The sequence below is a fragment of the Porphyrobacter sp. TH134 genome, from assembly GCF_002855495.1.
Taxonomy (GTDB): Bacteria; Pseudomonadota; Alphaproteobacteria; order Sphingomonadales; family Sphingomonadaceae; genus Erythrobacter.
The window spans coordinates 1-112,416 of the sequence record NZ_PKRO01000006.1; the positions used below are offsets into that span (position 1 = coordinate 1).

At 64.6% G+C, this 112,416-nt stretch carries 114 protein-coding genes and 1 other RNA gene (1 of these 115 only partly in view); 57 read left to right on the forward strand and 58 right to left on the reverse strand.

The features are described 5' to 3' along the window. The first annotated feature begins 181 nt into the window (after positions 1-181). Positions 182-505 carry a BrnA antitoxin family protein gene (locus C0V72_RS04230; RefSeq protein WP_101791984.1) on the forward strand — a complete coding sequence of 108 codons (324 nt, stop codon included), beginning with the start codon at positions 182-184 and terminating at the stop codon, positions 503-505. A 3-nt stretch (positions 506-508) separates the two neighbouring features. Here C0V72_RS04230 and C0V72_RS04235 read toward each other — a convergent pair whose 3' ends face one another. From C0V72_RS04235 to rpmF, 5 genes are all read right to left on the reverse strand, one after another. After that, the gene (locus C0V72_RS04235) at positions 509-940 is read right to left on the reverse strand and encodes a MerR family transcriptional regulator (RefSeq protein ID WP_101791985.1); all 432 of its coding nucleotides are present in this window, start codon (positions 938-940) and stop codon (positions 509-511) included. Between the two features lie 21 nt (positions 941-961). Continuing rightward, the gene (locus tag C0V72_RS04240) at positions 962-1,261 is read right to left on the reverse strand and encodes an integration host factor subunit alpha (protein ID WP_172438903.1); all 300 of its coding nucleotides are present in this window, start codon (positions 1,259-1,261) and stop codon (positions 962-964) included. A gap of 136 nt (positions 1,262-1,397) precedes the next feature. Continuing rightward, entirely contained in the window at positions 1,398-2,372 is a 975-nt protein-coding gene (locus C0V72_RS04245) for a beta-ketoacyl-ACP synthase III (protein WP_101791986.1), read from the reverse strand. Beyond that, a complete protein-coding gene (plsX, locus tag C0V72_RS04250; protein ID WP_101791987.1) occupies positions 2,369-3,460 on the reverse strand; it encodes a phosphate acyltransferase PlsX in 1,092 nt (363 codons plus the stop codon). The genes C0V72_RS04245 and plsX overlap by 4 nt, the downstream gene beginning before the upstream one ends. 38 nt (positions 3,461-3,498) lie before the next feature. Next, positions 3,499-3,675, reverse strand: coding sequence for a 50S ribosomal protein L32 (gene rpmF / locus C0V72_RS04255; protein WP_101791988.1), 177 nt, complete (start codon positions 3,673-3,675; stop codon positions 3,499-3,501). A gap of 239 nt (positions 3,676-3,914) precedes the next feature. Between rpmF and C0V72_RS04260 the strand changes: the two genes are divergently transcribed. Continuing rightward, positions 3,915-4,310 carry an MAPEG family protein gene (locus tag C0V72_RS04260; RefSeq protein ID WP_101791989.1) on the forward strand — a complete coding sequence of 132 codons (396 nt, stop codon included), beginning with the start codon at positions 3,915-3,917 and terminating at the stop codon, positions 4,308-4,310. Between the two features lie 112 nt (positions 4,311-4,422). On the opposite strand, the gene C0V72_RS04265 is transcribed toward C0V72_RS04260, so the two are convergent. Next, positions 4,423-5,064: an MBL fold metallo-hydrolase gene (locus C0V72_RS04265; protein WP_101792088.1), complete on the reverse strand. Its 642-nt coding sequence runs from the start codon at positions 5,062-5,064 to the stop codon at positions 4,423-4,425. 124 nt (positions 5,065-5,188) lie between these two features. On the opposite strand from C0V72_RS04265, the gene C0V72_RS04270 reads away from it, so the two are divergent. Continuing rightward, a complete protein-coding gene (locus tag C0V72_RS04270) occupies positions 5,189-5,764 on the forward strand; it encodes a hypothetical protein (RefSeq protein WP_101791990.1) in 576 nt (191 codons plus the stop codon). 12 nt (positions 5,765-5,776) lie between these two features. On the opposite strand, the gene C0V72_RS04275 is transcribed toward C0V72_RS04270, so the two are convergent. Then, complete coding sequence (locus C0V72_RS04275; RefSeq protein WP_101791991.1) at positions 5,777-6,457, reverse strand: LexA family transcriptional regulator; 681 nt, start codon at positions 6,455-6,457, stop codon at positions 5,777-5,779. 124 nt (positions 6,458-6,581) lie between these two features. On the opposite strand from C0V72_RS04275, the gene C0V72_RS04280 reads away from it, so the two are divergent. After that, a complete protein-coding gene (locus tag C0V72_RS04280) occupies positions 6,582-6,785 on the forward strand; it encodes a hypothetical protein (protein WP_101792089.1) in 204 nt (67 codons plus the stop codon). After that, positions 6,782-7,204, forward strand: a complete 423-nt coding sequence (locus C0V72_RS04285; RefSeq protein ID WP_101791992.1) for a hypothetical protein — start codon at positions 6,782-6,784, stop codon at positions 7,202-7,204. Before C0V72_RS04280 ends, C0V72_RS04285 begins: the two co-directional genes overlap by 4 nt. A 62-nt stretch (positions 7,205-7,266) precedes the next feature. Here C0V72_RS04285 and C0V72_RS04290 read toward each other — a convergent pair whose 3' ends face one another. The 5 genes from C0V72_RS04290 to fsa all read right to left on the reverse strand — a co-directional run bounded on the left by C0V72_RS04290 (position 7,267) and on the right by fsa (position 13,162). Then, on the reverse strand, positions 7,267-8,205 hold the full coding sequence (locus C0V72_RS04290; RefSeq protein ID WP_101791993.1) for a D-2-hydroxyacid dehydrogenase: 939 nt from the start codon (positions 8,203-8,205) through the stop codon (positions 7,267-7,269). Positions 8,206-8,314: 109 nt separating this feature from the next. After that, positions 8,315-9,856, reverse strand: a complete 1,542-nt coding sequence (cysS, locus tag C0V72_RS04295) for a cysteine--tRNA ligase (protein ID WP_101791994.1) — start codon at positions 9,854-9,856, stop codon at positions 8,315-8,317. A gap of 143 nt (positions 9,857-9,999) precedes the next feature. After that, a complete protein-coding gene (locus C0V72_RS04300; protein WP_101791995.1) occupies positions 10,000-10,659 on the reverse strand; it encodes a nitroreductase in 660 nt (219 codons plus the stop codon). After that, positions 10,656-12,494, reverse strand: a complete 1,839-nt coding sequence (gene cobT, locus C0V72_RS04305; protein ID WP_101791996.1) for a cobaltochelatase subunit CobT — start codon at positions 12,492-12,494, stop codon at positions 10,656-10,658. Before cobT ends, C0V72_RS04300 begins: the two co-directional genes overlap by 4 nt. 14 nt (positions 12,495-12,508) lie before the next feature. Further along, positions 12,509-13,162, reverse strand: coding sequence for a fructose-6-phosphate aldolase (fsa, locus tag C0V72_RS04310; RefSeq protein WP_101791997.1), 654 nt, complete (start codon positions 13,160-13,162; stop codon positions 12,509-12,511). A 58-nt stretch (positions 13,163-13,220) separates the two neighbouring features. On the opposite strand from fsa, the gene C0V72_RS04315 reads away from it, so the two are divergent. Then, complete coding sequence (locus C0V72_RS04315) at positions 13,221-13,877, forward strand: DUF2490 domain-containing protein (RefSeq protein ID WP_101791998.1); 657 nt, start codon at positions 13,221-13,223, stop codon at positions 13,875-13,877. Here the strand turns inward: C0V72_RS04315 and C0V72_RS04320 are convergent. Beyond that, positions 13,874-14,569, reverse strand: a complete 696-nt coding sequence (locus tag C0V72_RS04320; RefSeq protein WP_101791999.1) for a DUF4197 domain-containing protein — start codon at positions 14,567-14,569, stop codon at positions 13,874-13,876. The genes C0V72_RS04315 and C0V72_RS04320 overlap by 4 nt on opposite strands. A gap of 57 nt (positions 14,570-14,626) precedes the next feature. Here C0V72_RS04320 and C0V72_RS04325 point away from each other — a divergent pair, with 57 nt between their 5' ends. Genes C0V72_RS04325 through C0V72_RS04335 form a run of 3 tightly spaced genes read left to right on the forward strand, consistent with a single transcriptional unit; the run spans position 14,627 to position 19,038 of the window. Next, positions 14,627-16,795, forward strand: coding sequence for a primosomal protein N' (locus C0V72_RS04325; protein WP_101792000.1), 2,169 nt, complete (start codon positions 14,627-14,629; stop codon positions 16,793-16,795). 33 nt (positions 16,796-16,828) lie between these two features. Further along, positions 16,829-18,391, forward strand: coding sequence for a cryptochrome/photolyase family protein (locus C0V72_RS04330; protein ID WP_101792001.1), 1,563 nt, complete (start codon positions 16,829-16,831; stop codon positions 18,389-18,391). An 11-nt stretch (positions 18,392-18,402) separates the two neighbouring features. After that, the gene (locus C0V72_RS04335) at positions 18,403-19,038 is read left to right on the forward strand and encodes a glutathione S-transferase family protein (RefSeq protein ID WP_101792002.1); all 636 of its coding nucleotides are present in this window, start codon (positions 18,403-18,405) and stop codon (positions 19,036-19,038) included. Between the two features lie 123 nt (positions 19,039-19,161). Here the strand turns inward: C0V72_RS04335 and C0V72_RS04340 are convergent, their stop codons facing one another. Together C0V72_RS04340 and ada are read right to left on the reverse strand one after the other, a co-directional pair. Further along, positions 19,162-19,953, reverse strand: a complete 792-nt coding sequence (locus tag C0V72_RS04340) for a hypothetical protein (protein ID WP_143704524.1) — start codon at positions 19,951-19,953, stop codon at positions 19,162-19,164. Between the two features lie 214 nt (positions 19,954-20,167). Further along, a complete protein-coding gene (gene ada, locus C0V72_RS04345; protein ID WP_101792004.1) occupies positions 20,168-21,202 on the reverse strand; it encodes a bifunctional DNA-binding transcriptional regulator/O6-methylguanine-DNA methyltransferase Ada in 1,035 nt (344 codons plus the stop codon). A gap of 105 nt (positions 21,203-21,307) precedes the next feature. Here ada and C0V72_RS04350 point away from each other — a divergent pair, with 105 nt between their 5' ends. The 10 genes from C0V72_RS04350 to C0V72_RS04390 all read left to right on the forward strand — a co-directional run bounded on the left by C0V72_RS04350 (position 21,308) and on the right by C0V72_RS04390 (position 30,978). Further along, positions 21,308-22,870 carry a S1 family peptidase gene (locus C0V72_RS04350; protein WP_101792005.1) on the forward strand — a complete coding sequence of 521 codons (1,563 nt, stop codon included), beginning with the start codon at positions 21,308-21,310 and terminating at the stop codon, positions 22,868-22,870. Next, positions 22,867-23,322 (forward strand): hypothetical protein, encoded by a 456-nt coding sequence (locus C0V72_RS04355; protein WP_101792006.1) that lies wholly within the window; start codon positions 22,867-22,869, stop codon positions 23,320-23,322. The genes C0V72_RS04350 and C0V72_RS04355 overlap by 4 nt, the downstream gene beginning before the upstream one ends. 171 nt (positions 23,323-23,493) lie before the next feature. Beyond that, a complete protein-coding gene (locus tag C0V72_RS04360) occupies positions 23,494-24,048 on the forward strand; it encodes a F0F1 ATP synthase subunit delta (protein WP_101792007.1) in 555 nt (184 codons plus the stop codon). Positions 24,049-24,060: 12 nt separating this feature from the next. Continuing rightward, entirely contained in the window at positions 24,061-25,590 is a 1,530-nt protein-coding gene (gene atpA / locus C0V72_RS04365; RefSeq protein ID WP_101792008.1) for a F0F1 ATP synthase subunit alpha, read from the forward strand. Positions 25,591-25,602: 12 nt separating this feature from the next. Further along, the gene (locus C0V72_RS04370) at positions 25,603-26,472 is read left to right on the forward strand and encodes a F0F1 ATP synthase subunit gamma (protein WP_101792009.1); all 870 of its coding nucleotides are present in this window, start codon (positions 25,603-25,605) and stop codon (positions 26,470-26,472) included. Positions 26,473-26,493: 21 nt separating this feature from the next. Further along, the gene (gene atpD / locus C0V72_RS04375; RefSeq protein ID WP_101792010.1) at positions 26,494-27,951 is read left to right on the forward strand and encodes a F0F1 ATP synthase subunit beta; all 1,458 of its coding nucleotides are present in this window, start codon (positions 26,494-26,496) and stop codon (positions 27,949-27,951) included. Positions 27,952-27,957: 6 nt separating this feature from the next. After that, entirely contained in the window at positions 27,958-28,215 is a 258-nt protein-coding gene (locus C0V72_RS04380) for an ATP synthase F1 subunit epsilon (RefSeq protein WP_101792011.1), read from the forward strand. Between the two features lie 127 nt (positions 28,216-28,342). Further along, the gene (locus tag C0V72_RS16570) at positions 28,343-29,416 is read left to right on the forward strand and encodes a hypothetical protein (protein ID WP_233999774.1); all 1,074 of its coding nucleotides are present in this window, start codon (positions 28,343-28,345) and stop codon (positions 29,414-29,416) included. Positions 29,417-29,425: 9 nt separating this feature from the next. Next, a complete protein-coding gene (locus C0V72_RS16575; protein ID WP_233999775.1) occupies positions 29,426-30,493 on the forward strand; it encodes a prolyl oligopeptidase family serine peptidase in 1,068 nt (355 codons plus the stop codon). Positions 30,494-30,735: 242 nt separating this feature from the next. Continuing rightward, entirely contained in the window at positions 30,736-30,978 is a 243-nt protein-coding gene (locus C0V72_RS04390) for a DUF1153 domain-containing protein (protein WP_101792012.1), read from the forward strand. A gap of 3 nt (positions 30,979-30,981) precedes the next feature. Here the strand turns inward: C0V72_RS04390 and C0V72_RS04395 are convergent, their stop codons facing one another. The 3 genes from C0V72_RS04395 to glmU all read right to left on the reverse strand — a co-directional run bounded on the left by C0V72_RS04395 (position 30,982) and on the right by glmU (position 33,378). Next, positions 30,982-31,578, reverse strand: a complete 597-nt coding sequence (locus tag C0V72_RS04395; protein ID WP_101792013.1) for an SOUL family heme-binding protein — start codon at positions 31,576-31,578, stop codon at positions 30,982-30,984. Between the two features lie 166 nt (positions 31,579-31,744). Continuing rightward, positions 31,745-32,011, reverse strand: a complete 267-nt coding sequence (locus C0V72_RS04400) for an HNH endonuclease (protein ID WP_101792014.1) — start codon at positions 32,009-32,011, stop codon at positions 31,745-31,747. Further along, positions 32,008-33,378 (reverse strand): bifunctional UDP-N-acetylglucosamine diphosphorylase/glucosamine-1-phosphate N-acetyltransferase GlmU, encoded by a 1,371-nt coding sequence (glmU, locus tag C0V72_RS04405; RefSeq protein WP_101792015.1) that lies wholly within the window; start codon positions 33,376-33,378, stop codon positions 32,008-32,010. Before glmU ends, C0V72_RS04400 begins: the two co-directional genes overlap by 4 nt. Positions 33,379-33,453: 75 nt before the next feature. Between glmU and C0V72_RS04410 the strand changes: the two genes are divergently transcribed. Further along, positions 33,454-34,149, forward strand: coding sequence for an HAD-IA family hydrolase (locus tag C0V72_RS04410; protein WP_101792016.1), 696 nt, complete (start codon positions 33,454-33,456; stop codon positions 34,147-34,149). A gap of 124 nt (positions 34,150-34,273) precedes the next feature. Then, positions 34,274-35,203, forward strand: a complete 930-nt coding sequence (locus tag C0V72_RS04415; protein WP_101792017.1) for an SDR family NAD(P)-dependent oxidoreductase — start codon at positions 34,274-34,276, stop codon at positions 35,201-35,203. 66 nt (positions 35,204-35,269) lie between these two features. On the opposite strand, the gene C0V72_RS04420 is transcribed toward C0V72_RS04415, so the two are convergent. The 4 genes from C0V72_RS04420 to C0V72_RS04435 are packed head-to-tail and all read right to left on the reverse strand — an operon-like array spanning position 35,270 to position 38,434. Next, positions 35,270-35,638 (reverse strand): DUF2794 domain-containing protein, encoded by a 369-nt coding sequence (locus tag C0V72_RS04420; RefSeq protein ID WP_442792551.1) that lies wholly within the window; start codon positions 35,636-35,638, stop codon positions 35,270-35,272. A 3-nt stretch (positions 35,639-35,641) separates the two neighbouring features. Next, on the reverse strand, positions 35,642-36,409 hold the full coding sequence (epsC, locus tag C0V72_RS04425) for a serine O-acetyltransferase EpsC (RefSeq protein ID WP_233999776.1): 768 nt from the start codon (positions 36,407-36,409) through the stop codon (positions 35,642-35,644). Between the two features lie 43 nt (positions 36,410-36,452). Then, complete coding sequence (locus tag C0V72_RS04430) at positions 36,453-37,115, reverse strand: HdaA/DnaA family protein (protein ID WP_101792018.1); 663 nt, start codon at positions 37,113-37,115, stop codon at positions 36,453-36,455. Positions 37,116-37,138: 23 nt separating this feature from the next. Beyond that, positions 37,139-38,434 (reverse strand): hypothetical protein, encoded by a 1,296-nt coding sequence (locus C0V72_RS04435; protein WP_101792019.1) that lies wholly within the window; start codon positions 38,432-38,434, stop codon positions 37,139-37,141. A 69-nt stretch (positions 38,435-38,503) separates the two neighbouring features. Between C0V72_RS04435 and purM the strand changes: the two genes are divergently transcribed. The 3 genes from purM to C0V72_RS04450 all read left to right on the forward strand — a co-directional run bounded on the left by purM (position 38,504) and on the right by C0V72_RS04450 (position 41,887). After that, complete coding sequence (gene purM, locus C0V72_RS04440) at positions 38,504-39,625, forward strand: phosphoribosylformylglycinamidine cyclo-ligase (protein WP_101792091.1); 1,122 nt, start codon at positions 38,504-38,506, stop codon at positions 39,623-39,625. A gap of 91 nt (positions 39,626-39,716) precedes the next feature. Next, positions 39,717-40,682 (forward strand): phosphoribosylglycinamide formyltransferase, encoded by a 966-nt coding sequence (purN, locus tag C0V72_RS04445; protein WP_101792020.1) that lies wholly within the window; start codon positions 39,717-39,719, stop codon positions 40,680-40,682. Then, positions 40,682-41,887, forward strand: a complete 1,206-nt coding sequence (locus tag C0V72_RS04450; protein WP_101792021.1) for a sulfotransferase family protein — start codon at positions 40,682-40,684, stop codon at positions 41,885-41,887. Before purN ends, C0V72_RS04450 begins: the two co-directional genes overlap by 1 nt. Before the next feature lie 54 nt (positions 41,888-41,941). Here C0V72_RS04450 and ndk read toward each other — a convergent pair whose 3' ends face one another. The 5 genes from ndk to C0V72_RS04475 form a co-directional block, all read right to left on the reverse strand. After that, on the reverse strand, positions 41,942-42,364 hold the full coding sequence (ndk, locus tag C0V72_RS04455; RefSeq protein ID WP_101792022.1) for a nucleoside-diphosphate kinase: 423 nt from the start codon (positions 42,362-42,364) through the stop codon (positions 41,942-41,944). Between the two features lie 108 nt (positions 42,365-42,472). Next, a complete protein-coding gene (locus C0V72_RS04460; RefSeq protein ID WP_101792023.1) occupies positions 42,473-42,979 on the reverse strand; it encodes a hypothetical protein in 507 nt (168 codons plus the stop codon). A gap of 57 nt (positions 42,980-43,036) precedes the next feature. Next, complete coding sequence (locus tag C0V72_RS04465; protein ID WP_101792024.1) at positions 43,037-43,471, reverse strand: DNA polymerase III subunit chi; 435 nt, start codon at positions 43,469-43,471, stop codon at positions 43,037-43,039. After that, positions 43,468-43,620, reverse strand: a complete 153-nt coding sequence (locus C0V72_RS04470) for a DUF2256 domain-containing protein (RefSeq protein ID WP_101792025.1) — start codon at positions 43,618-43,620, stop codon at positions 43,468-43,470. The genes C0V72_RS04465 and C0V72_RS04470 overlap by 4 nt, the downstream gene beginning before the upstream one ends. A gap of 118 nt (positions 43,621-43,738) precedes the next feature. After that, complete coding sequence (locus C0V72_RS04475) at positions 43,739-45,199, reverse strand: leucyl aminopeptidase (RefSeq protein ID WP_101792026.1); 1,461 nt, start codon at positions 45,197-45,199, stop codon at positions 43,739-43,741. A 122-nt stretch (positions 45,200-45,321) separates the two neighbouring features. Here C0V72_RS04475 and C0V72_RS04480 point away from each other — a divergent pair, with 122 nt between their 5' ends. From C0V72_RS04480 to rsmA, 4 genes are all read left to right on the forward strand, one after another. Continuing rightward, positions 45,322-47,628 (forward strand): LPS-assembly protein LptD, encoded by a 2,307-nt coding sequence (locus tag C0V72_RS04480; protein ID WP_101792027.1) that lies wholly within the window; start codon positions 45,322-45,324, stop codon positions 47,626-47,628. Positions 47,629-47,874: 246 nt separating this feature from the next. Further along, on the forward strand, positions 47,875-49,242 hold the full coding sequence (locus C0V72_RS04485) for a peptidylprolyl isomerase (RefSeq protein ID WP_101792028.1): 1,368 nt from the start codon (positions 47,875-47,877) through the stop codon (positions 49,240-49,242). Positions 49,243-49,264: 22 nt separating this feature from the next. Continuing rightward, positions 49,265-50,281 carry a 4-hydroxythreonine-4-phosphate dehydrogenase PdxA gene (gene pdxA / locus C0V72_RS04490; RefSeq protein WP_101792092.1) on the forward strand — a complete coding sequence of 339 codons (1,017 nt, stop codon included), beginning with the start codon at positions 49,265-49,267 and terminating at the stop codon, positions 50,279-50,281. Then, positions 50,274-51,095: a 16S rRNA (adenine(1518)-N(6)/adenine(1519)-N(6))-dimethyltransferase RsmA gene (gene rsmA, locus C0V72_RS04495; protein WP_101792093.1), complete on the forward strand. Its 822-nt coding sequence runs from the start codon at positions 50,274-50,276 to the stop codon at positions 51,093-51,095. Before pdxA ends, rsmA begins: the two co-directional genes overlap by 8 nt. Here the strand turns inward: rsmA and C0V72_RS04500 are convergent. Next, positions 51,092-53,215, reverse strand: coding sequence for a malate synthase G (locus tag C0V72_RS04500; RefSeq protein WP_101792029.1), 2,124 nt, complete (start codon positions 53,213-53,215; stop codon positions 51,092-51,094). The genes rsmA and C0V72_RS04500 overlap by 4 nt on opposite strands. Before the next feature lie 137 nt (positions 53,216-53,352). On the opposite strand from C0V72_RS04500, the gene C0V72_RS04505 reads away from it, so the two are divergent. From C0V72_RS04505 to C0V72_RS04520, 4 genes are all read left to right on the forward strand, one after another. Next, entirely contained in the window at positions 53,353-54,564 is a 1,212-nt protein-coding gene (locus C0V72_RS04505) for a hydrolase (RefSeq protein WP_101792030.1), read from the forward strand. Next, the gene (locus tag C0V72_RS04510) at positions 54,561-55,577 is read left to right on the forward strand and encodes an arginine N-succinyltransferase (RefSeq protein ID WP_101792031.1); all 1,017 of its coding nucleotides are present in this window, start codon (positions 54,561-54,563) and stop codon (positions 55,575-55,577) included. The genes C0V72_RS04505 and C0V72_RS04510 overlap by 4 nt, the downstream gene beginning before the upstream one ends. Next, positions 55,574-56,824, forward strand: coding sequence for an N-succinylarginine dihydrolase (locus C0V72_RS04515; protein WP_101792032.1), 1,251 nt, complete (start codon positions 55,574-55,576; stop codon positions 56,822-56,824). The genes C0V72_RS04510 and C0V72_RS04515 overlap by 4 nt, the downstream gene beginning before the upstream one ends. 93 nt (positions 56,825-56,917) lie before the next feature. Next, positions 56,918-57,166, forward strand: coding sequence for a hypothetical protein (locus tag C0V72_RS04520; protein ID WP_101792033.1), 249 nt, complete (start codon positions 56,918-56,920; stop codon positions 57,164-57,166). Between the two features lie 177 nt (positions 57,167-57,343). Here C0V72_RS04520 and ssrA read toward each other — a convergent pair. Both ssrA and mscL read right to left on the reverse strand, forming a co-directional pair. Next, positions 57,344-57,720, reverse strand: a transfer-messenger RNA (tmRNA) gene (ssrA, locus tag C0V72_RS04525). An 8-nt stretch (positions 57,721-57,728) separates the two neighbouring features. Further along, positions 57,729-58,148 carry a large conductance mechanosensitive channel protein MscL gene (mscL, locus tag C0V72_RS04530; RefSeq protein WP_101792034.1) on the reverse strand — a complete coding sequence of 140 codons (420 nt, stop codon included), beginning with the start codon at positions 58,146-58,148 and terminating at the stop codon, positions 57,729-57,731. A 168-nt stretch (positions 58,149-58,316) separates the two neighbouring features. On the opposite strand from mscL, the gene C0V72_RS04535 reads away from it, so the two are divergent. The 5 genes from C0V72_RS04535 (at position 58,317) to C0V72_RS04555 (ending at position 61,901) form a co-directional block, all read left to right on the forward strand. Next, positions 58,317-58,919 (forward strand): LemA family protein, encoded by a 603-nt coding sequence (locus C0V72_RS04535; RefSeq protein ID WP_101792035.1) that lies wholly within the window; start codon positions 58,317-58,319, stop codon positions 58,917-58,919. A gap of 5 nt (positions 58,920-58,924) precedes the next feature. Further along, a complete protein-coding gene (locus tag C0V72_RS04540) occupies positions 58,925-59,794 on the forward strand; it encodes a TPM domain-containing protein (protein ID WP_101792036.1) in 870 nt (289 codons plus the stop codon). A gap of 3 nt (positions 59,795-59,797) precedes the next feature. Then, entirely contained in the window at positions 59,798-60,472 is a 675-nt protein-coding gene (locus C0V72_RS04545; protein WP_101792037.1) for a TPM domain-containing protein, read from the forward strand. Between the two features lie 104 nt (positions 60,473-60,576). Beyond that, on the forward strand, positions 60,577-61,089 hold the full coding sequence (locus C0V72_RS04550; RefSeq protein ID WP_101792094.1) for an NUDIX hydrolase: 513 nt from the start codon (positions 60,577-60,579) through the stop codon (positions 61,087-61,089). A gap of 29 nt (positions 61,090-61,118) precedes the next feature. Further along, entirely contained in the window at positions 61,119-61,901 is a 783-nt protein-coding gene (locus tag C0V72_RS04555; protein ID WP_101792038.1) for an SDR family oxidoreductase, read from the forward strand. Positions 61,902-61,990: 89 nt separating this feature from the next. Here C0V72_RS04555 and C0V72_RS04560 read toward each other — a convergent pair whose 3' ends face one another. From C0V72_RS04560 to C0V72_RS16515, 3 genes are read right to left on the reverse strand one after another with little or no spacing between them, the layout of a single operon-like run. After that, positions 61,991-62,206, reverse strand: a complete 216-nt coding sequence (locus tag C0V72_RS04560; RefSeq protein ID WP_101792039.1) for a PspC domain-containing protein — start codon at positions 62,204-62,206, stop codon at positions 61,991-61,993. A 33-nt stretch (positions 62,207-62,239) separates the two neighbouring features. Further along, complete coding sequence (locus C0V72_RS16510; protein WP_199797767.1) at positions 62,240-62,353, reverse strand: enoyl-CoA hydratase; 114 nt, start codon at positions 62,351-62,353, stop codon at positions 62,240-62,242. A gap of 33 nt (positions 62,354-62,386) precedes the next feature. Then, a complete protein-coding gene (locus tag C0V72_RS16515) occupies positions 62,387-62,500 on the reverse strand; it encodes an enoyl-CoA hydratase (RefSeq protein WP_199797768.1) in 114 nt (37 codons plus the stop codon). 242 nt (positions 62,501-62,742) lie between these two features. Here C0V72_RS16515 and recF point away from each other — a divergent pair, with 242 nt between their 5' ends. Next, entirely contained in the window at positions 62,743-63,831 is a 1,089-nt protein-coding gene (gene recF / locus C0V72_RS04565; RefSeq protein ID WP_101792040.1) for a DNA replication/repair protein RecF, read from the forward strand. A 6-nt stretch (positions 63,832-63,837) separates the two neighbouring features. Here recF and C0V72_RS04570 read toward each other — a convergent pair whose 3' ends face one another. Continuing rightward, positions 63,838-64,509 (reverse strand): arylesterase, encoded by a 672-nt coding sequence (locus tag C0V72_RS04570; protein WP_233999777.1) that lies wholly within the window; start codon positions 64,507-64,509, stop codon positions 63,838-63,840. Between the two features lie 109 nt (positions 64,510-64,618). Here C0V72_RS04570 and C0V72_RS04575 point away from each other — a divergent pair, with 109 nt between their 5' ends. Both C0V72_RS04575 and C0V72_RS04580 read left to right on the forward strand, forming a co-directional pair. Then, positions 64,619-65,317, forward strand: coding sequence for an ABC transporter ATP-binding protein (locus C0V72_RS04575; RefSeq protein ID WP_101792042.1), 699 nt, complete (start codon positions 64,619-64,621; stop codon positions 65,315-65,317). Continuing rightward, positions 65,314-67,839, forward strand: a complete 2,526-nt coding sequence (locus C0V72_RS04580; RefSeq protein WP_101792043.1) for an ABC transporter permease — start codon at positions 65,314-65,316, stop codon at positions 67,837-67,839. Before C0V72_RS04575 ends, C0V72_RS04580 begins: the two co-directional genes overlap by 4 nt. A 73-nt stretch (positions 67,840-67,912) precedes the next feature. On the opposite strand, the gene C0V72_RS04585 is transcribed toward C0V72_RS04580, so the two are convergent. Further along, positions 67,913-70,627, reverse strand: a complete 2,715-nt coding sequence (locus tag C0V72_RS04585) for a TonB-dependent receptor (RefSeq protein WP_101792044.1) — start codon at positions 70,625-70,627, stop codon at positions 67,913-67,915. A gap of 418 nt (positions 70,628-71,045) precedes the next feature. On the opposite strand from C0V72_RS04585, the gene typA reads away from it, so the two are divergent. The 3 genes from typA to C0V72_RS04600 all read left to right on the forward strand — a co-directional run bounded on the left by typA (position 71,046) and on the right by C0V72_RS04600 (position 75,280). Continuing rightward, entirely contained in the window at positions 71,046-72,881 is a 1,836-nt protein-coding gene (gene typA / locus C0V72_RS04590; protein ID WP_101792045.1) for a translational GTPase TypA, read from the forward strand. A 70-nt stretch (positions 72,882-72,951) separates the two neighbouring features. Then, positions 72,952-74,427 carry a sodium/proline symporter PutP gene (putP, locus tag C0V72_RS04595; protein WP_101792046.1) on the forward strand — a complete coding sequence of 492 codons (1,476 nt, stop codon included), beginning with the start codon at positions 72,952-72,954 and terminating at the stop codon, positions 74,425-74,427. Between the two features lie 130 nt (positions 74,428-74,557). Continuing rightward, on the forward strand, positions 74,558-75,280 hold the full coding sequence (locus tag C0V72_RS04600; protein WP_101792095.1) for an extensin-like domain-containing protein: 723 nt from the start codon (positions 74,558-74,560) through the stop codon (positions 75,278-75,280). Positions 75,281-75,450: 170 nt separating this feature from the next. Here C0V72_RS04600 and C0V72_RS04605 read toward each other — a convergent pair whose 3' ends face one another. The 7 genes from C0V72_RS04605 to C0V72_RS04635 form a co-directional block, all read right to left on the reverse strand. Next, positions 75,451-76,071: a response regulator transcription factor gene (locus C0V72_RS04605; protein WP_101792047.1), complete on the reverse strand. Its 621-nt coding sequence runs from the start codon at positions 76,069-76,071 to the stop codon at positions 75,451-75,453. 140 nt (positions 76,072-76,211) lie between these two features. Then, positions 76,212-76,958, reverse strand: coding sequence for a peptidase (locus C0V72_RS04610; RefSeq protein WP_101792048.1), 747 nt, complete (start codon positions 76,956-76,958; stop codon positions 76,212-76,214). A gap of 87 nt (positions 76,959-77,045) precedes the next feature. Further along, entirely contained in the window at positions 77,046-77,930 is an 885-nt protein-coding gene (locus C0V72_RS04615; protein ID WP_101792049.1) for a transglutaminase family protein, read from the reverse strand. Continuing rightward, the gene (locus C0V72_RS04620; protein WP_101792050.1) at positions 77,927-78,871 is read right to left on the reverse strand and encodes an alpha-E domain-containing protein; all 945 of its coding nucleotides are present in this window, start codon (positions 78,869-78,871) and stop codon (positions 77,927-77,929) included. The genes C0V72_RS04615 and C0V72_RS04620 overlap by 4 nt, the downstream gene beginning before the upstream one ends. A 7-nt stretch (positions 78,872-78,878) precedes the next feature. Further along, positions 78,879-80,309, reverse strand: coding sequence for a circularly permuted type 2 ATP-grasp protein (locus C0V72_RS04625; protein WP_101792051.1), 1,431 nt, complete (start codon positions 80,307-80,309; stop codon positions 78,879-78,881). Between the two features lie 98 nt (positions 80,310-80,407). Continuing rightward, positions 80,408-81,244, reverse strand: coding sequence for an esterase/lipase family protein (locus tag C0V72_RS04630; RefSeq protein ID WP_101792052.1), 837 nt, complete (start codon positions 81,242-81,244; stop codon positions 80,408-80,410). A gap of 72 nt (positions 81,245-81,316) precedes the next feature. After that, the gene (locus tag C0V72_RS04635) at positions 81,317-81,847 is read right to left on the reverse strand and encodes a DUF3617 domain-containing protein (protein ID WP_172438904.1); all 531 of its coding nucleotides are present in this window, start codon (positions 81,845-81,847) and stop codon (positions 81,317-81,319) included. A gap of 106 nt (positions 81,848-81,953) precedes the next feature. On the opposite strand from C0V72_RS04635, the gene uvrB reads away from it, so the two are divergent. From uvrB to C0V72_RS04660, 5 genes are all read left to right on the forward strand, one after another. Next, a complete protein-coding gene (gene uvrB / locus C0V72_RS04640; RefSeq protein ID WP_101792054.1) occupies positions 81,954-84,149 on the forward strand; it encodes an excinuclease ABC subunit UvrB in 2,196 nt (731 codons plus the stop codon). Positions 84,150-84,238: 89 nt separating this feature from the next. After that, the gene (locus C0V72_RS04645) at positions 84,239-84,493 is read left to right on the forward strand and encodes a type II toxin-antitoxin system HicA family toxin (RefSeq protein WP_101792096.1); all 255 of its coding nucleotides are present in this window, start codon (positions 84,239-84,241) and stop codon (positions 84,491-84,493) included. Further along, the gene (locus C0V72_RS04650; RefSeq protein ID WP_101792055.1) at positions 84,490-84,708 is read left to right on the forward strand and encodes a type II toxin-antitoxin system HicB family antitoxin; all 219 of its coding nucleotides are present in this window, start codon (positions 84,490-84,492) and stop codon (positions 84,706-84,708) included. The genes C0V72_RS04645 and C0V72_RS04650 overlap by 4 nt, the downstream gene beginning before the upstream one ends. Positions 84,709-84,756: 48 nt before the next feature. Then, positions 84,757-86,271: a S10 family peptidase gene (locus tag C0V72_RS04655; protein WP_101792056.1), complete on the forward strand. Its 1,515-nt coding sequence runs from the start codon at positions 84,757-84,759 to the stop codon at positions 86,269-86,271. Between the two features lie 14 nt (positions 86,272-86,285). Further along, a complete protein-coding gene (locus C0V72_RS04660; protein WP_143704525.1) occupies positions 86,286-86,846 on the forward strand; it encodes a hypothetical protein in 561 nt (186 codons plus the stop codon). Here C0V72_RS04660 and C0V72_RS04665 read toward each other — a convergent pair. Then, a complete protein-coding gene (locus tag C0V72_RS04665; RefSeq protein WP_101792058.1) occupies positions 86,779-88,881 on the reverse strand; it encodes a protein-disulfide reductase DsbD family protein in 2,103 nt (700 codons plus the stop codon). The genes C0V72_RS04660 and C0V72_RS04665 overlap by 68 nt on opposite strands. Before the next feature lie 50 nt (positions 88,882-88,931). On the opposite strand from C0V72_RS04665, the gene C0V72_RS04670 reads away from it, so the two are divergent. Continuing rightward, positions 88,932-90,158 carry a UbiH/UbiF/VisC/COQ6 family ubiquinone biosynthesis hydroxylase gene (locus C0V72_RS04670; protein ID WP_101792059.1) on the forward strand — a complete coding sequence of 409 codons (1,227 nt, stop codon included), beginning with the start codon at positions 88,932-88,934 and terminating at the stop codon, positions 90,156-90,158. A 4-nt stretch (positions 90,159-90,162) separates the two neighbouring features. Here C0V72_RS04670 and C0V72_RS04675 read toward each other — a convergent pair whose 3' ends face one another. From C0V72_RS04675 to hemC, 3 genes are all read right to left on the reverse strand, one after another. Then, a complete protein-coding gene (locus C0V72_RS04675) occupies positions 90,163-91,011 on the reverse strand; it encodes a hypothetical protein (protein WP_101792060.1) in 849 nt (282 codons plus the stop codon). Positions 91,012-91,118: 107 nt separating this feature from the next. After that, a complete protein-coding gene (locus C0V72_RS04680; RefSeq protein ID WP_101792061.1) occupies positions 91,119-91,835 on the reverse strand; it encodes a uroporphyrinogen-III synthase in 717 nt (238 codons plus the stop codon). Then, a complete protein-coding gene (hemC, locus tag C0V72_RS04685) occupies positions 91,832-92,788 on the reverse strand; it encodes a hydroxymethylbilane synthase (protein WP_101792062.1) in 957 nt (318 codons plus the stop codon). The genes C0V72_RS04680 and hemC overlap by 4 nt, the downstream gene beginning before the upstream one ends. Positions 92,789-92,832: 44 nt before the next feature. Here hemC and tsaD point away from each other — a divergent pair, with 44 nt between their 5' ends. The 7 genes from tsaD to C0V72_RS04720 all read left to right on the forward strand — a co-directional run bounded on the left by tsaD (position 92,833) and on the right by C0V72_RS04720 (position 99,522). Then, complete coding sequence (gene tsaD, locus C0V72_RS04690) at positions 92,833-93,930, forward strand: tRNA (adenosine(37)-N6)-threonylcarbamoyltransferase complex transferase subunit TsaD (protein ID WP_101792063.1); 1,098 nt, start codon at positions 92,833-92,835, stop codon at positions 93,928-93,930. Further along, positions 93,927-94,928: an NAD(P)H-dependent glycerol-3-phosphate dehydrogenase gene (locus tag C0V72_RS04695; protein WP_101792064.1), complete on the forward strand. Its 1,002-nt coding sequence runs from the start codon at positions 93,927-93,929 to the stop codon at positions 94,926-94,928. The genes tsaD and C0V72_RS04695 overlap by 4 nt, the downstream gene beginning before the upstream one ends. After that, a complete protein-coding gene (locus tag C0V72_RS04700) occupies positions 94,865-96,442 on the forward strand; it encodes a lipopolysaccharide biosynthesis protein (protein ID WP_442792553.1) in 1,578 nt (525 codons plus the stop codon). Before C0V72_RS04695 ends, C0V72_RS04700 begins: the two co-directional genes overlap by 64 nt. A 107-nt stretch (positions 96,443-96,549) precedes the next feature. Next, positions 96,550-97,122 (forward strand): hypothetical protein, encoded by a 573-nt coding sequence (locus tag C0V72_RS04705; RefSeq protein ID WP_101792066.1) that lies wholly within the window; start codon positions 96,550-96,552, stop codon positions 97,120-97,122. 76 nt (positions 97,123-97,198) lie between these two features. Continuing rightward, a complete protein-coding gene (locus tag C0V72_RS04710; protein WP_101792067.1) occupies positions 97,199-97,555 on the forward strand; it encodes a response regulator in 357 nt (118 codons plus the stop codon). Between the two features lie 295 nt (positions 97,556-97,850). Continuing rightward, positions 97,851-98,486 carry a maleylacetoacetate isomerase gene (gene maiA, locus C0V72_RS04715; RefSeq protein WP_101792097.1) on the forward strand — a complete coding sequence of 212 codons (636 nt, stop codon included), beginning with the start codon at positions 97,851-97,853 and terminating at the stop codon, positions 98,484-98,486. A gap of 25 nt (positions 98,487-98,511) precedes the next feature. After that, positions 98,512-99,522, forward strand: a complete 1,011-nt coding sequence (locus tag C0V72_RS04720; RefSeq protein ID WP_101792068.1) for a fumarylacetoacetate hydrolase family protein — start codon at positions 98,512-98,514, stop codon at positions 99,520-99,522. A 7-nt stretch (positions 99,523-99,529) separates the two neighbouring features. Here the strand turns inward: C0V72_RS04720 and C0V72_RS04725 are convergent, their stop codons facing one another. Next, positions 99,530-100,222 carry an alternative oxidase gene (locus tag C0V72_RS04725; protein WP_101792069.1) on the reverse strand — a complete coding sequence of 231 codons (693 nt, stop codon included), beginning with the start codon at positions 100,220-100,222 and terminating at the stop codon, positions 99,530-99,532. 304 nt (positions 100,223-100,526) lie between these two features. On the opposite strand from C0V72_RS04725, the gene C0V72_RS04730 reads away from it, so the two are divergent. Then, a complete protein-coding gene (locus tag C0V72_RS04730; protein ID WP_101792070.1) occupies positions 100,527-101,978 on the forward strand; it encodes an NAD-dependent succinate-semialdehyde dehydrogenase in 1,452 nt (483 codons plus the stop codon). A gap of 26 nt (positions 101,979-102,004) precedes the next feature. Here C0V72_RS04730 and C0V72_RS16335 read toward each other — a convergent pair whose 3' ends face one another. The 11 genes from C0V72_RS16335 to atzF form a co-directional block, all read right to left on the reverse strand. Further along, entirely contained in the window at positions 102,005-102,166 is a 162-nt protein-coding gene (locus tag C0V72_RS16335; RefSeq protein ID WP_172438905.1) for a hypothetical protein, read from the reverse strand. A 99-nt stretch (positions 102,167-102,265) separates the two neighbouring features. Beyond that, positions 102,266-103,432 carry an alpha-hydroxy-acid oxidizing protein gene (locus tag C0V72_RS04735; RefSeq protein ID WP_101792071.1) on the reverse strand — a complete coding sequence of 389 codons (1,167 nt, stop codon included), beginning with the start codon at positions 103,430-103,432 and terminating at the stop codon, positions 102,266-102,268. 70 nt (positions 103,433-103,502) lie between these two features. Then, the gene (locus C0V72_RS04740; RefSeq protein ID WP_101792072.1) at positions 103,503-103,844 is read right to left on the reverse strand and encodes a thiol-disulfide oxidoreductase DCC family protein; all 342 of its coding nucleotides are present in this window, start codon (positions 103,842-103,844) and stop codon (positions 103,503-103,505) included. Then, positions 103,844-103,978, reverse strand: a complete 135-nt coding sequence (locus C0V72_RS04745; protein WP_101792073.1) for a DUF2474 domain-containing protein — start codon at positions 103,976-103,978, stop codon at positions 103,844-103,846. Before C0V72_RS04745 ends, C0V72_RS04740 begins: the two co-directional genes overlap by 1 nt. Continuing rightward, on the reverse strand, positions 103,978-104,973 hold the full coding sequence (gene cydB, locus C0V72_RS04750) for a cytochrome d ubiquinol oxidase subunit II (protein ID WP_101792074.1): 996 nt from the start codon (positions 104,971-104,973) through the stop codon (positions 103,978-103,980). The genes C0V72_RS04745 and cydB overlap by 1 nt, the downstream gene beginning before the upstream one ends. Beyond that, positions 104,973-106,427, reverse strand: coding sequence for a cytochrome ubiquinol oxidase subunit I (locus tag C0V72_RS04755; protein ID WP_101792075.1), 1,455 nt, complete (start codon positions 106,425-106,427; stop codon positions 104,973-104,975). Before C0V72_RS04755 ends, cydB begins: the two co-directional genes overlap by 1 nt. A 160-nt stretch (positions 106,428-106,587) precedes the next feature. Beyond that, a complete protein-coding gene (locus tag C0V72_RS04760; protein ID WP_101792076.1) occupies positions 106,588-107,196 on the reverse strand; it encodes a hypothetical protein in 609 nt (202 codons plus the stop codon). Positions 107,197-107,240: 44 nt separating this feature from the next. Then, on the reverse strand, positions 107,241-108,248 hold the full coding sequence (locus C0V72_RS04765; protein WP_101792077.1) for a sterol desaturase family protein: 1,008 nt from the start codon (positions 108,246-108,248) through the stop codon (positions 107,241-107,243). Between the two features lie 135 nt (positions 108,249-108,383). Continuing rightward, on the reverse strand, positions 108,384-109,295 hold the full coding sequence (locus C0V72_RS04770) for a response regulator transcription factor (RefSeq protein WP_101792078.1): 912 nt from the start codon (positions 109,293-109,295) through the stop codon (positions 108,384-108,386). Beyond that, positions 109,285-110,802, reverse strand: coding sequence for an ATP-binding response regulator (locus C0V72_RS04775; protein ID WP_143704526.1), 1,518 nt, complete (start codon positions 110,800-110,802; stop codon positions 109,285-109,287). The genes C0V72_RS04770 and C0V72_RS04775 overlap by 11 nt, the downstream gene beginning before the upstream one ends. Next, on the reverse strand, positions 110,771-112,416 hold the 3' portion of the coding sequence (gene atzF, locus C0V72_RS04780) for an allophanate hydrolase (protein WP_101792080.1). It continues 121 nt past the right edge of the window; 1,646 of the gene's 1,767 nt are visible here — the last part of the coding sequence; the start codon falls outside the window, past its right edge; the stop codon is at positions 110,771-110,773. Before atzF ends, C0V72_RS04775 begins: the two co-directional genes overlap by 32 nt.

Consider the following 112,416-nt stretch of genomic DNA (forward strand, 5'->3'; position numbering starts at 1 on the left):
ACTCGGTCGTTTCTGGCGAAACCCCGGAATCAGCGATCAGCAAGCGCGTCAAGCGCAACCGGCTGATATCTCCCAACTACTTTTGAGGACAGGCTCTTAGGATACCTACGTGGCCGAAGAGTCTGCCTAGTTTGGACACCTCGCGGGGTTGTTCGTCGCATCATCACAATGAGATATGCCCATGCAGAAGAACACGAGCATCACCTCGGGAGTATCGATCAATCTGGATGACGATGATGACGTCATCTGGACCGAAGAAATGTTCCGCGCTGCCGCCATCTATCGCGGCAATGTCCTTGTCCGCCCTGCCACCGGCAAACTCGGCCCCAACGGCATCGTCCCGCTCGAATCCGGCGACCGTGGCGCAGGTCGTCCGCCTTTGGCGAACCCCAAGCAACAGGTAACCCTGCGGCTCGATCCGGATGTGCTTGATGCCTTCCGCGCCACCGGCAAAGGCTGGCAATCGCGGATCAATGCCGAACTGCGCAAGGCGCTCGGGATTTAGCCCCTAGGCCCCCAACGCCGCCGCCAGCCTAGCGCGCACCGCCTTTAGCCCGGCGATGACTTCACCCATGTCAGGCTCGTCTGCGATCATCAGGCGCACACCCGGTTCGCCCTTTTCTTCCGCGTCTGCACGGCGGTCACCCCCGCGGCGATCATCCTTGCGGCGGTCAAGGTCGGATTTACCCGATGCGCGCAGCACCGCCTCGGCCCCTTTCAAGGTATAGCCTTCGCGATTGATCAGCTGATCGATCGTCTTGACCAACGCAACGTCGGTAGGGCGATAATATCGCCGCCCGCCGCTGCGCTTGAGCGGTTTCAGCAGCGGGAATTGCTGTTCCCAATACCGCAGAACGTGAGGCTTGATGCCGAGCGCCTCGCTGACTTCGCCGATGGTGCGCAGCGCGCCTTCGTCTTTGCCGTCATCGAAATCGGTCATCAAACCTCACCTCTTGGCGCCTTATCCTTTGGCGATTTGTTCCTTGAGCAACTGGCTTGCCCGAAAGGTCATGACCCGGCGCGGAGTGATCGGCACTTCGATCCCGGTCTTGGGATTGCGGCCGATCCGTTCATTCTTGTCACGCAGGACAAAGCTGCCGAAGCCGGAAATCTTGACGTTTTCACCCCTGGCCAGCGCATCGCTCATTTGGGCCAGGATCGCCTCGACCAGATCAAGCGACTCAGCACGGCTGAAACCCATCTTGCGATTGATGGTTTCTGCCAGATCCGCGCGGGTCAAAGTGCCAACCGAACGCATCATGGGAATTCTCCTCCGCGGCGCGACCCGAAAGATAACTGCGTAATACGATTTTTTCGCAGTATTGCAAAGCGATACCGCAGCTTTGTGCAAGTTTTCAGCAATTGTGTTAGGGAAAGGGACAGACAGGCCGCTGTCATTACATACGGATCAGGCTCGCACCCCACGTAAAGCCGCCGCCCATCGCTTCGAGCATGACCAGATCGCCGGACTTGATACGCCCGTCCTTGCGCGCCACATCCAGCGCAAGCGGCACTGATGCAGCCGAGGTGTTGGCGTGGCGATCCACGGTCAGGATCACCTTGTCCGGCGCGATGCCAAGCTTCTTGGCGGTGGCATCCAGGATCCGTGCATTGGCCTGATGCGGCACGACCCAATCGATTTCGTCAACCGAAACACCCGCCTCTTCAATCACTTCTCTCAAGACCGCAGAAAGATTGACGACTGCATGGCGAAAGACTTCGGGGCCTTTCATGCGGACATGGCCAACGGTCTGCGTCGTGGAGGGCCCACCATCGACATAGAGCAGATCGTGCTGCGCGCCGTCAGCATGCAGCCGCGAACCCAAGATACCGGGCGCATCCGAGCCTGTATGCTGCGCACTGGGCGCTTCAAGCACCACGGCGCCTGCCCCATCGCCAAACAGCACGCAGGTGGTGCGATCCTCCCAATCAAGGATGCGGCTGAACGTTTCTGCGCCGATCACCAGCGCGCGCTTTGCCGTGCCGGTTGTCAGCAGCGAATCGGCGACGGTCAGCGCGTAAAGAAAGCCCGAGCACACCGCCGCCACATCAAACGCCACCCCGCCATTGCAGCCCAGGGCCGCCTGAACTTTGGTGGCGGTTGCGGGGAATGTATTGTCAGGCGTTGCGGTTGCAAGCACGATCAAGCCAATGCTGGCGGCATCCACCCCCGCATCGGCCAATGCCGCACGCGCTGCTGCAATCGCCAGACTTGCCGTGGTTTCATCGCTTTGCGCGATATGGCGCTGGCGGATACCGGTGCGCGCCACAATCCATTCGTCCGAGGTATCGACCCGCTCAGCCAGATCGGCATTGGTCACGATCTGGCGCGGCAGCGCCGATCCTGTCCCCAGTATCCGCGAACCGCTCACGCTGCGGTCTCGCTGTCTTTGGGGGTCGCAGCGCGGCCATTCTGGCGCAGCGCCCCTTCGCCCAGCCGCGACAGATCCTGCGCGATCCGCTCGGTCAGCTTGTTTTCCAGCAGCCGCGCGCTGACCGCAACCGCTTGGGCGACGCCCTTGGCATTTGCACTGCCATGGCTTTTCACAACCACCCCGTTCAGCCCCAGAAAGACGGCGCCGTTGTGATTGTTCGGATCGAGATGGTGCTTGAGCAGTTCGGTCGCGGGGCGCGATACCAGAAAGCCGATCTTGGAGCGCAGCGACGAGGTGAAGGCCTGACGCAGCAGATCAGTGACAAACCGGGCTGAACCTTCAATCGCCTTCAAAGCGATATTGCCGGAAAAACCGTCGGTTACGACCACATGGGTTTCGCCCCGATTGATCTTGTCACTTTCAACAAAGCCATCAAACACCAGCGCGAGCCCGCCATCTTCGCGCGCCGACGCGGCGGTCAGCATGGCAGCGGCATCGCGCAGTTCTTCGGTGCCTTTGATTTCTTCGGTGCCGATGTTGAGAAGGCGCACAACCGGCTTGTCGAAGCCCGTCACGATGCGCGAATAGGCCGCGCCCATCACGGCATATTGCACCAGATTGCGGGCATCAGCCTCGGTATTGGCGCCCAGATCCAGCATCACCACATCATGCGCCTGCAAGGTCGGCATGATCGCGGCGAGCGCGGGGCGATCGATTCCCGGCATGGTGCGCAAGGCAAGCTTGCTCATCGCCATCAGCGCGCCGGTGTTGCCCGCGCTGACTGCGGCCCCGGCATCGCCTGTCTTCACCGCATTGACCGCAAGCCCCATCGAGGTGGTCTTGGCGCGGCGGATCGCGCGGCTGGGCAGCTCGTCGCCGCCCACCACATCATCGCAATGGAGGATTTCCGAAGCGGCGCGCAGGTTGGGATGATGTTCGAGCGCAGCTTCAATCCGCGCCCCATCGCCCACCAGCAGAAACTCAAAGTTGTCGTGATTCCGGCGCGCCAGCGCGGCGCCTTCGATCATCACGCGCACGCCTTCATCGCCCCCCATCGCATCGACGGCGATACGCGGGAGGTTCATGCGGCGGTACTCCGGTCTAGTGCACAAGCCACCGGCGATCAGCCGACGGCGACGACCTGACGCCCGTTGTAGTGGCCGCAATGGCCGCAAATGTTGTGCGGGCGCTTCAGCTCACCGCAGTTGGAGCATTCGTGGAACGCCTCAACCCGGAGCGCGTCATGCGAGCGACGCATGCCGCGACGCGAGGGGGATACTTTTCTCTTGGGGACAGCCATGGCGGCACCAATTCCTCAACTAAATGCGTTTGCCCGCGCCACCGGCACTGTAACGATCGACGGCGTGATTCTCGAAGGCCGCCCTTACGGCAAGGAAGCGCGACGCACAAGCACAGCAAGTGCGCGCTTTCCTTGGCCAGCAATGGCGGGAAGCCGCGCGCTATAACGCAAAATTCCTGCGTTGCAACCCGGCTGGCCGCAGCCTAGCACGGCGGCCGCATCTTAGAGGGGATTTCGCCGTGACCATACTTCCTGTGACGCTCGCCGTCGCGGCTGCGGCCGCCGTGCTCAATATCTGGCTGTCGATCCGGATCGGCGCGTTGCGTACAAGGCTTGGCATCAGCGTGGGCGACGGCGGGAGTGAGGCCTTGCAGCGCCGGATGCGGGCGCAGCTGAACTATGTCGAGAACACCGCCTTTGTGCTGGTGCTGATCGCGGCGATCGAACTTGCCGGCAAGGGCAGCTGGTGGCTGGCCTATGTGGGCGCGGCCTATTTCATTGGCCGGCTGGCGCATGGCTTCGGTATGGACGGCGGGCGCCTTCAGGCTGGCCGGTTGGTTGGCACGCTGACGACGATGCTGACGCAGCTGGGCCTCGCCGTGGTGGCGGTGCTGGTGGTGATGGGGGTGATGTAAGCCTCCGAGGGAGGCACCGGCCCGCCAGAGTGATTAGGCGCCCGCCCACAGGTGCCCGCAGCGAAGCCAAGGAACAGCTCCGAGGACGCCCCCGCGTAAGGCGGGGTCGCACTCAGGAAAGCGCGTAGTCGCTCACAAACGCATTGGTCTTGCGCTCGCGCCCGAAGGTGCTGGTCGGGCCGTGGCCGGGGATGAACATCACGTCCTCTCCTAAAGGCCACAAGCGCTGGGTGATCGAATCGATCAGGTCCTGATGATTGCCGCGCGGGAAATCGGTGCGGCCGATGCTGCCCTGGAACAGCACATCGCCGACAATGGCAAAGCGGCTGGGTTCGTGGAAGAACACCACATGGCCGGGGGTGTGTCCGGGGCAGTGGATCACATCCAATGTCAATTCGCCCACCGTCACCGTGTCGCTATGCTTGAGCCAGCGGGTCGGCGTGAAGCTTTTCGCCACCATCCCCCAGCGCGGGCCATCGTCGTCCAACTGGTCGATCCAGAAGCGATCATCCTCGTGCGGGCCTTCGATGTCGAGGCCGAGTTCCTCCGCCAGCATCCCCGCCTGCCCGCAATGGTCAAGATGCCCGTGGGTGACGAGGATCTTCTCCAGCGTGACACCCGCCTTGGCAACGCCCTCCTTGAGCTTATCGAGATCCCCACCCGGATCGACCAGCGCCCCGCGCATGGTGGCGGTGCACCAGATCAGTGAGCAGTTCTGCTGGAGCGGCGTCACGGGGATGATCGCGGCGCGCATAGGGGGGAGCGGTTTGGGGGTGTCGGTCATACGCTAAAAGATAAACGCCCGCGCAGGACGCGCAAGTGATGCAATTTTAACTTTGATACCTTTATTCTTTCTCGACTAAACAGGGGGATACGCAATGTTTTGGAAAAAGAAGCCCGCCGCGCCGTCAACTTCATCGCTGCCAGAGTCGCTCGATCCCGACAGCGCCGATGACATTGCCTGGATCAAGCAGAGCGGCGATCCGCTGATCTGGCATAGCGCCGCGCTCGGCATCCTGCTGTTCCGCGACGATAGCCAGAACTTCCTTGCATGGCTTGTCGAGCAGGAGCGCATGGACCGCACGACCGCCCTTGCCATCTTTCTCGCCCAGTCGAACGGCAAGAACCGCCTGACTGGAGGGGTGATCCCTCCAGAGCAGATGCCTGAACCCTACCGCTCAAAACAGGCTCGCATCAATCACGCCATCGACCGGTTGTGCGAGCTTGATACGGCGCGAACATGGCCCGAGCACGGTGTCGGGCTCGAAGCGGGTTGGGAAGATGAGCGCGCGAAGCTTTTGACCGAACTTGGCAGCGATCCCCGCTTCCCGCGCAATATGTTTGCCCGGCCCATACCCCGACAGACAGCGCGGATGCCCTATCTCGATCTCGGTGAGGCGGAGCTTTATTCCGAGGACTATATTCGGCAAACCATGCCGTACCTGCTCGATTGAGGGTGCCAGCGGCTAAACCCGCCCCCCCTTCCACACAACCCGCCCGATAATCGCGACCTCATCCGCCGCGACCTCGACCGGCGGATAGGCGAAGTTCTGCGAGAGCAGCGCCACCCGCCCCGGCCCGGCGCTGGCGACGCGCTTCACCATCAGCGTGTCGCCGAGGCGCACCACATGGATGCCGTCACGGAACGGGCGGGGTGAGCAATCGACGAGGATTTCGTCGCCGTCATTCAGCAGCGGCTCCATCGAATCCCCCTCGACCCGGATCGCGGAGAGCTGCGCGCGGGCGAGGCCCTGTTCTTCCAGCCAGCGGCGCGAAAAGCGGAAGGTGTCGAACGCCGCCTCCCCGCCCGCCACCCGCCCCGGCCCGGCCGATGCGCCGAGATCGAGCCGCGGAACCTCTACCCACTCGCCCACTGCGCGCGGCTTAGGGGCCTTTGCGTAGGAATTATCCTGCGCCTCGCGCAACTCCTCCTCCCCCACGCCAAGAAAGCGCGCCAGCGTCGCACGGTCCTGCTCCTCCAGCTTGCGGGGGCTTCCTTTGCGAATGAATTGCTGGAGATAGGACGGGTTGCGTCCCAACAATTCAGACAGGGCGGCAAGGCTTACCCCCCTCATCTGCGACAATTGCAGCAGCCGCTCACGCGGGCCTTGTAGGGGATCGGAGGGGATCTGTGGAGGTTGCGGCATGGATACATCCTACGCGAAGGATTTTTCCTAGACAAGTAGGAATTGTTTTGAAACAAATCAGGAACATCGAGCGAATCGCCCGATGATCGCCAACCCAATCAGCACTCAACAGGGACGCAAAACCATGCTGCTTCGGACCATCGAAACCTTCCTGCGGACACACGCCATGCCCGCGACCAAATTCGGGCGGCTTGCTGCCCATGACCCGCGCTTCGTGCTCGACCTGCGCATGGGGCGCATCCCCCGCCCCGATACCGAACTGCGCACCCGCGCGTGGATGCAGGGCTATGCCGATGGCACCGCCGAGATGGTGAAGGAGGCTGCATGATGCTGACCACCAGCCTGCGCGATCCCTTCGCGCATGTCTTTGCCGACCTTGGCGAGATCGAGGTCAAATCGGCGCCCCCTGTCCTTCGCGCACCCCTGCGCCCGCGCCGGACGCTGGCGGACCGCGTGCGCGCGGCGCTGTTGGGGCTGACCCATGGCGGCGGCACGGTGCTTGCCCATACCGAGACGGCCTGGGCCTCGATCACCTTTTCGGGCACGCGGCATGAAGTGGTGATGGAATTCTGCGGGCCAGACGCCGTTGCCTTGGGCGAGGATCTGATCGAGCGCCTGCCCGATCACGAATTCGCCTTGCCCGGCCAGCTGGTCGCCGATGCAACGATCAGCGCGGTCGATCATCGGTTCGGCGCGATGGAACGGCTGGAGGTGACCGCCGTGCTACTGCTGCTGGAGGAAGGGTAACCAACCGCGCCGGCCCCGCTTGTTTTCTGCCCCTTCGGGCGGCAGCGGGGCCAGCCCGCCGATCAATAACCGAGGCGCGGATCGAAGATCGGTGCAACCGGCTCGCCGCGCAGATACTTGCCCAGATTGTCGAGGAAACGCTCGCCTGAACGAATGAACATCTGGTTCTGCGCGCGGCCCGACAGGTGCATCGAGATATGCGCGTTATCAAGGCCCCATAGCGGGTGATCGGCGGGCAGCGGTTCAGGCGTGGTCACATCAAGAAACGCGCCCCCGATGGCCTTGCCTTCAAGCGCCGAGACCAGCGCGGGCTGATCGATCACACTGCCGCGCGCGATGTTAACGATGACGCAATCGGATTTCATCGCGGCAAGCTCGCCTGCGCCGATCATGCCTTCGGTCTCGGGCGTGGCAGGCACGGCGAGGATGATCCAGTCGAATTCGCCCAGCTTGGCGCGCCATTGGTCGGGACGCAAGGTGCCCTCCCCGCCCGAGCGGCGCACCACACAAACATCGACGTCTAACGCCTTCAAGCGGGGTTCGACCAGCCGCCCGATCGCGCCATAGCCCAGGAGCAGCGCCTTCGAGCCCGCGAGTTCGCGTTTGCCGGGCGAATCCAGCAGCCACTCGCGCCGTTCCTGCGCCCGCACAACATCGCGATACCCCTTGGCGATGGTGAGCATCCCCATCACCACATATTCGGCGATGGTAATGGCGTTGATCCCGGCCCCGTTGGTAACGGTGATCCCGCGGCTGGTCAGCACATCCATCGGCAGGAAATCGAGCCCGGCGTAGATCGAATTGAGCCATTTCAGTTTCTTGGCGGCGCGCAGGGTGTCGGCCATCGCCTGCTGGTCGTTCATATCGAACCAGCCGATTTCGGCATCGGCCACCGCGGTTTTTGCCTCGTCAGCCGACATGAACCAGCGCACATCGAGACCTTCGGGCAGGCGCGTTTCGAGCATCGGGCGGATCAGGCCGGAGATGGCTAGGATGGTCAAGAATCTCTCCCCATATCGTCTCCCCGGATGTGATCCGGGGTCCCGCTTCGTGTGGCCAAACGGTTGAAGGTAGCGGAACCCCGGGTCAAGCCCGGGAAGACGGAGAGGGTCAACCCAGCTTCCACTCCCAGCCCAGCGGATCGCCGTCCATCACCTCGACGCCTTGGGCTGCGAGTTCATCGCGCTGACGGTCAAGCGCCGGATAGTTCTGCTGCGCGCGCAGTTCCTTGCGGAACGTGATGGCGGCCTCAACTTGATCTTCTGCAATGGTCGCGGCCTTGGGCCGGATGCGCAGGTCGGCGCGGGTGAGGTTGAACAGTTGCAACCCCAGCACCGCATCCATCGCGGCTGCCAGCTCGGCCTTCTTGGCGGGATCGACCTTCTTGGCCGCCAGCACATCATCGAGCGCAGTGAGTGCGACCGCCGAATTGAGATCATCAGCTATCGCAGCATCGAACTTGTTGAGTGCCGGTTGCAACTTGCCCCAGTCGTCAGCCTGAACTTGTTTCAGGGTCCATCCTTCCTCCTGCTCCCACGGCGCGGATTGATCGATGGATGCTGAACCAAGTTCAGCATGACGGGCTTTGAGTTGCGCCACCGCCATCACCATCCGCTTCAACCGTGTCAGCGCAGCCCCCAGCCCTTCCCAGCTGAACTCCAGCTCGGACCGATAATGCGCAGCCAAGCACATCAGCCGATACGCCAGCGGGTGATACCCCCGGTCGATCAGCAATTGCAGCCGCAGGAATTCGCCGGAGGACTTCGACATCTTCCCCGATCGCTCGACGAGGAAGTTGTTGTGCATCCAGATCCGCGCGCCCGAATTGCGCGGATCGTCCAAGCCATTGGTGCAGCAATGCGCCTGGTTCTGCGCGATTTCGTTGGGGTGGTGAATCTCGCGGTGGTCGATCCCGCCGGTGTGGATGTCGAACGGGAAGCCCAGCACCTCGCCTGACATGACCGAGCACTCAAGATGCCACCCCGGCGCACCCCGGCCCCACGGCGAATCCCATTCCATCTGGCGCGTCTCGCCCGCCGGAGTCTTGCGCCAGATCGCGAAATCGGCGGCGTTACGCTTATCTTTGACGGGATCGATACGCATGTGCGCCTCGTCCGCCTCGGCCAATTGTTCTTGCGTGTGACGCCCAGCCAGCAGCGCATAGTCAGCCACGGTCGAAACATCGAAATAAAGCCCGCTCTCCAGCTCGTAGCAGTGCTTGTCAGCGATCCCCTTCGCAAATTCGATCATCTGGGGCACGTAATCGGTCGCGACCGTCCACTGCGCCGGCTGGCGGATATTGAGGCTGCGAATATCGGCCCAATAGGCCTGCTTGTAATGCTCGGCGATGTCCCAGATCGACTGCGCTTGGCTCGCAGCCATCTTCTCCATCTTGTCCTCGCCCGCGTCGGCATCGTCGGTCAGGTGGCCGACATCGGTAATGTTGATGACGTGGGTGAGCTTCAACCCCTTCCATGTCAGCGTGCGCCCCAGCACATCGGCGAACACATAGGCGCGCATATTGCCGATATGCGGGTAATTATAGACCGTCGGCCCGCAGGTATAGACGCGCGCCTCGCCCGGATGGACGGGCTCGAACACCTCGGCCTGCCGGGTGAGCGAGTTGAACAGCTTGAGGGGTGCGTCGGTCATGGGGCCGTGCTTTGGCCAGACGCAGTCATCACGTCAATTCCCTCGTCATTGCGAGGAGCGCAGCGACGCGGCAATCCATGACCCGCGCTTCGACTGCGAGCGGTCGGTCCATGGATTGCTTCGCTCCGCTCGCAATGACGAGACTAGAAACCGATAAACTTCACGTGTTCTTCCAAAGGCACGCGCTCGCGCTCGAAATTGTTCACTGGCGCGTCCGGATCGCGGTAGCCGATCGCCATGCCGCAGAAGAACATATAGCGTTCATGATCGAGGCCGAGGAAGTCGCGGATGGTATTGGCATAAAGCGCCATGAACTCCTGCCAGCAGGAATCCAGTCCCTCTTCGCGCAGCAGCAGCCCGACCGTGGCGAGCCACATGCCGACATCCGACCACTGCGGCTCCTTCATCAGGCGCGGGAAGTAGACGAACATGACTGCGGGCGCGCCGAAGCTGGTGGTGTTCTTGGCCATCGCCGCCATGCGCCCCGCGCCATCGTCGCGGGCAATGCCCATCGCGCCGAACATCCCCGCCGAAACCCCGTCGAGGCGCTTCTTGTAAGCCTCTTCCTGCCCCGGAGCGGCCCAATCATACTCCGCCGCACCCGGCCCATTGGCGATGATCTTCGCCTGAAGGTCTGTCAGCGCCTGACCGGTGACGATGCTCGCCTCCCACGGCTGGTAATTGCACCCCGAAGCCGCCCAGCGCGCCTTGTCCATCACGCGGGTGAGCGTGGCAAGATCGACGGGCTTGTCGAGAAACGCCCGGATCGAGCGGCGCGTAGTGACGGCTTCAGTAACGTTCATTTGCGTTTTGTGCCCTTCTCATCCTCGAACAGCTCCGCAAGCTGCTCCATGATCGTGCCGCCGAGTTGTTCGACGTCCATGATTGTCACCGCGCGGCGATAATAGCGGGTCACATCATGCCCGATGCCGATCGCCACCAGCTGCACGGGCGAGACCTTCTCGATCCATTCGATCACGCTGCGCAGGTGCGCTTCGAGATACCCGGCAGAGTTCACCGACAGGGTCGAATCGTCCACCGGCGCGCCGTCGGAAATCACCATCAGGATGCGGCGCTCTTCGGGGCGGTAAAGCAGGCGCGAGTGCGCCCAGATCAGCGCCTCGCCGTCGATGTTCTCTTTCAGCAGCCCCTCGCGCATCATCAGCCCGAGATTGCGGCGCGCGCGGCGCCAGGGCTCGTCGGCCTGCTTGTAGATGATGTGGCGCAAGTCATTGAGGCGGCCGGGGTTCTGCGGCTTGCCATCGGCGAGCCAGGCTTCGCGGCTCTGCCCGCCCTTCCACGCGCGGGTGGTGAAGCCGAGGATCTCGGTCTTCACCCCGCAGCGCTCCAGCGTGCGCGCCAGAATGTCGGCGCTGATCGCCGCGATGCTGATCGGCCGCCCACGCATCGAGCCCGAATTGTCGATCAGCAGGGTGACGATGGTGTCCTTGAACTCGACATCGCGTTCCATCTTGTAAGACAGCGCGGTGCCGGGCGAGATGATGACGCGGGCGAGGCGCGCGGCATCGAGCACGCCTTCCTCCATGTCGAAGTCCCAGCTGCGATTCTGCTGCGCCATCAGGCGGCGCTGCAAGCGGTTGGCGAGGCGCGTCACCACGCCCTGAAGGCCCGTCAGCTGGCTATCGAGATAGGCGCGCAGCCGGTCGAGTTCCTCCGCGTCGCACAGGTCGGGCGCGGCGATTTCCTCATCGAAGCGGGTGGTGAAGGCCTTGTAATCGACGCTCGCGGGGATTTCGGCCTGCGGGCGGTTGGGGCGCACGGGCGCGTTGGAGGCATCGCCTTCCTCGCCCGGTTCGCCTTCGGACAGATCGCCTTCGGTTTCGGCATCGGAGGATTGCTCCCCATCCCCCTCGCCTTCGGCCATGTCACCGGCCATTTCGGCGGCCTGCGGATCGCCCTCACTCTGGTTGTCGTCCTCCCCCTGATTATCGTCGCTGGGCGCGTCGTCATCATCGGCATCGTCGGTGTCGGACTGGTCGGGGTTTTCGGTGGGCCGGGTGAGATCGAGTTCGCGCAGCATGTCGAGCGCAAGCTTCTGGAACGCCTCCTGATCGCCGATGCTGTCAGCCAGCGCGGCAAAATCGCCGCCGACCTTTTCTTCGAGAAAATCACGGACCAGCTCGATCCCGCCCTGCGCCTTGGCCGGCACAGCCTCCCCCGTCAGCGCCTCGCGCACCAGCAGGGCGAGCGCGGTTTGCAGGGGAACCTCGGAGGAATTTTGCGCCCGCACGATCTTGTCGCTGGCCGTGCGCATTTCGGTTGCGGCATCAAGATTGGCGCGCATCCCGCCGAAACGGTTGGCGCCTAAAGCCTCATATCGCACCTGCTCGATCGCGTCATAGCAGGCGCGCGCAATTGGTTCAGGGGGCGCGGATTTGGCGTGGAGGCCCGCGTCGTGGTGGCGCAGCTTCAGCGCGAAGCTGTCGGCAAAGCCGCGCGCTTCGGTCACCTGATCGGCGGGCAGATCGCGCCCCGGCAAGGGCACGCGGAAGCGGTTGCCCGCTGCGCCCGGCACATCCGCGCTCCAGGCGACCTCCACCTCGGGATCGCGCGCAATCGCGCGGCTCGCGCCGGTGAGCGCCTGTTTGAACAGATCGAGCGGGGACGGGTCGGCCATTTAGAGGATCGAGGTCACAGGATGCTCTGGCCCGTCTTGGCCCAGTCGGCCATGAAGCCTTCGATGCCCTTGTCGGTCAGCACGTGCTTGAACAGGTCGTGGATCACCTTGGGCGGCGCGGTCATGACGTCGGCGCCGATCTTGGCGGCTTGCAGCACATGGGTGGTGTGGCGCACCGATGCGACGAGGATTTCGGTGGCGAAGTTGTAATTGTCATAGATCAGGCGGATGTCTTCGATCAGGTCCATCCCGTCAAAGCCGTTATCATCATGCCGCCCAACGAAGGGCGAAATGAAGCTCGCCCCGGCCTTCGCCGCCAGCAGCGCCTGATTGGCCGAAAAGCACAGCGTCACATTGACCATCGTGCCCTCGCCCGTCAGCGCCTTGCAGGTCTTGAGGCCATCCACCGTCAGCGGCACCTTGATGCAGACATTGTCGGCGATCTTGCGCAGCACTTCGGCTTCTTTCATCATCGTCGCGTGATCGAGCGCGACCACTTCGGCGCTGACCGGACCATCGACCAGCCCGCAAATCTCGCGCGTGACTTCCATGAAATCGCGGCCCGACTTGGCGATCAGCGAGGGGTTGGTCGTGACGCCATCCAGCAGGCCGGTGGCCGCCAGTTCGCGGATCGGTTCGATCTCGGCGGTGTCGACGAAGAACTTCATGGGGCAGCTCCGATAAATAGCGATAGGCGGCAGGCGCGCGCGCGACTAGGGGGCGGGCATGAGTCGAACGCCCTTACGAATTGCGACGCTGCTTGCCGCCATGCTTGCCGCTTGGCAACCATCGAGTGCGCTTGCCAACCCGGAAGATACGCAATTCTGGCTGGTCGGGTTTGTCCGCGGCGAAATCGCTGACGATGTGTTTCTAACGGTCGATAGTTCCTACCGCTGGCGCGATCCCGAATTCGGGGCCGATCAGCAGACCTTGCGGGTCAGCCTTGAAAAGGGGCTGGATGACGCGGTGCGAATCGGCGGGGGCATGTCGGTCTTTCAAACCGGCAGCGTCACCGAATATCGCCCGCACCAGCAGTTTCGCTACGCCGCTGGCGGGCTGGATCTGCGCACCCGGTTTGAACAGCGCTGGTTTGATGGTGCAGACCAGGTCGAACTGCGTATCCGGCAGCGGGTGCAGTATTCCCAGCCGGTGGCCCCGCGGGTAGAAATCGTGGGGTCGGCCGAATGGTTCGGGATCGTCCAGTCCCGCCGCGACACCGGCCAGCGCGGCACGGAGCAGATCCGCAGCATCATCGGGGTAAGCTACGAGGTGAACGACAGCCTCAGCATTGCGCCCAGCTACCTGTTCCAGATCACCCCGCGCACCGGCGCGCCTGATGCGATCAGCCACGTGCCGCAGCTGACCTTGAATTACAGCTTCTAGATTCGTCCCAGCCCGCCAAACACGCCGATCAGCAGCGGATCGCGGGTGCTTTGCGGATCGGCGCGGATCGCGGCTTCCTCGCGCGCAATTTCCCCCCACACGGCATCGTCCACGGCGCGCCCGAAGCGGCTCGCCACCCCGCTGACATCGACCCCGGTCAGCGCCGAGAGGGCTTGGCCGACAATCGGATCGCGGCTGAGGCGCAGCGCCTCGCCCAGTTCGGGCACCACCGCGTCGAGCAGCGCCGGGCCAACCTCACCGCGCAGAAAGGTGCTCGCCGCGGTCGGCCCGCCGCGCACCAGCGCGACGGCATTGTCGAACCCGATCATCTGGATCGCATCGGTCACCACCGGCGCGGCGCGGAAGCTGGCGTCGATCGCGTATTCGGCAAAGCGTTCCTCCAGCCGGTCCTTGACCAAGGCCGATGTCAGAATGCGCGAGAGCACGTCGCCGCGCGTCCCCATCAGATCGGCCAGCCCCAGCTGCGCCACCTGTTCATCCCAGAACCCGCCGGGCGCGGTCAGGCGCGCAAAGGCGTTTTCGCTGGCGAGCAGCAGCATCCGCCGCACCGCTTCCACCATGCTGAACCCGCCGGTGGTGGCGCAGGCGGGCAGCAGCAGCAATGCCCCGGCCCCGGCGACTCCGGTCAGCAGGGTGCGGCGGGTCGGGCGGGATGTGACGAGTGCGCTCATTTTTACCGGGTCTCCATGCTTGCCCTTGTCCTTTGCCAAGCCCCATATGGCGGCAAGATGAACCGCATTCGCCTGTTAGTTTTGAACGCCGCATTGGGCCCGCTCGATTACCGGCTGCCCGATGGCGTCGCTGCGCCTGCCGGGAGCGTGGTGATCGCGCCGCTGGGGCCGCGCAAGGTGACGGGGATCGTGTGGGACGAAGGCCGCCTGCCGGGGGACGAAATCGCCTATGAACGGCTGCGCCCGATCCTTGAGGTGCTGCCGGTGCCGCCGCTGCCCGCGCCGCTGAGGCGGCTGATCGAATGGACGGCGGATTATTACTGCGCTCCGCTGGCCAGCGTGGCGCGGATGGCGCTGGCCAGCGGCGGCGCGCTGGGCGGCCCGGCGACCATGACCGAATACCGGCTGACAGGCGCCGAAGCGAGCGGGCGCCTCACCGCACAGCGCCAGACTGCGCTGGAGAAACTGGCGGGCGAACAGGGCACAATGCGCGAGCTGGCTTCGTTAGCAGGCGTCTCGGAAGGCGTGCTGCGCGGCATGGCGGGCGCGGGGCTGCTGGGGCCGGTCACGGTCAACATTGACCGCCCTTACCCGCCCGCCGATCCCGGCCACCACCAACCCGATCTGTCGCCTGTGCAAAGCGAGGTCGCCGGCACGTTGACCAAGGCCGTCCAGGCGCGCGCGTTCGCCCCCTTCCTGCTCGACGGGGTGACAGGTTCAGGCAAGACCGAGACCTATTTCGAACCCGTCGCCGAGGCGATCCGCGCCGGGCGGCAAGTGCTGGTGCTGCTCCCCGAAATCGCGCTGACCGAGAACTTCCTCAGCCGCTTTGCCGCACGCTTTGGTGCCGCGCCAGTGCTGTGGCATTCTTCGCTCAGGTCCACCGAACGCAGGCGGGCATGGCGGGCGATTGCGGACGGGACCGCGCAGGTCGTAGTGGGCGCGCGCTCTGCCCTGTTCCTGCCCTATGCCAATCTCGGCCTGATCGTGGTCGATGAAGCGCATGAAATCAGTTTCAAGCAGGATGACGGGGTGCGGTACAACGCCCGCGACGTGGCGGTGATGCGGGCGCGGTTTGAGAAAATCCCCGTGGTGCTCGCCAGCGCGACCCCGGCGCTCGAAAGCCTGCACATGGCGGATATCGGCGTCTACACGAAGCTTGATCTTCCCGCCCGGTTCGGCGGGGCGAGCCTGCCGACGGTGCGGCTCATCAACCTCACGGAAGAAAAGCCCGGCAGCCAGCGCTGGCTGGCCGGGCCGCTGATCGATGCCCTGCGCGACCGGCTGGACAAGGGCGAGCAGAGCCTGCTGTTCCTCAACCGCCGCGGCTATGCCCCGCTGACCTTGTGCCGCAATTGCGGGCACCGCTTCAAATGCCCCAGTTGCAGCGCCTGGCTGGTCGAACACCGCCTGTCCGCCCGCCTCGCCTGCCACCATTGCGGGTTTGAAACGCGCGTGCCCGAAGCCTGCCCCGAATGCGGCGAAAGCGATTGCCTCGTCGCCTGCGGGCCGGGGGTGGAGCGGATTGCTGACGAAGTGCGCGACCTGTTTCCCGCAGCGCGCATCGCGGTGGCGACCTCCGATACGCTCAACACCCCCGAACGCGCGGGCGAATTCATCGCGATGGCCGAAGCGCGCGCGATCGACATCATCATCGGCACGCAGCTCGTCACGAAAGGCTTCCACTTTCCCGAACTGACGCTGGTGGGCGTGGTCGATGCCGATCTCGGCCTTGAAGGCGGCGATCTGCGCGCGTCCGAACGCACCTATTCGCAGGTGGCGCAGGTCGCCGGGCGCGCGGGGCGCGGGGCCAAGCCGGGCGAGGTGCTGATCCAGACCCGCCACCCCGATGCGCCCGTCATCGCCGCGCTGGCAGAGGGCGACCGCAATGGCTTCTACGCCGCCGAAACCGCCGCCCGCCGCGATGCCGGCGCGCCGCCGTTTGGGCGCTGGGCGGCGATCATCCTGTCATCGGAAGACGAGAAAGAAGCGCGCGAGGCCGCGGTGCGATTGGGCGATGTGCGCCCGCGCCTGGCCGATGTGCAGATCCTCGGCCCCGCCCCTGCCCCGCTGGCGCTGCTGCGCGGGCGCTATCGCTATCGCTTTCTGGTGAACGCGCGGCGCAGCGCCAATTTGCAGGCGGTGCTGCGCGATTGGATCGCCGGCGTGCAATTTGCGCCCGGTGTGCGGGTGGGTGTGGATATTGATCCTTACAGCTTTGTCTAAGGCACCAATCGGGCAGCCGATCATTACGCCAGCATGACCAACCCCATCCTTGTGCCGATCCTCGGCGACCAGCTGTCGCGCAATCTCTCCAGCCTTGATGGCCTTGCCCCCGGCGAGGCGGTGATCCTGATGATGGAGGTGTGGGACGAGGCGACTTACGTCCGCCACCACAAGCAGAAGATCGTGCTCATTTTTTCAGCAATGCGCCATTTTGCCGAGGAACTGCGGGCCGAAGGCTGGCAGGTCGATTACGTCACGCTGGACGACCCGGCCAACACCGGCAGCTTCACCGGCGAGGTCGCCCGCGCGGTCGAGCGCCACGCGCCCGGCGAAATCCGCGTCACCGAAAGCGGCGAATGGCGCGTGCATCAGGCGATGTGCGAATGGGAAGGCCGCCTGCCCTGCCCCGTCAGCATCCTGCCCGACACCCGCTTCATCGCCACCCACGCCGAATTCCGCGCCTTTGCGGAAGGGCGCAAGCACCTGACGATGGAATATTTCTACCGCGAGATGCGCCGCAAGACCGGGCTGCTGATGCGCGATGACGGAAAACCGGTGGGCGACCAGTGGAACCTCGATGCGGACAACCGCGAACCGCCCAAGGGCGATATGAAGGCCCCGCCCGCGCCCAAATTCGCGCCCGACGCGATCACGCAGGACGTCATCGCGCTGGTCGGCCAGCGCTTCGCGGATCACTTTGGCGATCTGGAACCCTTCGGCTGGCCCGTCACCCGCGCCGAAGCGCTGGAGGCGGCCGCGGCCTTCTTTGCGCAGCGCCTTGATCTTTACGGCCCCTATCAGGACGCGATGGTCCACGGGTCGGACGACCTCTATCATTCGATGCTGTCGACCAGCCTCAATATCGGCCTGCTCGACCCGCTCGAATTGTGCCGCGAGGCCGAGGCTGCCTATAAATCAGGCAGGGCTCCGCTCAACTCCGTAGAGGGCTTCATCCGCCAGATCATCGGGTGGCGCGAATATGTGCGCGGGTTCTATTGGCACGCCATGCCGGGCCTCGCCGAGGCCAACGAATTGGCCGCGCACCGGCCCTTGCCCGAATTCTTCTGGACCGGCGAGACCGACATGCGCTGCCTGTCAGACTGCATCCGCACCACCCGCGAGGATGCCCATGCCCACCACATCCAGCGGCTGATGGTGCTCGGCAATTTCTGCCTGATCGCCGGGATCGATCCGCGCCAAGTCGCCGACTGGTATCTCGCCGTCTATGCCGATGCCTTTGAATGGGTCGAGCTGCCCAATGTGGCAGGCATGGTGCTTTATGCCGATGGCGGCAAGCTGGCGACGAAGCCCTATGCGGCGTCCGGCAATTACATCAACAAGATGTCCGATTACTGCGGAAAGTGCCGGTACAAGGTGGCGCAGAAAACCGGGCCGAACGCCTGCCCGTTCAATCCGCTCTACTGGCACTTCATGGACGCCAACCGCGACCGGCTGGCAAGCAACCACCGCATCGGGCGCATCTATGCCACCTGGGACCGGATGGGCGAGGCCAAGCAGCGCGAATATCTCGAAAGTGCAGAAAAATTTCTCGACAGCCTCGTGCCCGCCAGCAAAGGCTGGGCCAGAAACGCATAAGGGAGAGAGCCATGCTGACCATCCACCACCTGCGCCTGTCGCAATCCGAACGCATCGTCTGGCTGGCCGAGGAGCTGGGGATCGAATACGACCTCAAACTCTACACCCGCCGCACCGACAACCGCTTGGCGCCTGACGAGTACAAGGCGCTGCACCCGATGGGCATCGCCCCGGTGATTACTGACGGCGATCTGGTGCTGGGCGAAAGCGGCGCGATCATGGATTACATCATCGCCAAATACGCGCCCGGCACGCCGCTGTCCCCCCCGCCCGGCCACCGCGATTACACCGACCACCTGTTCTATTACCACTGGGCCAACGCGACCTTCATGACCAATGGCATGATGGCGCTGGTGGCGCAGTTCATGGGCGCGAGCGAGCTGCCCGCTTTCGTCGCCGACCGCGTTGCCAAGGGCTGGAAGATCGTCGAGCAGCGCCTCGGCGAGGCGGACTATTTCGGCGGATCGCAGCTCACCACGGCCGACATCATGATGGGCTTCCAGCTCACCACCAGCCGCGCGATGAGCGGGATGGGCATCGACCACCTGCCCAACCTCAAGGCCTACCTCGCACGCATCGGCGAGCGCCCGGCCTACCAGCGCGCGATGGCGAAATGCGAACCGGGGATGCCGCCGAAGCTGGACTAACTTCGTCGCCCCGGCCTCCGAGCCGGGGCCCCGCTCCTTCAGCCGAGCAGCCGGTCGAAAAGGTCATCCCGATCCGCGATCATGTGTCGGCGGCGCCCAAAGCATGGCGTCCGCCTTTGCGAGCTATTTTCGAGGCCAGATTTTCGAAAGAAGGTTCAAGAATGGTTTGGCGACATCTGATTGACGGTCGCTGATGTCCGAGGCGCGCCCCATTACAAGCTCTCGCAAGAGTTCAGGAGAAGCGTACAAATATCCGTACACGCCAGCATCAGGCACCACCGCCAGCAAAGAGTCGTTCAGGTATGCTGTTGTTATTGCACGTCCATATACGTCACAAAGACGGTACCCCTGCGCCAGAACCAGCTGCATCAAGCCACGGTCATAATCGATGTACTCAGGGTAATGCATTCTCGCATATTCGAATGCGGCTCGTAATTCATCATCGCTGGCTTCATAAAATGGAAACTTTTCCGGCAACCTTTTGTGTGAATTGAGCCAAGGAAAATCTCCAAACTTGAATTGATCGATTTCTTCTTTCAACAATCTCGGCTTATCGAACTTCTCGCGAAAGAAGTTGCGAAGCTGCAACGCCAGACCGTAACAGAAAGCGCGGTCACGGCCCTCCGGGTCATAGCTTTCATCTCTGTCGTAGCTGCCTTCAATCCATACGGCCTCGCGATAAGAACCGTCCGGACGCTGAATGGCAAAGGGCGATAATGGATGCGAAACCCAGTAGGGAAAATCCCAATATAGGAGGTTTGCAACTTTCGGCGAGAAACCGTTCCGCTCGAAGAATTCCAGTTCTAGTCCATATGATGAATCACCAGAACCTTCATTGTCCGATATAAACTCCAGAAACTCCAAAAGATCTCTCTTTGAGGCCGGATCCTGTCTGACGTTTGCAACATCGACCATGCTCGACATTCCGTTCGCTTATGAAAGTTCAAGCTGAGATCAAGGACGTGTTCAACAAGAGGGTATCCCCCGCGTCGTTCAGGCAGCTCTACCTGCTTCAATCACAGCACATTTTCGCTCTGACTGCCATTGCTCTTCGCAATCTTCGTGAGCGGTGGAGTGACAAAAGGATGAGCCCCTCCCAGCGTATATCGGCTGCTTCAGTCCTTTCACTTCACGCCCCCTCCCTTCTCAACAACTCCGCCTTGATCTCCAGCCCATAGGCATAGCCCCCCAGCGTCCCGTCGCTGGCGATGACCCGGTGGCAGGGGATCAGCACCGCGATGTGGTTCGCCCCGTTCGCCCCGCCCACCGCGCGGCTGGCGTTCGGGTTGCCGAGGGCGGCCGCCAACTCGCCATAGCTGCGCGTTTCGCCGTGGGGGATGCGGCGCAGTTCGTCCCACACGCGCTGCTGGAACGCGGTGCCTTGCACGTCGAGCGGGATGGCGGCGCTGCCCGGCCCCGGCTGTTCGACCGCGGCCACCACCTGCGCAAACAGATCGCGGAACCCCTCGCCCGCCGCGACCAGTTCAGCGCGGGGGAACCTTGCCCGCAATTGCGCCTCACCCTCTCCAAACGCCAGACAGCACACGCCCTTGTCCGTCGCGGCGACCAGCATGTCCCCCAGCGTTGTCGGCAGCACCGTCCAATGGATCAGCTTGCCCGCTCCGCCCTGGCTCCAGTCACTTGGGCTCATTCCCAGCCTCCCCTTTGTCTCTGCATAGAACTGTCCAGATCCTGTGTAGCCCGCGCTTGCCAATGCTTCGGTCACGCTGAGACCCGCGCTCAAGGCATCCCTGACCCGCTCCTCGCGGCAGGCTTTGGCAAAGGCGGCAGGCGACAGGCCGGTGCTGCGCTTGAACAGCCGTTGAAAATGCGTCGCGGTATAGCCTGTCAGATCAGCCAGCGCCGCCAGCGACATCGCCCCGCGTTCACGGATCGCGGCAACCGCTGCCAGCACGCAGGCCTCCTCCGCGCTCTGGCTATCGGGCGAGCATCGCTTGCACGGCCTGAGCCCCGCCTTGGCCGCGGCCTGCCCCCCTTCATAAAAGCGCACATTGCGGCGCAGCGGCGCGCGCGCCGGGCAGCTGGGGCGGCAGTAGATGCCGGTCGAATGCACGCCGGTGACAAAGGCGCCATCATAGCGCCGGTCCTTGGCCAGCACCGCCTGCCAGCGCTCGTCATCCGAAATGTTCCCGAAATGTTTCACGTGAAACACTGTGCCACAGCAACGCCCGCGCCGCACCCTGTGTTCTTGCGGTCAATGTCGTCCACCATATCGCGCTTGGCGCAAAAGCGGCTATAAGCCTGCGCCATGACCCGGCTTTTGGGCGCGCTCGCGCTGCTTGTGACCCTGATTTGCGTTCCGGCCGCGGCCGATCCCGGCGATGTCGACGCGGCTTCGCGCGGCGTGGTGCGGGTGGTGCTGATCGGCGAGGAGGACGGGGAGACTGTGCCGATCTCCCACGGCACCGGCTTTGCCGTCTCGCCGAATCGGATCATCACCAATGCCCATGTCGTCAGCCAGGCCGCGCAGGACGATACCCTGCGTATCGGCATCGTCCCACCCGAAGGCGCAGGCGGCGCCTTTGCGCGGGTTGTGGCCATATCCCCGCGCAATGATCTGGCCTTGCTCGAAATCGCCGAGGGCAGCCTGCGCCTGCCGCCGCTGGCAATGGCCGGCGGGGTAAGCGCCAACCTTGGCGAGGTGTCGGCGGTGGGTTACCCCATGAATGTCGATCTGGCGCAAGGCCTTGATATGAATGACGTGTTCCGCGCGCAACCGCCTGTCAAATCGCGCGGGTACCTGTCGGGCGAGCGCCCTTCGCGGCAGTTCGACACGATCCTCCACACCGCGCCGATTGCGCGGGGCAATTCGGGCGGGCCGCTGCTTGATCCGTGCGGGCGGGTGATCGGGGTGAACTCCTTCAGCGCGGATTCGAACAGCGGCGAGGCAGAGTTCTATTTCGCGGTGAGTTTGCGCGAATTGCTGCCGTTTTTGCGCAGCAACGGGGTGGAACCGGCCGTCAATACCCTCCCCTGCCGTTCGATCGATGAACTGAATGCCGAAGAACGCGAACGCCTTGCAACCCAGCAATCCGAAGCCCGCGCCCAGCTGGCCGAGCGGGCGGAAACCTTGCGCGAGGTGCGCGACAAGGCCCGGCTGACGGCGCAGATGGAAGTGCTCGAAGCGCGCGAAAACCGCATGGCGCTGGCGCTGATCGCGCTGCTGCTGGCGCTGGGTGCAGGCTACGGCGCTGCAGTGTGGCGGAGCGACGAGGCGCGGCGCAATCACGCCAAACTTGCCGCCGCCCTGTCGGCAGCCGCGCTGGTCGCTGCCGTGCTGTTATGGATCACCCGCCCCGGCCTTGCTGAAATCGAAGACCGGGTCGCGGCCGCCTTGAAGCAGGCGCAAACCGGCGGTGCGCCCGGCCCCGCCACGGCCAACGGGCCCTCCGCCGAGGGCGCTCTGATCTGCACGCTGGTGCCGGATCGCAGCCGCGTGACCGCCGCCCGCACCGATGATGTCACCTTCAGCTGGTCCGCCGATGGCTGCGTCAACGGGCGCACGCAATACGGCCTCGGCCAAGGGGGCGAATGGAGCCGTGTGTTCGCCGCGCAGGACGATGCGGCCATCGCGGTCAACACCTATGACCCGGCGACCCGCACCTTGCGCACCGACCGCTATCTGTTGGGTCAAGCTGCGCTAGCCGCCGCGCGCGAGGCCCGCGCTGCCTACACCCCGCCTGCCTGCGGGGTCAGCGACGGCGCACGGGATCTGGGCGAACAGCAATCGGCCCTGATCGCCAATCTGCCTGACCGGCCCAACGAACGGCTGGTCTACAGCTGCACCGCGAAATCCGGGGCGGCTAAGTGATCCAGGGGCGCGTGATGGTGGCAGCAGCGCTGCTGGCGGCCCCCCTGACACTGAGCGGCTGCATCGCCCCGCCAGCCCGCGTCAACGCGCCCGCCGCCGTCCTGCTCGACAGCCACATCACCGGCTTTGCCATGTCCTACTGTCTGAGCTCGCTCGGGGAAAAGGGGCTGCCCGAGGCCGATGAGCGGGTGCTGCGCGAACAGGGTAACCGCTGGGGACAAGTGCTGGCCGAACATTCGCGCGGCGACATCAGTTCTGCCTTTGATGTCTTGCTGCCCGCGCTGGATACCGCAATCGCAGTGACCCCGATGGCGCAAGTGCGGGACGATGCGACCGGCGGAACGCTCCCTGCACCGGTGTTCTATTGCGACGATCTGCTGCGCTATCCGACCGTGATGCGCGCGATGGCACAGGCGCGCCGACGCCTTGCTGCCGCCTATGCCGAAAACTAGCGGCGCCCGCCGCATCCTTCGCACCTGCACAATTCCTCCCCCTCGTGGCTTGCACCAACCGGAATCAATTGCTAGGCGCGCGCCAACCTTGACGGGGTGCCCTTGTGCATGTCCCGCATCCAAGGCCCAAGCAATTTACCCTTTGAAGCTTCCCGAGAGGATTTCACGCGCGTGGATATTTCCGCCGGTATCAAGGCCAGCCTGGCTGGACGCTATGCCTCGGCCCTGTTCGATCTGGCCGCGGAAAGTGGCAAGGTGACCGCGGTCGAGAAGGATCTCGAAACGCTGGGTGCTGCCCTGGCCGAATCGGGTGATCTGGCGGCGCTGACCACCAATCCCGAGCTTGCCCGCGATGTGCAAGGCAGCGCGATGGCGGCCGTGGCGAAGAAGCTGAAGCTCAGCGCGCTCACCACCAATTTCATCGGCGTGCTCGCGGCCAATCGCCGGCTGGCCAAGCTGCCCGCGATCATCAGCGCCTTCAAGGCGGTTGCTGCGGCCCAGCGCGGCGAAGTGACCGCAACGGTCACCAGCGCGCACCCGCTGAGCGATGACCAGATCGCCGCTCTGAAGACCAAGCTGACGGCGCGCGAAGGCCGCACTGTCATGCTCACCGCCGCGGTCGATCCCGACCTGCTGGGCGGCCTTGTCGTCACCATCGGTTCGCAGCGCATTGATGCCTCGATCCGCACCCGTCTCAACTCGCTCGCCAAAGCCATGCAGGCTTAAAGGACACGAAAAATGGAAATTCGCGCCGCAGAAATCTCGAAGGTCATCAAGGACCAGATCGCCAATTTCGGCACCGAAGCCGAAGTCAGCGAAACCGGCACGGTGCTGTCGGTGGGTGACGGGATCGCCCGTATCCACGGCCTCGATCAGGTGCAGGCCGGCGAGATGGTCGAATTCGCCAATGGCGTGCAGGGCATGGCGCTGAACCTCGAAGCCGATAATGTCGGCGTCGTGATCTTCGGCTCGGACGCCGAGATCAAGGAAGGCGATGTCGTCAAGCGCACCGGCACCATCGTTGACGTGCCGGTCGGCAAGGGCCTGCTGGGTCGCGTGGTCGATGCGCTCGGCAACCCGATCGACGGCAAGGGCCCTATCGTGGCTGAAAAGCGCAGCCGCGTCGAAGTGAAGGCGCCGGGCATCATCCCGCGCGAATCCGTCTCGGAACCCGTCCAGACCGGCCTCAAGGCGATTGACGCGCTGGTGCCCGTCGGCCGCGGTCAGCGCGAGCTGATCATCGGTGACCGCCAGACCGGCAAGACCGCTGTCGCCATCGACACCTTCATCAACCAGAAGGAAGCCAACGCCGGCGACGACGAGAAGAAGAAGCTCTACTGCGTCTATGTCGCGGTCGGCCAGAAGCGTTCGACTGTCGCCCAGATCGTCAAGCAGCTCGAAGAAAACGGCGCGATGGAATACTCCATCGTCGTCGCCGCGACCGCTTCGGAGCCCGCTCCGCTCCAGTACCTCGCGCCCTACACCGGCTGCGCGATGGGCGAATTCTTCCGCGACAACGGCATGCACGCCGTGATCGTGTACGATGACCTGTCCAAGCAGGCCGTCGCCTATCGCCAGATGTCGCTGCTGCTGCGTCGTCCACCGGGCCGCGAAGCTTACCCCGGTGACGTGTTCTACCTCCACAGCCGCCTGCTTGAGCGCGCCGCGAAGATGAACGAGGAAAACGGCCACGGTTCGCTGACCGCGCTGCCGATCATCGAAACACAGGCCGGCGACGTGTCGGCCTATATTCCGACCAACGTGATCTCGATCACCGACGGCCAGATCTTCCTTGAAACCGGCCTGTTCTATCAGGGCATCCGCCCGGCGATCAACGTCGGCCTGTCGGTGTCGCGTGTGGGCGGTGCCGCCCAGACGAAGGCGATGAAGAAGGTTTCGGGCTCGATGAAGCTCGATCTGGCGCAGTACCGCGAAATGGCGGCGTTTGCGCAGTTCGGTTCGGACCTCGATGCCTCGACCCAGAAGCTGCTGAACCGCGGCGCGCGCCTGACCGAGCTGCTGAAGCAGAAGCAGTTCTCGCCGATGCCCTTCGAAGAACAGACCGTGTCGATCTACGCCGGCACCAACGGCTTCCTCGATAGCATCCCGGTGAACCGCGTGAACGAATACGAAGCGCAGATGCTCGATTTCATGCGCCGTGAGCACGGCTCGGTCCTGACCGAGATCCGCACCAGCAAGAAGTTCGAAGGCGAAGTCGCGGACAAGACCAAGGCCGCGCTCCAAGCCTTCGCCAAGCAGTTCGCGTAAGGACGCCGCGCAGTGCCCTCACTGAAGGAACTCAAAGGTCGGATCAACTCGGTCAAATCGACCCAGAAGATCACCAAGGCCAAGCAGATGGTTGCGGCTGCGAAGCTGCGCCGTGCGCAGGCGGCGGCTGAGGCCGGCCGGCCCTATGCCACGCGCCTTGCCGCGGTGATGGCGTCGCTGGCGGGCAAGGTTGCGGGGGATAGTGCCCCCAAGCTCCTCGGAGGCACCGGGTCGGATCAGCGCCACCTGCTGGTGGTGGTCAACACCGACAAGGGCCTGTGCGGCGGCTTGAACTCCAACCTCGTCAAGGCCGCCAAGCTGAAGGCGAAGGAGCTGATTGCTGCTGGCAAGACGGTCGAATTCTACCTCGTCGGCAAAAAGGGCCGCGCGCCGCTCAAGCGCGAATTTCCGACTCTGATCGGCGCAGGCTTCGATACCAGCACGGTCAAGACGCCCGGTTTCGCCGAGGCCGAAGCCATCGCGAACGAGCTGATCGCGATGTTTGACGCGGGCAAGTTTGATGTCGCGCACCTCGTCTACCCGACCTTCAAATCGGCACTGGCGCAGGACCCGACCATCAACCAGCTGATCCCTGTCCCCGCCCCGACCGATGCCGTGCCGCTGGATTCGGTGGTGGAATACGAGCCTAGCGAGGAAGAAATCCTCGAAGAGCTGCTGCCGCGTTATGTGCGCACCCAGCTGTTCGGGGCGCTGCTGGAACGCGAGGCATCCGAACAAGGCGCCTCGATGACCGCAATGGACAACGCCACGCGCAACGCGGGCGAGCTGATCAGCAAGCTCACGATCATCTACAACCGCCAGCGTCAGGCGGCGATCACCACCGAACTCATCGAAATCATCGCGGGCGCAGAAGCGCTCTAATCGAAAGCCAAGGAAACAATCATGGCCACCGCCCCCGCTCTCAACCAGACCACCAACGGCACCATCAGCCAGGTCATCGGCGCTGTCGTCGACGTGCAGTTTCCGGGTGAACTGCCCGCGATTCTGACCGCGCTCGAAACCCGCAACGGCGACAAGACGCTGGTGCTCGAAGTCGCCCAGCACCTTGGCGAAAACACCGTGCGCACCATTGCGATGGACGCGACCGAGGGCCTGACCCGCGGCAGCGAAGTCATCAACACCGGGGCGCAGATTTCGGTGCCGGTTGGCCCCAAGACCTTGGGCCGCATCATGAACGTGATCGGTGAAGCCATCGACGAGCGCGGCCCGATCGGTGCGGAAAGCACCATGCCGATCCACGCCGAAGCTCCGCTATTCATCGACCAGTCGACCGACGCGGCGATCCTCGTCACCGGGATCAAGGTGATCGACCTGCTCGCGCCTTATGCGCGCGGCGGCAAGATCGGCCTGTTCGGCGGCGCGGGCGTGGGCAAGACCGTGCTGATCCAGGAACTCATCAACAACATCGCCAAGGGCCACGGCGGCGTGTCGGTGTTCGCGGGCGTGGGTGAACGCACCCGCGAAGGTAACGACCTCTACCACGAATTCCTCGACGCCGGCGTTATCGCCAAGGACGCCGATGGCAATGCGACCTCGGAAGGCTCCAAGGTGGCGCTGGTGTTCGGCCAGATGAACGAGCCCCCGGGCGCCCGCGCGCGCGTTGCTCTGTCGGGCCTGACCATGGCGGAATATTTCCGCGACGTTGAAGGCCAGGACGTATTGTTCTTCGTCGACAACATCTTCCGCTTCACGCAGGCCGGTTCGGAAGTGTCGGCGCTGCTCGGCCGTATTCCCTCGGCCGTGGGCTATCAGCCGACCCTCGCGACCGACATGGGCAAGCTGCAGGAGCGCATCACCTCGACCACCAAGGGTTCGATCACCTCGGTGCAGGCGATCTACGTTCCCGCGGACGATTTGACCGACCCTGCGCCTGCTGCCTCGTTCGCTCACTTGGATGCGACCACGACGCTGAACCGCGCGATTTCGGAACTCGGCATCTACCCGGCGGTCGATCCGCTGGACTCGACCTCGCGCGTGCTCGAACCCCGCGTCGTCGGCGCGGAGCACTACGAAACCGCCCGCCGCGTTCAGGAAACCTTGCAGAAGTACAAGAGCCTGCAGGACATCATCGCCATTCTCGGGATGGATGAGCTCTCGGAAGAGGACAAGACGATCGTTGCCCGCGCGCGCAAGATCCAGAAGTTCCTTTCGCAGCCGTTCCACGTCGCCGAAGTCTTCACCGGCATCTCGGGCGTGTTCGTGCAGATCGAAGACACCGTGAAGAGCTTCAAGGCGGTGGTCGACGGCGAATATGACCACCTGCCCGAACAGGCGTTCTACATGGTTGGCGGGATCGACGATGTGATCGCCAAGGCCAAGAAGATGGCTGAAGAGGCGTAAGGCATCATGCCCCTCCACTTCGAACTCGTCACTCCGGCCAAGCTTGTCCGTTCGGAAGACGTCCACATGGTGGTCGTCCCTGGCACGGAAGGTGAATTCGGCGTGCTGGAAGGCCACGCGCCGTTCATGTCGACCATCCGCGACGGGGCGCTGCAGGTGTTTGCCACGGCCAATTCCGCGCCGGTGGTGATCCAGGTGCGCGGCGGCTTTGCCGAGGTCAATGAAACGGGCCTCACCGTGCTGGCCGAACACGTCGAGGGGTAACCCCCCACCATTCGACGAACGCACAACAGGGGCGGGCCGATGGCTCGCCCTTTTTGTTTGAATCCCCTTCCCTTTATGCCTTGCCCCCGGCACAACAGCGCCCTGATTTCCCCCGAGGAGAGGACGCTTGAAACTTGTCTCCACTTTCGCACTGGCGCTTGCCATGACCGCCGCATCCACAACCGCCGCACAGGCCCAGACCGCTCCTGCTGCCGAGGCCCCGATCCCCGGCCCTGAGCAAGACCCCTATATCTGGCTGGAAGAAGCCCGCAGCCCCGAGGCGCTCGCATGGGTCGCCAAGGAGAACGAGCGCACCCTCGCCGCCTTCGAGGCCGATCCGCGCTATGCGCAGGCCAAGGCCGAAGCGCTGGCGATCTTCGACAGCGAAGACCGCATCCCCTTCGTCAGCTTCCGCCCTGATGGCCTGTATAATTTCTGGCAGGACAAGGCGAACCCCAAGGGCCTGCTGCGCCGCACCACGCTGGAAAGCTACCGGACCGACAAGCCGGAGTGGGAAACCATCCTCGATGTTGATGCGCTGGCCAAGGCCGAAGGCAAGGAGTGGGTCTATCAGGGCTCGACCTGCCTGCCGCCCGCGTTGAACAAGTGCATGATCGCCCTGTCCGATGGCGGCGAAGATGCCACGATCATGCGCGAATTCGACACGGCGACCAAGCAATTCGTCGAAGGCGGCTTTGTGCTCGATGCGAAAAGCCAGGGCGGCATCCAGTGGATCGATGAAGACACCCTGCTGGTCGGCCGCGGTTTTGGCGAAGGCACGCTGACGGAAAGCGAATACCCCTTCACCAGCCGCGTCTGGAAGCGCGGCACCCGGATCGAGGACGCTCCCGAAATCTTCCGGGGCGAGGCCTCCGATGTCTGGGCGGGCGCCAGTCTGCTGCGCGACAACACCGGCACGATCCACGCCCGCACCGCCTTTCGCGGGATCAGCTTCCACGAAAGCATCAACTACGTCGAGCAAAACGGCCAGTGGCTGGAACTCGACATTCCGAAAAAAGCCTCGCTCTACGGGATTGTCGATGGGCACGTGCTCATCTCGACCGATGTCGACTGGACAGTGGACGGGCAGACCTTCCCCGCCGACAGCCTGATCGCGGTCAATCTGGAAGAATGGAAGGCCAACCCCAACGGCGCGAAGAAGGCGCTGGTCTGGGCGCCGGGTGAACGCCAGACCAAGTAGGGCGGCGCCGTGACAGGCACTGCGCTGTTTGTGGCGCTGCTCGACAATGTGGTCGGCAAGGTGCTGCAATTCAATTTTGAGGGCGGCCAATGGGTCAGCAAGCCCGTGCCCCTGCCCGATAATGCCACGCTGGGCATTGCGGCATCTTCCGACGAGACCGACCAGATCATGTACACCGTGACCGGCTTTCTTGAGCCGACCACGCTGTATTATTCCGATGGCACTGCCCCGCCGGCCGTGCTCAAGACCAGCCCGGCCTATTTCGATCCGGCCGGAATGGCGGTCGAACAGCACGAGGCGACCAGCAAGGACGGGACCAAGATCCCCTACTTCATCGTCAAGCCCAAGGGGATGAAAGCCGATGGCTCCACCGCCACGCTGCTGACCGGTTACGGCGGGTTTCAGGTGCCGCGCCTGCCCGCCTATCTGGGGCCAACCGGCAAGATGTGGGTGGAAAAGGGCGGCGCCTATGTGCTGGCCAATATGCGCGGCGGGGGCGAATTTGGCCCCGGCTGGCACCAGAGCGCGATCCGCGAAAACAAGCAGCGCACCTGGGATGATTTCATCGCCGTGGCCGATGATCTGGTGAAGCGCGGTTTCACCTCGCCGCAGCATCTTGGCATTCAGGGCGGCAGCCAGGGCGGTCTGCTGGTCGGCACCGCCTTTACCCAGCGGCCCGACCTGTTCGGCGCGGCGATCGTGCAGATCCCGCTGTTCGACATGGTCCGCTATCACCTGATCGGGCGCGGCGCATCGTGGATCGGCGAATATGGCGATCCGCGCATCCCCGAACAGCGCGCGTGGATCGATGGCTATTCGCCCTATCAGAAGATCGTGGCGGGCGTGGACTACCCTTCCCCGTTTCTGTGGGCATCCACCGCGGATGACCGCACCCACCCCGCCCACGCGCGCAAGGGCGCGGCCAAGCTGAAGGCGCTGGGCCAGCCCTATTACTACTTCGAGGATACGACCGGCGGCCATTCGGGCGGGGTCGACAACGAACAGCGCGCGAAGCTTCAGGCGCTGCAATTCATCTATCTGATGCAGCGGTTGATGGCGCCCCAGCCGGGCGGCTGATCGCTGGCCTATGTCACCACATCAAGGGGGCGGCTCCGCGGGGGCCGCCCCTTTTTGCATGCGCCGCCGCAAGGTAGCGCTGTGCCTGTAAAGCCAGCCGACACTTCGGCTCCATTCGTCCTGCGCACAGCACGGTGCGTTTCATCAATACAGAATTAACCCTGTTTGGCAGCATCTCGTTAGGCCGCGCCGTCAAAACTGGGTCCATCGGGGGCGATGAGCATTGATGAGGATCAGAAACGATGGCCTACCCTAGAGACATTTCGATCGCCGATGCGATCAAGAGCTACAACCAGCTTCCCAAGACCCACCGGGTCCATTGGTCGAAGGCCCGCAAGGACGAAGTGGTGCGCGCTGTGCGCGACCGGGCCATCAGCTTCCATGAAGCGCGGACCCGCTATCTGCTGAGCCGCAGCGAGTTCGACCAGTGGGAGGCGGACTATCTCGCCAGCGGCGGCGACGAGACGCGGATGCAGGATGCCTGAAGCCTATGGCGCTGCAACGGGGATCAGTACCTCGTTGCGGCGCAGCGGGCCGGGCACCATCGGCGCATTGTAGAAGGCGAATTCAGCCGCGCCCGCAGGCGCAAGACCCTGCGCCGCCAGCCAGCCGCGCAATTGCGCCTCGCGCGCGTCGAGATCGTCCGCGTTGCCATGGCCCGAAAACCGGATCGCCGCCATCCGCCGCGCGGGCACCCGGGCCAGCGTAATGTCGGACGGCGCAGGCGGCAGGGTTTCGAGCGTATATTTGGCGGGCATCACAAACCGCATCTGCCACTGGCCTGCTGCCGTCTGCTGCTGGAGCACCGGCGCGGTCATGGCGATGCTTTCCCCGCCTTGGGGGCGATCCTGCGCGAAGATATAGGCCGCAAGCCGGCGGAAACTCGCCCCGCTGGCGCGCTGCCGGTCGCCTGACGCGGTGACTTCCGCAACCACCAGCGCCGGGTAATCGCGCAGTTCAAACCCGCCTTGCGTGCGGATAACCGTGAATTCCGGCTCTTCGGCGTTGCGAACTTGGGCATACACGGCGGCGGCTCCTACAGCGGCTAGGCCGAGCCCGGCGGCGATCCAGCGGCGGGTGTTCATGGTTCAGCTTCCTTTATGCAAGGCTCCTCGCCATTGAGCCCTTGGCGCGCGCAAAGGTTCCTGAGTTGCTTTGCCCTCCCGCCCTACCTTCCCGTCCGGTTACCATTGCCCGAGGTAGCTTTGGTGGCCGGGCGGGGAGGTGGGGCGGGAGGTATGCGCGCCGCAATCAACGCGTCGGTGCGTCGAAATCGGCGGGCTTGTTGGCAATCCACGCGACGAATTTGGCGATGGCGGGATTGTCCCGAATGACGCTGGCCTTGTCCCCGATGCGCGCCAATTCGTTGTTGGTGAAGTTGGCGTGGATCGTCTTGTGGCAGATCGGGTGGATCGGCACCTTCACCTTGCCCTTCTTGGCCTTGGGCACGGGGTGATGCCATTGGACGATATCGCCCAGCGGGCGGGCGCACAGCCAGCAATTCGGCGTGTCGCTCACCCCTTTTTCTCCGCTGCCTTTTTCTTCTTCATCGCATCGTGAAAGCGGTCGGCCCAGCCGTCCTTCACCAGCTGCTCGGCGCGCACCATGCGCAGCTCTCCGGGCGCGACATCGCGGCTGACCGCGCTGCCCGCCGCCACAATCGCATCGGCGCCGATGGTGACCGGCGCGATCAGTGACGAGTTCGAGCCGATGAATGCCCCCGGCCCGATGACGGTCTTGTACTTGAAGTACCCATCGTAATTGCAGGTGATCGTGCCCGCCCCGATATTCGCGCCCGCGCCCACCGTGGCATCGCCAAGATAGGTGAGGTGGCTGGCCTTGGCACCGGCACCCAGCACTGCGTTCTTCACCTCGACGAAATTGCCGATGAAGCTGCCCTCGCCCAGCACCGTGCCGGGACGCAGGCGCGCAAACGGGCCGACTTTCACGCCGCTGGCAAGGCTTGCGCCTTCGATGTGGCTGTTGGCGCGGATCAGGACATTGTCGGCGATGGTGACGCCGGGGCCGAAGAAGACGTTGGGTTCGATGGTCACATCGCGGCCCAGCACCGTGTCGTGGCTGAAGAACACCGTCTCGGGCGCGATCAGGGTCGCGCCCTCGTCCATCGCGCGGCTGCGGCGGGCGGCCTGCCAGCGGGCTTCGGCATCGGCGAGTTCGGCGCGCGAGTTGATCCCGGCGACTTCATGCTCGCTGGCCGCAGTGATGACAGCGCATCTGCGCCCGTCAGCGATGGCGATGTTGACGATGTCGGGGAGGTAATATTCGCCCTGCGCATTATCATTGCCGACCCGCGCGAGCAGCGCGAACAGGTCTTCGGCGCGGGCCGCCAGCAGGCCGGAATTGCACAAGCGGCAGGCGCGCTCGCCCTCGTCCGCATCCTTGTATTCGACCATCTTGATAATGCGGCCGTCATCATCGGCAATCACCCGGCCATAGGCGAGCGGATCGTCAGGCTCGAACCCCAGCACCACGGCAGCAGGGTTGTCAGCGCCGTGCAGCCGTTCCAGCATCGCGCGCATCGTGCTCGCCTTGACGAAGGGTACGTCGCCGTAGAGCACCAACACATCGCCCGCAAAGCCGTGCAAGGCGCCTTCGGCCTGTGCGACTGCATGACCGGTGCCCATCTGCGGCTCCTGCAGGCAGGTCACCGCCCGCTCTCCCACCGCCGCCTCGATCTGGTCACGCCCCGCGCCCACCACCACCGCCAGACGCTGCGGCGCAAGTTCGGCAACGCTCGCCATCAGGTGGTCGAGCATCGGCTTGCCCGCGATGGAGTGCAGCACCTTGTGCGTGTCGCTTTTCATGCGGGTGCCCTTGCCCGCGGCAAGGATAATGGCGGCAAAGGGGTAAGTCGTATCGGTCATGCGCTGTCCTTAGGGAAAGCTGCGCTTGCCAGCAATTGCTTGCGGTTTGAAGAACCATCCGGCACCGGACGCACCATGACGACGATCCCCTTTGACGCCATCGGCTTCGACCTTGATGGCACGCTGCTCGATACCTTCCGCGATCTGGGCGCGGCGGTGAACCATGCGCTGGTGCTGGGGGGCTTTGCCGAGGTGTCGGTTGAAACGAGCAAGGATCTGATCGGCGGCGGGGCCAAGATCATGCTGGCGCGCGCGCTGGACGCACAGGGCGGCGTGGTCGATGAAGAATTCCGGCGGCTCTACAAGGCCATGCTGGGGTTTTACGAGGCGAACAATGCGGTCCACACCGCACCCTATCCGCACGTGCGCGAGGTGCTGGCGGATCTGGCCGCGCAGGGCGTGCGGATGGCCGTGGTCACCAACAAGTTTGAAGCCTTTGCCCGCAGCGTGCTGACCCAGCTTGATCTGATCGGCACTTTCGAAACCGTGATCGGCGGGGACAGCATGGGCAAAGGCCCTGACGGCCAATTCCTCGCCAAGCCCCACCCCGCCCCGGTGCTTGCCGCAAGGGAAGCACTGGGCGGCGGGCGCTTCGTGTTCATCGGCGATTCCACCTATGATGTGCGCGCCGCCAAGGCCGCTGGCGTCCCGGTGATCGCGGCGGCCTATGGCTACTGCGACAAGCCGCCGCATGAATTGGGCGCGGATGGTGTGATCGATTCGTTCAGCGCCCTGATTCCCGCCCTTGCCGCGCTTCATCCGGCCGCCTGACCTTACGGCACAGCCCCCTGTCACCTCGGCAGTTGCAAGCATCGCGCGAAAGTGCCACGCAGCGCCCGCAATTTGCTTTACGCAGGCGTAAACCGCGCCGCATCTTTGGACAGGAGAAACCCAGATGACCATCAGCTTCAAGGACAAGGTCGCCATCGTCACCGGTGCGGGCGGCGGGCTTGGCAAGGCCTATGCGTTGGAACTCGCCCGGCGCGGCGCGAAGGTTGTGGTGAACGATCTTGGCGGATCGCGTGACGGCACCGGGACGTCTGATGCCGCCGCGCAGGTGGTCGCTGAAATCGAGGCGATGGGCGGCGAAGCCATCGCCAACGGCGCGTCTGTGACCGAATACGACCAGATGGAAAAGATGGTCGCCGACGCCAAGCAGAAGTGGGGCGGCGTGCATGTCCTCATCAACAATGCCGGCGTGCTGCGCGACAAGACCTTCATCAAGATGGAGCCGGCGGACTTTGAATTCGTGGTCAAGGTCCACCTCACCGGCAGCGCCTTTGCCACCAAGGCGTGCTGGGAAACCTTCCGTGAGCAGGGCTATGGCCGCGTGCTGATGACCGCTTCGTCCACCGGGCTGTTCGGGAATTTCGGCCAGGCGAACTATGGCGCGGCCAAGCTGGGCCTAGCCGGTCTCACCAAGACGCTGGCGTTGGAAGGCGCGAAGTACAACGTGCGCTGCAACACCCTGTCGCCGGTCGCGGGCACCCGCATGACCGAAGACCTGTTCCCCGAAGAAGCCTTCAAGCTGTTCGCGCCGGAAAACGTGGTTCCGGCCGCGCTGTTCCTCGTTTCGGACGATGCGCCCACCAACGCCATCGTCGGCGCGGGCGCGGGCGGGTTCCACTCGTCGTGGACCGTGATGAACGATGCGGTGTGGCTGAAGGATGAAGACCGCACGGTCGAAGGCTTTGCCGCCCGCTGGGAGGAAATCAACGCCTTCACCAACCTCACCGCCCCGCAATCGGGCAGCGAGCAATCGGGCAATATTCTGAAAGCGATGCAGAAGGTCACTGGCACGGGGCCTGCGAGCGCGCGCGGCTAAACCCGCGGCCAGCTAACGCCATCAAGGCCCGTCCCCTGCGCAGGGGCGGGCCTTTGCTTTGCAAGCTCAGTCGTCCACGGCCTTCAGCAACCGCCGCTCCATCGGGGCGAGCACCCCGGCCAGATCGTGGCCGCGTTTCAGCACCTGGCCGTGTTCGCCAAACAGCGTCCACATCCCCTGCTTGCCGCGCAAGGCCGGGCGTTTTTCCACCCGCGCCTGCGGGCGCTCCGCCGCGCGGCGGAAGGCGGCGAAGGTGGCGGCGTGGCGATCGAAATCCATCGCATAATCGCGCCATTCCCCGGCAGCGACCATGCGGCCATACAGATCGAGAATGCGCATCAACTCGGGCCGTTCAAACCCGACCTGATCGGCGGCGCGCGACGGAAAGGCGACCACCTGTCCCGAACCGCCCGGGCTGTGCGGTGGGCTGGTCAAGCGTCAGTCCTTGGCCGCGCGCTTGCGCAGACGCACCGGCGCGGCCACCGGTTCGGGGGTGGGTTCAGGGGCTGGAGGGAGCGGCACGCTACGCTCGGCCAGCATCGCCTTCATCAGCGCCATTTCTTCCCGCATGGCAGCGATTTCAGCCTCCAGCTTTTCGACGCAATCGCGCCGGGGGCGGCCCTGATCGTCGCACGGCGGATCATCGCAGGGCGTGCCATAGGGGATGAATTCGCGCAGCCATTCGTCCGCCGGAACCAGCGTCGAGCGCGCCTTCAGCCCGATCATCGTGGCGCCTGCCGGCACATCATCGGTCACAACCGCATTGGCGCCCACGCGCGCGCGTTCACCCACCACGATCGGCCCGATGATCTGCGCGCCGGAACCGATAATCACATTGTCGCACAAGGTCGGGTGGCGTTTGCCGCCCTTGCCATTGGTGGGGTTTGATCCGCCCAGCGTAACGCATTGGTAGATCGTGACATTGTCGCCAATCTCGGCCGTTTCGCCGATCACGGTAAAGCCGTGGTCGATGAAGAAGTTTTTCCCGATGGTGGCACCGGGATGGATGTCGATGGCCGTGAGCAGCCGACCGATGTGGTTCACCACCCGCGCCAGAAAATACAGCTGCGCTTCAAACAGCCAATGCGCGACGCGGTGAAAGCCCAGCGCCCAGACACCGGGATAGAGCAGGATTTCCCAGCGCGAACGCGGCGCCGGATCGCGCGCCCGCACAGAATCCAGATAGCTGATCAACTGCTCGAACATCGCCCCACACATTCCACCAAAGGTCAGCCAATGCAATCGGCCACTACAAGAGGCGCTGCTGCTCCGGCCCGTGCAGAGCCTCCAGCGCAGCGCGCCAGACAGACATGGTGGCGGGCGTCTGACGTTCAAGAGAGATGCGATCAATCGTCGCCACCAGCGCCTCGATCGCGGCAAAGCTGCGGGTGGTGCGCGGGACGAGGTAATCTGCCGCGCCGTCGGGCAGGCTCAGGCCGCGCGCCTCGGCATGGGCAAGGATCAGCTCACCGGCCATCACATCGTCGGGAGCCTGGATGGCAAGCTGCAACGAACCGCCAATGCGCGAGGCAAGGTCCGGCAGGCTGATGCGCCAGCCCTCTGTGTGCGGGGTCGTGGTGGCGATCAGCAGCAAGGCCGCCCCTTCGCGGGTGCCGCCCTGCTGCACGGCGTTCCAGCAGTGGAACAGCGCGGTTTCATCCCAGCCGGGGGCATCGTCGATCACTTCCAGCTGGCCTGCCCCATGCAGGCCCAGCGCCCAGCGCCCCAACAGGCTTTTGCCCGATCGCGGCGGACCGGCAAGCACCGCCACGCGAAACGGCCAGCGATCAGGCGATTGCAGCGCATCGATCACGGCGGCGTTGGCATTGCCGACCACAATCCGCTGGGCCTTGAGCGGCAGCGAACCTGACAGCGGCAGCGCAATCTGGGACGGAAGCTCCGGATCAGCCATCGCGCGGTCTGCGCCAGACTGCCTTAGCGGCTGATGGCAAGCGCATTGGGCCCGCGCCGCACGCTGAACCCGCGCGCTTCCAATGCGGCGGCCAGATCGTCGATGGAGCCGCCAAACGCCACGCTCATCACCGACGTGCCGCCAATCGCCGTGCTGGTGACGCCCACTCCGCGCACCCCGCCCGCGCCCCGCACCGCGCCCAGCGCCGCATCGAAGGCCGCTGCATCGGGCGTGGCGAACTGGACGGTGAAGTTGCGCACCGCGACCTCGCCCGGTTCGACCCCTGTCACGGGCAGCGCCTCGATCCGGGGCACCCCGGCGTTTGCCGCCGCTGCTGCTGCCGCCGCCGCCTTGCGCGCTTGCGCTGCACGGCCGATATCGATCAGCTGCTGGATCGCCGGATCAATCTGGCCGCCTGCGCCCAGCCTCAGGCTGGGATCGGGACGCAATTGGCCAGCGGTAAGGGCGGCAGTGAAAATCCCGTCCATCCGCTCAACCGCCTGTGCCAGCATCGCAGGCACCGCATCGGGGCTGTCGGCCTTCAGCGTGAAGGTTTCAAGCGGGCGATTGTCCGGGCCAAAGCGGGCAGTGAAGGTGCCGCTGACCGGCCCGCCGGGAAATTGGTGGTCGAGCCGCGCAAAGGCCATCAGAACATCGGTTGCGCCATATTGGTCAAGCGTGCTGCGCCACCACGCCCGGCTGCGCCGCCCGGCCTGCCCGAAATTGACCAGCAGCGAATCGCCGCCCGCGCCGCTCAAGCGCACATAGTCGATCCGGCTTGCCCCCGGATTGAACTCGGCCCAGGCGCGCTGCCAGGGGTTGCGCTGTTCAAAGGTGATATAGGCGCCGCCGCTTTCGACCACCGGGATCAGCAGCAGCGGGGCCGACCGCGACGCCTGCTGCGCGCCGCCAAGATAGCTGCCCGCACGCTGGCGATCGAACACCACGCCCAGCGTTGCGATATAGCGGCGCGGGCCAAGCCGCTCGCGCTCGATCACAATGGCCGAGACCAGACCGTCAAGCTGGCTGTCGGAGAGTTTCGGCCCCTTGATCTGCGCCCACGCCTTGCGCTGGGCTTCGCGCCAGCCATTGGCGCGGGCGTCTTCGGCGCTTTTGCCCTGCACATCGACGCTGATGCCGCGCACTTCAATATCGGCGCTGGCAGCAGTCGGCGCGATCCCGCGTTCGCCTGCGACCTGCGCCACCAAGGCATAGCCGCCGCCCATCAGCGCAAGCGCCAATGCCGCACCGCCAAGCCATCGCCGCAGGGGACGAGACAGGGCAGCACCGGGGCTGGAAAGAGAGAGAGACGCGCTCATGGGGAAAATCGCGTGTTCTTTGCCCAATGGCGAGTGGAATTCCAAGCGCGAAAGGTTATGGGGTTGGGCATGACTTCGGGGACAAACGACACAAGCGCGCCGCAAGGCACTGGCTACACCTATGCCGATGCGGGCGTTTCGATCGCGGCAGGCAATGCGCTGGTGCGCGCCATCGCCCCGCTGGCGAAGGCCACCGCGCGGCCCGGCGCGACGAGCGAGCTGGGGGGCTTCGGCGGGTTTTTCGACCCCAAGGCCGCCGGTTACACCGACCCGCTGCTGGTCGCCGCCAATGATGGTGTGGGCACCAAACTGAAGCTGGCGATCGAACATGACCGGCACGACACGGTCGGCATCGATCTGGTCGCCATGTGCGTCAACGATCTGATCGTGCAAGGCGCAGAGCCTTTGTTCTTCCTCGATTATTTCGCCACGGGCAAGCTGGAGAACGGCGTTGCGGAGCGGGTGATCGCGGGGATTGCCGAGGGCTGCAAGATGGCTGGCTGCGCGCTGATCGGCGGCGAGACGGCGGAAATGCCGGGGATGTATGCCGCCGGCGATTATGACCTTGCCGGCTTCTGCGTCGGCGCGGTGGAGCGCGGCGAGCAGCTGACGGGTGACAAGGTGGCTCCCGGTGACGTGCTGCTGGGGCTGGCATCATCCGGCGTCCATTCCAACGGCTATTCGCTGGTGCGCAGGCTGGCGGCGGACAGGGGCTGGAAAATGAACCGCCCTGCCCTGTTCGATCAGGAACAACTGCTGATCGACGCGCTGATCGCGCCGACACGCATCTATGTGGCGAGCCTGCTGCCATTGATCCGCGAAGGGCAGATCAATGCGCTCGCCCACATCACCGGCGGCGGCTTGCTTGAAAATATCCCGCGCATCCTGCCGGACGGCGCGCACGCCCATGTCGATGCCGACCTGTGGCCGCAGCCGCGCCTGATGGCCTTCCTTCAGGCACAGGGCCACATCGAGCCTGAGGAAATGGCGCGCACCTTCAATTGCGGTATCGGCATGGTGCTGGCCGTGAGCGCGGCGAATGTCGCCGAAGTGACCGCCAAGCTGGAAGCCGCGGGCGAGACCGTGTGCACCGTCGGCCGGATCGAAGCGGGCGAGAAGGGCTGCACCGTGCGTGGCAGCGTGGAGACATGGGCGGCGAAGGCCGATTGGAGCGCGGTGCATCTCGCTTAAACTTATCGTCACCCTGAACTTGTTTCAGGGTCCATCGTGCCGCAACCACAGCGGTGACTTGGGGAGGAATGGATGCTGAAACGAGTTCAGCATGACGGATAAGGCCAAAATTGCCGTCCTGATCTCAGGCGCAGGCACCAATATGGCCGCGCTGGTCTATGCCAGCCGGATTGGCGACTGCCCCTATGAGGTCGTGCTGGTTGCCAGCAATGATCCTGCCGCCGCAGGGCTGGCGCTGGCCGCAGCCGAGGGCATCGCCACCTTCGCCCTGCCCCACAAGGGTCTCACCCGCGAGGCGCATGACGCTGCGATGGAAGCCGCTGTGATCGCGGCGGGCGCCGATACGATTGTGCTGGCAGGCTATATGCGCATCCTGTCCGATGGCTTTGCAGCCCGCTGGGCGGGCCGGATGCTCAATATCCACCCCTCACTGCTGCCCAAGTACAAGGGGCTTGATACCCACGCCCGCGCCATCGCGGCGGGGGACAGCCACGGCGGGGCCAGCGTGCACCTGGTGACACCCGAACTCGACGCGGGCGAAGTGCTGGCGCAGGTGCGGGTGCCGATCGTAACGGGCGACACAGCGGAAAGCCTCGCCGAACGGGTCAAGCTTGCCGAACACCAGCTCTACCCGCGGGCGGTGGCTGACTACGTGTCGCGCTGGCGCGATCCGGTCTGGCTGCTGGCGCGGCTGCGCGCCGCGGCGCTGTCCCTGCCGGAAACCTGCGAACAGGACAGCTTCGGATCGACCGGCTTCCGGGTCGGCACGGGCAAATCGGGCAAATATTTCGCCTATTTTGCCGACCGCCCCCACGGGCATGACCGCATCGCGCTGCTGGCGAAAACCAGCGGGATGGACGAACTGCATGCTCTGGTTGAGGATCAGCCCGGCACCTATTTCAAACCCGCCTTCTACGGGGCGAGCGGCTGGGTGGGGATCATTCTTGACCGGCCCGATCTGGACTGGGGCGATGTCGAAGCGTGGCTCCAGCGCAGTTGGCGTAGTGTTGCACCGGCGCGGCTGACGCGGCTGCTGGATATTGCGGATACATTCTGATGGCGCTGGCCCGCGAACACCTGCTTGCACGCGGGCCGCTGGCCAGCCGCGCCAATGCCTTGCTTGGCAAGGCCTGGGCCAAGGGCTGGCTCCCCCCGCCCGTTCTCGATCCGCAAGCGCTGTGGGCGCAGGCGGCCAAGCCCTACGGCGCGCGGGCCGAGGCGGCAGAGCATGGTGGGCGCTCGGAGGAAGATGTTGCTGATTTTCGGGAGCGGCTGGTGCGGCTCGTTGCAGCCGTCCATACCGAGGCCGATCTCAACCCGCTGGGCCGGGCGATGGCCTGGGGGCAGTTGTCGCGGGTGGTGAAAAACCGGCTCGCCTTCGGCGCGCTGTGGCTGGAACGGCCCGAACTGCTGGACACCCGCCTTGCGCCGCCGATCATCGTTGTCGGCCATATGCGCAGCGGCACCACCCGCGTCCACACCCTGCTGGCCGCCGATCCGGCGCATTCGCACACCCGCTATTGCGATGCCTATCACCCCGTCCCCGCGCCCCTCGGCATGAACCGCGTCAGGGCGGCGCTGGAACTGGCGATGCTGGGCCGGCTCAATCCGTGGATGCAATCGATCCACCCGATGACCGCTGGCGGGGTCGAAGAGGAACTGGCGTGGATCAGCGCCGCCTTGCACCACTCGATTTACGAATCGCAGTGGCACATCCCCAGCTTCAGCGCGTGGAGCGAGGCGCGCGGGCCTGCCCCCGTTTACCGCGAGATGCTGCGCATCCTGAAGACCGATGCCGCCACCCGGGGCATTGCGGGCAAGCCGCGCGTGCTGAAAGTCCCTGCCTTTGCCGAGGATCTGGATACCTTGCTCGGCCTGCTGCCCACCGCGCGGCTGGTCATCGCGCAGCGCGAAGCTGATGCCGTGCTGCGCAGCGCGGTGAGCCTTGCGGCCAACCAGATGGCCATGCAGTCCGACAGCTGCCGCCTTGATGCCATCGAAGCGCGCTGGCGCCACAAGATCGCCCTGCGCGAGACACGCATGGCCGCCGCCCTTGCACGATGGCAGGGGCCGACCGCGCGGCTCGCCTTTGCGGAGATCAACGATGATTGGGAGGGCGCGATCGCACGCTGCTATGCCGATCTCGGTCTGGCACTGACGCCGGACGCGCTGACGGCCATGCGGCGGGTGATGGCGGACAGCGCCAATGGCCACCACCATGCCCATGCCGCGCAACTGGCGCACTTCGCCGCTGCCAGATAGCAAAAGGGCCGCCCCTTGCGGGACGGCCCTCTGCAATCCATCGGCTGCGAAAAATCAGCCGACGATTTCTTCGTCGCTGAAGAAGAACGCGATTTCGATCGCGGCGTTTTCTTCCGAATCCGAACCGTGGACGGTGTTCTCACCGATCGACAGGGCCAGTTCCTTGCGGATCGTGCCCGGTGCCGCATCCGCCGGGTTGGTCGCGCCCATGATATCGCGGTTGCGGGTCACTGCGTCTTCGCCTTCGAGCACCTGCACGACCACCGGCTCGCTCATCATGAAGTCGACCAGCTCGCCGAAGAACGGACGCTCACGGTGCACGCCGTAGAAGCCTTCGGCCTGTTCGCGGGTCATGTGGATGCGCTTCGACGCGACGACGCGCAGGCCGGCGTCTTCCAGCATCTTGGTGACCGCGCCGGTCAGGTTGCGGCGGGTGGCATCGGGCTTGATGATCGAAAAGGTGCGGGTAACCGCCATGAGTATGCTCCTGCAAACGTCTTTTTATGGGTGAGGGGTATTGGCCGCGCCCGTAGATGGTGCGCTGCAAAATGGCAAGCACCGGCGCACAGCGGGAATGGCGCAGGCCTATCCGCCGGTCATGGTGTTGATGATGATCTGCCCGGTGACAGGCGTGCCCGTGGTGGCGGTGACGGACAGGCTCGCCCCGTCGCGGGCCCGTTTGCCGCCCACCAGCACGCTGCCATTGGCGGCAAGTTCAAGCTGGATCGCAAAGCCCGCCGCCTCGGCCTCGGCGCGGTAATGGGCGATGACGGCTTCTGCCGGGGCAGCGGTTTCAAAGGTTATCAGGATGCCCTGCCCGTCCGGCCGGGTGACGAGCGAATTGCTGACCACGCGCGATCCGGGAAACAGGCTGAACCCGGCTGGCAGGCTGACCGGCACGCGCGCGCCCGATCGCAAGGTCGCCTCGCCCGTCTCGCGCCTGATAGTCATGCGGATTTCGCCGGTGGCCGGATCAATGGTGTATTGGGCGCCCTCGTCATCGGCGGCGGTGCCTGCTTCCGGGCTGTCAGCGCCGCAGGCCGCCAGCATCAAAGCCGCGCTGCCAGCCAGAATCATCGCGATTGTGCGCATGAGCCCCCGTTCCCCACGGATCAGATCATCCGCAATTGCGCCCTTCGCTGCAAGGCCTCAGCCCTTCTTGACCCAGCGCCCGTCCTCTTGCGCGAAATAGGCGCGAGTCACATCCTCGCGCCCGTCATGCGCGCGCCATGCGACGCGGGCTGCGGGGGCGGCGTCGGGGGGGAACAGCAGGAAGACGCGGGCAAAGCCGGTGGTTTCGCGGAAGGTGCCATCAGCAAGGATCAGATGGCTTGCGCCGTTGGCGGCGGCAGGCTCTGCACCCAGCAGGATCGGCTGGCGTTCTGCGCCGGGCGCGCCGGCCTCGCCATTGGCAAGGAAGCTCTCCGGCCCGGCCTGCCACAGGCTGCGCGAAATGGCAGCGCGCTGATCGGGATTGGCGGCAACCACCAGCACCCGCTCACCCTCCCCCAGCGCGCGCTTGGCGATGAGTGCCACGACCTTGTCGATGGGATCGTCTGTGACCTGCCAGAAATCGAGCTTCACGGGGCGGCACCTTTCGAGCGCCGGCACCGATCCGAACAATACTTCACATTGTCCCAATCACGCTCCCACTTCTTGCGCCACGTGAAGGGTAGCCCGCAGGCGAGGCAGGTTTTGGTCGGCAGCTCCGATTTCTTGCGCATCTTGGGCATTATGTGCCGGCGGGCGCTTCCGCCCCCTTGCCTTCCTTGCTCACCCGACCTGAAGGTCGCGTCGCTGCGGGCGCGCAGTCGCGCTTGCGGGCCTGCGGCCCGATTTGCGCCGCCCTGATCAACCTTCCGCCACGTCGCGCACGAACTGGTCGAGCAGGCGCACACCATATCCGGTCGCGCCCTTGTCCCAGGTATGGCCGGGCTTGTTCGACCAGACCATGCCCGCAATGTCCAAGTGCGCCCAGGGGGTGCCGTTCTTGATGAAACGCTGGAGGAACTGCGCGGCGGTGATCGACCCGGCCTCACGCGGGCCGACGTTCTTCATGTCGGCAATCGGCGAATCGATCATCTTGTCATAATTCGCGCCCAGCGGCATGCGCCACAGCTTGTCGCCGGTGGCCGCGCCCGCGGCAATAAGCTGATCGGCCAGCGTATCGTCATTGGCGAACATCCCGCCATATTCATGCCCCAGGCTTACGATCATCGCGCCCGTCAGCGTGGCAAGGTCGACGATCCGGGCCGCATCATACTGTTCCTGCGCCCAGTGCAGCGCATCGCACAGCACCAGCCGGCCCTCGGCATCGGTGTTGAGCACTTCGACCGTCTGCCCGCTCATGGTGGTGACAACATCGCCGGGGCGCTGCGCCTTGCCGTCGGGCATGTTTTCAACCAAGCCCATCACCGCAATGACATTGGCCTTGGCCTTGCGGGTGACGATGGCGAGCATCGCGCCGGCCACCGCGCCAGCCCCGCCCATGTCCCACTTCATGTCCTCCATCCCCGGCGGCGGCTTCAGCGAGATGCCGCCGGTATCGAAGGTCACGCCCTTGCCGACGAACACGGTCGGCTTGTCGCCCGCCGTCCCGCCGTTCCAGCGGATCGCCAAAAGCTTTGATTCGCGTTCAGACCCCAGCCCGACGCCGACCAGCGCGCCCATGCCGAGAGCCGTCATCTCGTCTTCGCCCAGCACCGTGATTTCCGCGCCGGTGCCCGCAAAGGCTTCCTCGCAGGCGGTAACGAAGGTGGCGGGGTAGATGATGTTGGCCGGTTCCGTCACCAACGTGCGGGTGAACTCGACGCCCTTGGCCAGGGCCGCCTCACGCGCCCATGCGGCATCGGTGCCTTCAGGCGCGCCGATGACGTGAACGGTAGTGAGCGAGGGGCGCTTGTCGGCCGCCAGGCGCGTGCGATACTTGTCATGCCGCCAGCCGCGCAGCCGCAGGCCGAGCAGCACCGCCGCCGCATCATCCGCCGACAATCCGGCATGGCCCAGATCGACCACCATCGCGGTCTCGCCCGATACCAGATACTTGGCCGTCAGCGCCGCACCTGCGCGTTCGAGGTTGGCGCGGCGATCAGCCGCATCCGCCTCGCCCGCTCCGGCCAGCGCAATCCGCTTGACCGCGCCGCTGAGGCTCGCGAACCCTTCAAACACCTGCGCCGCACGCCCGGAAAAGCGCGAAGCGCCCGCGCCTTCAATCAGCGCCGCATCAAGCCCGGACAGAATCGCACCCTGATTGACCACCCGGGCATGCAGGCGGACATCGGCAGGAGCAGCGGCGGTAAGATGGATTTGCATGGGTACTCCGAAGAAGCGTGAAGCCGGGCGTGCGGCCATAGTGTCCAGCACGTGCGACGAGCCGCGCACGAGGCGCGCAAACGCGATTGCGATTAGGCCGCAGCGGTGCAATAGGCAAGGCCATGTCGGGAGGCCTGCCTAACGGATCGCGCACGAGCGCGTGCCATGCCCTGCGCTTCCCGGCGCGGGGTGCTGCGCCGCGTCTGGCGCTGGCGCTGCTGGTGCTCGGCACCGCCGCACCCCTCGCCGCACAAGACCCTGCCACCCCGCCCTCAGCCGAAACGCCCCCTGTCGCGGGTCCCTCTGCCGAAACGGCCTCCCAGCCCCGCCAGATCGATTTCGAAGCCAGCGAACTGGCCTATGATGATGGCACCCAGATCGTCTCGGCGCGCGGCAATGTCATCCTGCGCTCCGAAGACCGCTCGGTGCGCGCCGACGAAGTCACCTGGGACCGCACCACGGGCAAGATCATCGCCACCGGCAATATCCGGCTGGTCGACGAAGCGGGCAACCAGTTGTTCACCGATCAGGTCGAATTGACCGAGGCCTTCGATACCGGCGCCATGAGCGAATTGCTCATTGCCCTGCGTGCAGGCGGGCGGCTGGCCGCACGTTCGGCCGAGCGCGGCGCCGATGGCACAGCGGTACTGACCAATGCCGCCTACACCGCCTGCCCGGTGGTCGATGCCGATGGCTGCGCCGCCGATCCCAGCTGGCGCATCACGGCCAAGCGGGTCATCTACAACCAGAAGGACAGCACAATCAGTTTTTCCGGCGCCATGCTGGAACTGTTCGGCGCGCGCATTTTGCCGCTGCCGGGGCTTGGCCTGCGCACCGATGGCAAGGGCACGTCGGGCTTTCTGGTCCCTGATGTCCGCATCACGCAGGTCAACGGGCTGGAACTCAGCGGCGAATATTACTGGCGCATTGGCGATAACCGCGATCTGACGCTGGGGGCCTATGTCTTTTCCAACGTCGCCCCGATGGCCAGCGCCAAGTGGCAGCACCTGACCGAAAAAGGCGCCTACCAGATCACCGGCTACGCCACGGCCAGCGACCGCCTGACCGACTTTACCGGCGCGGAAAGCTTCCAGCGCGACCCGCGCGGCTATCTTGATGCCAATGGCCGGTTCCAGTTTTCTTCCGACTGGAGCTTCACCGGATCGGTCCGCCTCGCCAGCGACCGCACCTTCCTGCGCCGCTATGATCTCAGCCGCGATGACCGGCTGCGCTCGACCGTCAATCTCGAACGCATCACCGATCTGTCCTATCTGTCGATTGCCGGCTGGGCGACGCAGACCCTGCGCCTCAATGCCGATCAGGGGCAGGTGCCCTTGGCGCTACCGGCGATCGATTACCGCCAGAAACTGGCGAACCCGATCTTGGGCGGCAACCTGATGTTCCAGGCCAACTCCCTCGCCTTGCTGCGCAAGGACGGGCAGGACACCCAGCGCGCCTTTGCCGGAGCGCAGTGGGATCTGAAGCGGCTGACGGGCATGGGCCAGCTTGTCACGCTGACCGCCCTTGTGCGCGGCGATGTGTACAACACCAATAATGTGCTGGCGACCGCCACCCCCAGCTACCGCGGCACCGAAGGCTGGACCACCCGCGGCATCGCCACTGCCGCCCTGGACATCGAATGGCCGTTCGTGGGCGAGGCCTTCGGCGGCACGCAGGTGTTCAAGCCCCGCCTGCAAGTGGTCGCCAGCCCCAAGATCAAGAATCTCGCCGTCCCCAATGAAGACGCGCGGGCGATTGATCTGGAAGATTCCAACCTGTTCGCGCTCAACCGCTTCGCCGGCTATGACCGCGTCGAAGATGGCAGCCGTGTCACCTGGGGCGTGGACTGGGAATTGCAGCGCCCCGGCTGGCGGGTCAAATCGACCGTGGGCCAGTCATTCCGGCTGGACGCCCCCGACCCCGGCCTGTTCCCGCAAGGCACGGGCCTGTCCGAAAGCGTGACCGATTTTGTCGGCCGCACCGAGGTGCGGTTCCGCAACCTTGTCAGCTTCACGCACCGCTTCCGGCTGGATAAGGACAATTTCGCGGTCCGCCGCAACGAAATCGATGCCACCATCGGGTCGCGCCGCACCTATCTGGAAGTCGGCTACCTCAGGCTCGATCGCAATATCGCCGCCGTGGAAGACCTGCGCGACCGCGAAGAACTGCGCGCCGCCGCGCGGCTTGCCATCGGGCGCAAGTGGTCGATGTTCGGCTCGGGCGTGTTCAACCTGACGGATCCGGATGAAGACCCGGTGTTCCAGCCCGACGGCTTCCAGCCGATCCGAACCCGGCTGGGCGTGGCCTATGCCGATGATTGTATCGAATTTGGCGCAACATGGCGGCGCGATTTCATCGACGCGGGCGATGCGCGGCGCGGCAATGCCTTTCAGCTGTTCTTTGCGGTGCGCAATCTTGGGTTCCGCTGATGCGGGCCGCCGCGCAGATTAGCCCCGGCTGTTAACGCGGTGCGATTGGCAGGGCGGCCAAATGGCGTTAAAGGGCACGCGGATTTGGGGCATGGCGCGCCGCGGGCAAAGAAGCAGGACTCAGCTTGCGTTCAGCCAGCAGGCGGCATCGGAGCACCTGGCGTGAGGGGTCGCGCATGGATTGGGCCTGCGCTGTGATATTGCCCAGCGCTGTGATTTTACAATGACGGGATTGACCGAGTGAGTGTGAAGCTGTTGACCAAGGCATTGTACGCGCGAACGGGAACGGCGCTGGCGGTGGCCGGCCTGATGGGCCTGGCGCTGGCCCCGGTGGCCGCGCCTGCGCAAACCGTGGCCGTGCCGACGGCCGAAAACCCCTTTGGCCTGCCTGAAGACATCACCCTGTTCGGCAAGGCCGACCCGGATCGCCGCACCGCCACCGCGATCGTCAACGGCTTTGTCATTACCGGAACCGACATCGATCAGCGCGTAGCATTGGTGACCGCAGCTTCCGATGCCGAGGTTCCGCCCGATGAAATGCTGCGTCTGCGCGTGCAGGTGCTGCGCAATCTGATCGACGAAACGCTCAAGATCCAGGCCGCCGAAGCCGCCGAGCTTGAAGTCAAGCCTGAAGAAGTCGAACAGACCTACCAGCAGCTTGCCGCGCAAAACTTTGCATCAGACCCCAAGAAGATGGACGAATATCTCACGTCGATCGGTTCATCGGCGCGCTCGCTCAAGCGGCAGATCGAAGGCGAAGTGGCCTGGGAAAACCTGCTGCGCCGCAATATCATGCCCTTCGTCAATGTCTCGGCCGAAGAGGTCAATGACACGCTGACCCGCATGAACCAGGCCAAGGGCACCGACGAATACCGGCTGGGCGAAATCTTCCTTTCGGCCACCACCGAAAACCGCGCTGCCGTGCTCCAGAATGCCCAGCAGATCATGCAGCAATTGCAGCAGGGCGGCAGCTTCGTCGCCTATGCGCGGCAGTATTCCGAAGCCACCACTGCGGTGGTTGGCGGCGATCTGGGCTGGGTGCGGCTGGAACAGCTGCCGACCCAGCTGGCCGCAGCAGCCCGCACGATGAACACCGGGCAGCTGCAAGGGCCGATTGAAATCCCCGGCGGATTTTCGATCCTCTATCTCATCAACAAGCGCCAGGTGCTGATGGCCGATCCCAACGAGGCACTGCTCAGCCTCAAGCAGATCTCGATCAGCTTTCCGGCCGGAATCAGCCAAGCCGCCGCCGAAGCCAAGGTTGCCGAATTCGGCGCCTACGTCCAAGGCCTGCGCGGCTGCGGCGATGTTGATGCCGGCGCGGCCAAGATTGGCGCCGATGTCGTCACCAACGATCAGGTCAAGGCGGGCGGTCTGCCCGAACAGCTCCGCGCGATCCTGCTCAACCTCCAGATCGGTCAGGCAACCCCGCCATTTGGCGGCATTCAGGAAGGCGTGCGCGTACTGATGCTGTGCGGCCGCGACGATCCCAAGGACGCCGGCGCGCCAACCTTTGCCGCCGTCATGGACCAGATCGAACAGGAACGCGTCAACAAGCGCGCCCAGCGCTTCTTGCGCGATCTGCGCAACGACGCCTACATCGAATATAATTGACGGCGCGCCCTTGTCTGAGGCCCTGCCTTTGGCCGCGCCCCTTGCGATAACGCTCGGCGATCCGGCAGGGATCGGGCCAGAGGTCATTTTGGGCGCCTGGGCGCAGCTGCGTGCACAGCGGCGCGCCCCGCCCGCCTTTGTCGTGGGCGGCCCGCAATTGCTGCGCGGCCTTGCCGAACGGCTCGGCATCGACTGCCCCACCGTGCCGATTGCTGATCCGGCCGAGGCGATGTTTGCCAGCGCGGCGGGCTTGCCGGTCCTGGCCGGGCTGGACGGGGCCTTCACCCCATCCAGACCATCGCCAGAAGGTGCCAGCCTTGCTTTGGCCTCGCTCCAATGGGGGACGAAGTTCGCGCTCTCCGGGGTGGCTGCGGGGCTGGTGACCGCGCCCATCGCCAAAGCAGCGCTCGCCGCGATCGGGTGGGACTATCCGGGGCAGACCGAGTTTCTGGCGGACGCCTGCGGGCGGCCCTACCGCGATGCGGTGATGATGCTGGCCGGGCCATCCCTGCGCACCGTGCCGCTGACCGTCCATGTCCCGCTGGCCGAGGTGTCGGCGCTGATTTCGGCCGAGTTGATCGTCCACAAGGCTCGGATCGTCGCGGCAGGATTATCACGGGATTTCGGCGTGTTGCACCCCAGACTTGCGATTGCCGCGCTCAACCCGCACGCCGGCGAAGGCGGCAAGTTCGGGGACGAGGAGGCGCGGCTGATCGCGCCTGCAATCGCCACCTTGCAAGCCGAAGGGATCGCCGCCTTCGGCCCCGTCCCCGGCGACGCGCTGTTCACCCCGCGCGCGCGCACCGGCTATGATGCGGCCTTGTGCATGTATCACGATCAGGCGCTTATCCCCCTGAAAGCGCTGGAGTTTGATGCGGGCGTCAATGTGACTCTGGGCCTGCCGATCATCCGCACCTCCCCCGATCACGGCACGGCTTTCGACATTGCGGGGCAAGGCGTCGCCGATCCCGGAGCGATGGCGGCCGCGATTGTGATGGCGGCTGAAATGGCCACCGCGCGGGCCCATGCTGGTGCCTGACCTTCCCCCCATTCGCGACGTTATTCAAAGACATAACCTCGCCGCCTCCAAGGCGCTGGGGCAGAACTTCCTGCTGGATGAGCAGCTGCTGGCGCGCATTGCGGCGCTGCCGGGATCACTGGCGGGTCAGCAGGTGCTTGAAGTCGGCCCGGGTCCCGGCGGTCTGACCCGTGCCCTGCTGCGGGCCGGGGCGCGCGTCACCGCAATCGAAATGGACCGCCGCTGCCTGCCCGCACTGGCTGAACTGGGTGAGAGCTTTCCGGGGCAACTCACTGTCATCGAAGGCGATGCGCTCAAAATCGATCACAACACGCTGATGACGGGCGCGCCGTTCCACGTCTTGTCGAACCTGCCCTATAATGTCGGGACCGCCCTGTTCGTGCGCTGGCTGAGCGGGGAAAGCTGGCCGCCCCTGTGGCAATCGCTCACGCTGATGTTCCAGCGCGAGGTCGCCGACCGGATCGTCGCCGCCGCCGGAGACGACGCCTATGGCCGCCTCGCCGTGCTGGCCCAATGGCGCGCCGAGGCGCGGCTCGCGATGAAGGTCCACCGCAGCGCCTTCACCCCGCCCCCCAAGGTGATGAGCGCGATCGTCCACGTGACCCCCGCCGCCATGCCCGAGGGCGTGTCGGCCCGGATGCTCGAACGTCTGACCGAAGCCGCCTTCGGCCAGCGCCGCAAGATGCTGCGCCAGAGCCTCAAGGGCGTGCCCGGCGCGTTGGAAGCGCTGGCGGCGCTGGGTATCGACGAAACCCGGCGAGCGGAGACGGTGAGCGTGGCGGAGTTTGTCTCGGTGGCGAAGGCGCTGTCCTAGCCCGCCTTCTTCCGCAGGCGCCAAGCATGCAGCAGCGGTTCGGTGTAGCCGCTGGGCTGCTCGACACCCTTGAAGATCAGCTCCTTCGCCGCGCTGAATGCCGCGCCCTCCTCGTTGCCCGTCAGCGGCACGTACAGCGGATCGCCCGCGTTCTGCGCATCGACCTTCGCCGCCATGCGGGTGAGCGAGTCCATCACCTGCGCCTCGGTAATCACCCCGTGCAGCAGCCAGTTGGCGATGTGCTGGGATGAAATGCGCAAGGTCGCGCGGTCTTCCATCAGGCCCACGTCGTTGATGTCCGGCACCTTGGAACAACCGACGCCTTGGTCGACCCAGCGCACCACGTAGCCGAGCAGCCCCTGGCAATTATTGTCCAATTCCTCGGCGATTTCGGCGTCCGACCAGTTGGTACCTTCGGCCAGCGGGATGGAAAGCAGCGCGTCGAGGCCCATAGGTTCGGGCAGGTGCTTCTGCACCGCGAAGACGTCCTCCTGGTGGTAATGCAGCGCGTGGAGCGTTGCGGCGGTGGGTGACGGCACCCATGCGGTGTTGGCCCCGGCGCGCAGGTGGGCGATCTTTTCGACCATCATCTGCCCCATCAGATCGGGCGCGGCCCACATGCCCTTGCCGATCTGCGCCTTGCCCGACAGGCCGTGCTTCAACCCAATGGCGACGTTCCTCGCCTCATAGGCCTTGAGCCAGTCGGAACCCTTCATGGCGCCCTTGCGCAGCATCGGCCCGGCGCGCATCGAGGTGTGGATTTCGTCCCCGGTGCGATCGAGGAAGCCGGTGTTGATGAACACGATCCGGTCGCGCACGGCGTGGATACAGGCGGCAAGGTTGGCCGAAGTGCGGCGCTCCTCGTCCATTACGCCGACCTTGATCGTGTGGCGGGGGAGCTGAAGCAGGTCCTCCACCGCATCGAACAGGTCATTGGTGAAGGCGCATTCTTCCGGCCCGTGCATCTTGGGCTTGACGATGTAGATCGAGCCGGTGCGTGAGTTGCCGAAGCGGCCGTGGCCCTCGACATCGAGCGTGCTGATCGCGCTGGTGAACACCGCGTCCATGATGCCTTCGGGGATCTCGCTGCCATCGGGCAGGCGGATCGCGGGGTTGGTCATCAGGTGGCCGACATTGCGCACGAACATCAGGCTGCGGCCTTTGAGGGTCTGCGCGGTGCCATCGGTGGCGGTATAGGTCTTGTCGCCCGCCAGCGTGCGGGTGAGGGTCTGGCCGCCCTTGGCGAAGCTTTCGGACAAATCGCCGCGAATGATGCCGAGCCAGTTGGTATAGGCCAGCAGCTTGTCCTCGGCATCCACCGCCGCGACCGAATCCTCGCAATCGGCGATGGTGGTGAGCGCGGCTTCGACGATGATGTCGGCGATCCCGGCAGGGTCATTTCGCCCGATGGAATGATTGCGGTCGACCACGATTTCGACGTGCAAGCCGTGGTGGCCGAGGATCAACGATTTGTCGGTGCGGCCCACCAATTCCTCGCCGCCGAGAGCGCCGAAAGCGATGAACTGGTTTTCAAGGTCGTCAAGCGACTGCGCTGAAACCTCTGCCCAGCTTCCGTTGATGAGTGGGAAGGTCGCGTCCAGAAACTGCCGCCCGCGCGCGATCACCGCTGCGCCGCGTGCTTCATCATAGCCGCCGGGACGCGCCGGCGCGGCATCGAGCGCATCCGTGCCATAGAACGCATCGTAGAGGCTCCCCCAGCGCGCATTCGCCGCGTTGAGCAGGAAGCGGGCGTTGAGGATCGGCACCACCAGCTGCGGGCCGGCCATGGTCGCAATCTCGGGGTCGACGTGCCGCGTGCCGATCTGGAAGTCGCCGGGCTCGGGAACGAGGTAGCCGATTTCGGTCAGGAACGCCTTGTAGGCGGCGGCATCATGCGGCTTGCCGGCGCGTTCAACATGCCATGCGTCGATCTGCGCCTGAAGGCTTTCGCGCTTGGCCAGCAGCGCAGCGTTGCGGGGCGCAAAGTCAGCCAGCAACCCTGCAAACCCCTGCCAGAAGGCTTGCACATCACGCCCCAGCGGCTCCAGCACCTGCGTGTCGAGGAACGTCGCCAGCCGGGAATCGATGCTGAGCCCGGCGCGGGTGATCATGTCAGTCATGGTAGTCCTCGTATGGTAAGCGAAAAGCCGAACCCGGGGAGGAGAGGACGTTGTTGATTGCGGGCCGCGCTATGGCAAAGGGGACAGCGCTTTGCAACGGGTTGGACTAGTTAGCGCGCACCGCTACAGGTGGAAGCATGAGACAGGACGCAACCCTGACCGCCATCGATAGCGCCGCAATGCTGGCGCAGGTTCAGGCGTGGAGCGCAATCAACACCGGCACCGCCAATCTGGCCGGATTGGAGGCCCAGGCCGCCGCGCTGGCAGAAGCCTTCGCGGTGCTCCCCGGCACGGTGGAACTGGTCGATCCTGCCCCTGTCACCGCCATCGCCGCCGATGGCAGCGCATTTGACAAGCCGCATGGCCGGCATCTGGTGGTGCGGGTGCGCCCGCGGGCCAACCGCCGCATCCTGCTGACGGGGCACATGGACACGGTATTTCCCGCCGATCACGCCTTCCAGCGCCAGACATGGCTTGACGGCGAAACGCTGAACGGCCCCGGCGTGGCCGACATGAAGGGCGGGATCGCGGTGATGCTGCACGCGCTGCTGGCTTTCGAACAGACGGCCAGCGCATCCGCGCTGGGCTATGACGTGCTGATCAATTCGGACGAGGAGACCGGTTCGCTCGCCAGCGCTGCGCTGATCGCCGATCTGGCAGCGGGCAAGCTTGCCGCGCTCACCTATGAACCTTCTGCCCTGCCCGATGGCACGCTGGCGCATGAACGGGGCGGGACCGGCAACTACTCAATCACTTTCACCGGCAAAAGCGCCCACGCGGGGCGCAACCCGCACGAAGGGCGCAATGCCATCGTCGCGGCGGCCGATCTGATCTTGCGGCTGAAGGCGTTGGAGAGCGCCGACATCACGATCAACCCCGCCAAGCTGGAAGGCGGCGCGGCGAACAATGTCGTGCCCGATCACGCGGTTCTGCGCTTCAATATCCGCCCCAAGACAGTGGAGGCCGGCGCGGCATTTGACCATGCGCTCAGCCATCTGCTGGCAGGTATCCAGACCGCCCACGGCGTCACCACCCACCGCCATGGCGGTGTCACCCGCCCGCCCAAAAAGGTTGATGCCAAGGCGCAGAGATTGTTCGATCTCGTCCGCGCATGCGGGGCCGAACTGGGACAGGACATCCGCTGGCAATCCACCGGCGGCGTGTGCGACGGCAACAATATCGCCGCCTGCGGGGTGCCGGTGGTCGATACGATGGGCGTGCGCGGCGGGGCGATCCACAGCCCGCAGGAATATCTGATCGTCCCCAGCCTGGCCGAGCGGGCCGCCCTGTCGGCCCGCGTTATCGAGCGTCTTGCCATGGGCGCTCTCAATCAGGGAGCCTTGTCTTGACCTTCCGCCTGCGCGCCGCCCGGCCTGCCGATCTTGAAGCGCTTTACGAAATGGCCAAGCTGACCGGCGGCGGGTTTACCAATCTCCCGCCCGACCGCGCGGCGTTGCGCAATAAGCTGGAACGGGCCGAGACGGCCTTTGCCAGCGATAGCGATGCGCTGTCTGACGAACTGTTCGTGCTGGTGCTCGAAGACGCCCGCTCGGGCGCGGTGCGGGGCACGTGCCAGCTGATGAGCCAGGTTGGCCAGCGTTGGCCGTTCTATTCTTACCGGCTCAACACCCTCACCCAATATTCGCAGGAACTCGACCGCACGGTGCGCGCCGAACTGCTCAGCCTCGTCACCGATCTCGAAGGATCGAGCGAGGTCGGCGGTCTGTTCCTCCATCCAAACGAGCGTGCCGGCGGGCTCGGCTTGCTGCTCGCCCGCTCGCGCTACCTGTTTGTCGCCATGCACCGGCCCCGCTTTGCCGACCGCATCCTTGCCGAATTGCGCGGCATTATCGACGAGCGTGGCGGTTCGCCCTTCTGGGACGGGGTCGCGGGGCGGTTCTTCGGGATGAGCTTCCAGGACGCGGACTATTTCAACGCGATCAACGGCAACCAGTTCATCGCCGACCTGATGCCCAAGCACCCGGTCTATATCGCGATGCTGAGCGAGGACGCCCGCAGCGTGATCGGCGTGCCCCACCCCACGGGGCGCGCCGCGATGCGGATGCTGGAGGACGAAGGCTTCCGCGCCGAAGGCTATGTCGACATCTTCGACGGCGGGCCGACGATGGTGGCACGCACCGATCAGGTCACCACCGTCAGGAACGCTTGCGAGCGGGTCATCACCGGGATGACTGTCAACGAAGGCGAGCGCGCGATCCTTGCGACCGGCCGGCTCGGCACCTTCCGCGCGTGTTTCGGCGCGCGGGTGCTGGACGAGGCGGGCGGTGTGGCGATCGATTCCGCCAGCGCCGACCTGCTCGATGTGTGCGAAGGTGACATGGTGTGGAGCGTGGCGCGATGAGCCTGACCGAAATCAATTTCGACGGGATCGTTGGCCCCAGCCACAATTATGCTGGCCTCAGCCTTGGCAATATCGCCAGCGCCAATAATGCGGGCGATCCGTCCTATCCGCGGGCCGCTGCGCTGCAAGGCGTGGCGAAAATGCGCGGCAATCTGGCGCGGCTCGGGGTGCAGGGGTTTCTGCTGCCACTGCCGCGCCCCAATCATGGGCTGGCGCAGGCGCTGGCGCTCGACGGGTCAGAGCCGCCGCAATTGCGCGCCGCCGCCTGGTCTGCCTCATCCATGTGGACCGCCAATGCCGCCACCGTCAGCCCCGCGCCCGATACCGCCGACGGGCGCTGCCATCTGACGCCCGCCAACCTTGTCACCATGCTTCACCGCGCGCAGGAATGGCCCGACACCAAGCGCCAGCTGGAAATCGCCTTTGGCGACACCCGCCACTTCGCCATTCACGACGCCGTGCCGCCAACCTTTGGCGATGAAGGCGCGGCCAATCATATGCGATTGTGCGAGGGCCACGCAGCGCCCGGCGTCGAAGTGTTCGTCTATGGCCGCACCGGAGGCCGCTTTCCGGCGCGCCAGCACGAACAGGCCAGCCGTATCGTCGCTCGCCGTCATGGACTCGCGCCCGAGCGTACTGTCTTTGTCGAACAGAACCCTGATGCCATCGCAGCAGGCGCTTTCCACAATGATGTGGTTGCCGTGGCGAATGGCCATGTGCTGTTCACCCACGCCGAGGCTTTCGCCGACCAACAGGGCGCCTATGCCGCGATCCGCGCGGCCTTCCCTGCGCTCGAAGTGGTGGAGGTGCCATCGCACGCCGTCAGCCTGGCAGAGGCAATCCGCACCTATCTGTTCAACGCGCAGCTCCTTACCCTGCCAAGCGGCGAGATGGCGCTGATCGTGCCCGAAGAATGCCGCGAAAGCCCGCGCGTCTGGGCATGGGTGGACACCATGCTGGCCGCAAACGGCCCGATCCGTCAGGTGATCCCTGTCGATGTGCGCCAGTCGATGGCCAATGGCGGCGGCCCGGCCTGCTTGCGCCTGCGCGTGGTGTGCGATCCTGCCACAATCGACCCGAGATTTCTGCTGGACGAGGCCAAAGCCGATCTGATCGAAAGCGTCATCGCGCAGCACTGGCCCCAGCAGATCGATCCGTCCGATATCGGGTCAGACAGGTTGGCGGCAAGCGTGATTGCGGCACGGCTCGCCTTACTGGACGCGCTCGATCTGGGACAGCTTGGTTAACGCATTTGTCGAACCGCCCCGCACAGGCGTAGGGTTACCACAGTGTTAAAGCGACTCAGCCCCCGCCGGGTCGCACAAGGTCCGGGAGACGCCATGCTGCGCAAGCTGGGAAGGCTGTTCGTGATCAAAAACCGCTTCGAGGCGTTTTTGATCATCTATGCGCTGGCGCTTGGGGCGACAGCGCGGGGCAGCGCTTATCTGGACCAGTATCCGGGCATTGGCGGACAGTTGCTGTTTCTCGCCACCACCGGCGCGGTGTTTCTGGCGGGCGCGAAAATCCTCGATTGCCTGAAGCTGGAACAGGAAGTGCTGGCGATGCGGGCCAGCGAGCGGGCCGAATAGCGCCGCACGATCTGCGCGGTTTGGGCATAGCGATTTGGGGGAAGGTGGGGGTTTCTGTTGCTACGTACCCGCGTTCTTGTGAAAGGGGCGGAGGACCGTTGCACCGGTCGACAGGCTTATGCTCTCGCTCGGAAGACGGGTGGGGCGGTTCTGTTGCTAGGCCCGCCCCGGGCCCCCGGTCTCCGATTCTGTTGCCCGGTTCGGTCCAACCGCGCTTTTTAGCCTAGTAAAAGAAGGGCGTTAGCCCATCAATTACGCAGCGATTGCGAGTGCTTCGTTATCGTTGGCACTTATGGTTTTTGAGCCTTATGCGGGTTACTCAGCCCGGGCAAAAACTACGTCTTTCAACACACGTCGATCCTGGTTCGGCCCCATCAGCTGAGCCGCTCGGTCGCCACGCTTCACGCGTGCCGCCCTGGTTGCTCGGCCCAAATGGTGGAGCCGCCGGGTACTGCCCCCGGGTCCGTTGCATCTATTTCACGCAGCAGTTTATCGCCATATCCGGTCGAAACCGGCACGCTTGATATAGCGCGGCAATCCTGAATGTGAAGTGAGCGCGGCGTTACTTCTTCAGCGCGTCGCGGATTTCCGCCAGCAGTTCCACCTCGGTCGGACCGGCAGGCGCCGCTTCGGCGGGCTTTATGAACTGCGCGGTGATCTTGTTGACGTAACGCACCATCAGAAAGATGACGAAGGCAAGGATCAGGAAGTTGATCACGACCGATACAAACGCCCCCAGCCCCAGGACATTGGCCCCGGCGGCGCGCGCGGCTGCCAGCGGGGTTCCGGGCGCAACATTGCCCGACAGGACGATGTAGATATCGGAGAAATCGATACTGCCCACAACCGCCCCGACGATCGGCATGATCACCTCGTCCGTCAGCGACTTGACGATCGCCCCGAATGCCGCGCCGATAATGACCCCGACAGCCAGATCGATGACATTGCCCTTGGCGATGAAGGCCTTGAATTCTGACAGCATGTTAGTCCCCTTTATGCTTGCTGTTTGCCGCGTTCTGGCACTCTCTGCGGCCTCTGCCAAGCCATGGTACTGCGCCTGCTCTGCTTGAACGGGCGAAGTGGTGTGCTATATCCGCAATACAGGAACACCCCGCCGGGCCCGCCCCGCGCGATCAGGAGGGAATTGACGATGAATTTCACCACCATGCTGCGCGGTGCCTTTGCGGCTGCTGCCGCCCTCAGCCTTTCCGCCTGCGGGATCAATTCGGTGCCGGCAGCCGAAGAAGAAGCCAAGGCCAAATGGGCCGACGTTGAGGCGCAATTCCAGCGCCGCGCCAACCTCATCCCGAACCTTGCCGAAGTCACCAAGGGTGCAGGCGAGAACGAGCGCACGATCCTGACCCAGGTGACCGAAGCCCGCGCCAAGGCCACCAGCGTCAACATCACCGGTGATGATCTCAATGATCCGGCCAAGATGGAGCAATTCGCCGCCGCGCAGAGCCAGCTGGGCGCCGGCATCGGCCGCCTGCTTGCCAGCGTCGAGGCCTATCCGACCATCCAGTCGAACCAGAACTACCTCGCGCTCCAAAGCCAGCTGGAAGGCACGGAAAACCGCATCGCCGTGGCCATCCGCGATTACAACGAGGCTGTGCGCAAATATAACACCACGATCCGCACCTTCCCGGATTCGATCGGCGCGAACATCATTCACGGCGCTGATCCCATGGTGCCGTTCAAGGCGGTGACCGCTGGCGCAGGAGCCGCTCCGCAGCTTGACATGACATCGAACTGACAGGCGTGCTGCGCCGTCTGATCCTTGCGCTCGCCTTGGCGGCGGCGTGGCTGGTTGGCCCCTTGGCCGGCCCGCTCGCCGCGCAGCCGCAATTTCCGGCGCTGACGGGGCGGGTGGTCGACAATGCCGACATCCTCTCGCCCGAGGCTGAGGCCCAGCTGACGGCGAAACTTGCCGCGCTGGAGACACAGTCGCAGCGCCAGCTGGTGGTGGCGACCATCCCGGACCTGCAAGGGTACGACATTTCCGATTACGGCTACCAGCTCGGCCGCGCCTGGGGCCTGGGCGACAAGGAGCGCAACGACGGCGCATTGCTGCTGATCGCACCCAATGATCGCAAGGTGCGGATCGAAGTGGGCTATGGGCTTGAAGGCTATCTGACCGACGCGCTGTCTTCGCTGATCATTCAAAACCAGATCTTGCCGCGCTTCCGCGACGGCGACTTTCCCGGCGGCATCGTCGCCGGAACCGACGCGATCATCGCTCAGCTGCAACTGCCACCCGAAGAGGCCGCCAAGGTTGCCGCGGAAGCAGGCAAGGCGCGGCAAAGCGATGGGGGTTTTCCCATCGGCGTGCTGATCTGGCTGGCTTTCATGTTTTTCTTTTTCGTCCTGCCGATCATGGCTGGGCGCGGACGGCGGCGCAAATATCGCTCCAAGGGCTCAGGCCCATGGGGTGAGCGTGGCCGTGACGTATCGGACACGGCGCGGGACATCATCTTGTGGGAAGTCGGCAGCGCGATTGCCCGCGGGCTGCTCTCCGGCGGCGATGATGATGGCGGCGGCTGGGGCGGCGGCGGCGGATTTGGCGGCGGCGGCGGGTTCGGCGGCGGTGGTGGCTCATTCGGGGGCGGCGGCGCCTCGGGAGGATGGTAGCGCATGGCCTATCTTGATGATGCCGGTCGCCGGTTGGTCAGCGAAGCGGTGACCGCAGCCGAAAGCGCAACCTCGGGCGAGATTGTGACCGTGCTGGCCGACCGTTCGGACGGTTACACCGATGTGGCGCTGCTGTGGGCAGCAGGGGCAGCCTTTACCGCGATGAGCGTGTTTGCGGCCTTCCCCCTGCCCTTTCTCAACGCCTGGGATGCCGCAATCGGCGGCTGGGGCCATGAATGGACCACGGGCGAGCTTGCCAGCATGGTGATCGGGCTCGGCCTGCTCAAATTCCTCGCCGTGCTGCTGGTGCAGCAATGGGAACCGCTGAAGTTCGCGCTGATCCCCGGCCCCACCAAAACCATCCGCGTCCACGGCCAGGCGGTGCGCCAGTTCAAGGTCGGCGCGGAACGCCGCACCACGGGGCGCACGGGTGTGCTGATCTACCTCTCCATGCGCGAACACCGGGCCGAGATTGTCGCCGATGAAAGCATCGCCGCGATCGTCCCTGCCGAAGTCTGGGGCGAGGCGATGGGCGATATGCTGGCCCACATCCGCAAGGGACAGGTCGCCGAAGGGCTGGCGGTCGGCATCCGCGACGTTGGCTTCGTGCTGGCCCAGCATTTCCCGCGCGGCGCGGACGACGTGAACGAACTGCCCGACCGGCTGATTGAGGTTTAGCGCTTGACCCGCTCGCTCTGAGCCTGTCGAAGGGCGGCAATCTGCCTCACCCGACGGAGCCTCCCGTGCAAAAAGACCGCGACGCCGACCTGCCCGAAGAGGTGATGTGGGAGGGGCGCTTCATCACCGCCAAAAAGCGCGGCCGGTGGGAATATGTCGGCCGTGCACGCGGCATTCGCGCCGCTGCGATCATCGCGCTTGATGATGACCCGGACGGCACCCGCCACGTAATCCTCGTCAGCCAGTACCGCGTCCCGCTCGGCCGTTTCAGCCTTGAAATCCCCGCAGGGCTGGTCGGCGATGACGCTGGCGGTGAAGGCGAGGAGGCGACCACCGCTGCCGCACGCGAACTGGAAGAGGAAACAGGCTACCGCGCCGGCATGCTCGAAGTGCTGGGCGAGTTCTATTCCTCGCCCGGCATGGTGTCGGAATGCTTCACGCTATTGCGGGCGACGGGTCTGGAACGTGTCAGCGAAGGCGGCGGCACGGAAGGGGAGAATATCACCGTCCACCGGGTTGCCTTGCGCGATCTTTCGCGCTTCGTGGCCGAATGGCGGCGGGCTGGCCACGCGGTTGACGTGCGGATCGCCCTATTCATGAATTTTTTGGGCGTTTGACACCGGGATATCTGGGAGAGGATTACATTATGGCAGGCAGAGTAACGGGCAAAATGGCCCTCGTCACCGGCGGCGCGCAGGGCCTTGGCCGCGCGCATTGCATCCGGCTGGCGCAAGAAGGCGCGCGGGTGCTGGCGACCGATATCAACGGTGCAGGCGCCGAGGAAACGGCTGCGATCATCAATGCCGAAATGGGCGCTGGCACCGCCTACGGCATCGCGCATGACGTGACCGATCCGGCCCAATGGGAAATCGCCGTGGACGCCGCGCGCCAACATCTCGGCGGGCTTAACGTGCTGGTCAACAACGCCGGCATCGGCGTTCCGAGCAATATCGAGGCTTGTGATTTTGGCGACTGGCAGCGCTGCTTTGACATCAACGTCAATTCGATCTTTCATGGCTGCCAGAAGGCCCTGCCGCTGATGCGCCAACATGCGCCCGGATCGATCATCAACATTTCCAGCATCGCAGGCCTGATCGCCAGCGACACCATGCCCGCCTATAATGCGTCGAAAGCGGCGGTATGGATGCTGTCGAAGTCGATTGCGCTCCACTGCGCCAAGAAGAGCATGAACATCCGCTGCAATTCGGTGCACCCGACCTTCGTGGACACACCCATTCTGGATGGCACGGCAAAGGCCGCCTCGCTCGACAAGGATGTGCTGCTGGAAAAGCTGGCGCGGCAGATCCCGCTGAAATTCGTGGGCGAGCCCAATGATATTGCCAACGCGGTGCTCTATCTTGCGAGCGACGAAAGCCGCTTCATGACCGGGGCGGAGCTGAAGCTGGACGGCGGCATTTCAGCGATGTGAAAAAAGAAGGGGCCGCTGTGGCCCCTTCCCGGTTGTGTTCAATCAGGTGCAGCGGCCCGAAAACCGGGAACCGCTTTTGGTCGCTGCACTCAATCCGCGATCAGCGCGACCGCCAGGTAGATCAGCACCGGGCTGCCGAAGCCCAGCAGTGTCGCCAGCACAAAGCCGACCCGCACCAGCATGGTGTCGATGCCGAAATAGTTGCCGATCCCGGCGCAGACGCCGAAGACCTTGCCCTGGCGCTTGTCGAGGCGGAACCCGGCGCGTGGCGGCTTGCTGCCAGACGTGCCCATGATGTCGTTCATTTCAATCTGTCTCCAAACAGGCGGGTTGGCGGCTCAGGCGATCAGGCCGGGGCTGGCGGGGACGATAGCGTAAGCGAAGCTGGCGATCGTCAGGACGACGGCAAAGCTGGCAGAAGCAAGGCGGGCGAAGTTGTCAGAGCGGAACATGATATCGGGTCCTTTTGGTCAGGCGTTCAAAGATCAGGCGATGAGGGCCGGGCTGGCGGGGATGATCGCATAGGCGAAGAAAGCGGCCGACATCACGACCGAGAAAGCGGCAGCGAAGAGGCGGTTCGAAGTTTCGGTAGCGAACATATGAGGTCTCCTTTTGGTGTGTCTTGTGTTTGTCCCGGACCGTTCCGGGGGATGCAAAGGAGATTGCAGGAGGCGTGCCAAACTCGAAAAATGGCGGAAAACTGCCATTTCGATCCTGTCACCCAGCAAACAGCCCGTTCAGCCAAGCGAAAGATTGGGAAATTGCACCAAGGGTTAGGATTGCCGGTTTTGGCGGTTGCGCTCTGGCCAAATCGGCCCCCTGTGCTAACCGCCGCAAAGCCATGGGCCTCAGCCGGATCACCCTCGAAAACTTTCGCAACCACGCTGCGACCTCGCTTGACGAGACGGCGCATATCAACCTGCTGGTGGGCGAAAACGGGGCGGGGAAAACCAATCTGCTGGAGGCGCTGTCATTGCTCGGGCCGGGGCGCGGGCTCAGGCGGGCGAACCTTGGCGATCTGGCGCGGCGGGCAATGCCGAGTGACCCTCCCCTGCCCTTTGCCATTGGCGCGAACCTGACGGAGGCCGGCACGGTCTCGGCGCGGATCGGCACCTATACCGAAGACGGCCAGCCGGGGCGGCGGCTGGTGCGGGTCAACAGCGCCCCGGCCAGTGCGGCGAGCCTTGCCGAATGGCTCGCGATCAGCTGGCTAACCCCGTCAATGGACGGCCTTTTTACCGATAGCGCAGGCGCACGGCGGCGGTTCATGGACCGTATGGCGCTAGCCATCGCGCCCGATCACGCGCGGCGGGTGAACGCACTGGAAACCGCCTTGCGGGAACGGGGCAAGCTATTGGAAACAGGTGGCGATCCGCGCTGGCTGGACGCAATCGAGACACAGGCCGCCGATCACGGCGCGGCGGTGGCGCGCGCCCGGATCCAGCTCGTCGCTCGGCTCGCCGATGAATTGTCGGCCCTCCCGCCTGAACCCTTTGCCCGCCCAGCCCTCTCCTACCTGCCCGGCGGGCCGCTGGACGAGACGGCCCTGCGCGCAGACCTCGCCCGCAACCGCCCGCGTGACCGGGCCGCTGGCCGTGCGCTGACCGGGCCGCAACGTGATGAATTGCAGGTCAAAATGGCCTCCACCGGCCAGGCCGCCGCCGCCTGTTCGACCGGCGAGCAAAAGGCGATGCTGATCGCGATCACGCTGGCCCACGGCATCCTTGCCGCGGCGGGCCGCCCCAGCGTTCTCCTGCTGGACGAGGTCGCTGCTCACCTCGATCCCGTCCGCCGGATCGAACTGTTCCGGCGGCTGCGCGAAGGCCGCGCGCAGGTCTGGATGACCGGCACCGAACTCGCCCCCTTCGATGCCATCCGCGAGGAATCGGCTGTCTGGCGGGTGTCTGGCGGGGGTGTAGAGCGGGTCTAAACCGTTCTAGACCCCACCTGGCGGCGGCAAGGCACCCTCGACCTGCGCCAAGGTCGCGCCCACCAACCGCTCGATCCCGGCGGCGGTGGGATGGATTTTATCGGCCTGGAACAGCGCTGGCTCGCGGTAAATGTCCTCAAGCCAGAACGGGATCAGCGCCGCGCCATATTCCTTGGCGAGATCGCGGTAGATCGCATCGAATTCGGCCTGATAGTCCGGCCCGTAATTGGGCGGGGCACGCATCCCCATCAGCAGCACCGGCACCTTCTGGTTCTGTAGAACAGTCAGCATCTTGGCCAGGTTCGCCTTCGTTTCCTCAGGCGAAATCCCGCGCAGCAGGTCATTGCCGCCCAGTTCCAGAATGAACAGCGCGGGCGGCGTGTCCTGCGCGGCGAGCGTGAATTCCAAGCGGTTGAGCCCGGCCGCCGTCGTATCGCCCGACACCCCGGCATTGACCACATCGGCATTGACGCCCTTGGCCCGGAGCGCATTTTCCAGCTTGTCGGGATAGGAATCGCGCGGGTCGAGGCCGTAGCCTGCAAACAGGCTGTCCCCGAAGGCGATGATTTTGCGCTCCGGCCCCATCACCGGCACGGCGGGCAGCGCGGGCTGACCATCAGCGGCCACCTCGCCCGCAGGCGCAGCTTCATCCGCCGCATCGCCGCAGGCGGCCAGCATGAATAAAGCTGCGCCAACGACGCCTATTTTCGACCAAACGCGCTTGTGCATCCGCACACCATCCTTAGCTGTAGCTTATCTCGCCTCTCACCTATGCCATCGGAACCCCGTGACAAGCCCTTCTCTTGCAATCAGCGCCCGTAACCTCACCCTCACCCTCGGCAGCGCGGCTGCGCCGGTGACGATCCTGCGGGGCATCGACCTCGATATCGAGCAGGGGCAAATCGTCGCGCTGCTTGGCCCTTCGGGTTCGGGCAAAAGCTCGCTGATGGCCGTATTATCTGGTCTGGAGCGTGCCAGCGGCGGTAGCCTGACTGTGGCGGGCGCGGATTTCACCAATCTCACCGAAGATGGCCTTGCCGCCGCACGCCGGGGCCGGATCGGGATTGTGTTGCAAGCCTTCCACTTGCTGCCGACCATGACGGCGGCCGAGAACGTCGCCACCCCGATGGAACTGGCCGCCATGCCCGATGCCGCCCCGCGCGCGCTGGCCGAGCTGGAAGCGGTTGGCCTTGGTCACCGCACCGGGCACTATCCCACCCAGCTTTCCGGGGGCGAGCAGCAACGCGTCGCCATCGCCCGCGCCACCGCGCCGCGCCCCGGCCTGATCTTCGCCGATGAACCCACAGGCAACCTTGATGCAGCGACCGGCGAGGAGATCATCAACCTCCTCTTCGCCCGCCGCGCCGAAACCGGGGCGACGCTGCTGATCATCACCCATGACGCCAGCCTCGCCGCACGCTGCGAGCGGGTGCTGACGATGGCGGACGGCGTGATCGTATCGGACACGGCAGGCAGCAAGGCATGAGCATGCCGCTGGGTACAGCATGGGCCATTGCCCGCCGCGATCTCAATGCGCGCTTCAAGGGGCTGCGGCTGCTGCTGGTGTGCATCTTCCTCGGCACGGCGGCGCTGGCAGCCATCGGCACGCTAACCAACGCGATCGAGCGCGAGCTGGAATCCAGCGGGCAGGAGCTGCTGGGCGGCGATCTGGAAGTCGAGGTGTGGCAGCGCGACCTCAGGCCCGAAGAACGCACGGCGCTGGCCGCCTACGGCACGATCTCCAGCGGCTACCGGATGCAGGCGATGGCCAGCACGCCTGATGCCGCCGCGCCGGTTGAACTCAAAGCCGTCGACGCCAAATGGCCGATGTTCGGCACCCTGACCCTGACCGATGGCCGCACTGTCAGCGCACCCACCGGCAATGACGCATGGATCGCCCAGACCGCGCTGGAACGGCTCGGCATCGCTGTGGGCGACAGCTTCAAAGTCGGCACGGTGACGCTGCGCGTGGGCGGCATCATTCAGGACGAGCCTGATCGCCTGTCCGAAGGTTTCCAGCTCGGCCCGACGATTATCGTCGCGCAGGATATTCCCGCCAAGGCCGGATTGCTGCAACCCGGCGCGCTGTATCAGAGCAAGCACCGGATCGCCTTTGCCAATCCGGCGCGTGATCCCGAAGGTGTAGAGGAGGCGCTGACCCGGCAATTCCCCACCGCGGGCTTCGACATCCGCACCCGCGACCGCGCCTCGCCCGGCGCGGATCGGTTTGTGCGGCAGATGAGCGATTTCCTGACGCTGGTGGGTCTTGCCGCGCTGGTGATTGCCGGCATCGGCATTGCGGGCGGCGTGTCGTCCTATCTCGATCAGCGCCGCACCAGCATTGCGACGCTGAAAGTGTTGGGCGCGACGTCTGGCGACATTGTGCGGATTTATGCGATGCAGATCGGCATTGCCGCGCTGGCGGGGAGCCTTGCGGGGCTGGCCGCAGGCGTGCTGGTGACACCGCTGCTGGCGGGCGCGCTGCAAGGGCTGCTGCCGGTTCAAAGCGGCTTCATCATTGCACCGGGCGCGCTGCTGCTGGCGGCAAGTTACGGCCTGCTGGTGGCCTTCGCCTTTGCCGCCGCGCCCTTGCTGCGCGCGCGCACTTACCCGGCGATGGCGCTGATGCGGTCGGGGATTGTGCCTCTATCGCGTGATCGGCGCGCTTTGCTTGCCACCGCGCTCGGCCTTGTCGCCATCTGCGCGCTGGCGCTGCTGACCACCGATCAGCCGATGCTGTCAGGCGGGTTCCTGCTCGGCGCTGGCGGCGCCCTGGTGCTGCTGGCGGGGCTTGGCTGGGGGATTCAGACCCTTGCCCGCCGCCTGCCCCGCCCGGCCAATCCGCTGCTGCGCAGTGCGCTGGCGAATATCCACCGTCCCGGCGCGCCGACAGGTTCGCTGGTCACAGCGCTGGGTTTCGGGCTGGCCGCCTTCGTACTGCTGGCTGCGGTGCAGACCGCGATTGATGGCAATATCGCCCGGCGCGTGCCCAATGCCGCGCCCGATTACTTCGTGCTCGACGTGCCGCAGGCCAAGGAGCCGCGTTTCTTCGCGCTGGTTCAGCAAGACTTCCCCAAGGCTGCGATCCGCACCGTGCCGACCATGCGGGGGGCCGTGATCGCCTACGGGCCGAAAGACACCATGACTCGCGTGGCCGATCTGAAGGAAATCCCCGACGGCGCGTGGGCGCTGCGCGGGGAGCGCGGGTTGACCTATGCCGATACCCTGCCCGAAGGCAACCGCGTGGTGGATGGCCAATGGTGGAGCCCGTTTCACACGGGCGAACCGCTGGTTTCGGTCGATGTCGAGTTTGCCCGCGCGGTCGGGCTGGAGGTGGGCGATTACCTCACCATCGGCATCCTCGGCGTCGAGCGCACCGCACGGGTGGCGAACCTGCGCGAGATCGACTGGGAGAGCATGGGCTTCAACTTCGCGCTGGTGTTCAGCCGCAATGCGATCAGCGATGCGCCGCACAATCTGTCGGCCACCATCGATCTGCCCGAAGGCGCGGACACCGCCGCGCGCGGGCAATTGCTGCGGGCGTTGGTCAAGGAGATGCCCTCATCCTCGGTGATCGAAGTGGGGGGCATTCTGGTCGAGGCGCGTAAGCTGCTGGAACAGGTGAGCCTTGCAACGCTGGCAGCCGCAGCGGTGACAGTGCTGGCGGGCCTTGCGGTCTTGATGGGCGCAATTGCAGCCGCGCGGGCCTCGCGCACCTATGATACGGTCATGCTGCGCGTGCTGGGCGCAAGCCGGCGGCAGATCCTGCTGCTGCAACTGGCCGAATATGGCCTGCTTGCCGGCGTGCTGGCGCTGGTGGCGCTGGGGCTTGGCGGGGGGCTGGCCTGGGTTGTCATCACCCAATTGTTCGAATTCGACTGGCTGCCCGATTGGGGGCAAGTGCTCGGCGTGCTCGGCCTCGGCATCGCATTGGTGCTGGGCTTCGCGCTGGCCGGGTCGCTGCCGCTCTTGCGGGCGAAGCCGGCGCGGGCATTGCGCGAACTTTAACCGGTCCGCCCACAAAAAAGGCCCCGCGCCATCACAGCGCGGGGCCTCCCCTGTTAGATGATCATGCCCGCTATCAGAAGCGGAAGCGCACCAGGCCGCCATAGGTGCGCGGCTGGTTGGGATAGCCCGAGATCGACTGCCCCTGCGCCACCGACGGGAAGATCGTGGTGATGTAGCGGTTGTCGGTCAGGTTGCGCGCCCACAGCGTGAATTCCAGCCCCATTGCCAGCGCATAGGTCACCGACGCGTTCACGTTGTTGACTTCACGCACGAACGGGCGGGCCGCCAGACGCGCCGCATCGAAGTTCTGCGAACCATCAAGGTTCACCCCGACAAAGTTGGTCAGGCCGTCAAGCACCTGGATGGGCGCTTCGTACTGGTAGTCACCGCGCGCGATGAAGCGGTCACCATTGGCCAGTTCCTTGTCCCAGGTCGCCCCGAACGAGGCGCTGAGCGGGTGAATGCCCTGCACCGTCTGGCCGCTGAGATCGCCCACGGGCGAGCCGGGGAAGCTCTTGTATTCGGGCTCGAGGTAGGTCAGCGCCAGGTTCAGCGTGAGGCTGTCGGTCGGCTTGACGTAGCCATCAAACTCGATCCCGAAGGTCTCCAGCTCGCCCGCGTTGGCCAGCACGAAGGAATTGCCCACGAAGGTGTTCGACTGGAAGTTTTCCAGCGTCTGCAGGAACACGGTGAAGTTGGCGCCCGCGATGCCCCAGTTGCCCTTGAGGCCCACTTCGTAAACGGTCGATTCCTCGGGCAGTGCAAAGCGCGTTCCGGGACGCAGGTTTGGCACGCCGATACCCTGCGAAATGATCTGCGAGAAGTCGCCCGGCAGCGGACGGCTGTCGCGCGTCAGGTTGAACGAGCTGGCCTTAAAGCCGGTCGCATAGCTGATATAGGCATTCAGCGTGTCGGTGACTTCATAGCTGGCACGCGCCAGATAGGTGACCTTGTCATCGCGCGTGCGGCCATCTTCCACCGCGTTGGGGATGTTGACGATCGGAGGCAGGAACTGGAATGCAGCCAGCCCGAGGAACGGGTTGCCCGTGGTCAGCGGGTTCGCATCAGCCGCCGCCTGTGCAGGGGTCAGCCCAGCGTTAAGCTGGCCGAAGGCCGTTGCACCCGCCTGAATTGCCGGGAAGAAGCCAGCCGTGGCGGGATTGGTGGCAAAGCCGCCAATTTCCGCCGCCGTGGCCAGCCGGCCCAGACCAAGTGCGTTACCCACCTGCGTCGCGATCGCCTGGTTGGTCAGCACGCGGCCACCAGCGGTGACCAGGTTAACCTGCGAGAACGCGTCGGTGGTGCGGCCGTTGGAGGTCACATCCTTGGCGTCCTTGGTGTAGTTCGCCCCCACCGTCAGGGTCAGACGGTCGGTCACATCGAAATCAAGCTGACCGAAGATTGAGTATGCCTCATTCTCCTGACGGAATTCATTGAAGAAGCCCGTGCCGTCGGCAAAGTAGGTGCCCGGCGCCGCGCCGAACAGGTTTTCCAGCGCTGCGACATTCAACGCCCCGCCGCTTGCGGCTTGCACCAGCCCGTTGGCATAGGCGCGGAAATCGCGGCCCAGCAGGATCTGGTCAGCGGTTTCAAGATCTTCGTTGAAGTAATATCCGCCGAGGAGGAAGTTGAGCGGGCCGTCAAAGTCCGACGCCAGACGCAGTTCCTGCGTGAAGGTCTTGATGTCCGACTGGCCGATATTGGCGCCGGTCGCCAGCGCTGCGCTAGTGAAGTCGACGTCCTGATTGGCGCGGATGCGCGTGTCACGGTAAGCGGTGATCGAGGTCAGCGCCATGTTGCCGAATTCGTAATCGGCCTGGCCCGAAACGCCCCAGTTGCGCACCTTGTTGAACGGCACGACATCGGTGAAGACCACATCGTCAAGCTCGGTGCCCGGCGCGTTGACGCGGCCACCGATCAGCTGGATCAACCCGGTTTCCGCCGCAGGACGCAGGTTTGCAACCGCGCAGCACTTTTCATCGAGTTCGTCCCAGTCGCCGATCACGCGGAAGGTGAAGTTTTCATTGTTGTCGAACAACACGTCAGCCCGGCCGAACCAGCGATTGCGATCGTTCAGATCATCGCCATTGAAGCCGTTGGTGACAAAGCCATCACGCTTGTTGATCCCGCCAGCGATGCTGGCTGCGATGGTATCGCTGAGCGGGCCGCTGATGTAGCCGCGCGCGACCATTGCGTCATAGTTGCCGTAAGACACTTCGGCGCTGCCTTCGAGTTCGAACGAAGGTGCCTTGGTCACCAGCGAGATCACGCCCGCGCTGGCGTTCTTGCCGAACAAGGTTGACTGCGGACCGCGCAGCACTTCGACGCGCTGGAGGTTGGGAAGGTCCGAAATCTGCGAGACCGCGCGGCTGCGGTAAACACCATCGACGAACACGGCGACCGACGGTTCGAGACCCAGGTTGTTGCCGTCCGTGCCGAAGCCGCGCACCGAGAAGGTGGTCGCAAAGGCGCTTTGCAGCTGCGAGACGCGCAGGGAGGGAACGACCGACGAGATATCGGCGATGTCGCGGATCTGGGCCTGTTCGATGGTCTCGGCGGTGGTGACCGAAACGGCGACCGGCGTATCCTGCAAGGTCTGGGCGCGCTTGGTCGCGGTGACGATGATCTGGTTGCCGGTGTCGATATCCGCTTCGGCCTCGGCGGCGTCAGCCTGATCGCCGGCATCCTGCGCGAGCGCGGTGCCCGGCAGCGCGAGCGCTGCTGCTGCGGCGCCTGCAAGCAGGATGAATCGATATGAGCCGGCAGTGCCGGTGATGGTCGAACGCATGGAAGCTCCTCTCCAAAAAAATCCCCGACCCCGGCGCCATGTTGCTGGCACGCACTTTGCTGTGCGCTCTCTCCCGCAGTCGTTCGGACGAGGTGATAGGCCAGCCAAACGCCCCGGACAACCCGCCGCCCCGTGCTTTTGCAAGGCAAATCGGGTTAATGTTGCGCAAGAGTAACAGTGAAATCCGGCTCTGGTGGCACCTGTTGCCCCCGCACGCTTGCCCCGGACGCATCCTTGCGCTAGGCGCCGCGGCGATGTTGCATCGCAGCACATGGACGGTCCACGGCGCATGCCGTAGCGTCCGGGGCTGTCGCTAACCCGCCATATAGTTTGCCTAACGCAGTGCGCCCTTCGCGCCTCGCCTGTTTACCCTGCCCCGGATGCCTTGCATCCGGCTTTCACCGGAAGTTTTTTGCGCATGTCGTCCGCCCTCAGAAATATCGCCATCATTGCTCACGTTGACCACGGCAAGACCACGCTGGTCGACCAGCTGTTCCGCCAATCGGGCACCTTCCGCGAAAACCAGCGGGTCGAAGAACGCGCCATGGATTCGGGCGATCTCGAAAAGGAACGCGGGATCACCATCCTTGCCAAGTGCACCAGCGTCGAATGGCACGGCGCCGATGGCAACACCACGCGCATCAACATCGTCGACACCCCCGGTCACGCCGACTTCGGCGCCGAGGTGGAGCGTATCCTCTCGATGGTCGACGGCGTGATTCTGCTGGTCGACAGCGCGGAAGGCGCAATGCCGCAGACCAAGTTCGTGACCGGCAAGGCGCTGGCGCTGGGCCTGCGCCCGATCGTGGTCGTCAACAAGATCGATCGTCCCGATGGCCGCCCGCAGGAGGTGCTCGACGAAGTGTTCGATCTGTTCGTCAGCCTTGATGCCGACGATCACCAGCTTGAGTTTCCGGTGCTCTACGCCTCAGGCCGCGATGGCTATGCCAGCGAAGATCAGGACCGCCGCGAAGGCAGCCTGGCGCCGCTGTTCGAAAAGATCATCGAGCATGTGCCTGCCCCCGGCCTCGATCCCGATGCCAAGTTCAGCTTCCTTGCGACCCTGCTTGATCGCGACAACTTCATGGGCCGCGTGATTACCGGCCGCGTCCAGTCCGGCACAATCCGCGTCAACGATCCGATCCACGCCATCGACATGGACGGCAAGGTCGTCGAAGTCGGCCGCGCGACCAAGCTGATGAGCTTTGACGGGCTGGAGCGCGTGCCGGTGGAAATCGCGCGCGCTGGCGACATCATCGCGCTGGCCGGCCTCGAAAAGGCGACCGTAGCCAACACGATCTGCGATCCCTCGGTGAGCGAGCCGATTGCCGCCCAGCCGATCGATCCGCCGACGCTGGCAATGCGCTTCTCGGTGAACGATTCGCCGCTCGCCGGGCGTGAAGGCAGCAAGGTGACCACTCGTATCATCCGTGACCGCCTGCTGCGCGAGGCGGAAACCAACGTCGCCATCCGCGTCACCGAAAGCGAAGACAAGGATGCCTACGAAGTCGCCGGGCGCGGCGAATTGCAGCTGGGCGTGCTGATCGAAACCATGCGCCGCGAAGGCTTCGAGCTCGGCATCAGCCGCCCGCGCGTGCTGTTCCGCGAAGAAGGCGGCAAGCGCATGGAGCCTTACGAAACCGTCGTTATCGACGTGGATGACGAGCACTCCGGCACGGTCGTCGAGAAAATGCAGCGCCGCAAGGCCGACCTTACCGAGATGCGCCCCTCGGGCGTGGGCAAGACCCGCATCACCTTCTCGGCCCCGTCACGGGGCCTGATCGGCTACCACGGCGAATTCCTGTCCGACACGCGCGGCACCGGGATCATGAACCGGTTGTTCGAGAAGTATGATGTCTACAAGGGCCCCATCGAAGGCCGCATCAACGGCGTGCTGATCTCCAACGGCGATGGCGAAGCCAATGCCTATGCGCTGAACATGCTGGAAGAGCGCGGCGAATTGTTCGTGGCGCCGCAGATGAAGGTCTATCAGGGCATGATCATCGGCGAGAACGCCAAGCCCGACGATCTCGAAGTCAACCCGATGAAGGCCAAGCAGCTGTCGAACGTCCGTTCGAGCGGCAAGGATGATGCGATCCGCCTCACCCCGCCGCGCCGCATGACGCTGGAACAGTCGATTGCTTACATCGACGATGATGAAATGGTCGAAGTGACCCCGCTCTCGATCCGTCTGCGCAAGGCCGAGCTTGACCCGAACGAGCGCAAGAAGATGCGCCGCAAGAAGGACAGCTGATTTCGTCCGCTAGGGATAACGGCTGGGGCACAGTGGCCAAGCGGGCGCGAGCGCGTTAGGCCACGGCCCCATGAACGCTTACACGCTGGCAAGCCTTGCCGCCTATTTCGTCCTGATGATTGCCATCGGGGTCTATGCCTGGTTCAAGACCCGCGCCGACAGCGCCGGTTACCTGCTGGCCGGGCGCGGGCTTGGCCCGGCGGTGACCGCGCTCAGCGCCGGGGCATCGGATATGTCAGGCTGGCTGCTGCTCGGCCTGCCCGGTGCGTTGTTTGCAGGCGGGTTGGTGGAAGCGTGGATCGCGATCGGCCTGACCATTGGCGCGGCAGCCAACTGGATTATCGTTGCCCCGCGTCTGCGCGAACAGACCGAACGGTTGGGCGATGCGCTCACCATTCCGCAGTTCCTCGCCAACCGCTTTCCTGAAAGCGGGACGCTGCTGCGGGTCGTCTCGGCCATCATCATCGTCGGCTTCTTCACCATCTACACCGCCTCGGGCATGGTAGGCGGCGGCAAGCTGTTCGAGACCGCTTTTGCCGATGTGCTGCCGCAGGCGGATCTTAGCGACTACATGCTCGGGATCTTCATCACCGCCGGGATCGTGCTGGTCTACACCATGATCGGCGGGTTTTTGGCGGTGAGCCTGACCGATTTCGTGCAAGGCATGATCATGATGACCGCGCTGGTGGTGATGCCGCTGGTGATTTTCTTCGGCACCGACAGCGCCGTGCCATTGTCCGCCGTGCCGCAGGAAGGGTTTCTCAGCCTGACCCACGGCGCAACGGCGATCGGCATCATCAGCGCGGTAACATGGGGTCTGGGCTATTTCGGCCAGCCGCATATCATTGTGCGCTTCATGGCCATCGACCGGGTCGAAAACGTGCCGCTGGCCGGGTGGATCTGCATGATCTGGATGGTGATATCGCTGGCAGGCGCGGTGGTGGTGGGCCTGGCCGGGCGCGCCTATGCACAAACCACCGGGCTGGTGGTTGACGACCCTGAGACGATCTTCATCCTGCTTGGGGGGATCCTGTTCCACCCGGCGGTGACCGGCTTTCTCTATGCCGCGCTGCTGGCTGCGATCATGAGCACGATTTCATCGCAGTTGCTGGTCTCCTCCTCATCGCTGACCGAGGATTTCTACCGCCTGTTCCTGCGCCGGAACGCAAGCGAGCGCGAGGCCGTGAATATCGGAAGGTTGTCGGTGGCATTGGTGGCGGCAGCCGCGCTGGTGATCGCAGCGGACCCCGACAGCGAGGTGCTGGGTCTGGTGGCCAACGCCTGGGCCGGTTTTGGCGCCGCGTTCGGTCCGCTGATTCTGCTGGCATTGACCTGGGACCGGATGACCGGCGCGGGCGCAGTGGCAGGGTTGGTGACCGGCGCAGGGGTGGTGACCGGCTGGATTGCGCTGGGCTGGAACAGCACCTTGCCCGAGGCACTCGGCGGCGGCGCTGGCCTCTACGAAATCATGCCGGGCTTCATTGCATCGCTGCTGGCCATCGTGGTGGTCAGCGTGGTGACATCCCCGGCCCGTACACCGGCATAAGCTCCCCCGATATCGCCGCCTTGGTTTGACCACCGTTAACCGCTCCCGGTAATTACGTAAGGCTTTCTTAACCCAGTTTGTTGTCGGGGGATTAAGTATGCCTGCGCAATAGTGCCTACCTATGAAGGACATGGCACATCTTGGCAGAGTGGCGGCAATGGCAGGCGCGCTGATACTCGCCGGTTGCGGCTCGCTGATCCCTGGAGGCAGCAGCGGCGGCGCTGCACCGGGCACGCCGAGCCAGACTGCACGCGCTCCGGCGCGCCCAGCTGTGCCTATCGCTTCGGTGCGCCAAAGCCAGGCACCGCGGCCCGAGGATGCCAGCTGCCTTGCCGACCTTGGCGCGAGCGGCGCGCGCTTCGATCCCCTGCCCGATACCTATGCCGCCCCCGGCTGCAACAAGCTGGGCACGGTGCAACTGATGGCTCTGGCGGGCGACCGTGCACCGCTGACGCTGGCCAATATGGGGCCGGTGCGCTGCGGTGTTGCCAAGGCGTTTGGCGACTGGGCGCGCTTCGGGGTGGACCGCGCAGCGCGGCAGCTGTTGGGCAGTCCGGTCGCGCGGATTGAAACGATGGGCTCCTATTCCTGCCGCAATGTCGCGGGGACGGAACGCAGATCAGCCCATGCACGGGCCGAGGCGATTGACGTGTCAGCCTTTGTGCTGGCCGATGGACGGCGGATCGTGCTGAAGCGCGATTGGCACGGCGGCGATGGTGCGACGCGCGAGTTCCTGCGGGTGGTTCACAAGAGCGCGTGCAAGCGTTTTGGCACAGTGTTGGGGCCGGAATACAACGCCGCGCACGAGGATCATTTCCATCTGGAAGGCACCGGCGCCAAGTTTTGCCGCTGAGCGGCAGGGGTGACGGAGGGACCGGTAGCGGCCAGCCTGCCTTGCCAACGCCCGACGTTGCCCCGCCCTATGGTTAGCGGCCCCGCCGCGCCTGTGGAGCGCAGCAGAGCCGCCGGGGGTAATTCTTAACATTCATCGCCCTCGCGCACGGGCCATCACATGAGCGCGGGTCAGGCTCTCAGCCTCGGTTCCAGCTTGGCCTCCAGCTTCAACCGGACTGCTTCGGCGGCGTGGCGCGCGCCCAGTTTGGTCATCATGTTGGCACGGTGAATTTCGACCGTGCGCGGGCTGATGTCGAGTTCGCGGGCGATTGCTTTGTTGCTGCTGCCTTCCGCGAGCCAATCGAGCACCTCGCGCTCTCGTCCCGAGAGGGTCGAAATCCGGTCGCGTGCCTCGATCATCCGGCGGCGGGCGGCGCCGAACTGTTCGGCTTCCTTTTCGATCCGCATCAGGCAGCGGGTAAAGCGTTCCGGATCAAGCGGCAGGGCGAGGTAATCCAGCGCGCCGGCCTTGATCGCTTCGACGATGCGGCCGGGGCGCGGCTGAACGTCCACTGCAATCAGCGGCAACCAGATGCCGAGGCGGCCGAGCCGGTCGAGGATCATGCCCACCCCGCCTTCTTCGGCGGTGTCGCGGGCGATGATGATCCCTTCGCGCGGGGGGTGAACCCCCAGCTCGGACAGATCGCCATACACCTCGCAGTGATGGCCCAGGTTAAAGCCGACCCGCGCCAATTCGGCGCGCTGGCGGCTGCACGAGTCGATGAAGTGGAGGGAGGCTTTGCGTGTCATGCGATTATCTGTGCGGCAACCGCCGGAAGGTTACACGCAAGAGCGCCGCCAATCCGGAGGATTTACCATATCCACCGGTAATCAACACTTTGAAACTATTGCTTTTTATCATCCGGAACGGATGCAGATCAGGACTAACCCTAAGCGTCATCGCGCATCCGGTAAGGCGGCAGGGAATGGAACGCCGCCCGCAAGGCATCACCCCAACCTGATGAAATCGTGTCGAAATATGCATCGTCGGCAGTCACGCGGTGTTCATGTGTGGCTGCAAAAGCGTCTTTGCCGATCACCAGCAAATCCAGCGGCAATCCGACTGACAGGTTAGCCTTCAGGGTCGAGTCGAAGCTAACCATCAGCAATTTGATCGCATCTTCAAAGCTCATCCCCCGGTCATAGCCGCGGATCAGGATCGGACGGCCGTACTTGGTCTCCCCGATCTGGAAGAACGGCGTATCCCAGCTCGCCTCGATGAAGTTGCCCTCGGGATAGATCATGAACAGGCGCGGCTGCATGCCTGCGATTTGCCCGGCGACGATCATGGTCGCGGTAAAGCGTCCCTTGCCGCTTTCGCCGTTCACGGCCTGCGCTGTTTCGATGGTGGTGCGCAGCAGCCGCCCGATCTCAGTGGCGACCTGGAACATGGTTGGCCCCTTCAGCAGCGTGTTGTCACGCTCGGACGGAGCCTTGGTGCGTTCTTCCAGCTGGCTGATGACAGCCTGCGTGGTGGCGAGATTACCCGCCGTCATCACCGCGATCATGCGTTCGCCCGGCACGCTCCACTGAAACAACTTGCGGAAGGTGGAGATGTTGTCGACGCCCGAATTGGTGCGGGTATCGCTCATCAGCACGAGGCCTTTGTCGAGCACCATGCCAACGCAATAGGTCATGCTGTCATCCTTGTTGTTCCGCCCACAAGCGCCGCGCCCTAGCGCGAAGCGCAAGCCGGCGCAAAGGGCGCGATTGTGCCCAGCGGGTTATTGCGTGGACTGGCTTTGCTGCTGGCCTGTACCGGGGCCTTGTTGCTGCAACTGTCCGGTCGGTGAACGGGCTTCGACGGTCAGACCCACGGTGAGCACCTCGTCTGCCGTGCTGCCAAAGCTAATGCCGGTGACGGGCGCTGCATCACGGTAATCGCTGCCTGTCGCCATCCGCACATAGCGCGGATCGGGGCTGATCCCGTTGGAGACATCAAAGCCGACCCAGCCCAGCCCTTCGACATGGGCTTCGGCCCAGGCGTGGGTGGCTTCCTGCTGAATGCGGTCATCCATCATCAGATAACCGCTGACATAGCGCGCCGGGATGCCGCCAGCGCGCGCGGCGCCGATGAAGATATGGGCGTGATCCTGACAGACGCCGTAGCCGTGGGTGGCCGCTTCTTCGGCGGTGGTCGCGCTGTGCGTGCGCCCGGCTTCATAGGTCACCCGCTCGCGGATCAAGCCGGACAGCGCGTGCAGGAACGCGAGCGGTGCCGCGCCCCCTGATCCCTGCGCCTCGCGCAGCAGCGCGCGCAGCCGGGCGCCCGGACGGGTCAGCGGGGTCTGGCGCAGAAAGCTCCACAGCGGCAGGTGGCCCGAATGGCGCCCGATCACCCCAGCATTATCCTCGGTTTCGACCACGCCTTCGCAGGTCACCGTCACTTCGCGCGCGCCCGGCGCCAGACCGATCAGCGTGACGTGGTTGAAATGCTGATCGTCATACTGAAGTTCGGCATGGGCGTTCTCGAAGGTCATCCGCCAATCGATAATGCGCTGGCCCTGTGTGGCCTTGGGCGTCAGCCGCAACCGCTGGAGCGCGTGAACCACCGGCTGCGCGAAGGCATAATGGGTGGAATGCCGGATCTGGAGAGTGAGCTTGCTCATGCGTGGAACCGGTAATCTTGCGCAATCGCTTGCGAAATCGCAGCGTTGCGGGCGAGGAAATCGACCAGAAACTCATGCAGCCCCTGCTCGAAGATCTGGTCGACCGTAAGGTGGCTGATGTGCGTGTCGGAATCGCGCATCAAGCCGTGGCAGCGCCCATCGGCGGCGTGCATCCGCGCAAGGGCCGCAAGGTTCTCGCGCAGGGCGTTGCGGCAGAATGCAAGGCTGCGGGGGAAACGATCATCTAGCACCACGAATTCCACAATTCCGCGCGCTTCGATCTGCCCGGCGTTAAGCCAGCTATAGACCCGCGCGCCCGCGACTGATCTGAGCACTTGTTCCCACTGCCCGGTATCAAGGCTGGAACCCACATAAGAGAGCGAGGGCAGCAGCAGGAAATACTTCATATCGAGAATGCGCGCAGTGCTGTCGGCCCGCTCGATATAAGTGCCCGCGCGGGCGAAGTGATAGCCCTCGTCGCGCAGGATCGATCCGTCAAAAGCGCCGTGAACCTGCGTGCCGGCGCGGCGAATGGCCGACAGCGCCTCACCCACCATCGTCTGCCCCACCGGACGCGCCAGCAGCTTTTCAAGCCGCATCCAGTTTTCGTTGACCGCTTCCCAGACGTCAGACGAAATATTGGTGCGGGCCATCCGCGCATTGCTGCGCACCCCGCCGAACATGTTGCGGACATTGCCCGGATTGGCCGGCCCGCGCAGGACGAAATTCCAGACCTGCATCCCGTCATATCCGTCATGCAGCGCTTCATAGGCGCTGCGCAGGCCAAGCGTCGCAATGACCGATCGCCATTCCGCCTCGGCGGTCACCAGATCGCGGGTCAGCGCCATGCGCAGGGCCGCTTCCAGCAGGCGCGCTGTGTTCTCGGCCCGCTCAAGATAGCGGAACATCCAGAACAGGCTGTTGGCGGTCCGGCCTAGCATGACAGCATCAATCCTTCAGCACCCAGGTATCTTTGGTGCCGCCCCCTTGCGAGGAATTGACCACCAGCGAACCCTGTTTCAGCGCCACTCGCGTCAGCCCGCCCGGCGTGATGTCGATGCCTTCGGGGCTGACCAGCACGAAGGGCCGCAGGTCAAGGTGCCGGGGGGCGAGGCCCTTGGCGGTGTAAATGGGGCAGGTCGACAGCGCGAGCGTGGGCTGGGCGATGTAATTATCGGGCTTGGCCACCAGCTTTTCGCGGAAGGCGGCAATCTCTCGCTTGGACGAGGTCGGCCCGATCAGCATCCCGTAACCGCCCGATCCATGCACTTCCTTGACCACCAGTTCGGCCAGATTGTCGAGCACGTAAGCCAGGCTATCCTTGTCGGCGCAGCGCCATGTTTGCACATTGGGCAGCAGCGGCTTTTCGCCGGTATAGAACTCGACGATTTCGGGCATGAAGCTGTAGATCGCCTTGTCATCAGCCACCCCGGTGCCCGGCGCGTTGGCGATGGTGATCCCGCCGGCGCGGTACACATCCATGATCCCCGGCACGCCGAGCGCGCTGTCGGGGTTGAAGGTCAGCGGATCAAGGTAATCGTCATCGACCCGGCGATAGAGCACATCGATCGGCTTGTAACCGCGCGTTGTGCGCATCTGCACCCGCCCCTCGGTCACCCGCAGATCGCTGCCTTCGACCAGTTCGGCGCCCATCTGGTCAGCGAGGAAGGCGTGCTCGAAATAGGCCGAATTGTAGATCCCGGGTGTCAGTACCGCGACCGTCGGCTTGCCGCCGGTAAAGGCGGGCGGAACGCAGGCGGCCAGAGAGCGCGCGAGGCGGCGCGGATAGTTCGACACGCTTTCGACCGCCACCCGGCTGAACAGATCGGGGAACATCCCCATCATCGTCTCGCGGTTTTCCAGCATGTAGGACACGCCCGACGGGGTGCGCGCGTTATCTTCCAGCACGAAGAAATCATCCGGCCCGGTGCGCACCAGATCAATCCCTACGATGTGGGTATAGATCCCGCCCGGCGGGGTGAAGCCGACCATATTGGCCAGCCATGCATCATTCCCGCGCAGCAGGCGTTCGGGCAGGCGGCCAGCGCGCACGATTTCCTGCCGGTGGTACAGATCGTAAAGGAAGGAATTGAGCGCCCGCACCCGCTGTTCGATCCCTTTCGACAGCTTGCGCCATTCGGCGGCGGTAATGATACGCGGCACCATGTCGAACGGGATCAGCCGTTCTTCGGCGGCATCCTCGCCATAGACGTTGAAGGTGATACCCGTGCGGCGGAAAGTGTCATCCGCCTCGCGGTTCTTGCGGCGCATCAGCTCGGGCGGCTGTTCATGAAACCAGCGACAATATTCGGCATAGGCAGGGCGTGTGCGGCCCTCGCCATCAAACATCTCGTCGAAACTTGCGCTCCGCCCCTGCATCGACCCCCACTACCGCTTATGTGCAGTGCAGCAATGTAACCGGCGTTTTGCAAAAGGAAAGCGCCTGCATCATTTTGCGCAAGATCGCAGCGAAAGGATCAGGCGCGGGTCGTCTCAAGCTCGCCGAGCACGGCAACGATGGCCTGCGGATCATAGGTAAAGCCCATGTGCGTGCAGCGCAGCCGAACCGACCGGTCACGCTCGCCTGCGCGCCCGGCGGCGCAACGCGGCGCAATCACGCCATCATTGGCGCTCCACAGCGCCACCGTTTCAACCGGCGGTTTGACCGCAAGCTCGGCAGCGACCGGCGGTGCATCGACCGAATGGCCGGTGATAAACTGGTACGCGCGCCAGACATTATTGGCGCGCGGAGAGCCGCTGAACGGCGAGCCCATCGAGATAACCTTGGCGACCGCGTGCGGCTGACGCTTGGCCAATTCGCGCGCGTAGAGACCACCGAGGCTCCAGCCGACCATGACCACCTTGCGGCCGTGCCGGGCATGCAGTTCCAGCAACCGCGCTTCGAGCGCTGCGAAGTTTTCCTCGTTCGGCCCCCAGTTGAAGCCTAGCCCCCAGCGCTTGGCTATATGGCCTGCTGCCTCAAGCTGGCGGGCGAGATAGCGCATTCGCATAGGGTGGGTGGCAAAGCCGGGCAGGATCATCACCACCTGCGGGTTGGCAGTGGCGGAAATATCGAGCTTGCGACGCGGACGACGCAGCGGCTCTAACAATACATCCGCTTCGCCCAGCATCCGCACCAGCCGGGGCTTGCCTGCCTCGAATTCTTCCGGGCAGGCTTCCCGCGCCAGCGCCACCCGGCGCACAAAGGCGCTTGCGGCAAAGGCCTGCTGCGCCTGCGCGCCGGCTGCCGTCGCAGCAGCGACCAGCGGGGCGGGCAGACGGGGCCGTTCAGGGACAAAACGCAGCGAAACCATGTACGCGATCAAGCCACGATCAGGATGAATGTTCCCTGAAGTGTAACAATTGTAATGGACCTGACACGCGCGCTATTTTGCCGGGCAGTCGCCAATGCGTTCATGCTTCGCGCTGAACGACATGGTGCCCTTGCCGGCGCCGTCGAATTCCATCGCCATCTTGGCTGTCAGATCGGCGCCGGTCGTGGTGGTGGTGCCCGCCATTTCCATCCGCGCAATGCGGCCATCGGCCTTGCAATTCATCACCGCATCAAGCTTGCCATCGGCCAGATCGAAGCGTTCGTAGGTGCATTCCCCATCCTGGCCTTGCTTGACCAGTTCCTCAAAGCCCTTGTCGACCTCGGCCTGGGTCATGCAGTCTTCGGTCGTGGTCGTCATTCCCGCGCCATGCCCCTTCATCTCAGGCGGCAGGCCGGGGATGTCGAGCCCGGTCATCGTCACGGTCGTCTTGTAAAGGCCTGCCTGCGGCTTGGGGATTTCGGCCTTGGCCTTGGCGGCGACTTCATTCGCGCTGATTTCGCCGTTGCCATCAGCATCGGTGTTGCCGCCTGAACAGGCAGCCAGCAGCACTATGCCGGTTGCCGCTGTGATAATCCGCTTCATTATGCTCTCCTGCTCGCGGGCCTGCCCCGTTGGCGCGGTCATAGCGCATAAAAGCCTGCCTGCGCAGCCCTTCACATTCGAGCGCTGCGGCTACATATGTTCAGGCATGGCCGAACTCGTAATCCGCAGGGGGTTGGACGAGCCCGAAACGGGCGCGGACTTCACTCCCCACCGTCCGCAACGCCCCGACAAGTCGATGGGCGGCATCCCGTTCAAGCTGGTGTCAGACTACGAGCCTGCGGGCGATCAGCCGACCGCGATCAAAGAGTTAACCGAAAGCGCGCTGGCGGGCGATAAGACGCAGGTGCTGCTGGGCGTGACCGGGAGCGGTAAGACCTTCACCATGGCCAAGGTGATCGAGACGCTGCAACGCCCCGCCCTGATCCTTGCCCCCAACAAAATCCTCGCCGCACAATTATACGGAGAATTCAAGAGTTTCTTCCCCGAAAACGCGGTCGAATATTTCGTCAGCTACTACGATTACTACCAGCCCGAAGCCTATGTTCCGCGCTCGGACACCTACATCGAGAAGGAGTCGAGCGTAAACGAGGCGATCGACCGGATGCGCCACTCGGCCACCCGTGCGCTGCTGGAACGCGACGACGTGATCATCGTCGCCTCGGTGTCGTGCCTTTACGGGATCGGATCGGTCGAGACCTATTCGGCGATGATCTTCGACATCAAGGTGGGTGAGACGGTCGACCAGCGCGAGTTGATCCGCAAGCTCGTCGCCCTGCAATACAAGCGCAACGACGCCGCCTTCACCCGCGGCAACTTCCGGGTGCGCGGGGACAGCCTTGAAATCTTCCCCTCGCACTATGAGGACATGGCCTGGCGGGTCAGCTTCTTCGGGGACGAGATCGAGGCGATCTCCGAATTCGATCCGCTGACCGGCACCAAGGGGGCGGCGCTGGAGAAGGTGCGGGTCTATGCCAATTCGCACTATGTGACGCCCGGCCCGACAATGAAACAGGCGGCCGCCGCCATCAAGTTCGAGCTGGAGGAACGGCTCAAGGAGCTGGAGGCGGAGGGCAAGCTGCTCGAACGCCAGCGGCTGGAACAGCGCACGCATTTCGACCTTGAGATGATCGCGGCCACTGGCTCATGCGCAGGGATCGAGAACTACAGCCGCTTTCTCACCGGCCGCCTGCCGGGCGAACCGCCGCCAACCTTGTTTGAATACCTCCCCGAAAACGCCCTGCTGTTCGTCGATGAAAGCCACCAGACCGTGCCGCAGATCGGCGCAATGGCGAAGGGGGACCACCGCCGCAAGCTGACGCTCGCCGAATATGGCTTCCGCCTGCCCAGTTGCATCGACAACCGCCCCTTGCGCTTCAACGAATGGGACGCGATGCGCCCGCAGACCTTTGCGGTTAGCGCGACACCCGGCCACTGGGAAATGGACCAGACCGGCGGCGTCTTTGCCGAGCAGGTGATCCGTCCCACCGGCCTGATCGACCCGCCGGTGGAAATCCGCCCGGTGGAAGATCAGGTGCAGGACTGCATCGTCGAATGCAAAGCCACCGCCGCCAAGGGTTACCGCACGCTGGTCACCACCCTGACCAAGCGGATGGCCGAGGACCTCACTGAATTTATGCACGAGGCGGGCGTGCGCGTGCGGTATATGCACTCGGACGTCGAAACGCTGGAGCGTATCGAACTGATCCGTGACCTCAGGCTTGGCGTCTATGACGTGCTGATCGGGATCAACCTGCTGCGCGAAGGCCTCGACATTCCCGAATGCGGGCTGGTGGCGATTCTGGACGCGGACAAGGAAGGGTTTCTGCGCAGCGAAACCTCGCTGATCCAGACCATCGGCCGCGCAGCGCGCAATGTCGATGGCCGGGTGATCCTCTACGCCGACCGCATCACCGGAAGCATGGAACGGGCGTTGGCTGAAACCGACCGGCGCCGCTCGAAGCAGGAGGCCTATAACGCCGAACACGGCATCACCCCAACCACGATCAAGCGCAACATCCACGACATCGTCGCGCACTCCGCCGCGCAGGACAGCGTGCTGGTGGAAACCGGCGATCCGGAGCGCAACAACCTGGTTGGTCACAACCTCAGAAGCTACATCGAAGACCTCGAAAAGCGGATGCGCGACGCGGCGGCGAACCTCGAATTCGAGGAAGCAGGCCGCCTGCGCGACGAAATCCGGCGGCTGGAAGCGGATGAGCTGGGCCTGCCCGACGACCAGAAGCGCGCACCGATTGTCGGGCGCAGCAACGAGGGCAAGCCGGGGACGAGGAAGACGCGGTATGGGAAGATGCGGGCGAAGCGGATGGGCGGGAAGCCTTAGAGGGGCTGGTTCACTCTGGTTTTAGGGAAGGCAAATTGACGGGAGTCTTTGGCTAACCGATTATGCCTCACGAAACCTTAGAGGCAGTCATGACCCGACCCGACAAGCTATTCCGATCCCTGCTCGACAATCCGAGCCAGATCATTGCTTACCGTGATTTTGTCCGGTTGATCGAGTCCCATGGATGGCAGCACATCCGCACAAAGGGCAGCCATCGCTCCTACGCGCATGACGAGTGCCCAGAACTGCTGGTAATCCAGCCGCGCGGCTCAGACGCGAAGCCATATCAGGTGAAGCTATTTCTTGCCTATGTCGAGGAGTACGGACTACAATCGGGCCGATGACGCAGCCCCACTATCATATCAACGTGTTCTGGTCGCAGGAAGACGATTGCTGGATTGCCGACGTTCCTGACTTGCGCGGTTGCTCGGCGCATGGCGATACGCCTACCGAAGCGACGACCGAGGCAGAAGTTGCGATTTCGCTTTGGATCGAAACCGCTCTGGAACGCGGCCTGCCGGTTCCCGAACCACGTTATCGTCCGGCGATCTACGCCTGAGCCCCGCAGGGCTTGAACCCTGCCCGCAACCCTGCCAACCCTCACGCCATGACCACACGATTCCTTGGCCTGCTCGCCGCAGCCAGCACGCTCGCCCTTACTGCTCCCACCATCGCGCAGGACGCGCCCAAGGCTGAGGCCACTGCCAAGCCGGCGCCTGCAGCCCCCGCGCCGCAAGTCCGCACCCGCGACCTCAGCGGCACCTTTGGCGGCCGTGCGATCAGCTACCGCGCGACCATTGCCGACACGATCCTTGAAAGCGACGAGGGCAAGGCCGAGGCGGTGATCGTCACCACCTCTTATGTGAAGACCCCGGCGGACCCGACCCGCCCGGTGTTCTTCATCTATAATGGCGGGCCGGGTTCAGGCTCGGTGTGGTTGCAGATGGGTGCCTTCGGGCCGAAGCGCGTGGCGATCCCTTCCGACGCGCGGGACGATGGCGCACCGCCCTATCCGCTGCTCGACAACCCCGACAGCCTGCTCGATGTCGCCGATCTCGTCTTCATCGACCCGCCGGGCACAGGCTTCAGCTATCTGACGCAGGGCACCGATCCCAAGAAATATTACGGCCTCAAGCAGGATGGCCGCGCCATCGCCAAAGTGATCCGGCGCTGGATCAACGATAACGGCCGCTGGAACAGCCCCAAATACCTCGGCGGCGAAAGCTATGGCACCACCCGCACGGCAATGGTGGCGGACGAGCTGGAGGGCAGCACCTATAACGACGTTGGCCTCAACGGTCTGATTCTCGTCTCCACCATCCTCGATTTCGGGGTGGAGGATACGACGCCCGGCAACGAAATGGCCTATGTCATGATGCTGCCCAACATGGCGACAGCGGCCTATTTCCACGGCAAGGTGCAAGGCGCATCGGTCGAAGCCGTGGCTGAAGAGGCGCGCCGCTTTGCGATCGGACCGTTTGCAACCGCATTGCTGAAGGGGCAGGATCTGCCCGCCGAGGAACGTGCCGCCGTACGCAAGGAACTCTCGCGCCTGACCGGCCTGTCGGAAACCTATCTCGATCAAGCCGACCTGCGCGTGACCGACCAGCGGTTCTACAAGGAGCTGCTGCGCGACCGCGGGCTCACGGTCGGCCGGCTCGATTCCCGCTACACCGGGCGCGATTATGACAATGCCGGCGAAACGCCCGACAACGACCCCAGCTTCTACGGCATCGACGCCGGCTACACCGCCGCAATCAACAGCTGGGCGCGCGAGACGCTGGGTTACAAGACGGACCGCGAATACCAGTCGATCGGGCGCGAACCTGGGCGAAACTGGGACTGGAGCCTCGAAGGGCCCGGGCGCGGATCATACCTCAATGTCGCGCCGCTGATCGGCAAGGCGCTGCGGCAGAATTCGCAGCTGCGCGTGTTCAACGCGCAAGGCTGGTATGATTTTGCCACGCCCTTTTTCGGGGCAGAATATTCACTGAAGCGCACCGGCATTCCGCAGGATCGCCTGACCTTTGAATATTACGATGCGGGTCACATGATGTATATCCGCGACGAAGACCGCGCCAAGCTTTCGGCTGACATCCGCGCCTTTATCCGCGCGCGATGATCCCACGACCGGCCTTGTCCGCAGTCCTGATGCTGGCGGCAACGCTGGCCGGGTGCAAACCGCCGCCCAGCGATGCGGCGGTGGCGCGGGTGTCGCTGCTGGCCCCCACCAGCGGGCCGTCCGAGCCTTTGCCTTCGCCCGATACCACCGGCGCTGTCTGGGCCGGCGCGGGCACGCCGCTGCGGCTCGTCTACGGCGTGCCGGGCAAGCCCGTAATGATTGCGCTGGAATGCCTTGCGCCGGGCAAGCCCGAAGCGCGCATCAAGATCACCCGGCACGCCCCCGCAGACGAGGGCGCATCGGCCCTGCTGGCGCTGATCGGCAATGGCTGGATTGGGCGCTTTCCGGTCGATGCGGTGCAGATCGGCCCGCAGCGGCTGTGGCAGGGCGAGGTCCCGGCCACGATGCCGCAATGGGAGGCGTTGAAACCCGCGCGCGAGGCGACCGTGACGGTGCCCGGTGCAGGGCTGGTGCGGCTCAACCCCAGCCCCTTGCCGATGGCGCTGGTCAGCGCGTGCCGGGGCTCGGGGCAGGAGACGGCCGGCGCGCCTGTTGCTCCAGCAGATCAGGCGTAAGCACCTGCGGCAGTTGCTGGGGCGCTGACGCACCCGGCGCATACCACAGGTACAGCGGCACGCCCGCTGCGCCCTGCTCTGTCAGGAAAGCCGTGATGGCAGGATCGCGTACGGTCCAGTCGCCCACCATCGTCACCACGCCCGCGGCGCGGAATGCTTCGGCCACGCTCTCGCGCTCGATCGCTGCGGCTTCGTTGACCTTGCAGGTGACACACCAGTCGGCGGTGAACCACAAGAACACCGGCTTGCCCGACGCGCGCGCCTTGGCGAGGGCATCGGCGCTGAAGCTTTGCGGATTGTGGATGCTGGCCTTGGCCTCGCTGCCCTTGGCCTCATAGACGGATGGCAGCGCAATCGCCGCAAAGGCCACGAACGGCGCAGCAATCAGCCCGAAGGCAGGCCAGGCCATCTTGCCGCCGCGTTGCAGCTTGCCCACCACGAACAGCGCCAGCACCACGCCTGCCACCAGCAACAGCGCGATCAGGCCGGAGGGCCGACCGCCCAGCTGCACCACCAGCCACAACAGCGCCAGCGCGGTCAGTGCCATCGGGAGCGCCATGATCCGGCGGAACCGCTCCATCCACGCGCCGGGCTTGGGCAGCATCCGGCGCAGCGGCGGCACGAAGCCGAGCAGCAGGAATGGCAGCGCCAGCCCCAGCCCCAGCACAGCAAACAGCAGCAGCGCCTGCGCCGTCGGCAGCAGCAGCGCCGCGCCCAGCGCTGCCGCCATGAACGGCCCGGTGCAGGGCGTGGCGACGAAAGCGGCGAGCAATCCGGTGGCAAAAGCACCCGTGCGCTCGCCCCCCATGCTGACCGAGACGGCGGGCAGTTCGAACAATCCGGCGAAATTCGCGGTGATCGCGGCGGCCAGTACCAACAGAGCAACCACTACGCCCGGCTCCTGCAACTGGAACGCCCAGCCCACCTGCTCGCCCGCCGCACGCAAGGCCAGCAGCAGCGCGCCCAAGGCGATGCAGGCGAGCACCACGCCCGCGGTGTACGCGAGCCCTTCAGCCCGCGCGCGCGCTTCGCTTTCGCCTGCGCGGGCGAGCGCCAACGCTTTCAGGCTGAGGATCGGGAAGACGCAAGGCATGATGTTGAGTAGCAAGCCGCCCGCCAGCGCGCCGAGGATCAGTGTCCACAGCGGCGGAATTGGCGCAGACTTCGGCCCGGCGATCACCTCGCCGCCGGTTGGCACGTCGCCGGGGATCGCGCCGAACGCCACCCCTGCCGCCTCGCCGAACGCCAGCAAACCACCCACCGCGCTCGGGCTGTCGGCGCGGTATTCGGCTAGCGGGATGGTGACGGTCAGCACATCGCCCACCCGCCGGAATTCCTGCGGCGCGGCGTAATCGACGAGGTTTTCGTTGCTGATGAAGACATGCGGATCGGGCAGATCGACGCCGGCGGGAAGCGGGATCGCCAGCCGCAGCACCTTGCGCCCCACATCAAACCGCGACGGCGCTGTCAGCTGGGGCGCGACCTCGGCCCGCCAGCGCGCAAAATCGCCGCCGGTGCGCGCGGTGAGCAGCTTGTCCTGCGGCACGCAGATCTGATCGGTGCAGGCGAGATATTCGACATGGCCGGTGACGCGCGGCGTTGTTGTCACATCTGCCCCGGCAGGCACCGTCACCGGCACCAGCACCGTATAAGTGCCCTCATAAACGTGGTTCATCAGCCCGCTGATCGTCAGCCGCTTGGGCACAGGATAGATCGGCGCGCCCATCTGCCAGCGTTCCGGCAGATCAAGGAACAGGCGCATCCCCTGCCCCGCATCGCCCGGGTTTGACCAGTACCCATGCCATTCGCCAGACTTGGGCGTGAACCGCAGCGCAAGCATCCATTCCCCGCCCGCTTGCGGCGCCCCATCGGCGAACAGTTCCACCGCGATATTGCCGTCGCCGTACCGCGCTTCTGTCGGTACGGCGACCTCTTGCGCCTGCACCGCACCTGCCAGCATTAGGCTTGCGACAAGCGCAAGCCACCATGCAAGCAATTGACGGACTGGAAGCGGGAAGTTTCTTGCGCGGGACACGGATAGCCCTCTAGGCTTATGGCCTACACTTCGCAATCGGAGCCGACACGGTGACACAGCCTGCCAACGACACCCGCGACCTTGTAATCCTTGGCGGAGGGCTGGTGGGGATGACGCTGGCGCTGGCCGCGGCAAAACGCGGCATGTCGTCGCACGTGATCGACCGCGCCGACCCGGCCGAACTGACCGCCGAAGGATTCGATGACCGCGCCACCGCGATCTCGACCGCAAGCTGGCACTTGTTTGAAAATATCGGGATTGCCGCAGGGCTCGAACAATTCGCCTGCGATATCGCCAGCATTGCGGTCACCGATCAGAACAAGCCCGGCCGCCTCGATTTCCAGCCCGGCGCAGGCGGCGGCACCCTGGGCCGGATGTTCCCCAACCGCCGCCTGCGTCTGGCGCTATTCGAAGCGGCAGCGCAGGAACCGCTCATCAATTGGATCGCCAAGGCCCATGTGACCGGGCGCCAGCGCAGCGAATATGGCGTGGCTGCAACGCTGGCAGACGGCCAGAAGCTGAAAGGCCGGTTGATGGTCGCCGCTGAAGGCCGCCAATCGCCGACGCGCGATCAGGCCGGCATTCCGATCGCCAAGTGGGATTACAAGCACCGCGCGATCATCGCCGGGCTGACCCACGAAAAGCCGCACGGCAATGTCGCCTGGGAAATCTTCTATCCCGCCGGACCATTCGCCTTGCTGCCGCTGAACGATGATGCCGATGGCACGCACCGTTCCTCGCTGGTGTGGACGGTGTCCGAAGCGGACGGCGCGGGCGTGATGAAGCTGGGCGACCGGGCGTTTCTGGCCGAGATCGAAAAGCGCATGGGCGGTGTCCTGGGCCAGGTGAAGACTGTCGGTCACCGGTCAAGCTGGCCGCTGGGCTTCCATCACACCGCCAAGATCACCGCCGAACGTCTGGTGCTGGTGGGCGATAGCGCGCACGGCATTCACCCGATTGCCGGCCAAGGCCTTAATCTTGGCCTGCGCGACGTGGGCGCGCTGGTCGAAGTGCTGAGCGATGGCGCGCGGCTGGGACTTGATCCGGGCGATGCGGAATTGCTCAAGCGGTACGAGACGTGGCGCGGGCTGGACAGTTTCATGGTGGCGCTGGCAACCGACGGTCTGACCCGGTTGTTTGGCGTTCCCGGCAAAACGGCGAGCGCGGTGCGGCGGCTGGGCATGGCAGCCGTGCAGCGCACCCCGATGCTGAAGGATTTCTTCATGGACGAGGCGCGCGGCGTGTCGGGGGATTTGCCCGCGATTCTCAGAGCCTGAATGCTCAGGGCCTAACCAGCGGGCTGACCTGTCGGACGGGATTGCCCGCGCCGTCGCGCAGTCCGCGTTGATCGAGCACAGCGGCGGTTTCGATCACTTCAAGGGCTTCCATCGCCTTTTTGTAACGCTCGGCGTCGGCGATCCAGCTTTCGGCCTTGGCCGCGCCGGGCATGCCGCGCACTTCATCAATGGCTGCCTGAAAGCGCCCCTGTTCGAGCGCCCAGCGCGCACGCTCCATCCGCCGCTGCGGTTGGGGCGAAGGCGTGGTCTGGCGGCGCACGACGAACAATTGGCTGAGCTCGCGCTGGAACGCGGCGAAGGACGGTCCCTCGCTGGTTTCGCGCAGGTCAGGCCCCAAGCCCTCCAGCCGCGCTGCGAGACTATCAAGCCGGATCGGATTGCGCGAAAACTCGATGATGCTCGCCACCGCATTGGGCCACTGGTCGCCAAAGCGCAGCCGCAACTGGTCCGCCAGATAGCCCAGCTGCGCTCCGCGCTCGACCGCGCGGCGGGTGGCAAAGGCGATCAACAGGCTTTCCGCCCGGGCCGCATTGCCAGCTGCGGCCTGCGCCTGCAAATCCAGCTGGGTGAGGCGCTGTTCGGCAGCCGCCAGCCGCTGATCCAGCCCGCCTTGTTGTTCAGCCACGCGCTCCACCGCTTGCTCGGTCGCGGCCAGCGGTGTCGGCTCAGCGGTCAATGTCTGCACCGAAGCTGATGCGGCTGGCGCGTCCGATTGCTCCACTGCCGCGGGGCGCGGCGCACCGGCCCGGCCAGGTTGGAGATTGTACCACACCACCCATCCGACCAGCGCTCCGCCAGCAGCAAAGGCCAGCAGGGCAGCAAGGATAAGCATGCGCGACGACGTGCGCTTCACGCTGGTGACATATGGGGATGGTCCCGGTTGCGATGCCATCAAAATCCGTTCTTGCGACCCATGTTTCTGTCTCGCCGGCGCTGTATTCACAGCTGCCGGGGCGGGGATGGCGGAATGGAGCGCGGCTGAGCGCACAAGTCAAATGCCAATTGCAGCAAGGCCGCCTCATCAGGCTGGCTGGCGGTGTGGACGGCGGCCCAGCCCTCACCCGCTGCCTCTGCGATGCGCGGGCCGAGCGCGGCCAGCGAAATACTGCCCCGCGCGACACCTAACCGGTCGCATTCTTGCACAAAATGCCGCGCGCTTGCCGCCGAATGGAGCAGCACCAGCGCCTCGCCCGAGGCCAGCAACCCCGCTTGGCCATCCAGCGGCAGCATGACGCTGCGATAGGCGATGACTTCATCAAAGGTAACGCCGGGCGGCGGCGTCAGCGGCACGTGTTCCTCGCCTGCGATGCGCAGCAGATGGCAGGGGGCAACAAGGGCATCAAGCACACCCTGCAACCCGCCGCTCCCCGTCAGCGCCACCGTAAACCCGGCCGCGCGGGCGGCGGCGGCGGTGGCCTCGCCCACGGCATAGACCGGCTTGGCCGTCAGCCGGGCAAGGTTCGGCCCGCCGTGCAGGATCGCATTGGCGCTGCCGATCAGCAGCCCGTCAATGCCTGCCGGATCGGGGCAATCCCAGGCAATGGCGCGGATTTCGGACAGGGCGTGGCCCGTGATCGCCAGACCCAGCGCGCGGGCCTTGTCCAGAGTCGCGGCCAGCCCCGGCTGCGGGCGCAGCGCGAGCAGGTGGAAGCTCATCCGTCCCTGGCGGGGTCCGCGGCGCGGAAATGCGCGGCGATCCCCGGCGTTGCCCGGGCGAGGAGATCGGCGGCGAGGGTAATGACCGGCGCATGATTGCCCGGCGCAAACCGGACGCTGCCCTCGATCCGCTCGGCCCCGTCGGGACTGAACAGCGCCGCGCGCATCTCCAGCCCTCTCCCTTCGGGCGCGCACAGCACCGCAATCGGCGAATGGCAGGTGCCGCCCAATTCGGCGAGCAGCGCGCGTTCGGCTTCCAGTTCCGCCCGCGTCGGCGCGTGATCGATCGCGGTGAGCAGCGCGGTTGTTTCGGCATCATCGGCGCGGCATTCGATCGCGATCACGCCCTGAGCCGCGGCCGGGATCCATTCGTCCTGTTCCAGCGGCGCGCCAACTGCACTTTGCCCCAGCCGTTCGAGGCCAGCGGCGGCAAGGAAGGTCACATCAGCCTCCCCCGCCTGCAATTTGGCAAGGCGCGTTGCCACATTGCCGCGAAAGGTCACGACCTTGCAATCGGGCCGCAGGTTGAGCAATTGCGCCGCCCGGCGCGGCGCGCTGGTGCCGACCACGGCGCCTTCGGGGATGGCCGCGATGCTCGCTGCGCCCACCAGACAATCGCGCCGGTCAGCGCGCGGCAGGAAGGCGGGGAAGTGGAATTCCGCAGGCCGGATCGTCTCGACATCCTTGGCCGAATGCACCGACAGGTCGATCCGCCCCTCGCCCAGCCACTGGTCCAGTTCCTTGGTCCACAGCGCCTTGCCGCCGATTTCGGACAAGGGCCGGTCAAGCACCTTGTCACCGCTGGCGAGCACAGGGACGAGTTCGATCGCGTCCTCAGTCCAGCCGTGGGCCGCGCACAGGCGGGCGCGAGTTTCGACCGCCTGCGCCATGGCCAGCGGGGAATTGCGGGTGCCAAGCCGCAGCCGAGGCACAGTTCGTTGGGGTTCAGTCATAGCTGTGCTTGCTCTAGCCCGCGCAAAGGCTAGATGGAAGCCAGATGGGATCAGTCACGCACACCTCTGACGCCGTAGAGCTTGGGGCGGTCGTGCTCGGTATCGAATCGAGCTGCGATGAAACTGCCGTTGCGCTGGTGCGCGGCGACGGGACGATCATCGCGCAGGCGATTGCCAGTCAGGAGGCAGAGCACGCCCCCTATGGCGGCGTCGTCCCCGAAATCGCCGCCCGCGCCCATGCCGAACGCCTCGCGCCGATGATCGCGCGGGTGATGGGCGAGGCCGGCCTTGGCCTTGATGATGTCGATGCGATCGCCGCCACCGCCGGGCCGGGGCTGATCGGCGGAGTAATGGTCGGTCTGGTCAGCGCCAAGGCGCTGGCGATGGCAAGCGGCAAACCGCTGCTGGCGGTCAATCATCTGGAAGGCCATGCATTGTCCCCTAGGCTGGCTGACCGCACGCTCGGCTTTCCCTATCTGCTGCTGCTGGTGTCGGGGGGGCATTGCCAGATTCTCGCCGTGGAGGGCGTGGGACAATATCGGCGGCTGGCGACCACGATCGACGATGCGCTGGGCGAGGCGTTTGACAAGACCGCGAAAATTCTCGGTCTCGGCTATCCCGGTGGCCCCGCCGTGGAGCGGCTGGCCTTGCAGGGGGATCCCAAAGCGGTGCCCCTGCCCCGGCCATTGAAGGGCTCGCCCGAACCGCATTTCTCCTTTGCCGGGCTGAAAAGCGCGGTGCTGCGCGCCGCCGAGAGCGGCGCCCATTCGCCCGCCGATATCGCCGCTAGTTTCCAGCAGGCGGCGGTCGATTGCCTGATTGATCGGCTCGACCAGGCGCGGGAACGCGCTGGGCCGTTTCCGGCGCTGGTCGTGGCGGGCGGGGTTGCCGCGAACCAGACCGTGCGCGGCGCGCTCGAAGCCTTTGCCGCGAAGCACACCATGCGCTTCACCGCCCCGCCGCTGGCGCTATGCACCGATAATGCCGCGATGATCGCCTGGGCCGGGTGCGAGCGGCTGGCGGCGGATGGGTGGCAGGCAGGCACGGACTTTGCGGGCGACCCGCTCGATTTTCTGGCCCGGCCGCGCTGGCCGCTCGATCCGGCGGCCGAAACCGTGCGCGGCGCGGGGGTCAAGGCATGAGCGGCGGCGAGACCATCGGCGTCATTGGCGCCGGCGCATGGGGCACCGCGCTCGCGCAGATGCTGAGCTCGGACGGGCGCGGCGTCGTGCTGTGGGCGTTCGAGCCCGAGGTGGTGGCCGCAATCAACACCGATCACCGCAATCCGCTTTACCTGCCGTCGGCCGACCTTGCCCCGGCGATCCGCGCCACGGGCGATCTGGCAGACCTCGCCGCGCTGGACACCGTGCTGGTGGTCACCCCGGCGCAGGTTTTGGGCCGGGTGCTGGCAGGCCTCGCCGCCGCGCCCCGTAATCTGGTGTTGTGTTCCAAGGGCATTGAAGCTGGCTCGGGCCGCCTGATGAACGATGTTGCACGCGAAGCCTCGCCTGGCAGCGCCATCGCGGTGCTGTCGGGCCCGACTTTCGCCCATGAAGTCGCCAGCGGCCTGCCCACGGCTGTGACGCTGGCCTGCGGCGGCGGCAATGCGCAGTGGGAGCGGCTCGCCCCCGCCCTCGCCCGCCCGGCCTTCCGGCCCTATTACTCCGACGACGTCACCGGCGCGGAGATTGGCGGCGCGGTCAAGAATGTGCTCGCCATTGCCTGCGGCGTGGTGGACGGCCTTGCACTGGGCCAGAATGCGCGCGCGGCGCTGATTGCGCGCGGCTATGCCGAGATGCTGCGCTTTGGCGAAGCGCTGGGCGCGCGGGCCGAGACACTGGCGGGCCTGTGCGGTCTCGGCGATCTGGTGCTGACCTGTTCCAGCACCGCCAGCCGCAATTTTGCGCTCGGCAAAGCGCTTGGCGAAGGCGCGGCCGCTGCCGATCTGCTGGCTGACCGGCGCACGGTGGCCGAAGGAGCGTTCACCGCCCCTGTCCTCGCCGACCTTGCCGCCGCCCGCGGCGTGGCCATGCCGATCGTCACGGCAGTTGACGCGATCCTGAAGGGTGAGAGCGCATGCGCCGTCGTGGCCGAATTGCTCGCCCGCCCGCTGAAAGCCGAACGGGAAGCCGCCGCGTGACCGCAGCGACCAACGATAGCGACGATCTCGCCGCACTGGCGAAAGGCGGGCGCACCAATACTCTAGGCTTTGCGATCCGGCTGATTGCGCGCATCCCCTTCCTCGTCATCGCCACCCGCCTTTACGGGGCCGAGGCGCTGGGTCGCTTTGCCTCGGCGATGGTGCTGATCGAGATTGTCGCGTTGATCTGCTCGCTCGGGGAAAAGCGCGGGCTGGCGCAGCGCTTGTCTGATGGTGCGGGCGAGAACCGGGCCGCTGAAGCTCGGCTGGTGTTCGACGGACTGTTGCTGGCGCTCGGCTATTCCACTGTCGCGGCGCTGGTGTTGCTGACCTTTCCTGAACCGATGTTCCCCAATGGCGTGAACAGCCAGTGGGACATTTGGCTGATCGCGGCCATTCCGGCTTTTGCGATCACGGAAATCCTGCTGGCCGCGCAGGCCTATCGCTATGACATCGCCACCACTGTGCGCACCCGTGCGATTGTCGAGCCGTGGACGATTTCCATCGCGGCAGGCGTGTACTTTTTCATCCCTGCCACCCGCGATGGCGGGCTGGCACTGGCTTACATCACCTCGATCTATGCCGGTCTATTGTTCACGCTATGGCCGTTTCTGCGCAGTTACGGGTTGCCTCAGGGCTGGCAACCGGCACCGCGCGCGCTGATCGCCATGTCGAGCCGGGCCTTCCCGCTGGTTGGTGCCGATGCCATCGAGCGGGGCACGCGGCTGCTCGATATCTTCATCCTCGGCCTGCTGGCGCCGCCGCAGGTGGTGGGGATCTATTACGCTGCCCAGCAAATCGCCAGCCTGCCGCAAAAGCTGAAAACCAGTTTCGAGCCGATCCTCTCCCCCGTCATCACCAAGAACCTGCGCATCGGCAACATGGGCGCCATCGCCGCGCAGGTGCGGCAGGTGGGGTTCTGGATCATTGCCGTGCAGCTGGGAATCGCGCTGGTGCTGGGCGTGCCCAGTGAAGCCGTGATGGGATTGTGGGGGCCAGACTATGTCGCAGGCTCAGCCGCGCTCGCCTTTCTGCTGGCTGCCGAAGTCGCCGCATCCATGGCGGTCGTGTCCGAAAGCGTGCTGGTTTACATCGCCAGAAAGCGCAACCTGGCGATTTCGGTCGGGGTGATCGCGTTGCAGGCGGTGCTCACCATCGTTCTGATCGAAGCGGCGGAACGCTATGAACTGGGAACCGGATTTCAGGCCGCAGGCGCCGCCGGTGCGCTGCTGATTGCGCTGACCATGTCCAGCCTCATCAAGGCGCTGCTTCTGAAGCACCTGCTCCATGCGCCGGTGAGCAATTGGCGCTGGGCGCTGGTCTATGCCGCCGCGCCGGCTGTTGTGGTGGGCTATGCCTTTACCTGGGTGCCGGAATGGATGGAGCTGGTCTTCGGCATTCCTGCGGTGCTCGCCACCTATGGGCTGGTGATCTGGCGACGCGGGTTTGGCGAGGGCGACAAGGCGCTGTTCCGCAAGCAGGTCGTGCCCGATCCGGCGACCGACTTGCCCTGAACTGACTCTGCGCTTGACGGGCGGACCGTGCCCGGGCTTGGGCGATGGGGCCATCGGCTGCTAAAGCGCAGCATCATTTGCGATTCTTGTCGGAGACGATCCCACTCATGTCCCCCGAATTGACCACCTATTTGCCGCTGATCCTGATCGGGCTGGTTGCGCTGGTACTGGCCGTTTGGCTGATCGCGCGGTTCAGCCGCAAGGCCCGCGTCATCGCGGACGACAGCGGCACGCCGCTCGCACGTGATGTGCTGGCCGAGGGCGCTGCGCCAGCGCCGCGCAATCAGGCGCTGATCGATGCGCCTCCTGCGGCGGTAACGGCGCCAGAGCCTTCCCCCGTGCCTATCCCCGAACCGGTTCCCACTGCACCAGTGGCCCCCGTCTCTGATCCTGTGCCGGCCTCTGTCCCCGCCCCTGCTGCGAGCGTCAGTGCGGGTGCGACTGACGATCTGACCCGAATCAAGGGCCTCGGCCCGAAACTCGCCGCACTTCTCGGCCAGCTGGGTGTCACCTCTTTTGCCCAGATTGCGGCATGGGATACCGCCGATATTGCGCGGATCGATGCGCAGCTCGGCCGCTTTTCCGGTCGCATCACCCGCGATCAGTGGGTTGCGCAGGCCAAGCTGCTGGCTGCCGGCGACGAAACGGGCTTTGCAGCAGCATTCGGCAGGAATGGATGATATTACCGGAAGCCTGACGTCCAAACCGTGTTACAGTCCCGATTGTGGGAGTCGTTAGACGCGGGGGAGAAAACTGATGGCATTGCGCATTCTGGTTGCCGAAGATGAATTCATCACCGCACATGACCTGTGTAACACCTTTGAAGAGGCGGGCTTTCAGGTTGAAGGGCCGCACGCCGGCATATCCTCGGCCATGCTCGCCTGCCAGAAGAAGCGGCCCGATCTGGCGATTCTGAACGTAGAACTGGCCGATGGGCAGTCTTACGAACTGGCGCAAAAGCTGATTGCCGACAATGTCCCGGTCATACTCCATTCCGAAGCGGGCAACGCCCATGCGGTCGCAGCGCGCTGTCCCGGTGCAACCACGCTGGCCAAGCCGTGCCCGCCAGCCAAACTGCTCGACACCATCAACCGGGTCATGAGCCCGGCCTGAGCTGGCGCCTGAGCGGGCGCCGGAGCTGCGACCTGAGCTCCGGTTTGCGCCGCAACGGGCAACGCGGCTCTTGCCCGGCGCCGCCAAGCCTGCAAAGGCTGGGGCAAACATAAGTCAGGCAGGAGGAACGCCGCGTGCAGGGACGGCACACCAGCGGTGCAGTGATCGTGATAACCCATCATCTCGGACATTCCGATCGTGCGTCGCGCAGCCAGTGTAGTGCGCAACTTGCGGCTTGCCGCAGCGCCAGTGGTGGCCAGCCATGACTGATACGGACACAGGCACTGGCACAACCATGAAGCTTTATGGCTATTTCCGCAGCTCAACCTCGTACCGCTTGCGCATTGCCCTTAACCTCAAGGGGCTGGCCTATGACAATGTCCCGGTCAATCTGGTAACAGCTGAAAACAAGGACGCGGCCTTCACGCAGCGCAATCCGTTTGGCTCGCTTCCCATGCTGGAGGCCGATGGCCGCGACCGGGCGCAGTCGATGGCACTGCTCGAATGGCTGGACGAAGCCTATCCGCAAGCCCCGTTCCTGCCGCAAGACATCGAAGCACGCTTCACCGTGCGCGAACTGGCCTATGGCATCGCCACCGAGATTCACGCGGTCAACAATCTGCCGGTGCTGAAGTATCTCAAAGACCCGCTGGGCCATTCGCAGGACGAGGTCGACACGTGGTATCGCCACTGGCTGGCACGCACGCTGAACCCGGTTGAAGCGCGACTGGCCAAGCTTGGCACCGGCGATTTTCTGCATGGCGATGCGCCCAGCCTGTTTGAAGTGGTGCTGATCCCGCAGCTCGCCAATGCGCGGCGGTTCCAATATGATCTTAGCGCCAGTCCGCACATGACCCGGATCGAGGCCGCTTGCCTTGCCCTGCCCGCCTTTGCCGCAGCGCACCCCGACAATCAGATTGATGCCAAATGATCTTGGCCCACCAAAGGAACCTGCCATGAAACTCGCAACTCTCGACAATGGCACCCGCGACGGCATGCTGGTGGTGGTCAGCAAGGATCTGACCCGCTGTTGCGCTGCCGGCTATATTGCGCCCACGATGCAGGCTGCGCTGGACAACTGGGCACGGGTTGCGCCCGAACTGGAAGTGCTCGCCCGCGATGTCGAGCATGAGACCGTTCCTTGCGAACGCTTCCACGAACGCCAGGCCCATTCCCCGCTACCGCGCGCGTTCCAATGGGCCGATGGCAGCGCCTATATCAACCATGTCGAACTAGTCCGGCAGGCGCGCGGAGCCACGGTGCCTGCCAGCTTCTATTCCGACCCGCTGATGTATCAGGGCGGATCGGACAGCTTCCTGCGCCCGCGTCAGGACATCCCCTTGGGCGATCCCGCATGGGGCTGCGACATGGAGGGCGAGATCGCCTGCATCACCGATGATGTGCCGATGGGCGTTTCCATTGAGGACGCGGCCAAGCATATCAAGTTGCTGATGCTGGTGAACGATGTGTCCTTGCGCGGGCTGATCCCGGCCGAGCTTGAGAAAGGCTTCGGCTTCTTCCAGTCCAAGCCCGCCAGCGCTTTCTCGCCGGTCGCGGTCACGCCGGACGAATTGGGCGAGGCGTGGGCGGATTGCCTGATCCATCTGCCGCTGATGGTCGATCTGAACGGCCAGCCCTTCGGCCGCGCGAATGCCGGCGTGGACGCGACCTTCAATCTGGCCCAGCTTGTCGCCCATGCCGCCAAGACGCGCAGCCTGTGTGCCGGCACAGTGATCGGCACCGGCACCGTTTCGAACAAGGGTACAGATGGCGGCGCGGGCAAGCCGGTGGCAGAAGGCGGCGCGGGCTATTCCTGCATCGCCGAAATCCGCATGATCGAGACTATTACGTCCGGCGCGCCTGCCACCCCGTTCATGCAGGCGGGCGACAGCGTGCGGATCGAAATGCGCGACGCTGCCAACCATTCCATCTTCGGCGCGATCGAGCAGCGGGTGGTCCCCGCCTAGACATGCCTTACGGCGCCGTTTGCCCTTCCAGCGGACGGTGCGCCTTGCGGCTGTCGAGCTCGCTGACAAAATAGTGGTTCACATCACGGTGCTCGGCCTCGTCCGCGCGCACCGCGAGGATCACGTCGCGCAGCCGGGCGTTGGGGGCCAACTGCCAGTAATCGATCGCAATCTGCGGCGCCGGGATGTTCTCCAGCCGCCCGGCATCAACCTCGGCCAGATACTGGGTGTAGCTGTAAACCGCCTCTTCCTCGAAGTATCCGACCACCCGGTGCGCGGTGCGCGGAGCGAAAAGGTATAGGAAGAAATAGAAATTGTAGAACACCAGCTGCGCGGCAACGATCAGATAGCGTTCGAACCAGCTGGGCTTGGCGATCTCGATGAAGGTCATCAGATGCATCCGCTCGTTCTCGGCCTCGTCGAGCAGCGTGCGGATCCAGCCATCATCATCGCGCATTTTGCGCAGCGCGGTAAGGTGCTGCCACAGGCCCCCGACCATGCCCGGCACAGCCGCGACTGTCTCCAGCACAACGGCGCGGTGACCGTAACGCTTGGCAAAGAAGCGGTCGGCGAAGAAGCGCAGCAGCTTCACGAAGGCGAAGGCAATCTTGTCGCTGCTGCCCTGCGGCGCGACGTGGGTGTCGATCGCGATATCGGGGTTGTTCTGCCGCACCAGCGGACGGGGATCGAAGGGCTTCATGGTCTGGCTCGTTTCATATCGAGTTGCGTCAGTGACCTAACGCGCGAGCGTGCCATTCCTATCCCTTGTTGCGGACCGCATTGATTTGCTTTTTGAGTGCCGACTATTGCAAGGATCGCAACACTAGCGGTTCGAGTGCCAGTTGTGATGCGGTTTGTGCAGGTTAAGCGATTGCTTGCCTGCGGCTTGACACGGCCTTGCTCTGTCCAGCCTCCTACCAGCCCTGCCAAAAAGTGGTGCCGCCGCGCCGCAAAGCCCGCTAGGGAGGCTGGGATTTGTCAGTCCTCTCAGAAACGAGCTTCCCATGACCGCCTATCCGACCGTGAAAATGTTCATCAACGGCGCGTGGATCACGTCCGGCGAGGCGGGCACGATGGATGTGGTGAACCCTGCGACCGGGGCGGTGCTCGGCCCGTGCCCCAAGGCTTCCACCTCGCAGCTTGATGCCGCACTCGCCGCCGCCGGGAACGCCTTTGCCGGGTGGAGCAGCACGTCAGGGGCAGAGCGTTATGCCATTTTGCGCCGCGCCGCCGATCTGCTGCGCGAGCGGGCCGATACGATTGCCCGCGTCATCACCGCCGAGATGGGCAAGCCTCGCGCACAAGCCGTAGGCGAGATCACCACCGCTTGCGATGTCATTGACTTTCTTGGTGAAGAGGCCAAGCGGCGGGGCGGCCGGCTGATCCCGACGCGCGGCTCGGCGCTGATCGCGCAAATGGTGACCCACGAACCGATCGGCCCAAGCGTGCTGCTGACCCCGTGGAACTTTCCCGTCAATCTGCCCGCCAAGAAGATCGCAGGCGCGCTGGCCGCTGGGTGTACGGCAATTTTCAAGCCGGCGGAAAATACCCCGGCCTCGGCCCAATTGCTGGTGGAATGCTTTGTTGATGCAGGGCTGCCCGGCGGCGTGCTCAACCTCGTCCACGGCGATCCCGGCCCGATCGCCGAATACCTGATCGCCTCGCCAATCACCCGCAAGGTCAGCTTCACCGGGTCGACCGCGGTGGGCAAGCAGTTGGGTGCGCTCGCGGCCAGCCACATGAAACGCTTCACGCCGGAACTTGGCGGCCACGCGCCGGTGATCGTCAGCCAGCATGCCGATCTCGATCGCGCCGTGGCGATGTGCGCGGCAACAAAGTTTCGCAATGCCGGACAGGTTTGTGTGTCGCCCACACGGTTTCTGGTGGCGCGGGAGGTTTACGACCGCTTCGTCGCCGAATTCGCAAGCCGCGCCAGCGCGCTCAAAGTCGGCGATCCCGGCTTGGATGACAATGTGGACATGGGCCCCCTGGCGCATGGCCGCCGGATTGCCGCGATGGAGCAGGTGGTGGCCGACGCCGGTGGCAATCGCGGCGAAGTGGTTACGGGCGGTTCGGTCATTCAGGGCAGCGGTTTCTTCTTCCAGCCGACCGTGATCGCCAACCCCGCGCCCGGCAGCCGTTTCATGACCGAAGAGCCCTTCGGCCCGATTGCCGGCATCGTTCCATTTGATACGATTGATGAAGCGGTCGGGATTGCCAACAGCTTGCGGTACGGTCTGGCTGCCTATGCCTTTTCCGCCGATCTGGACGAAGCCCACTATCTGGGGCGTAGCCTGCGCGCAGGCATGGTGGGGATCAACCAGCTCATCGTCTCGTCCCCCGAAACGCCTTTTGGCGGGATCGGTGACAGCGGCTTTGGGTCGGAAGGGGGCGAGGAAGGCTATCTCGCCTTCACCGATACCAAGTTGGTGATGCTCGCCAAGGCGGGCGGCTGACCGGAAGGATCAGGCCACCGGGATAGTCACGACAGCGGAATAATCCCCGCGATCCGCGCCAGCAGCGTCTTGCGCGTTTCCATCGGCTGAAGCCGGCCATAGCGCGCCCGGCGCGAATTTTCGTCCTGCATGCACACCGTTCGGCGCATGGGGTCTGGCCCGCTGGACCAGATCGTTGGCCTTGTCATTGGTTGCGTCCCCGATTCGCTCGTGATGGCCACAATCCTAACAGCGAATCTGTGGAAAACGTAGACCAAACTTGGTTAACGGGGTTGCCCTCAGCCCGATTACCTATGCGTGCGAATGGCCCCTGCGGCGCGCACATCGGCCAAGGTCGGATAGCCGTTAACGGCCATCAGCAAATCCGCTTCGGCAAGGATCGTCCGCAGCACCCAGGCGGCCCCTTCGGCGCCGCCCAGCGCCAGCCCATAGGTGTAAGGCCGCCCCACGCCCACCGCCCGCGCGCCCAATGCCAGCGCCTTGACCGCATCTGTGCCCGAACGCACCCCACTATCGAGCAGCACCGGGGTCGTACCGGCGGCTGCGACCACATCGCCCAGCAGATCAATCGTGGCGATCCCGCCATTGGCCTGCCGCCCGCCGTGGTTCGAACAATAGACCGCGTCAGCCCCGCAATCGACCGCGCGGCGGGCATCATCGGGGTGGCAAATGCCTTTGAGCACGATGGGCAGCTTCGTCACCGATTTGAACCACGCCATATCATCCCACGTCAGCACCTGCCCGAAGGTCGCCGCCCAGGTAAAGATCGCCGCTGCCGGATCCTCTTCGGGGGGCCTCGCCAGCAGCGAGCGGAAAACAGGGTCGGTAAAGTAATTCTGCAAGACCTTGCCGCGCAGCTGCGGGAAGTTTGACGCATTGAGATCGCGCGGCCGCCAGCCGGTCACCCACGTATCCAGCGTCACCACCAGCGCGCTGTATCCGGCATCCTCAGCCCGGCGGATCAGGCTGGTCGCCAGTTCCCTGTTCTTGGGCGTGTAGAGCTGGAACCATGCCGGCGTATCCCCGCAGGCGGCTTTGACATCTTCGAGCGGATCATTGGCGAGGGTCGAGGCGCAAAACGGCACCCCCGTCAATGCCGAGGCGCGCGCGGCGGCCATGTCGCCGTGCCGGTCTTGGGAAGCCTCACCGTTCAGCCCGATGGGCGCCATAAACAGCGGCGTGGGGTAGCGGTGGCCGAACAATTCAATGCTGAGATCGCGGGTACTGCAATCCACCATCATCCGCGGCACCATGCCCCAGTGGTGGAAAGCGGCAGCATTCTGGTCCTGCGTATGTTCATCGCCGCAACCGCCGGCGACATAGTTGGTCAGGCTCGGCCCCAGGGCCTCATGCGCGCGCTTTTCCAGCGTGGCGAAATCGACCGGCCAGGTGGGCAGGATGCCGCGCAGCCCGGCGTTGTAGATCTCGTTCTGCATCGCGCCGAAATTGCTCATGGCGGCTGTTCTCTCCACTTTTTCTTATGGGAACAGATCAGACGATCAGCAGGCGCAGGGCAAGCGCTTTCTAAGCGAAGAAGCGTTGCAGCCGCGGGCGTACCTTCAGGAACTTCAGATAGGCCGCCTCCAGCACCTGCAGCACAGTGGCATTGCGCGCGGCCAGTCCCAGCGGACGCAGCAGCGGGATCGCACGCCACATCACCGCAAAGGCCGCCGCACCGGAGTGCACCACGCCGCGCTCCTCGGCATGAAAGCGGGCGAGCAGCGTGGCGCGGTCAATCGGGCAGGAGGGATCTGCGCCGCTCGCCACATCGATGAAGGTGATCGCCCCGCGCTTGTCCAAGCGCCGCATCAGCGCAATTTCGCGGATGCACAGCGGGCAAGCGCCATCGAACCAGACCTTGACCATCAAGGCGCGATCCACAGCCGGATGCCATAGGCGACTGCGCCCAGCACCGCGACGCTTGCTGTCCAGATACCCGCCATCCAGAGCAGGCGCTGCCACAACGGAGCTTCGGGCTCTCTCTCCGGCGGCGCAAGCATCAGTGATACCCCTCGTCCGCCACCTTGCCGCGGAACACCCAATAGGCCCACACGGTATAGGCGATGATCAGCGGCATGGTGATCGCCACGCCCACCAGCATGAAAATCTGGCTGCGTTCGGGCGCGGCAGCGTCCCAGATTGTGAGGCCGGGCGGAACGACATAGGGGAAGATCGTCACCCCCAGCCCCGCCATGCCGAGCAAAAACAGCGCAATCGCCAGCCAGAACGGCTTGGAATTGCGATCCTTGGTAATCGCCCGGAGCATCGAGACCGCGATGAGCCCGGTGATGATCGGCACCGGCGCGACCCAGTAGATTTGCGGTGCGGTCAGCCAGTGGGCGGCATATTCGGCATTCAGTGTGATGTTATAGAGGCTGACGGCGCCCATCAGCGCGATTGTGGCAATCCCCGCACGAAACGCGACATAGCGCGCATGGGCCTGCGCCCCGCCGTCCAGCTTCCAGATCAGCCAGGTGCTGCCCAGCAAGGCATAGCCGGCGACCGTCCCGATGCCGGTCAGGAAGGTGTAAGGCGTCAGCCAATCCCACCAGCTGCCCGCATAGGCGCGGCCGTCAATCTTGATCCCTTGCAGCAGCGCGCCCAGGATCATTCCTTGCGACATCGCCGCGACCAGCGAACCGCCAAAGAAAGCCGCATCCCAGAACTTCTGATGCGCCGGATCGCGCCAGCGGTATTCAAACGCCACGCCGCGGAATACGAGGCCCAGCAGCATGGCAATAATCAGGGGATAGGTCGCAGGCAGGATCACCGCATAGGCCAGCGGAAATGCCGCGAACAGCCCGCCGCCGCCCAGCACCAGCCAGGTTTCGTTCCCATCCCACACCGGCGCGATCGAATTCATCGCTCGGTTACGGCCCTTGCCCACGCGGAAAGTGGGAAACAGGATGCCGATCCCAAGGTCAAAGCCGTCCATCACCACATAGGCGAAAACCGCAAAGGCGATGATGAACGCCCAGATAACGGTGAGATCCATCACACAGGTTCCCGCTCAGCCGGAGCCTCGGTCGGCAGGGCTTCATCGCCGCCGGGGTTCTGCGTCGGCCCCGGCGTGATCCCAGCGGTTCGGATCGGTCCGTCGATGCCGACCTTGATGTCGGGTTCGCCGGCGTGCGGGGCCTTGCCCATCAGCTTGAGAATATACCACACGCCGATGCTGAAGACGGCAAAATAGACCACGACAAATGCCAGCAAGGAGGCGGCAACTGCCGGCGCATCGAGCGGGCTGGCCGCATCGGCTGTCCGCAGCAGGCCGTAGATCACAAAAGGCTGGCGGCCGACCTCGGTCGTGATCCATCCGGCCAGCACAGCGGCAAAGCCACTCGGCCCCATCAGCACGGCAGCCCGGTGCAGCCAGGGCATGTCATACAACCGTCCGCGCAGGCGGCCCCACAGGCTCCAGAGCCCGATCCCGAGCATCGCAAAGCCGATCCCCACCATCACCCGGAAGCTCCAGAACACGGTGCCCACCGGCGGCTCCCGGTCATCGGGAATGGTATCGAGCCCTGCCATCGGCGCATTGAGATCATGCTTGAGGATCAGTGACGATGCCTTGGGGATCTCGATCGCGTAACGCACCGTCTTGGCCTCGCTGTCCGGGATACCGAACAGGATCAGCGGCGCGCCTTCGGGGTGGCTTTGATAGTGACCTTCCATCGCCATCACCTTGGCGGGCTGATGCTCCAGCGTGTTCAGCCCATGCATGTCACCAGCGAAGATCTGCGCGGGTGTGACGATGGCGGCCATCCACATCGCCATCGAGAACATCGTGCGGGCGTGCGGATTGGCGCGGTCTTTCAGCAGGTGCCATGCGCCCACCGCGCCCACCACGAAGGCGGTGGTCAGATAGGCCGCCATCACCGTATGCACGAGCCGATACGGAAAGCTGGGATTGAAGACGATATCCCACCAGCTGGGGCCGGGCAGGAACTGGCCATTGGCACCGATCTCATAACCTGTGGGGGTCTGCATCCAGCTGTTCACCGACAGGATCCAGAAGGCCGAAACAAACGTGCCCAGCGCGACCATCAGGGTTGCGGCAAAGTGCAGCTTCTTGCCGACCTTGTTCATCCCGAACAGCATCACGCCGAGGAAACCCGCTTCGAGGAAGAAGGCGGTGAGCACCTCGTAAGCCATCAGCGGCCCGATGACTGGCCCTGCCTTGTCAGAGAACACGGCCCAATTGGTGCCGAACTGATAAGACATCACGATGCCCGATACGACGCCCATCGCAAAGGCGATGGCAAAGATTTTCAGCCAATATTTGAACAGGTCGAGATAAACGCTCTTGCCCGTCTTCAGCCACAAGCCTTCAAGCACGGCCAGATAGCTGGCCAGCCCGATCGAAAAGGCCGGGAAGAAGAAATGGAAGCTCACCGTAAAGGCAAACTGGATCCGCGCGAGCAGCAAGGCGTCGAGGTTCTCAAGCATGGCCAGTAGCTAATTCCCTTGGCGCACCGATCAATTGCTTTGGGTGCAATCGAGATACGGTTTGAAGCCAAAAGGGTTGCAGCGCCATAGTGCAAGAAGCAATCTTCAGGTCGTCAGCCGCAGCGCGTGAGGGCTTGGTGCCTCGGTGCTGAACAATCGCTCAGGTCGCAGGCGGCCCCGACAGCGCTGCCCGAAACCTGCGCCGCGCCAGCCACGGCTCCAGCCACCGGCCCACCAGATAAATGGCGGCAAACAATCCGGCCATGAAATAGCCTTCGTCCGGCGAATGGCGGCCTTCGTCCTTTTCCTTGTCCTTGGCCTTGTTCGGATCATCGGGTGCCGGTGCGCCGAGGAACTGATCCACAGGATGGAGCGCTTTGACCGGCCGGGACGGTTCCTCTGCCTCGGAGGCCTGGGCGCCCGTTTTCTCCCAGGAATTGATGACATTGGCGAGCTGGGCAAAGCCGAGGAATAGCAACGGGGCAAGGAACGCCATCAAGAGCGCGTGGCTGAACAGGTCAAAGCGCAGCACGGCGCCCGCGCCGACCCGTTCAAGCGTCAGTGTACCGCGCGTGAAGGTCGCCAGTTTGTCCTGCGCCGCCGGATTGTCCTTGGCGTAGGTCAGGGTGTTACCCTCGATCTGCACCGCCGTGTCCGCAGTGCGGACCAGCGGATCCAGCCGGGCAAAAGCCTCGTCTGCACCCAGCACCGGATCAATCGCAATTGCACCGCGCACCCGCCAGATCCGGTCGATAATCGGAAGCTTCATGGGCGATGCGTTGGGCAGCTGAGCCAAATGGGCTGCGTACTCGCTCACTCTGCCGGTTCCAGCTGCGCCAATGGTGCAGGCGCTGTGCCAAACCGCCGCACCAGCGCTGCCTTGGCGGTGCGCCAACCTTCACGGAACGGAAACACCATCGTCTCGCCAATATGCATCCGGCGGCCGCCTTCCATGCCGAGCACCTCGGCCTCGCCATCGACGCAGGTGCCGAAGATGCGGTCCCAGATGATCCAGGTGCCCGAGTAATTGCTGCGGGTTGCCTCGTAATCCTGTGAGTGGTGGACGGAGTGATGCTCCACCGTGTTGAAGATGAACCGCCACCAGCGCGGCGTGTTGAAGCGCACGTTGATGTGCTGATAGACCGACACCGTCATTCCGATCGCGCCGGCCAGCAGAAAGGCGCGCGGCAGGAAGTCGAACATTCCGCCGATGCCAAGGCCAATCAGAAACAGCTCAACCGGATTGCCGACCGCGCCTTTGTTGATGTTGAGCTGGGTGATGTAATGGTGCGGCGCATGGGTCAGCCACAGCGGATAACAGTTATGCATCGCGCGGTGCATCCAGTACTGGCCGAAATCGAAGATCATCGAAATCAGGATTGCCTGCACCAGCAGCGGCAAGCCGGTGAACCAGCTGAGCTTGTCCCAATCAAACGCGCTCTGCGCCGCCTTGATCATCGCGCCGTCGCCGATGTAGCTGTCGGCCATGCCGATAAAGGTCATGCCAAGGCCGACGTAAAAGGCGTCAGAGGCAAATTCTTTCCAGGTCAGCTGCCAGCTTTCGTAGCGCGGGTTGACCCACTCCAGCACCAGCAACAGGATCGTCCACCCCAGCCGAATGGCGATGGCGGTGGAAGCGACGGCCAGCCAGTTGGGCGCGTAATACCAGAACAGGATCGCAGCAAAGAGCATGGCGGGCTGGAAATAGGTGAACACGAACTGTTTTATCGGCCCGCCTTCAACCCGGCCGATGTTCTCCCAGCCGACGATCACGGGGGCATCTGCCCCGATGATCCGCTTGCCCACCTGTACTCCGGCCATCACGCTCTCCAATCGAGGGATTGTCCCCGTCCCGCCCGCTCAGCCATGGCGACCCTGCGCCTGTGAGGAAGTGGCCAAATGACGTAGTTTGCCCGATCTGGCCGCAATGCCCCTCCGCCAGCGGCGAAACCTGCCTCAGTCCGTCATGAATCTTATCGCGATCGCGGTCGCAGCAGCGCGGGTTTCGACCCCCAGTTTGCGAAACACCTGTTCGAGGTGCTTGTTGACAGTGCGCGGACTGATCCCGAGGATTTCGCTGATGGTCTTGTTGGTTTTGCCATAGCTCACCCACAGCAGCACTTCGGCCTCGCGGCGGGTCAGGCCGCCCTGTTTCTGCAAGCTGACGATCTTTCCGTCCTCGCGCACTTCGGTGATGCGCAACAACAGTTCGCCGGGGCGATCGCTTTCAAGCGTGGCCAGTTCGATGTCCATGCCGCGCAGCATCACGCGCGTGCTGGCTGGGGGATGGGGTGATGAGGCGGCGAGCAGCGGGCGCACCGGGCCATTGAGCGCTTGAGGCAACGTGCCGCGATCCGCAGTCCAGCCTGGCTCAAGCTGCACGAACAGCGCCTCGGCCTGCGGGGTGCACCAGATCAGCCCCGCATCCGCATCCAGCGCAGCAATGCTGCGCCCCGCCAGACCCAGCGCAAGGCGCGAACGAAAGGTCGCGCGGGCATTGCCAAGGTGCACCCTGATACGCGCCAGCAGTTCTTCGATCACCACGGGCTTGCGCACATAATCCACCCCGCCCGTGCCCAGCGCGGCAACGACATGCTCGGGATCGCCAAGGCCGGTGATGAAGATGATCGGAATGTGCGCGGTGGCAGGCTTGCGCTTGATGGCCTGGGTCGTTTCGATCCCGCTGATGCCCGGCATGATCGCATCCATCAAGATCAGATCGGGCTGCACTTCGTCCAGCAGCGCCAGCGTGGCTTCGCCGCTGCGCGCGATCAGGACGGTCATCCCCTCGCCTTCCAGCGTATCGACCAGAAAGCGCAGCGTGTCCGGGTTGTCGTCGACGACGAGAATACAGTCCCTATGCGGCATCGGCTTGCACCGCTCTGGCGAGGGCCTCCAACGCTTTCAGATCAAAGCTGTCGAGCACGGCGCGCATCTGTTCTGCCAAGGGCGCAGCTTCGGGCGTGAGGGCAGCGATCCCATCGATTTCGGCCTCGATTGCGCGAACATGGCCGATGCGCACCAGTCGTTCGATTTCGGCGCAATGTGCAGCGGCGCGGGATGCAAAAATCGCTGGCAGAGGCGCCGAAACGAGTGCAGGCGCGAGGCTTGGGGTGCCTGCGGTTCGCAGCCATTCCAGCCCCAATTGCGCCGCGATCACATCCAGCAGTGCAGTAAAATCAAAGGGCTTCATCAAGAACGTGTCGTTGGCCGGGCCGTCCGGATCGGCGATGGTGGCAGACTGTGGACCTTCGCCCGACAGCATGACGATCCGCATGGCTGCGCCGTGACGGCGGCGCAATTGCGCGGCGACATCCCAGCCGCTCTCGCCTGCCAAGGCGACATCGCACAGCACCAGATCGGGCTGCACCTGCGCGGCGAGTGCATGACCGGTCTCACCGTCGCTCGCGGTGCGCACCTGAAATCCTAGCGGCTCAAGCAGACGGCGGACCATGGCAAGGTGCGCCGAATCATCGTCAATCAGCAGCACCCAGCGCTCGCGTCCGACATAGCCGGTCACAGCGCCGGGCTCGGGCGCCGGTTCTATCGGCGGGCTGAGCGGCTGCGAGAGCATCAGCCGGACGGTAAAGCGCGATCCGGCACCAGGCGTGCTCTCGACCCGGATGTCGCCCCCCATGATATGCACCAATGCCTGAGTGATGGCGAGGCCGAGGCCGACACCGGGCTGCTTGGCAGCCGCGCCGCCAACCCGCTCAAACGGCGTAAAAATGCGCTGGGTATCTTCAGCGGCAATCCCGATCCCCGTGTCGATCACCGTAAAGGTCGCAAGCTGGTTGCGGTAATCGACCTTGAGCTTCACCGAACCCCTATCGGTGAACTTGATCGCATTGGTCAGCAGATTGATCAGCACCTGCCGCAGCCGCTTGGGATCGGCATGGACGAACTCGGGCAGACCCGGCGAGAGCGACAGCACCAGCGCTATCCCCTTCACCTGCGCCTGCAATTGCAACATGTCGATCAGTTGCGTGAGGAACTCGGGGAAGCGAATGGCCTCACGCGTCAAGCGTAGGGCTCCGCCTTCGACCTGCGATATGTCAAGCAGGCCTTCGACCAGATGCGACAGGTGTTCGGCGCTGCGGCGGATCACCCGCGCCGCATTCAGCGCGTCCTTGCCGTCATTGCGTTCAAGCAGCTGGGCATAGCCATAGATTGCATTGAGCGGCGCACGGATTTCATGACTGACGCTGGCAAGAAAGCGGGTCTTGGCTTCGTTGGCAGCCTCGGCAGCTTCCTTGGCGGCGCGAAGCTCGGCCAGCGCGTCAGCGGCAGGATGCGCCCCGCTTTCGCCCTTCAGCCAATCTGTCAGCCGCCCCGCCATCAGATCAACGCGATGCGATGTAAGCGCGCCAGCCACCCAGATGGGTGATGTCCTGCGCGCCGGTCAGCGCGCGCGGTTCGGCCACGAAACCCTTTACGCTGCTGCCGTCGGCCAGCTCGACCGTACCAATCGCAAGCGGCGGGGGCACTTCGGCGACGAAACTGCCGAAACTTGCCATGTCGAGTTCATAAACCTCTAGCGCGATGGCAGCCCCCTCCTCGCTGTGGACCAGCGCGGGCTTGGGCGGTACGCTATCGGCCATGGCGTAGAGCCGGTAATTGGGCGCGGTGGTGAAGGCACCGACAAAAGTGGCCCCGCGCGATGTCAGCTGCCAGTGCAGGGGCATGCCTTCAAGATGCGCGCCGACGACGGCGAGTTTGATCGTGTCCATGTGGTCTCCCAGATCAAGTGGAGGCGGAGGCGGCAACTGTGCTGCTGCAAGGTAGGCTTGGGCAATTGCGATCAGTGCAAGATCGCTGTGCGCAGGCCCGATGAAGGTCATCCCGAAGCCCGTGCCATTGTCCCGCGCGCCGGCCGGAACCGCCAGCGCGGCCATATCCAGCAGATTCACGAAATTGGTATAGCGCCCCAGATTGCTGTTGAGCGCGATCGGCGCTTCGAGCAGTTCGGCCACCCGATACGTGGTCCCGGTGGTGGGGAACGCGAGCACATCGACCGCGCCCCACATGGTTTCGGCGTGGCGCTGCAATTCGGCCAGGCGGTAGATGCCGTTCCACAATTCGGTCGCCAGCATGGCGCTGCCGGGCGAGACCACTTCGCGCACGACGGGATCAATGGCGAGCGGGTTTGCCGCCAGCAACGGGGCGATGGCAGCGGTACGCTCGGCCACCCACGGTCCGCCGTAAAGCAATTGCGCTGCTTCGAGCAGCGGGGCGATGTCGATTTCGATGATGGCGTTATCACGCGCCAGCACTGCCAGTGCACGGTCGTAGAGATATTCGGCCTGGGTATCGCCGAAGAACACCCGCTGGTCGCGGCGAGGCACGCCGATGCGGCGGCCCGTGATTGCGACATCGGCCAATGGCCGGGAAAAAGCGTCTTCGGCATCAAACCTGGCGATGACCGCATCGACAGCCTGCGCGTCAGGCAAGGTATCGGTAAACACCGTGATGCAATCCAGCGTGCGGCAGGCCGGCACCAGCCCGCGCGTGCTCCAGCGGCCTTTGGTGGGCTTCAACCCGACAAGGTGATTGAATGCCGCTGGCACCCGCCCTGATCCCGCCGTGTCTGTGCCAAGCGCAAAGGCCACCAACCCCGCTGCCACCGCAACCGCTGAGCCGGAGCTTGATCCGCCGCTGACATAGTCACGGTTATAGGCGTTGCGCGGAATGCCATAGGGGCTGCGCGTGCCGACAAGGCCGGTCGCAAACTGATCGAGATTGGTCTTGCCAACGCAGATCGCGCCGGCTGCTTCAAGCCGCTCGATAACCGTGGCGGAGCGTTCTGGCTGATAGGCGAAGGCCGGGCAGGCAGCCGTGGTTTCCAATCCTGCCACATCAATATTGTCCTTCGCCGCGAACGGCACGCCGGCGAGCGGCAGATGCTCGCCAGCAGCCACGCGCGCGTCGACCGCGCGGGCAGCGGCGCGCAAGGCTTCGGGCGCGGCGCGGCTGATCCAGATTTGCGGCT

Bases quoted from the DNA above. Each gene is read 5' to 3' on its own strand.
- C0V72_RS16335 (WP_172438905.1), bottom strand. From the start codon at position 102,166: ATGACAAGGCCAACGATCTGGTCCAGCGGGCCAGACCCCATGCGCCGA.
- C0V72_RS04235 (WP_101791985.1), bottom strand. From the start codon at position 940: ATGACCGATTTCGATGACGGCAAAGACGAAGGCGCGCTGCGCACCATC.
- C0V72_RS04700 (WP_442792553.1), top strand. From the start codon at position 94,865: ATGCGCCGTCGTGGCCGAATTGCTCGCCCGCCCGCTGAAAGCCGAACG.
- C0V72_RS04340 (WP_143704524.1), bottom strand. From the start codon at position 19,953: ATGGTCGATGTTGCAAACGTCAGACAGGATCCGGCCTCAAAGAGAGAT.
- C0V72_RS04395 (WP_101792013.1), bottom strand. From the start codon at position 31,578: ATGAACACCCGCCGCTGGATCGCCGCCGGGCTCGGCCTAGCCGCTGTA.
- ndk (WP_101792022.1), bottom strand. From the start codon at position 42,364: ATGGCGGTTACCCGCACCTTTTCGATCATCAAGCCCGATGCCACCCGC.
- fsa (WP_101791997.1), bottom strand. From the start codon at position 13,162: ATGAAGTTCTTCGTCGACACCGCCGAGATCGAACCGATCCGCGAACTG.
- C0V72_RS04560 (WP_101792039.1), bottom strand. From the start codon at position 62,206: ATGAACGACATCATGGGCACGTCTGGCAGCAAGCCGCCACGCGCCGGG.
- C0V72_RS04265 (WP_101792088.1), bottom strand. From the start codon at position 5,064: ATGCGCGCCGCGATCATCCCCGTGACGCCGCTCCAGCAGAACTGCTCA.
- atpA (WP_101792008.1), top strand. From the start codon at position 24,061: ATGGAAATTCGCGCCGCAGAAATCTCGAAGGTCATCAAGGACCAGATC.
- typA (WP_101792045.1), top strand. From the start codon at position 71,046: ATGTCGTCCGCCCTCAGAAATATCGCCATCATTGCTCACGTTGACCAC.
- C0V72_RS04725 (WP_101792069.1), bottom strand. From the start codon at position 100,222: ATGAAGCCCTTCGATCCCCGTCCGCTGGTGCGGCAGAACAACCCCGAT.
- C0V72_RS04480 (WP_101792027.1), top strand. From the start codon at position 45,322: ATGTCGGGAGGCCTGCCTAACGGATCGCGCACGAGCGCGTGCCATGCC.
- C0V72_RS04610 (WP_101792048.1), bottom strand. From the start codon at position 76,958: ATGACCTATTGCGTTGGCATGGTGCTCGACAAAGGCCTCGTGCTGATG.
- C0V72_RS04435 (WP_101792019.1), bottom strand. From the start codon at position 38,434: ATGAGCGCGTCTCTCTCTCTTTCCAGCCCCGGTGCTGCCCTGTCTCGT.
- C0V72_RS04625 (WP_101792051.1), bottom strand. From the start codon at position 80,309: ATGCAGGGGCGGAGCGCAAGTTTCGACGAGATGTTTGATGGCGAGGGC.
- tsaD (WP_101792063.1), top strand. From the start codon at position 92,833: ATGGGATCAGTCACGCACACCTCTGACGCCGTAGAGCTTGGGGCGGTC.
- epsC (WP_233999776.1), bottom strand. From the start codon at position 36,409: ATGTTCGAGCAGTTGATCAGCTATCTGGATTCTGTGCGGGCGCGCGAT.
- rpmF (WP_101791988.1), bottom strand. From the start codon at position 3,675: ATGGCTGTCCCCAAGAGAAAAGTATCCCCCTCGCGTCGCGGCATGCGT.
- C0V72_RS04650 (WP_101792055.1), top strand. From the start codon at position 84,490: ATGACGCAGCCCCACTATCATATCAACGTGTTCTGGTCGCAGGAAGAC.
- C0V72_RS04620 (WP_101792050.1), bottom strand. From the start codon at position 78,871: ATGCTAGGCCGGACCGCCAACAGCCTGTTCTGGATGTTCCGCTATCTT.
- putP (WP_101792046.1), top strand. From the start codon at position 72,952: ATGAACGCTTACACGCTGGCAAGCCTTGCCGCCTATTTCGTCCTGATG.
- C0V72_RS04605 (WP_101792047.1), bottom strand. From the start codon at position 76,071: ATGACACGCAAAGCCTCCCTCCACTTCATCGACTCGTGCAGCCGCCAG.
- C0V72_RS04505 (WP_101792030.1), top strand. From the start codon at position 53,353: ATGAGACAGGACGCAACCCTGACCGCCATCGATAGCGCCGCAATGCTG.
- C0V72_RS04765 (WP_101792077.1), bottom strand. From the start codon at position 108,248: ATGGCCGGAGTACAGGTGGGCAAGCGGATCATCGGGGCAGATGCCCCC.
- cysS (WP_101791994.1), bottom strand. From the start codon at position 9,856: ATGACCGACGCACCCCTCAAGCTGTTCAACTCGCTCACCCGGCAGGCC.
- C0V72_RS04330 (WP_101792001.1), top strand. From the start codon at position 16,829: ATGACCAACCCCATCCTTGTGCCGATCCTCGGCGACCAGCTGTCGCGC.
- plsX (WP_101791987.1), bottom strand. From the start codon at position 3,460: ATGAACCTCCCGCGTATCGCCGTCGATGCGATGGGGGGCGATGAAGGC.
- C0V72_RS04600 (WP_101792095.1), top strand. From the start codon at position 74,558: ATGGCACATCTTGGCAGAGTGGCGGCAATGGCAGGCGCGCTGATACTC.
- C0V72_RS04550 (WP_101792094.1), top strand. From the start codon at position 60,577: ATGTGGGAGGGGCGCTTCATCACCGCCAAAAAGCGCGGCCGGTGGGAA.
- C0V72_RS04470 (WP_101792025.1), bottom strand. From the start codon at position 43,620: ATGCCCAAGATGCGCAAGAAATCGGAGCTGCCGACCAAAACCTGCCTC.
- C0V72_RS04695 (WP_101792064.1), top strand. From the start codon at position 93,927: ATGAGCGGCGGCGAGACCATCGGCGTCATTGGCGCCGGCGCATGGGGC.
- C0V72_RS04475 (WP_101792026.1), bottom strand. From the start codon at position 45,199: ATGCAAATCCATCTTACCGCCGCTGCTCCTGCCGATGTCCGCCTGCAT.
- C0V72_RS04755 (WP_101792075.1), bottom strand. From the start codon at position 106,427: ATGCTTGAGAACCTCGACGCCTTGCTGCTCGCGCGGATCCAGTTTGCC.
- cydB (WP_101792074.1), bottom strand. From the start codon at position 104,973: ATGGATCTCACCGTTATCTGGGCGTTCATCATCGCCTTTGCGGTTTTC.
- C0V72_RS04710 (WP_101792067.1), top strand. From the start codon at position 97,199: ATGGCATTGCGCATTCTGGTTGCCGAAGATGAATTCATCACCGCACAT.
- C0V72_RS04580 (WP_101792043.1), top strand. From the start codon at position 65,314: ATGAGCATGCCGCTGGGTACAGCATGGGCCATTGCCCGCCGCGATCTC.
- C0V72_RS04390 (WP_101792012.1), top strand. From the start codon at position 30,736: ATGGCCTACCCTAGAGACATTTCGATCGCCGATGCGATCAAGAGCTAC.
- C0V72_RS04705 (WP_101792066.1), top strand. From the start codon at position 96,550: ATGTCCCCCGAATTGACCACCTATTTGCCGCTGATCCTGATCGGGCTG.
- C0V72_RS04450 (WP_101792021.1), top strand. From the start codon at position 40,682: ATGGCGCTGGCCCGCGAACACCTGCTTGCACGCGGGCCGCTGGCCAGC.
- C0V72_RS04585 (WP_101792044.1), bottom strand. From the start codon at position 70,627: ATGCGTTCGACCATCACCGGCACTGCCGGCTCATATCGATTCATCCTG.
- C0V72_RS04515 (WP_101792032.1), top strand. From the start codon at position 55,574: ATGAGCCTGACCGAAATCAATTTCGACGGGATCGTTGGCCCCAGCCAC.
- C0V72_RS04645 (WP_101792096.1), top strand. From the start codon at position 84,239: ATGACCCGACCCGACAAGCTATTCCGATCCCTGCTCGACAATCCGAGC.
- hemC (WP_101792062.1), bottom strand. From the start codon at position 92,788: ATGACTGAACCCCAACGAACTGTGCCTCGGCTGCGGCTTGGCACCCGC.
- C0V72_RS04240 (WP_172438903.1), bottom strand. From the start codon at position 1,261: ATGATGCGTTCGGTTGGCACTTTGACCCGCGCGGATCTGGCAGAAACC.
- C0V72_RS04335 (WP_101792002.1), top strand. From the start codon at position 18,403: ATGCTGACCATCCACCACCTGCGCCTGTCGCAATCCGAACGCATCGTC.
- C0V72_RS16510 (WP_199797767.1), bottom strand. From the start codon at position 62,353: ATGTTCCGCTCTGACAACTTCGCCCGCCTTGCTTCTGCCAGCTTTGCC.
- C0V72_RS04275 (WP_101791991.1), bottom strand. From the start codon at position 6,457: ATGCCGCAACCTCCACAGATCCCCTCCGATCCCCTACAAGGCCCGCGT.
- C0V72_RS04675 (WP_101792060.1), bottom strand. From the start codon at position 91,011: ATGCTTATCCTTGCTGCCCTGCTGGCCTTTGCTGCTGGCGGAGCGCTG.
- glmU (WP_101792015.1), bottom strand. From the start codon at position 33,378: ATGACCGATACGACTTACCCCTTTGCCGCCATTATCCTTGCCGCGGGC.
- C0V72_RS04615 (WP_101792049.1), bottom strand. From the start codon at position 77,930: ATGAGCAAGCTCACTCTCCAGATCCGGCATTCCACCCATTATGCCTTC.
- C0V72_RS04280 (WP_101792089.1), top strand. From the start codon at position 6,582: ATGCTGCTTCGGACCATCGAAACCTTCCTGCGGACACACGCCATGCCC.
- C0V72_RS04745 (WP_101792073.1), bottom strand. From the start codon at position 103,978: ATGCTTGCGCCGCCGGAGAGAGAGCCCGAAGCTCCGTTGTGGCAGCGC.
- C0V72_RS04635 (WP_172438904.1), bottom strand. From the start codon at position 81,847: ATGAAGCGGATTATCACAGCGGCAACCGGCATAGTGCTGCTGGCTGCC.
- C0V72_RS04270 (WP_101791990.1), top strand. From the start codon at position 5,189: ATGTTTTGGAAAAAGAAGCCCGCCGCGCCGTCAACTTCATCGCTGCCA.
- C0V72_RS04680 (WP_101792061.1), bottom strand. From the start codon at position 91,835: ATGAGCTTCCACCTGCTCGCGCTGCGCCCGCAGCCGGGGCTGGCCGCG.
- C0V72_RS04430 (WP_101792018.1), bottom strand. From the start codon at position 37,115: ATGGCTGATCCGGAGCTTCCGTCCCAGATTGCGCTGCCGCTGTCAGGT.
- C0V72_RS04350 (WP_101792005.1), top strand. From the start codon at position 21,308: ATGACCCGGCTTTTGGGCGCGCTCGCGCTGCTTGTGACCCTGATTTGC.
- C0V72_RS04655 (WP_101792056.1), top strand. From the start codon at position 84,757: ATGACCACACGATTCCTTGGCCTGCTCGCCGCAGCCAGCACGCTCGCC.
- purN (WP_101792020.1), top strand. From the start codon at position 39,717: ATGACGGATAAGGCCAAAATTGCCGTCCTGATCTCAGGCGCAGGCACC.
- C0V72_RS04520 (WP_101792033.1), top strand. From the start codon at position 56,918: ATGCTGCGCAAGCTGGGAAGGCTGTTCGTGATCAAAAACCGCTTCGAG.
- C0V72_RS04460 (WP_101792023.1), bottom strand. From the start codon at position 42,979: ATGCGCACAATCGCGATGATTCTGGCTGGCAGCGCGGCTTTGATGCTG.
- C0V72_RS04730 (WP_101792070.1), top strand. From the start codon at position 100,527: ATGACCGCCTATCCGACCGTGAAAATGTTCATCAACGGCGCGTGGATC.
- C0V72_RS04325 (WP_101792000.1), top strand. From the start codon at position 14,627: ATGAACCGCATTCGCCTGTTAGTTTTGAACGCCGCATTGGGCCCGCTC.
- uvrB (WP_101792054.1), top strand. From the start codon at position 81,954: ATGGCCGAACTCGTAATCCGCAGGGGGTTGGACGAGCCCGAAACGGGC.
- mscL (WP_101792034.1), bottom strand. From the start codon at position 58,148: ATGCTGTCAGAATTCAAGGCCTTCATCGCCAAGGGCAATGTCATCGAT.
- cobT (WP_101791996.1), bottom strand. From the start codon at position 12,494: ATGGCCGACCCGTCCCCGCTCGATCTGTTCAAACAGGCGCTCACCGGC.
- atpD (WP_101792010.1), top strand. From the start codon at position 26,494: ATGGCCACCGCCCCCGCTCTCAACCAGACCACCAACGGCACCATCAGC.
- C0V72_RS04410 (WP_101792016.1), top strand. From the start codon at position 33,454: ATGACGACGATCCCCTTTGACGCCATCGGCTTCGACCTTGATGGCACG.
- recF (WP_101792040.1), top strand. From the start codon at position 62,743: ATGGGCCTCAGCCGGATCACCCTCGAAAACTTTCGCAACCACGCTGCG.
- C0V72_RS04230 (WP_101791984.1), top strand. From the start codon at position 182: ATGCAGAAGAACACGAGCATCACCTCGGGAGTATCGATCAATCTGGAT.
- C0V72_RS16515 (WP_199797768.1), bottom strand. From the start codon at position 62,500: ATGTTCGCTACCGAAACTTCGAACCGCCTCTTCGCTGCCGCTTTCTCG.
- C0V72_RS04770 (WP_101792078.1), bottom strand. From the start codon at position 109,295: ATGCCGCATAGGGACTGTATTCTCGTCGTCGACGACAACCCGGACACG.
- C0V72_RS04285 (WP_101791992.1), top strand. From the start codon at position 6,782: ATGATGCTGACCACCAGCCTGCGCGATCCCTTCGCGCATGTCTTTGCC.
- C0V72_RS04760 (WP_101792076.1), bottom strand. From the start codon at position 107,196: ATGAAGCTTCCGATTATCGACCGGATCTGGCGGGTGCGCGGTGCAATT.
- C0V72_RS04380 (WP_101792011.1), top strand. From the start codon at position 27,958: ATGCCCCTCCACTTCGAACTCGTCACTCCGGCCAAGCTTGTCCGTTCG.
- C0V72_RS04315 (WP_101791998.1), top strand. From the start codon at position 13,221: ATGAGTCGAACGCCCTTACGAATTGCGACGCTGCTTGCCGCCATGCTT.
- C0V72_RS04320 (WP_101791999.1), bottom strand. From the start codon at position 14,569: ATGAGCGCACTCGTCACATCCCGCCCGACCCGCCGCACCCTGCTGACC.
- purM (WP_101792091.1), top strand. From the start codon at position 38,504: ATGACTTCGGGGACAAACGACACAAGCGCGCCGCAAGGCACTGGCTAC.
- maiA (WP_101792097.1), top strand. From the start codon at position 97,851: ATGAAGCTTTATGGCTATTTCCGCAGCTCAACCTCGTACCGCTTGCGC.
- C0V72_RS04740 (WP_101792072.1), bottom strand. From the start codon at position 103,844: ATGGTCAAGGTCTGGTTCGATGGCGCTTGCCCGCTGTGCATCCGCGAA.
- C0V72_RS04415 (WP_101792017.1), top strand. From the start codon at position 34,274: ATGACCATCAGCTTCAAGGACAAGGTCGCCATCGTCACCGGTGCGGGC.
- C0V72_RS04535 (WP_101792035.1), top strand. From the start codon at position 58,317: ATGAATTTCACCACCATGCTGCGCGGTGCCTTTGCGGCTGCTGCCGCC.
- C0V72_RS04630 (WP_101792052.1), bottom strand. From the start codon at position 81,244: ATGGTTTCGCTGCGTTTTGTCCCTGAACGGCCCCGTCTGCCCGCCCCG.
- C0V72_RS04720 (WP_101792068.1), top strand. From the start codon at position 98,512: ATGAAACTCGCAACTCTCGACAATGGCACCCGCGACGGCATGCTGGTG.
- C0V72_RS04735 (WP_101792071.1), bottom strand. From the start codon at position 103,432: ATGAGCAATTTCGGCGCGATGCAGAACGAGATCTACAACGCCGGGCTG.
- C0V72_RS04545 (WP_101792037.1), top strand. From the start codon at position 59,798: ATGGCCTATCTTGATGATGCCGGTCGCCGGTTGGTCAGCGAAGCGGTG.
- C0V72_RS04500 (WP_101792029.1), bottom strand. From the start codon at position 53,215: ATGACTGACATGATCACCCGCGCCGGGCTCAGCATCGATTCCCGGCTG.
- C0V72_RS04300 (WP_101791995.1), bottom strand. From the start codon at position 10,659: ATGAACGTTACTGAAGCCGTCACTACGCGCCGCTCGATCCGGGCGTTT.
- C0V72_RS04555 (WP_101792038.1), top strand. From the start codon at position 61,119: ATGGCAGGCAGAGTAACGGGCAAAATGGCCCTCGTCACCGGCGGCGCG.
- C0V72_RS04570 (WP_233999777.1), bottom strand. From the start codon at position 64,509: ATGCTGGCCGCCTGCGGCGATGCGGCGGATGAAGCTGCGCCTGCGGGC.